The organism is Amycolatopsis sp. TNS106 (genome assembly GCF_019330265.1).
Taxonomy (GTDB): Bacteria; Actinomycetota; Actinomycetes; order Mycobacteriales; family Pseudonocardiaceae; genus Amycolatopsis; species Amycolatopsis lurida.
The window spans coordinates 1-89,490 of record NZ_CP024973.1 but is presented as its reverse complement, the minus strand read 5'-3'; the positions used below and the strand labels follow the sequence as shown (position 1 = coordinate 89,490).

At 68.0% G+C, this 89,490-nt stretch carries 104 protein-coding genes; 68 read left to right on the top strand and 36 right to left on the bottom strand.

All coding sequences use genetic code 11. The annotated features are described in order from the left end of the window. Positions 1 to 515: 515 nt before the first annotated feature. The 27 genes from CVV72_RS41425 (at position 516) to CVV72_RS41295 (ending at position 18,141) form a co-directional block, all read left to right on the top strand. The gene (locus tag CVV72_RS41425; protein WP_219154669.1) at positions 516 to 743 is read left to right on the top strand and encodes a hypothetical protein; all 228 of its coding nucleotides are present in this window, start codon (positions 516 to 518) and stop codon (positions 741 to 743) included. Further along, positions 740 to 979, top strand: a complete 240-nt coding sequence (locus CVV72_RS41420) for a hypothetical protein (protein ID WP_219154666.1) — start codon at positions 740 to 742, stop codon at positions 977 to 979. Before CVV72_RS41425 ends, CVV72_RS41420 begins: the two co-directional genes overlap by 4 nt. Beyond that, entirely contained in the window at positions 976 to 1,203 is a 228-nt protein-coding gene (locus CVV72_RS41415; protein WP_219154664.1) for a hypothetical protein, read from the top strand. Before CVV72_RS41420 ends, CVV72_RS41415 begins: the two co-directional genes overlap by 4 nt. 135 nt (positions 1,204 to 1,338) lie before the next feature. Continuing rightward, complete coding sequence (locus CVV72_RS41410) at positions 1,339 to 2,394, top strand: hypothetical protein (protein WP_219154660.1); 1,056 nt, start codon at positions 1,339 to 1,341, stop codon at positions 2,392 to 2,394. Positions 2,395 to 2,881: 487 nt separating this feature from the next. Beyond that, positions 2,882 to 3,157 carry a hypothetical protein gene (locus CVV72_RS41405; protein ID WP_219154657.1) on the top strand — a complete coding sequence of 92 codons (276 nt, stop codon included), beginning with the start codon at positions 2,882 to 2,884 and terminating at the stop codon, positions 3,155 to 3,157. Between the two features lie 3 nt (positions 3,158 to 3,160). Continuing rightward, positions 3,161 to 3,412, top strand: coding sequence for a hypothetical protein (locus CVV72_RS41400; RefSeq protein ID WP_219154654.1), 252 nt, complete (start codon positions 3,161 to 3,163; stop codon positions 3,410 to 3,412). A gap of 49 nt (positions 3,413 to 3,461) precedes the next feature. Then, on the top strand, positions 3,462 to 4,028 hold the full coding sequence (locus tag CVV72_RS41395; RefSeq protein ID WP_219154652.1) for a hypothetical protein: 567 nt from the start codon (positions 3,462 to 3,464) through the stop codon (positions 4,026 to 4,028). A gap of 24 nt (positions 4,029 to 4,052) precedes the next feature. Continuing rightward, complete coding sequence (locus CVV72_RS41390) at positions 4,053 to 4,484, top strand: hypothetical protein (protein ID WP_219154650.1); 432 nt, start codon at positions 4,053 to 4,055, stop codon at positions 4,482 to 4,484. 185 nt (positions 4,485 to 4,669) lie between these two features. Then, positions 4,670 to 6,079: a hypothetical protein gene (locus CVV72_RS41385; RefSeq protein ID WP_219154648.1), complete on the top strand. Its 1,410-nt coding sequence runs from the start codon at positions 4,670 to 4,672 to the stop codon at positions 6,077 to 6,079. A 141-nt stretch (positions 6,080 to 6,220) separates the two neighbouring features. Next, positions 6,221 to 8,440, top strand: coding sequence for a sigma-70 family RNA polymerase sigma factor (locus tag CVV72_RS41380; RefSeq protein ID WP_219154645.1), 2,220 nt, complete (start codon positions 6,221 to 6,223; stop codon positions 8,438 to 8,440). A 121-nt stretch (positions 8,441 to 8,561) separates the two neighbouring features. Continuing rightward, entirely contained in the window at positions 8,562 to 9,071 is a 510-nt protein-coding gene (locus CVV72_RS41375; RefSeq protein WP_219154642.1) for a hypothetical protein, read from the top strand. A gap of 88 nt (positions 9,072 to 9,159) precedes the next feature. Next, positions 9,160 to 9,366 carry a hypothetical protein gene (locus tag CVV72_RS41370; protein ID WP_219154639.1) on the top strand — a complete coding sequence of 69 codons (207 nt, stop codon included), beginning with the start codon at positions 9,160 to 9,162 and terminating at the stop codon, positions 9,364 to 9,366. A gap of 89 nt (positions 9,367 to 9,455) precedes the next feature. Continuing rightward, entirely contained in the window at positions 9,456 to 9,974 is a 519-nt protein-coding gene (locus CVV72_RS41365) for a hypothetical protein (protein WP_219154636.1), read from the top strand. 48 nt (positions 9,975 to 10,022) lie between these two features. Next, positions 10,023 to 10,838, top strand: a complete 816-nt coding sequence (locus tag CVV72_RS41360) for a hypothetical protein (RefSeq protein WP_219154634.1) — start codon at positions 10,023 to 10,025, stop codon at positions 10,836 to 10,838. Next, positions 10,835 to 11,044, top strand: a complete 210-nt coding sequence (locus CVV72_RS41355; protein WP_219154632.1) for a hypothetical protein — start codon at positions 10,835 to 10,837, stop codon at positions 11,042 to 11,044. The genes CVV72_RS41360 and CVV72_RS41355 overlap by 4 nt, the downstream gene beginning before the upstream one ends. Next, on the top strand, positions 11,037 to 11,702 hold the full coding sequence (locus tag CVV72_RS41350; RefSeq protein ID WP_219154629.1) for a hypothetical protein: 666 nt from the start codon (positions 11,037 to 11,039) through the stop codon (positions 11,700 to 11,702). Before CVV72_RS41355 ends, CVV72_RS41350 begins: the two co-directional genes overlap by 8 nt. Before the next feature lie 102 nt (positions 11,703 to 11,804). Then, a complete protein-coding gene (locus tag CVV72_RS41345; protein ID WP_219154626.1) occupies positions 11,805 to 12,044 on the top strand; it encodes a hypothetical protein in 240 nt (79 codons plus the stop codon). An 86-nt stretch (positions 12,045 to 12,130) separates the two neighbouring features. Beyond that, the gene (locus tag CVV72_RS41340; RefSeq protein WP_219154622.1) at positions 12,131 to 12,418 is read left to right on the top strand and encodes a hypothetical protein; all 288 of its coding nucleotides are present in this window, start codon (positions 12,131 to 12,133) and stop codon (positions 12,416 to 12,418) included. A 73-nt stretch (positions 12,419 to 12,491) separates the two neighbouring features. Next, positions 12,492 to 13,643: a hypothetical protein gene (locus CVV72_RS41335; protein WP_219154619.1), complete on the top strand. Its 1,152-nt coding sequence runs from the start codon at positions 12,492 to 12,494 to the stop codon at positions 13,641 to 13,643. Then, entirely contained in the window at positions 13,640 to 14,452 is an 813-nt protein-coding gene (locus tag CVV72_RS41330) for a metal-dependent hydrolase (protein ID WP_219154616.1), read from the top strand. The genes CVV72_RS41335 and CVV72_RS41330 overlap by 4 nt, the downstream gene beginning before the upstream one ends. 69 nt (positions 14,453 to 14,521) lie before the next feature. After that, positions 14,522 to 14,995 (top strand): NUDIX hydrolase, encoded by a 474-nt coding sequence (locus tag CVV72_RS41325; protein ID WP_219154613.1) that lies wholly within the window; start codon positions 14,522 to 14,524, stop codon positions 14,993 to 14,995. 88 nt (positions 14,996 to 15,083) lie between these two features. Then, positions 15,084 to 15,341, top strand: coding sequence for a hypothetical protein (locus tag CVV72_RS41320; RefSeq protein ID WP_219154611.1), 258 nt, complete (start codon positions 15,084 to 15,086; stop codon positions 15,339 to 15,341). Positions 15,342 to 15,397: 56 nt separating this feature from the next. Continuing rightward, on the top strand, positions 15,398 to 15,985 hold the full coding sequence (locus CVV72_RS41315; RefSeq protein ID WP_255632838.1) for an HNH endonuclease family protein: 588 nt from the start codon (positions 15,398 to 15,400) through the stop codon (positions 15,983 to 15,985). Beyond that, positions 15,982 to 16,206 (top strand): hypothetical protein, encoded by a 225-nt coding sequence (locus CVV72_RS41310; protein WP_219154608.1) that lies wholly within the window; start codon positions 15,982 to 15,984, stop codon positions 16,204 to 16,206. Before CVV72_RS41315 ends, CVV72_RS41310 begins: the two co-directional genes overlap by 4 nt. Continuing rightward, positions 16,203 to 16,583, top strand: coding sequence for a DUF4031 domain-containing protein (locus CVV72_RS41305; protein WP_219154606.1), 381 nt, complete (start codon positions 16,203 to 16,205; stop codon positions 16,581 to 16,583). The genes CVV72_RS41310 and CVV72_RS41305 overlap by 4 nt, the downstream gene beginning before the upstream one ends. Next, positions 16,580 to 16,786, top strand: a complete 207-nt coding sequence (locus tag CVV72_RS41300; RefSeq protein ID WP_219154603.1) for a hypothetical protein — start codon at positions 16,580 to 16,582, stop codon at positions 16,784 to 16,786. The genes CVV72_RS41305 and CVV72_RS41300 overlap by 4 nt, the downstream gene beginning before the upstream one ends. Positions 16,787 to 17,697: 911 nt before the next feature. Then, a complete protein-coding gene (locus CVV72_RS41295; protein WP_219154601.1) occupies positions 17,698 to 18,141 on the top strand; it encodes a hypothetical protein in 444 nt (147 codons plus the stop codon). Positions 18,142 to 18,366: 225 nt separating this feature from the next. On the opposite strand, the gene CVV72_RS41290 is transcribed toward CVV72_RS41295, so the two are convergent. Both CVV72_RS41290 and CVV72_RS41285 read right to left on the bottom strand, forming a co-directional pair. Beyond that, on the bottom strand, positions 18,367 to 18,756 hold the full coding sequence (locus CVV72_RS41290) for a hypothetical protein (protein ID WP_219154598.1): 390 nt from the start codon (positions 18,754 to 18,756) through the stop codon (positions 18,367 to 18,369). A 183-nt stretch (positions 18,757 to 18,939) separates the two neighbouring features. Continuing rightward, entirely contained in the window at positions 18,940 to 20,511 is a 1,572-nt protein-coding gene (locus CVV72_RS41285; protein ID WP_219154596.1) for a hypothetical protein, read from the bottom strand. A 196-nt stretch (positions 20,512 to 20,707) separates the two neighbouring features. On the opposite strand from CVV72_RS41285, the gene CVV72_RS41280 reads away from it, so the two are divergent. Together CVV72_RS41280 and CVV72_RS41275 are read left to right on the top strand one after the other, a co-directional pair. After that, a complete protein-coding gene (locus CVV72_RS41280; protein ID WP_219154593.1) occupies positions 20,708 to 21,733 on the top strand; it encodes a hypothetical protein in 1,026 nt (341 codons plus the stop codon). 143 nt (positions 21,734 to 21,876) lie between these two features. Continuing rightward, positions 21,877 to 22,197: a hypothetical protein gene (locus CVV72_RS41275; RefSeq protein WP_219154591.1), complete on the top strand. Its 321-nt coding sequence runs from the start codon at positions 21,877 to 21,879 to the stop codon at positions 22,195 to 22,197. Here CVV72_RS41275 and CVV72_RS41270 read toward each other — a convergent pair. After that, positions 22,194 to 23,282, bottom strand: a complete 1,089-nt coding sequence (locus CVV72_RS41270) for a site-specific integrase (RefSeq protein ID WP_219154588.1) — start codon at positions 23,280 to 23,282, stop codon at positions 22,194 to 22,196. The genes CVV72_RS41275 and CVV72_RS41270 overlap by 4 nt on opposite strands. A gap of 901 nt (positions 23,283 to 24,183) precedes the next feature. Here CVV72_RS41270 and CVV72_RS41265 point away from each other — a divergent pair. Continuing rightward, positions 24,184 to 25,338 carry an amidase domain-containing protein gene (locus tag CVV72_RS41265; RefSeq protein ID WP_219154586.1) on the top strand — a complete coding sequence of 385 codons (1,155 nt, stop codon included), beginning with the start codon at positions 24,184 to 24,186 and terminating at the stop codon, positions 25,336 to 25,338. A gap of 131 nt (positions 25,339 to 25,469) precedes the next feature. Then, positions 25,470 to 26,003 carry a hypothetical protein gene (locus tag CVV72_RS41260; protein WP_255632832.1) on the top strand — a complete coding sequence of 178 codons (534 nt, stop codon included), beginning with the start codon at positions 25,470 to 25,472 and terminating at the stop codon, positions 26,001 to 26,003. 115 nt (positions 26,004 to 26,118) lie between these two features. Here the strand turns inward: CVV72_RS41260 and CVV72_RS41255 are convergent, their stop codons facing one another. The 3 genes from CVV72_RS41255 to CVV72_RS41245 all read right to left on the bottom strand — a co-directional run bounded on the left by CVV72_RS41255 (position 26,119) and on the right by CVV72_RS41245 (position 29,534). Next, a complete protein-coding gene (locus CVV72_RS41255; protein WP_219154583.1) occupies positions 26,119 to 27,234 on the bottom strand; it encodes a hypothetical protein in 1,116 nt (371 codons plus the stop codon). Beyond that, entirely contained in the window at positions 27,231 to 27,482 is a 252-nt protein-coding gene (locus CVV72_RS41250) for a hypothetical protein (protein ID WP_219154580.1), read from the bottom strand. The genes CVV72_RS41255 and CVV72_RS41250 overlap by 4 nt, the downstream gene beginning before the upstream one ends. 702 nt (positions 27,483 to 28,184) lie before the next feature. Next, positions 28,185 to 29,534: a helix-turn-helix transcriptional regulator gene (locus tag CVV72_RS41245; protein ID WP_219154578.1), complete on the bottom strand. Its 1,350-nt coding sequence runs from the start codon at positions 29,532 to 29,534 to the stop codon at positions 28,185 to 28,187. A gap of 231 nt (positions 29,535 to 29,765) precedes the next feature. On the opposite strand from CVV72_RS41245, the gene CVV72_RS41850 reads away from it, so the two are divergent. Beyond that, positions 29,766 to 29,888: a hypothetical protein gene (locus tag CVV72_RS41850; protein WP_255632831.1), complete on the top strand. Its 123-nt coding sequence runs from the start codon at positions 29,766 to 29,768 to the stop codon at positions 29,886 to 29,888. Between the two features lie 297 nt (positions 29,889 to 30,185). Here CVV72_RS41850 and CVV72_RS41240 read toward each other — a convergent pair whose 3' ends face one another. Then, the gene (locus tag CVV72_RS41240) at positions 30,186 to 30,662 is read right to left on the bottom strand and encodes a hypothetical protein (RefSeq protein ID WP_219154575.1); all 477 of its coding nucleotides are present in this window, start codon (positions 30,660 to 30,662) and stop codon (positions 30,186 to 30,188) included. Beyond that, positions 30,659 to 30,820, bottom strand: a complete 162-nt coding sequence (locus tag CVV72_RS41235; protein WP_219154572.1) for a hypothetical protein — start codon at positions 30,818 to 30,820, stop codon at positions 30,659 to 30,661. The genes CVV72_RS41240 and CVV72_RS41235 overlap by 4 nt, the downstream gene beginning before the upstream one ends. 492 nt (positions 30,821 to 31,312) lie before the next feature. Between CVV72_RS41235 and CVV72_RS41230 the strand changes: the two genes are divergently transcribed. Further along, positions 31,313 to 31,597, top strand: coding sequence for a hypothetical protein (locus CVV72_RS41230; protein ID WP_219154569.1), 285 nt, complete (start codon positions 31,313 to 31,315; stop codon positions 31,595 to 31,597). A gap of 554 nt (positions 31,598 to 32,151) precedes the next feature. Here CVV72_RS41230 and CVV72_RS41225 read toward each other — a convergent pair. From CVV72_RS41225 to CVV72_RS41200, 6 genes are all read right to left on the bottom strand, one after another. Then, positions 32,152 to 33,957, bottom strand: a complete 1,806-nt coding sequence (locus CVV72_RS41225; protein WP_219154567.1) for a site-specific integrase — start codon at positions 33,955 to 33,957, stop codon at positions 32,152 to 32,154. A gap of 43 nt (positions 33,958 to 34,000) precedes the next feature. After that, positions 34,001 to 34,237 carry a hypothetical protein gene (locus tag CVV72_RS41220; protein WP_255632830.1) on the bottom strand — a complete coding sequence of 79 codons (237 nt, stop codon included), beginning with the start codon at positions 34,235 to 34,237 and terminating at the stop codon, positions 34,001 to 34,003. 161 nt (positions 34,238 to 34,398) lie between these two features. Continuing rightward, the gene (locus CVV72_RS41215; RefSeq protein ID WP_219154564.1) at positions 34,399 to 34,986 is read right to left on the bottom strand and encodes a hypothetical protein; all 588 of its coding nucleotides are present in this window, start codon (positions 34,984 to 34,986) and stop codon (positions 34,399 to 34,401) included. Between the two features lie 3 nt (positions 34,987 to 34,989). Then, entirely contained in the window at positions 34,990 to 35,232 is a 243-nt protein-coding gene (locus tag CVV72_RS41210; RefSeq protein WP_219154562.1) for a hypothetical protein, read from the bottom strand. Positions 35,233 to 35,254: 22 nt separating this feature from the next. After that, positions 35,255 to 35,443, bottom strand: a complete 189-nt coding sequence (locus tag CVV72_RS41205; protein WP_219154559.1) for a hypothetical protein — start codon at positions 35,441 to 35,443, stop codon at positions 35,255 to 35,257. After that, positions 35,440 to 35,628: a hypothetical protein gene (locus tag CVV72_RS41200; RefSeq protein WP_219154557.1), complete on the bottom strand. Its 189-nt coding sequence runs from the start codon at positions 35,626 to 35,628 to the stop codon at positions 35,440 to 35,442. The genes CVV72_RS41205 and CVV72_RS41200 overlap by 4 nt, the downstream gene beginning before the upstream one ends. Before the next feature lie 149 nt (positions 35,629 to 35,777). Between CVV72_RS41200 and CVV72_RS41195 the strand changes: the two genes are divergently transcribed. Both CVV72_RS41195 and CVV72_RS41190 read left to right on the top strand, forming a co-directional pair. Then, positions 35,778 to 36,548, top strand: a complete 771-nt coding sequence (locus tag CVV72_RS41195; protein WP_219154553.1) for a YfbU family protein — start codon at positions 35,778 to 35,780, stop codon at positions 36,546 to 36,548. A 3-nt stretch (positions 36,549 to 36,551) separates the two neighbouring features. Beyond that, entirely contained in the window at positions 36,552 to 37,403 is an 852-nt protein-coding gene (locus CVV72_RS41190; RefSeq protein ID WP_219154551.1) for a DUF4062 domain-containing protein, read from the top strand. Positions 37,404 to 37,468: 65 nt separating this feature from the next. Here the strand turns inward: CVV72_RS41190 and CVV72_RS41185 are convergent, their stop codons facing one another. The 5 genes from CVV72_RS41185 to CVV72_RS41165 all read right to left on the bottom strand — a co-directional run bounded on the left by CVV72_RS41185 (position 37,469) and on the right by CVV72_RS41165 (position 42,369). Further along, complete coding sequence (locus CVV72_RS41185) at positions 37,469 to 38,029, bottom strand: hypothetical protein (protein WP_219154548.1); 561 nt, start codon at positions 38,027 to 38,029, stop codon at positions 37,469 to 37,471. Between the two features lie 262 nt (positions 38,030 to 38,291). Beyond that, the gene (locus CVV72_RS41180) at positions 38,292 to 39,395 is read right to left on the bottom strand and encodes a response regulator (protein WP_219154545.1); all 1,104 of its coding nucleotides are present in this window, start codon (positions 39,393 to 39,395) and stop codon (positions 38,292 to 38,294) included. A gap of 769 nt (positions 39,396 to 40,164) precedes the next feature. Continuing rightward, entirely contained in the window at positions 40,165 to 40,800 is a 636-nt protein-coding gene (locus CVV72_RS41175) for a hypothetical protein (RefSeq protein WP_255632829.1), read from the bottom strand. Between the two features lie 14 nt (positions 40,801 to 40,814). Further along, positions 40,815 to 41,582: an RNA polymerase sigma factor ShbA gene (gene shbA, locus CVV72_RS41170; RefSeq protein ID WP_255632828.1), complete on the bottom strand. Its 768-nt coding sequence runs from the start codon at positions 41,580 to 41,582 to the stop codon at positions 40,815 to 40,817. After that, positions 41,575 to 42,369, bottom strand: a complete 795-nt coding sequence (locus CVV72_RS41165) for an RNA polymerase sigma factor (RefSeq protein ID WP_219154543.1) — start codon at positions 42,367 to 42,369, stop codon at positions 41,575 to 41,577. The genes shbA and CVV72_RS41165 overlap by 8 nt, the downstream gene beginning before the upstream one ends. A 573-nt stretch (positions 42,370 to 42,942) precedes the next feature. On the opposite strand from CVV72_RS41165, the gene CVV72_RS41160 reads away from it, so the two are divergent. The 5 genes from CVV72_RS41160 (at position 42,943) to CVV72_RS41140 (ending at position 46,199) form a co-directional block, all read left to right on the top strand. Beyond that, positions 42,943 to 43,158, top strand: coding sequence for a hypothetical protein (locus tag CVV72_RS41160; protein WP_219154541.1), 216 nt, complete (start codon positions 42,943 to 42,945; stop codon positions 43,156 to 43,158). A 328-nt stretch (positions 43,159 to 43,486) separates the two neighbouring features. Beyond that, positions 43,487 to 44,017, top strand: a complete 531-nt coding sequence (locus CVV72_RS41155) for an RNA polymerase sigma factor (RefSeq protein ID WP_219154539.1) — start codon at positions 43,487 to 43,489, stop codon at positions 44,015 to 44,017. Between the two features lie 122 nt (positions 44,018 to 44,139). Beyond that, complete coding sequence (locus tag CVV72_RS41150; protein WP_219154538.1) at positions 44,140 to 44,541, top strand: hypothetical protein; 402 nt, start codon at positions 44,140 to 44,142, stop codon at positions 44,539 to 44,541. Between the two features lie 407 nt (positions 44,542 to 44,948). After that, positions 44,949 to 45,140 carry a hypothetical protein gene (locus CVV72_RS41145; protein WP_219154774.1) on the top strand — a complete coding sequence of 64 codons (192 nt, stop codon included), beginning with the start codon at positions 44,949 to 44,951 and terminating at the stop codon, positions 45,138 to 45,140. 312 nt (positions 45,141 to 45,452) lie between these two features. Continuing rightward, positions 45,453 to 46,199, top strand: a complete 747-nt coding sequence (locus CVV72_RS41140) for a hypothetical protein (RefSeq protein WP_219154771.1) — start codon at positions 45,453 to 45,455, stop codon at positions 46,197 to 46,199. 196 nt (positions 46,200 to 46,395) lie between these two features. Here the strand turns inward: CVV72_RS41140 and CVV72_RS41135 are convergent, their stop codons facing one another. After that, positions 46,396 to 47,922 carry a DUF6292 family protein gene (locus CVV72_RS41135; protein ID WP_219154768.1) on the bottom strand — a complete coding sequence of 509 codons (1,527 nt, stop codon included), beginning with the start codon at positions 47,920 to 47,922 and terminating at the stop codon, positions 46,396 to 46,398. A 282-nt stretch (positions 47,923 to 48,204) separates the two neighbouring features. Here CVV72_RS41135 and CVV72_RS41130 point away from each other — a divergent pair, with 282 nt between their 5' ends. The 4 genes from CVV72_RS41130 (at position 48,205) to CVV72_RS41115 (ending at position 51,515) form a co-directional block, all read left to right on the top strand. Then, entirely contained in the window at positions 48,205 to 49,317 is a 1,113-nt protein-coding gene (locus CVV72_RS41130; protein ID WP_219154765.1) for a hypothetical protein, read from the top strand. Positions 49,318 to 49,376: 59 nt separating this feature from the next. Next, positions 49,377 to 49,823: a hypothetical protein gene (locus CVV72_RS41125; RefSeq protein WP_219154763.1), complete on the top strand. Its 447-nt coding sequence runs from the start codon at positions 49,377 to 49,379 to the stop codon at positions 49,821 to 49,823. Between the two features lie 14 nt (positions 49,824 to 49,837). Next, a complete protein-coding gene (locus CVV72_RS41120) occupies positions 49,838 to 50,098 on the top strand; it encodes a hypothetical protein (protein ID WP_219154761.1) in 261 nt (86 codons plus the stop codon). 151 nt (positions 50,099 to 50,249) lie between these two features. Then, entirely contained in the window at positions 50,250 to 51,515 is a 1,266-nt protein-coding gene (locus CVV72_RS41115; RefSeq protein WP_219154760.1) for a hypothetical protein, read from the top strand. 42 nt (positions 51,516 to 51,557) lie between these two features. On the opposite strand, the gene CVV72_RS41110 is transcribed toward CVV72_RS41115, so the two are convergent. Next, entirely contained in the window at positions 51,558 to 51,758 is a 201-nt protein-coding gene (locus CVV72_RS41110; RefSeq protein WP_219154758.1) for a hypothetical protein, read from the bottom strand. Between the two features lie 953 nt (positions 51,759 to 52,711). Between CVV72_RS41110 and CVV72_RS41105 the strand changes: the two genes are divergently transcribed. Beyond that, positions 52,712 to 53,344 (top strand): hypothetical protein, encoded by a 633-nt coding sequence (locus tag CVV72_RS41105; RefSeq protein ID WP_219154756.1) that lies wholly within the window; start codon positions 52,712 to 52,714, stop codon positions 53,342 to 53,344. Here CVV72_RS41105 and CVV72_RS41100 read toward each other — a convergent pair. After that, complete coding sequence (locus CVV72_RS41100) at positions 53,341 to 53,952, bottom strand: GNAT family N-acetyltransferase (RefSeq protein WP_219154754.1); 612 nt, start codon at positions 53,950 to 53,952, stop codon at positions 53,341 to 53,343. The genes CVV72_RS41105 and CVV72_RS41100 overlap by 4 nt on opposite strands. Before the next feature lie 190 nt (positions 53,953 to 54,142). Between CVV72_RS41100 and CVV72_RS41095 the strand changes: the two genes are divergently transcribed. From CVV72_RS41095 to CVV72_RS41070, 6 genes are all read left to right on the top strand, one after another. Beyond that, entirely contained in the window at positions 54,143 to 54,784 is a 642-nt protein-coding gene (locus tag CVV72_RS41095) for a hypothetical protein (RefSeq protein ID WP_219154753.1), read from the top strand. A 56-nt stretch (positions 54,785 to 54,840) separates the two neighbouring features. After that, positions 54,841 to 55,191 carry a hypothetical protein gene (locus tag CVV72_RS41090; protein WP_219154750.1) on the top strand — a complete coding sequence of 117 codons (351 nt, stop codon included), beginning with the start codon at positions 54,841 to 54,843 and terminating at the stop codon, positions 55,189 to 55,191. 248 nt (positions 55,192 to 55,439) lie between these two features. Then, positions 55,440 to 55,781: a hypothetical protein gene (locus CVV72_RS41085; RefSeq protein WP_219154747.1), complete on the top strand. Its 342-nt coding sequence runs from the start codon at positions 55,440 to 55,442 to the stop codon at positions 55,779 to 55,781. Continuing rightward, positions 55,778 to 57,496 (top strand): alpha/beta hydrolase, encoded by a 1,719-nt coding sequence (locus CVV72_RS41080; protein ID WP_219154745.1) that lies wholly within the window; start codon positions 55,778 to 55,780, stop codon positions 57,494 to 57,496. Before CVV72_RS41085 ends, CVV72_RS41080 begins: the two co-directional genes overlap by 4 nt. A 283-nt stretch (positions 57,497 to 57,779) precedes the next feature. Beyond that, positions 57,780 to 58,808, top strand: a complete 1,029-nt coding sequence (locus CVV72_RS41075) for a nuclease-related domain-containing protein (protein WP_219154744.1) — start codon at positions 57,780 to 57,782, stop codon at positions 58,806 to 58,808. A gap of 59 nt (positions 58,809 to 58,867) precedes the next feature. Then, positions 58,868 to 59,713, top strand: a complete 846-nt coding sequence (locus CVV72_RS41070; protein WP_219154742.1) for a hypothetical protein — start codon at positions 58,868 to 58,870, stop codon at positions 59,711 to 59,713. Between the two features lie 313 nt (positions 59,714 to 60,026). Here CVV72_RS41070 and mobF read toward each other — a convergent pair whose 3' ends face one another. From mobF to CVV72_RS41055, 3 genes are all read right to left on the bottom strand, one after another. Further along, complete coding sequence (gene mobF / locus CVV72_RS41065) at positions 60,027 to 64,874, bottom strand: MobF family relaxase (RefSeq protein ID WP_219154740.1); 4,848 nt, start codon at positions 64,872 to 64,874, stop codon at positions 60,027 to 60,029. Between the two features lie 294 nt (positions 64,875 to 65,168). Then, a complete protein-coding gene (locus tag CVV72_RS41060; RefSeq protein WP_219154738.1) occupies positions 65,169 to 65,741 on the bottom strand; it encodes a hypothetical protein in 573 nt (190 codons plus the stop codon). Between the two features lie 61 nt (positions 65,742 to 65,802). After that, positions 65,803 to 67,422, bottom strand: coding sequence for a helix-turn-helix domain-containing protein (locus tag CVV72_RS41055; RefSeq protein WP_219154736.1), 1,620 nt, complete (start codon positions 67,420 to 67,422; stop codon positions 65,803 to 65,805). 410 nt (positions 67,423 to 67,832) lie between these two features. On the opposite strand from CVV72_RS41055, the gene CVV72_RS41845 reads away from it, so the two are divergent. Together CVV72_RS41845 and CVV72_RS41045 are read left to right on the top strand one after the other, a co-directional pair. Continuing rightward, positions 67,833 to 68,102 carry a peptidase inhibitor family I36 protein gene (locus CVV72_RS41845; protein WP_255632837.1) on the top strand — a complete coding sequence of 90 codons (270 nt, stop codon included), beginning with the start codon at positions 67,833 to 67,835 and terminating at the stop codon, positions 68,100 to 68,102. A gap of 99 nt (positions 68,103 to 68,201) precedes the next feature. Next, complete coding sequence (locus CVV72_RS41045; protein WP_219154732.1) at positions 68,202 to 68,606, top strand: hypothetical protein; 405 nt, start codon at positions 68,202 to 68,204, stop codon at positions 68,604 to 68,606. 198 nt (positions 68,607 to 68,804) lie between these two features. Here the strand turns inward: CVV72_RS41045 and CVV72_RS41040 are convergent, their stop codons facing one another. After that, positions 68,805 to 70,208, bottom strand: coding sequence for a hypothetical protein (locus tag CVV72_RS41040; RefSeq protein ID WP_219154729.1), 1,404 nt, complete (start codon positions 70,206 to 70,208; stop codon positions 68,805 to 68,807). Between the two features lie 795 nt (positions 70,209 to 71,003). Here CVV72_RS41040 and CVV72_RS41035 point away from each other — a divergent pair. Next, positions 71,004 to 71,144, top strand: a complete 141-nt coding sequence (locus CVV72_RS41035; RefSeq protein WP_219154726.1) for a hypothetical protein — start codon at positions 71,004 to 71,006, stop codon at positions 71,142 to 71,144. A gap of 74 nt (positions 71,145 to 71,218) precedes the next feature. On the opposite strand, the gene CVV72_RS41030 is transcribed toward CVV72_RS41035, so the two are convergent. The 6 genes from CVV72_RS41030 to CVV72_RS41005 all read right to left on the bottom strand — a co-directional run bounded on the left by CVV72_RS41030 (position 71,219) and on the right by CVV72_RS41005 (position 73,694). Then, entirely contained in the window at positions 71,219 to 71,698 is a 480-nt protein-coding gene (locus CVV72_RS41030; protein ID WP_219154724.1) for a transcriptional regulator, read from the bottom strand. Between the two features lie 102 nt (positions 71,699 to 71,800). Continuing rightward, positions 71,801 to 72,124: a hypothetical protein gene (locus CVV72_RS41025; protein ID WP_219154719.1), complete on the bottom strand. Its 324-nt coding sequence runs from the start codon at positions 72,122 to 72,124 to the stop codon at positions 71,801 to 71,803. Positions 72,125 to 72,219: 95 nt separating this feature from the next. Beyond that, the gene (locus tag CVV72_RS41020) at positions 72,220 to 72,618 is read right to left on the bottom strand and encodes a hypothetical protein (protein WP_219154716.1); all 399 of its coding nucleotides are present in this window, start codon (positions 72,616 to 72,618) and stop codon (positions 72,220 to 72,222) included. 7 nt (positions 72,619 to 72,625) lie between these two features. Next, positions 72,626 to 72,988: a hypothetical protein gene (locus CVV72_RS41015; RefSeq protein WP_219154714.1), complete on the bottom strand. Its 363-nt coding sequence runs from the start codon at positions 72,986 to 72,988 to the stop codon at positions 72,626 to 72,628. A gap of 106 nt (positions 72,989 to 73,094) precedes the next feature. Continuing rightward, positions 73,095 to 73,418 carry a hypothetical protein gene (locus tag CVV72_RS41010; RefSeq protein WP_219154711.1) on the bottom strand — a complete coding sequence of 108 codons (324 nt, stop codon included), beginning with the start codon at positions 73,416 to 73,418 and terminating at the stop codon, positions 73,095 to 73,097. A gap of 114 nt (positions 73,419 to 73,532) precedes the next feature. After that, positions 73,533 to 73,694 (bottom strand): type II toxin-antitoxin system Phd/YefM family antitoxin, encoded by a 162-nt coding sequence (locus tag CVV72_RS41005; protein ID WP_219154708.1) that lies wholly within the window; start codon positions 73,692 to 73,694, stop codon positions 73,533 to 73,535. A gap of 168 nt (positions 73,695 to 73,862) precedes the next feature. Here CVV72_RS41005 and CVV72_RS41000 point away from each other — a divergent pair, with 168 nt between their 5' ends. The 3 genes from CVV72_RS41000 (at position 73,863) to CVV72_RS40990 (ending at position 75,842) form a co-directional block, all read left to right on the top strand. Next, positions 73,863 to 74,060, top strand: coding sequence for a hypothetical protein (locus CVV72_RS41000; RefSeq protein ID WP_219154706.1), 198 nt, complete (start codon positions 73,863 to 73,865; stop codon positions 74,058 to 74,060). Between the two features lie 223 nt (positions 74,061 to 74,283). Beyond that, the gene (locus CVV72_RS40995; protein ID WP_255632836.1) at positions 74,284 to 74,979 is read left to right on the top strand and encodes a ParA family protein; all 696 of its coding nucleotides are present in this window, start codon (positions 74,284 to 74,286) and stop codon (positions 74,977 to 74,979) included. Beyond that, positions 74,979 to 75,842, top strand: coding sequence for a ParB/RepB/Spo0J family partition protein (locus CVV72_RS40990; protein ID WP_219154703.1), 864 nt, complete (start codon positions 74,979 to 74,981; stop codon positions 75,840 to 75,842). Before CVV72_RS40995 ends, CVV72_RS40990 begins: the two co-directional genes overlap by 1 nt. Before the next feature lie 1,272 nt (positions 75,843 to 77,114). On the opposite strand, the gene CVV72_RS40985 is transcribed toward CVV72_RS40990, so the two are convergent. Further along, the gene (locus CVV72_RS40985; RefSeq protein WP_219154701.1) at positions 77,115 to 79,088 is read right to left on the bottom strand and encodes a hypothetical protein; all 1,974 of its coding nucleotides are present in this window, start codon (positions 79,086 to 79,088) and stop codon (positions 77,115 to 77,117) included. A gap of 215 nt (positions 79,089 to 79,303) precedes the next feature. Further along, a complete protein-coding gene (locus CVV72_RS40980) occupies positions 79,304 to 79,537 on the bottom strand; it encodes a type II toxin-antitoxin system Phd/YefM family antitoxin (protein ID WP_219154698.1) in 234 nt (77 codons plus the stop codon). Between the two features lie 868 nt (positions 79,538 to 80,405). On the opposite strand from CVV72_RS40980, the gene CVV72_RS40975 reads away from it, so the two are divergent. The 11 genes from CVV72_RS40975 (at position 80,406) to CVV72_RS40925 (ending at position 87,713) form a co-directional block, all read left to right on the top strand. Then, a complete protein-coding gene (locus CVV72_RS40975) occupies positions 80,406 to 80,831 on the top strand; it encodes a helix-turn-helix domain-containing protein (protein ID WP_255632835.1) in 426 nt (141 codons plus the stop codon). Positions 80,832 to 80,894: 63 nt separating this feature from the next. After that, complete coding sequence (locus CVV72_RS40970; protein WP_219154694.1) at positions 80,895 to 81,536, top strand: PIN domain-containing protein; 642 nt, start codon at positions 80,895 to 80,897, stop codon at positions 81,534 to 81,536. A gap of 145 nt (positions 81,537 to 81,681) precedes the next feature. Next, on the top strand, positions 81,682 to 81,969 hold the full coding sequence (locus tag CVV72_RS40965) for a hypothetical protein (protein WP_219154691.1): 288 nt from the start codon (positions 81,682 to 81,684) through the stop codon (positions 81,967 to 81,969). Beyond that, a complete protein-coding gene (locus CVV72_RS40960; RefSeq protein ID WP_219154688.1) occupies positions 81,966 to 82,355 on the top strand; it encodes a hypothetical protein in 390 nt (129 codons plus the stop codon). Before CVV72_RS40965 ends, CVV72_RS40960 begins: the two co-directional genes overlap by 4 nt. Before the next feature lie 651 nt (positions 82,356 to 83,006). Continuing rightward, positions 83,007 to 84,044 (top strand): hypothetical protein, encoded by a 1,038-nt coding sequence (locus tag CVV72_RS40955; RefSeq protein WP_219154685.1) that lies wholly within the window; start codon positions 83,007 to 83,009, stop codon positions 84,042 to 84,044. Positions 84,045 to 84,688: 644 nt separating this feature from the next. Continuing rightward, the gene (locus tag CVV72_RS40950) at positions 84,689 to 84,826 is read left to right on the top strand and encodes a hypothetical protein (protein WP_192746951.1); all 138 of its coding nucleotides are present in this window, start codon (positions 84,689 to 84,691) and stop codon (positions 84,824 to 84,826) included. A 171-nt stretch (positions 84,827 to 84,997) separates the two neighbouring features. Then, positions 84,998 to 85,327, top strand: a complete 330-nt coding sequence (locus CVV72_RS40945; RefSeq protein ID WP_219154682.1) for a hypothetical protein — start codon at positions 84,998 to 85,000, stop codon at positions 85,325 to 85,327. Positions 85,328 to 85,536: 209 nt separating this feature from the next. Next, positions 85,537 to 85,812 carry a helix-turn-helix domain-containing protein gene (locus CVV72_RS40940; protein ID WP_219154679.1) on the top strand — a complete coding sequence of 92 codons (276 nt, stop codon included), beginning with the start codon at positions 85,537 to 85,539 and terminating at the stop codon, positions 85,810 to 85,812. A gap of 144 nt (positions 85,813 to 85,956) precedes the next feature. After that, complete coding sequence (locus tag CVV72_RS40935; RefSeq protein WP_219154792.1) at positions 85,957 to 86,316, top strand: hypothetical protein; 360 nt, start codon at positions 85,957 to 85,959, stop codon at positions 86,314 to 86,316. Then, complete coding sequence (locus tag CVV72_RS40930) at positions 86,306 to 86,866, top strand: DUF6879 family protein (RefSeq protein ID WP_219154676.1); 561 nt, start codon at positions 86,306 to 86,308, stop codon at positions 86,864 to 86,866. Before CVV72_RS40935 ends, CVV72_RS40930 begins: the two co-directional genes overlap by 11 nt. A 25-nt stretch (positions 86,867 to 86,891) precedes the next feature. Beyond that, the gene (locus CVV72_RS40925) at positions 86,892 to 87,713 is read left to right on the top strand and encodes a helix-turn-helix transcriptional regulator (protein WP_255632834.1); all 822 of its coding nucleotides are present in this window, start codon (positions 86,892 to 86,894) and stop codon (positions 87,711 to 87,713) included. Between the two features lie 134 nt (positions 87,714 to 87,847). Here the strand turns inward: CVV72_RS40925 and CVV72_RS40920 are convergent, their stop codons facing one another. Together CVV72_RS40920 and CVV72_RS40915 are read right to left on the bottom strand one after the other, a co-directional pair. After that, complete coding sequence (locus CVV72_RS40920; protein WP_219154674.1) at positions 87,848 to 88,777, bottom strand: GNAT family N-acetyltransferase; 930 nt, start codon at positions 88,775 to 88,777, stop codon at positions 87,848 to 87,850. After that, positions 88,774 to 89,490, bottom strand: coding sequence for a GntR family transcriptional regulator (locus tag CVV72_RS40915; RefSeq protein ID WP_255632833.1), 717 nt, complete (start codon positions 89,488 to 89,490; stop codon positions 88,774 to 88,776). Before CVV72_RS40915 ends, CVV72_RS40920 begins: the two co-directional genes overlap by 4 nt.

The window sequence follows — 89,490 nt, the reverse complement described above, 5'->3', positions numbered from 1 at the left end:
GTAGGCGGCTGTCTGACTACTGGATGCCATCGTCTCGGATCAGCCCTCTCAGCCTGCGGTTGACCTTGGTCTCCAAGTTTAGATGCATCAAATATATCCATAGGTCTTGCGTGATCCACAACAAGCGAGCTACCGTCACTTCAACACATTCGACACATCAAAAACGTTGAAAGTGTTGATCAGTTCTCGCGGGTCCAATCCCCAGAGAGCCGAAATCACGCGGGTCTGCGCCCGTGGTGGTTCGCCCCACTCCCCCGGTTTCCGGTGAGGACTCCTCTGTAGACGCGGGGAGATCGCAGAAATCTTCATAGGACCGCGAGACCTAGGTCCCCAGACACGTATTTCCAGCCCGCCAGGACGGTTAGCCCGAGCGATGCGCGTCTAGGTATCCCCGAAGTGGAGGCGGTCCCCTCATCTCATGTTCTTGCAGGTCACCGATCGATGCCTGCCGTTGGTCCGCCCGCCACTTCCCCGGCGGGCGGGCCTCCGGGAGTCACCCACGAACGGAGATCGCTATGAGCGCCACCCTCGCCGAGTACGCCGCCACGTTCACCCAGGTCGAGTTCGACCTGCTGCTCGCCACCGACGACCGGCTGCACGAAGTCTTCGAGCAGCTGGCGCTGCTCACCACCACGAAGGACGAGCGCGTTCACCGACAGCGCCTCGCCGAGCCGCGATTCGCCGCGGCCGCCGTTCCGTTCCCCGCCGGTTCCGACCACGACTATTTGGAGGAGGCAGCATGATCACCGAACACGTCATCCGCGACGTCGGCCTGGCCGACCCACAGCCCGTCCCGCCCACCACGGTCACCGAGCCGGTCGGCTCGCCGCTGCTGGCGATGGCCACGATCCTCACCGCCGGCCTGATCGCACTGTTCGGCTCCCACGAGCCGACCCAGCTCGTGGCCGCGCTCGCCGGTCTGGCCGCGTCGTTCTGGCTGTACCGGGTGTTTCGGGCACGGGGACAGGTGCAGCGATGAGCGCCCCGGCCACGGATTCCGCGAACCTCGGCGCGTTGCAGCACGACGTGCTCGCCGATGCGGAAGGCAAACAGCTGCTGGTGCACTGCGAGACCATCCTCTATCTCAGCGGCAACAGCGTGGATCCTGTTGGCCTCAAAGCCCGGATCGATCAGCTGAAGGTCGAGATCGCCGAGGAGTTCGACGTCCTTGTGCATCTGCAGGACGCCCTGCGAGCCACCTGACCCGGCGCTCCGGCACCGGGGGACCACACGCCCTCCTCCGTGGAGGACCCCGAGCGCGTGTGGTGCCCAGGCCACCGGAACCCCATCCGCCGTTGACGGCGCGATCCCCAACTCCCCGATATAGAGAGGACGACCGTGTCTGCCGACGCGACACACCTTGGCCCCGCTGACGACCCGGACGACGTCTTCAAGCAGCTGGCCACGCAACTCACCGAGATGCCGTCCCAGCTCGAGATCTCCGACCTGCCGTCCCCTTCGAAAACCCCCACACCCTCCCCCGCGCAGGCGACAACGCCGCAGCCTCAGCCGCCCGCTCCTCAGCCGCCCGCACCTCAACCGAAGGCTCCGATGGCGGCCGTCGACGTTCCTGTTCCGCTCCCGCAGCCCGCTCCGCGGATGGAACCTCGCGTGCCGGTCGCCCCGTCGGCGCCGAACCGATGGGGCAAGCACGGCCTGGTCGCCGTGTACTGGATCGCGATCGCCACGGGCGCGATCGGCCAGGTGATCTTCTTCGGAGACCTGTTTCAGCTGGGACTCGCCGGCTATTTCGCGGCGGCGATCATCGCCACTACCTCGGAGACGATCATGGTGTCGGCGTGCGACACCGCGCTCGCCAAACGGGACCAGGGACGGGCCGCGCGGCAATGGGTTCCGTTTCTGCTGATCGCGTTCACCGCGGCGGTCACCGCCTCGGGGATGAACGTGATCCACTGGATGGCGAAGAACCCCTCGATGGCGATCCTCTTCGGCGGGATCGCGTTCCTTGGGTTCCTCCTGCACGTCATCCACGGGTTCGGTGACGGAACGCAGTACCGCGCGGAGAAGGCGGCGTTCGACGCCGCGATCGCCAAGATCGAGGCCGAGCAAGAGGCCGAAGCCGCCGAGCATCGCCGACTGCGCACCGCCGCGGCGCGCCGGCAGATGGACGTCACCGCTCCGGCACAGGCAGAGGACGTCAAACCGGTCGCCCGGTCGGCGAAGGCGAAACCCGCCACGAAGGCCTCGACGAAGCCGAGCGCCAAGTCGTCCGGGAAGCCGAAGATGTCGAAGGACGACGTCCTCACCTGGGCACTGCGGCAGCCGGACCCGGAAAATCTGACCCCGGGACCGGTGCTCAAGCACTTCAAGGAACGCGGCTACGAGCTGGTCACCGAACGCGCGGTCCGGAACTGGCTCGCCGACATCAAGTAGCTCCAGCACATCGACCACCAACAACCGCTGCTCGGGAAAGGAAAGCCCATGCCTGGTGCCACCATCGGGGTCCTGCTGACCCTGTGCGCGATCCTCGCCGCTCTCGCCGCTCTCGACTTGGCGTCTGGGGCGCGTAAGTCCAGGCGAGCCCGCAAGGCCCGCTAGCCAGCAGCACTTTTCTCCGGTCCAGCACCGGGGGAACGCTCGCGGAGGTCAGCTCTCCCGCGGTTCGCGAGCGTTGCCCAGGCACCTGGAACGGCCCGCCCGAGACAGCCGGACGCCACGTGGTGAGCAGCCACACCTGCGCGACGTCCGGCGCCCACCCCGCGCAGCACGCCCCTCCCCCATTTCGTGCTGCGCGGGAAACCCCGGTGGCCGAGCGCCGCATCCCCCCGATGAAACCTGCCTGGTTTCAGCGCGCGCTCGGCCACCGGCCATCACCTCTTCCCCTCGTTTTGTGTTGGCACGTCTAGAAAGGACCATCCGATTGGCTCGTGAACGCTACGAACTGCGCCTGGAACGCCTCGACGGCGGCCGGTTGCCCAACCGGGTCACGGAGCTCACCGAGTTCTTCGACCTCGACGACCCGGTCGACACCGAAACCACTCTGGCCAAACACTTTCTGCCGCTGGCGTGTGTCGCCGAGGGCGAAGACCCCGGCGGCGACCGCGAGGAGATGCCGTGGCTGGCTCGCTACGTGCTGCGGATCTACCGGCCGGGCAGCACCCGGCTGGTGACCTCGTATCGCGGCTGGCGGGTGTAGCCGATGGCCGGTCACCGCAGGACCCGCAAACCCGGGACACCGACCGCGCGCCGGCGTCATCACGAGAACTCGAGGGCACTGCTGGCGGAGAAACTCGCCGCCACCGGTGATCCGGTCCAGCGCCTGGCGCACGCCTTCGACTACGCCCGCGCCGCCGCGGCGCGGGCCAAGCGCCGGGATCCCGGCGCCGACGTCACCGCGCTGGACGCCGCGCTGCACGCGCTCGTCCGCGCGGGCGACCAGCTCATCCGCTGATCCCTTCTCCCTGTTCAGGTCCCCGCCCCACGTAGAGGAAGTGATGCCCATGTCCGCCGTGCACGAGCTGCCTCAGCCGACGCCCGCGTCCACGACGGACCAGGCGCGACGTCCGGTCCCGCCGGAAACCGACGTCGAGAAGACCATCCCGATCCCGGCCATCCGCCCCGAGACGCACCTCAGCGTCGTCCCGCCGCCCGACACCACCGGCGCCACCGGCCCGGCCGAGGACGCCGGCCCGGGCGGGTCGCTGGTCGACCGGGCGAAGTCCTGGTCCGAGGGCGTCGCGAAGCCGTGGGCGAAGGGGATGTTCGGCCCGCCGGACATCGCCACGCAGGACCGGCCGTCGCTGCAGAAACTTCGCCGCTACGGCAAGGACAACACGCAGACCCCGGACGTGCCGGTGCTGCGCGCGGCGAGCGAGGCATGGTCCTGGATCGCGATGTACCACGCCGCCCGCGGCTACACCCGCGCGTGGCTGATGGAACGCCCGGTCCGCGCCGTCGTGTTCCTCGCGCTGCTGATCACCGCGTCGCTGCTGCCCGGTACCCGCGCGGTGCTGACGGTCCTGCTGTGGCCGGCGCACACCGCCATCGAGCTGCTCACCAACTACTGACCCACCCGACCGAAGGAGCCCTTCATGTACATCCTCTCCGCCCTCGCCCTGTTCGTCTTCTGGATGCTGATCCGCAAACGCCGAGCGAAATGGATCCCCGCCTGGATCAACTGGCTGATCTCCCCGCTCGTGCTGTTCCTGGCCACCACCGCCTTCGCGCTCTCCGACATCGGCGGTCTCCTCGGCAGGTTCCTGATCTGGCTCATCGGCTTGCCGGTCACCTTGTTCGGCGGCAACGGCGCGATCCTCGTGACCATCGTGGCCACGCTGCTGTTCTTCGCCACCGTCTTCGACATCGGGATCGACCAGAAGCCTGACGGCGTGGCCAAGACCGGCCTGGTCTTGATCCCGCTGCTGACGGCCGGATGCCTCGGCCTCGTCGGGCAGCTTCTGGGATGGATCGTCACCAAGACCGGCGGTGTCGGCCCGCAAGTCATCGCCGCCATCACCGGCTGAGGCCCGGCCCGCGTGGCCAGGTCCTCAGCCCGCCCGAGCCCCCGGGCGTCACTGACGCGGGGCGGCCCTCACCGGTGTCACCACACAAGCCCCGTCGCCGGGGCTTTGCGGATGGGCGGGTTCGACTCCCGCCAGGGGCGCGCACAGACCATCACCCCACCGAGCCGCAAAGGAGGAAACGTGCCGTGGAGCTGCTGTTCATCCTGATCATCAGTGCCTACCTGACCAAGCAGGCCGCGCAGGCCGTCCCCGACTCCATCGCCCTGGCCCGGGGCAAAACCCCGCCCAGCATCGAGAAATGGAAACTCAAGCACCCGGACAAGCCGATCAAGCCCGGGATGCGCGGCTACTTCGGCCGGATGCTCACCAACAGCGTCGAGGCCTGGGCCGACCGGTCCAACCGCAAACACCGGCGCCGCAAGATGCTGCAGGCCGAACGCCAGCAGCACGACGATTCCGAGTGGCTGCGGAAGAAGATCGCCCGTACCGATAAGCGCGCCGAGCGCGCCGAGCGGTGGGCGGCGAAGTTCGGTGTCGCGTGGGACAAGACCAAGGCCGCCGCGACCGCCCGCCGGGACGAGAACGCCGCCTGGGACGCCAACGCCGCCCGCGACGAGGACGCGGCCTGGAACGCCAACGCGGCGCGCGGCGCGGCCGCCGATACCGGCGCCTCGTCGACGTCGGCGCCGCCCCCGCCGGGACCCGGATCGGGCCCGCCGCCTGGAGCGATGCCGCCGCCCGGTTCTGTGCCGCACGGCGCAGGCCAACCCGGTGGTGGCCGGACGGCATCGGGCGGAACGCCTCCGCCCGGTGACCGCGACTACGAGGAGCCGATCGTCCACGACAGCGACGAATACCGCTTCAGCAACGGGACCTACCCCTTCGGGGACACGCCCCGCGACACCCGGTACGGGTTCGGGTTCGGCGGGCCGATCTTCGATCGCTCGCAGGGGCAGGCCCCGGAGGCGGAGAAGCCCGGCACGATCCGCGCCGAGGGCGAGATCGTCCGCGATACACCGCCGGCGCCGCCCGAGCCGCTGCAGTTGGAAGCCGGGCCCAGCAGTTCCACCGACGTTCTCGACGCCGAGGTCGTCGAGGACTCCTCAGCCCCCGCCGGTTCCCCGGCGGGCGACCCCACCGCATCGACCATGGAGGGCACGAACATGACCGCCAGCGCCGAGATCACCAACCTTCCCGCAGCGAAGGCCTACACCGCGAAGATGACCGAGTACCTGGACCGCATCAACGGTGTCGTCGAGGCCCAGAAGGCCGAGATGGCGACGCTCGCCGCAGACCTCACGGCCGAGCTCGGCGACGCCGAGCTCGCGATGAGTTCCCTGCAGTCGTACGGATTCACCGGCGATCCGATCACCCAGTTCCAGCTGGCGAACGAGCAGCTGACGCAGATGCAGCAGGCCCTGCAGAACGCCGAGCAGGCTCTGAACACGCTGCCGGACAACGCGACCAGCGCGAAGGGCGCCTACGACAAGGCCGCGGAGGCCTTCGACCGTCAGGCCGGGATCGCCGAGCAGGTTCAGACGCAGGCCGCCACCGGCAACGTCGCCAGCGACACCGACTTCTACGCCAACGCCTGATCAGCCGCGAAGTTCTCGCGGTAGCGCCGAAAAAGGGCACCAGATGGGGCACCGGCCACCCGGCCGGTGCCCCTTGGTGGGCGGGTCCGACTCCCGCCCGGCGCACTCACCCCATCCGGCCGCCGACTGAAAGGACCGACCATGGCCAACACCACGACCGCCCCGGCCGCCGCGCCGGTGGCCACCGACCTGCCGCTCCCTCAGCCCGTCCCGGCCGCCGAGACCGGGTCCCGGGGCGTGCTGGGCACGATCACCTCCGCCCGGGACAAGGTCACCACGGCCAAGGACAACGTCACCAAGACCCGGAAGAAGATCCGGTCGCTCGGGTGGCGGACCCGCCGCGCGAGCTACCCCTGGTACGCCGCGGCCGCGACCGCCACCCTCGGCGTCGCCGGGTCGGTCGCCACCGAGTTCGCCGACGGCCCCGCCGATCTCGCGATCGCCGGTGGCACCGGCGCTGTCGCCCTCGCCGGTGGCTGGCAGCTGGCGAAACGGTGCTCCGAGCAGATCGAGAAGGCCGGCATGACCAGCCGTGTGCAGGCCGGGGTCGTCGCGTCGTGCGCCTGGTGCCTGACCACCCCGCTGACCGGGGCGAACGCCCTGGAGATGTGGCTCGCGCTCGGCCTGGGCACCGTGGCGTTGTCCGCGCGCTGGTGGCAGCGGATCCGCCCCGGCTACCCCGCCGGCACCGACCTCGTCCTCGCCAGCCCGACCGACCTCGTCCCGACGACGGAGCCGGACGCCGAGGCCGGCGCGGTCGTCACCGCGGCCGAGTCGATCCTCGAGGCCTGGAACGCCACGGTCACCATCCCGACCGGTCTCCTGCCCGGCGCGCAGCTGACCGACCCGCAGGTCGCCGATCACCGCGTGAGCTTCACCATCGCGCTCGTGCCGGGCAAGCAGACCGTGCAGGACCTGCGCAACCTGGTCGGCAAGATCGGCTCGGCGATCGGGTTCTTCGCCAAGGACATCACCTTCGACGAGGGCGCCACGCCGACCGAGGCGACCATGGCGGTGCGGATCAGCGCCGAGGTAGACACCACCTACACCGGCCCGATCGTCATCGTCGAGGGCCAGGACATCTTCATCGAGATCGGCCCCTACGTCGACGGCGAGGGCGCGCCCCGCTACCACGTCGCCGGACCGAACTCCGTCAACTCCGGTTTCGTGCTCGGGTCGAAGGGCTCCGGCAAGTCGCGGGTCCTAGAGCTCATCGCCGACGGGCTGCGCGCGCTCGGGTTCGAGATCTGGTGGATGGACCCCCAGGGCGGTGCGTCGTCGAAGGCGCTGAAGGACCACGCCGACTGGTCGCTGATGGGCCTGGACTCCGATGAAGGCGAGCTTGAGCTCGCCTATATCGGGAACCTGCTGCACCTGTGGCGGGCGGTGTCGAACGTGGCGAAGATCCGCGAGGCGGAGAACGTCGCGATGGGCCTCGACGGGTTCACCCACACCCGCGAGCGCCCGGCGATCATGGTGATGATCGACGAGTGCCACAAGGCGTTCAACGTGAAGAACCCGATCACCGGCAACACCTTCGGCTACGACTTCGGCGAACTCGACCGGGTCACCCGGAAGCTAGGCATCGGGTTCATCGGCGCCAGCCAGATCTTCACGATGGACACCTTCGGCAACTCCGCGGCCCTGCGGTCGGGCATGATCACCGGGAACCTGCTGATCATGCGGATGATGGAGAAGAGCCACTGCGGGCTGCTGCCCGGCAGCGCGCCGTCCCCGCTGAGCCTGCGCAAGGGCGGCGGCTACGGCTACGCCATCGACACCGACCGCGAACACGTCATGTGGCGGGCCCGCAACATCGGCGACCACGCCGCCGAATTCCTCGCCGCGAAGCCGAAAGCGACCCTGGACGCGCGGGCCACCAAGGCCGCGGGCCTGGTCTACCGCAACCGGCACAAGACCGCCGCCCGCTACACCGAGAAGGCCCTCGCCACCCTGGAGGCCTTCGACGCGGCACCCGAGGCGACCGCGCTGACCATGCTCACCAGCGGCCCCCGCCAGGCGGAGCAGGACACCAGCACCGCCACCAGCGCGGCGCCGGCGTCGAACGCTGGTGGCGGGATGGCGTCGGTGCGGGTGCTGCCGGTCCGGCCCTCGGCCCAGAACACCACCAGTGCCGCCACCGGGGTCGGTGCGGTGGCCGCGCCGGACGGTGTCCCCACGGCCGATCTCAAACCCGGTGCGCAGCGGGTCATGATCCTGCTGCGTGACGGACAGGCCTGGCACACCAAGGACATGGCCGCCGCGCTCAGCATCAGCGAACAAGCCGTGCGTGGGCACATCCGCTCCATCGGCGAGACCCGCCTCGACAACCTCGGCAAGGGCCGCTACCGCATCAAGTAAGCCTCGCCTCGGCGGCCTGAACAGCAACAACACTCCAGGTGTTTGCGAGGCCTGCGAGGACTAAACCCCTCGCAGGCCTCGCAAACACTACGTGCGATAACCACACCGGAAGGAACACAGCATGTTCGGCAGGAAGCGCGCCACCCCCAACCCCCCGACCCCGGTCTCCGTCAGGCCCCGCCCGGACCGGGGCAGGTCCCATCCGGTGCCCGCCTGGGTCCACGACTGGCCCGCCGAACTCGGCGACGACATCGTGACCGACCTGCTCGCCCTGCACGAGCGGCTGCTCACCAGCGCCATCGGTTCCCAGCCGAACACGCTGTTCGTCGACGCCGCCGCCATCATCCGCCAGCTGACCAAGCTCCACACCCACACGAGCCCCTACGACCTCGAGATCGACCTGCGCAGCGAGACCCAAGCCGCGGTGACCGAGATCCTGTTCGTGCTCCGCCACGCCACCGGCGTCGCCGAGCACGCGACGTTCGGAGCGCTCCGTGCCGCCGATGGCTGGGCCGAGCACGCGAACCTGCGCGTCACCGTCGCCGAGACGCAGGCCCGACACCAGAAGGACAGGTCCACAACTCAGTCCGGGCGCACGATCGACCGCCGCGCGGTGTCCCCGGCCCGCTGACCCATGTCCTGACCGCACTCCGCTCGCCCCGACGGCCCCGCCCCGGTTTCCGGGCGGGGCCGTCTCCGTTCCGGGAAGGCCTTCCCCCATGAAGCCGCTGCTGTTTTTCGCCGCGCTGACCCTGCTCTACCTGGGCTACTGCTGGTGCTACCCCTACACCGCCTGCGGCAACTGCGACGGCGGCAAACACCTCACCTCCGACGGCAAGTTCTGGCGCAAGTGCGGCCGCTGCAAGGGATCCGGCACGAAGATCCGCCTCGGCCGCAAGCTCCTCGGCGGCACCCGCGACCTGTAGCGCCACACCGCCGCACACGCTCTGCGAGACCAGATAGCCCTCGTAGACCTCGTACTCCTCGCCATGCCTCCGACCAGGAAGGACGCTGCATGACCGGCACGATCACCCACCTCTCCCCCGAGACCGCCGCCCGGTACCTCGAACTCGCCGACCTCGTCGACGGGTTGGTGACCGCGATGCGCTGCAGCGACACCGACCTCGAGGACGCGCAGCTGCTCGACGAGCTCGCCGAGACCGCCGCGGAACAGGCCTCCCTGACCCGCGCGGCCGACGACGTCGACGACGCCCGCGTGATCGCGCTGCTGGCCGATGTGGCCGACGCCCGCGCCTACGACCGGCCCCGCAAGACCGGGCTGCTGCCCGAGCTGGAACAGCGGCCCTACCTGCAGGCCGTGCTGGACCGCATGGCCTGCGCGGCCGACGACCAGCCCGGCTGGGTCCTGGCCCTGCGGCTCAACGCCGTGGTCGACCACGCGATCGACCTCGGCATCGGCACCCGGCTCGCCGAACGCCTCGCCCTGGCCGTCTCCCACCGTCCGGACGGGGAGAACGCCGCCGAGCACGAGGAAGCCGACGGCATCGGCGTCGACGAGCGCGACGCCGCCTGACCTCCCGCACATCCCGTTCACCACGCACAGAAAGGGGCGCATCCGCCCATGACGACCATGATCACCATCCCCGCCGCCAGCCCGGCCCTGGCCTGGGACCACGCCGGCAACCTCGGCCTCGGCCAGCGTCTCGACGGAGCCGGGCTCGCGTGGTTCGACCTCGCCGACGACGTCAACGTCTCCAGCGGCGTGATCTCCGGCCCGAAGGGATCCGGCAAGAGCACCACGGTGCGGGCGCTGGTCGCTGCGGCCCGCGCCAGCCAGGCCGTGCCGGTCACCACGCTCTACACCGCGCCCTTCGGTGGGCTGGACAATCCGCTGCTCGCCCGGATCGCGAGCGTCCCGGTCCTGGGCGGCGCCCCGGACACGGTGATCGGCCTGCTGCGCGACGCGGCGGAGGTCCGCGCCGAGATCCTGCGTGAGCGCGGCCTGGCCACTCTCGCCGGCACCGAGCTGCCGATCCTGCTCGCGGTCGTGGAAAACGCGGCGCAGGTCGTCGGCGGCCGCCCGCACCGCTGGGCGCGGCTCGCCCGTCACGCCACGAAGCTCGGCATCGCGCTCCTGGCCACCCTGGAGCGGGAGGACGACCCGTCCCTGCCCGCCGGGCAGCGGGCCCTGTGGCGGCAGCTGGCGGAGACGAACCGGATTCGCATGCGCGGCCACGGCACCGAGGCCGGAACCGCGCGGGTCCGGGACGGCGCAGGGCACGAATACGACACCCGGGTCCCCTTCTTCCCCGACGGGGATCCCTGGGTGCACACCGAGATCGCGCCGGACGACCCGCTCGATGCGGCCACCGCCGCGGTGTTCGGCGACTACTACACCGCCCCGGCCGCGCCGCGGATGACCGGGAGCTTCGCGTGATCCCGGCGCTGGTGTTCATCGGCGCGGTCGCGTTCGCCGTCCTCGGCGTTGTCGCGCTGCTGCTGGCCCGGCAGATGTACCGGGCCGCGATCGCCGCCACCCCCGACGAGGACGACCCGCCCGGCACCGCCGAGCCCCCGACCCAGCCGCTCGACCTGCCCCGGCAGTCCATCCCGTCCCTCCTGGAGAGGACCTCCCATGCGTGAACTCATCGACCTTGTCGATCTCGATCCGCGGGCACGGCCACCGGCGTCGCCGCAGTGGCGGCTCAACAGCTACTACCGGGGCTGGCTCGACGGCGCGCAGTCCGCCGCCGAGGTCGTCCTGCTCGCCGCGGCCGCGTACGTCTTCTACCTGCTCGTGCTCGATCGTCCCGGGCAGTGGCTGTGGCCCGCCGCGACCGGCCGCAGCCCCCAGCACCTGCTCACCGGCGGCCTGATTGCCCTGCTGCTGCTGGGCATCTTCATCGCCGGGCGCCGAGCCATCTACGACAACCTCGCCCGGACGCATCATCCCGAGGACCTGGACGTCGTCGAGCGCCACGAGCTGGACCGCGCCGGTCGCGCCTTGGTCCGCAACACCCGGCTGCTCCACTTCGCGCTGGCCACGCTGCTGGCCACCCCGGCTGTCCCGGGCCTGCTCGCGGCCTGGACCGCCAACACCCCGCAGGCCTTCGGCGTGGCCGGACCGCAGCTGCTGCTGCGCCTGACCCCGGTCGCCGCCCTCTACCTGCTGCACGTCTGTGTCGACCGCGGCCTCGACGTCGTCGCCGACCACCTGGAACACCGGCAGGACGTCGCCCAAGACGCGGCGATCGAGGACGCCCAGCAGCGGCCGGGATTCACCGGCGCACCGCTCACCTGACCGACCACCGCGCGGAGGGCCGGGGCCCCACCAGGACCCCGGCCTCCGGGTGGCTGCCCAGCCATCGACCTGACCGTCCAGAACAGGGAAGAACGTACCGAGATGATCATCAGTAGCGACGCCGAAACCATCGCGGGAAAGGCCGGCATTCCCGACAACATCGCCCAGGCGGTGGTCAATGATCTTGGCTACCTGCTCAACGACGGTGCAACCACCGTGGACGAGGCAGAAGCGTTTCTCGAAGGCCACTACAACGGCCAGGTGCCCGCAAGTGTCCGGTGGGATGTCGTAGTCGATTGCTACATCAGAAATCAGCGCAGCACACCCGAAAACCTGCTGTGAGTACAACAGACAGCTGACCGCCATCACCCGCGTCGGGGCCGGAACCACCAGGTTCCGGCCCCGACGCGCTTTCCGGAGGTTCCTTCATGGCCACGATCCACGCCCTCGCTGTCGCCGGTGTCCTGGCCGTCGCGCCGGCCACGTCCTGCGAGCCGCCCGCGGGCGGCACCGGCTCCCGCCCGACCGGCACGTCGGATGTCGAATACACCGCCTCCTGCGACGGCCAGGGCAACGCATTCGACGTCGAGCCGAACACCCCGGCCGCCCGCGCCGAGGCCCAGCGGCGCTGCGCCCGCACCCACACCATGGTCCGCGACGCGCCCTGGCCCAGCGGCTGGAAACCCGTCCCGATCCCGGAAGGGAGCGGCTGGTGACCACCCTCCATCTCATCCTCCAGCGGAACGCGGCGCGTGCCCGGCCCGTCCCGGCCGACGTCGTCGAGCGGATGTGGCACGACACATCCAGCAGCTGACCATCCCGGGCGCTGCGCGCCGAAGGGTTCGCCGAGCTCGACGGCTTCGGCCGCCCGCTGCACTGATCCACCTTTCCTCCACACGCGGGCCGGATCCTCCCGGCCCGCGTTTCCTTCTGCCCGCACTGAGGGGGATTTCCCATGCCCGCCACCACAAGCCCGAAGAATCTCGCCCGTCGTCGAGGAGATCACCGCCCGCCGCGTTCCCGACCCCGGCGCTGGCTCAGCGCACCAACGATCCCGCCGCCCTGGCGACGATCACGCGCTTCGCCGAGCACCAGGCCGCCGTCGCTCAGGATCTGGCCGCCACCGTCGCCCACCGGCTGCACGACGTCCCCGGCGACGCCCAGCGCATGGTCAGCGCGACGCTCGACGCGGCACGCCACTGGCGCTACCAGCTCGCCCGCGACACCAATGAGGTCCGCCGCGGCACCGGGATCCCGCTCGACCACGCCCGGTACCGGACCCTGATCACCGACCACACCACGAACTACGACCGCATCGGTTACGTCGGCCGTGTCCGCCACGGCGCGTACTGGGATCCCGCCTTCCGTCTCAATCGCGGAGGCGCCGCGACCCCGGCCTTCCACACGCTCGTGGAGGCCGGCCGCCGCGCCCTGGCCCGATTCGAGGCGGACGCCCCGTACGGCGCGGTCTTGCAGAACTTCGTCGAACTCGTCGACGGCACGCTCGTGCTGGGCAACCGGCTCCTGCGCGGCCACGCGGCGGACGACGCGGCGACGGAGCTCGCCGCGCGGATCGCCGCCCGCGGCGGGGACGCCACCCGGATCGAGACCGGTGGCGCCCTGCTCTACATCGCGACCGCCTCCGAGGCCGACCGGGCGCGGCTGCACCAGGCCGCCGTCGACGCCTTCGCCGAGGCGATCACCACCACCGACCCCGCGGCCGCGCTCCAGCTCTGGGCCCACGGCGCCTACTGCCTCTACCAAGCCCCGCAGACGAAAAAAGGCTCCGACGCCGTCGCCCGCGTCGCCCTGGTCGCCTTCGGCGCGCTCGCCCTGGGCCACGTTCCCCAGCTGCCGCACGACATCGACCTGCGCGGCTATGTCGACGGCCAGGCCGCGTTCACCCGCGACCTGCAAGACCTGCAGCGGCGGCCGCGATGATGGGCCGCACCCACGCCGCCACCGGTGTCCTGGCCGGACTGCTGCTCGGCCCCGCGATCGGACTTGAGGGCCTGGCCAAGATCGGCCCGTTCGCCGCGACCTGCGCCGGATTCGCGCTGCTGCCCGACCTGGATCACCCCAGCAGCACCATCACCCGCAAGCTCGGCCCGATCACCCGAGTTCTTTCGGCTGGGCTACGGACGATGTCCGGCGCGCTGTACCGGGCCACCAAAGGTCCCCGGGACGAGCGGTGCGACGGCACCCATCGGCACGCGACCCACACCGTGCTGTTCGCCCTGGTGGTCGGCGCGGTGTGCTGGGCGACCACGACGGCGTGGGGCGGCTGGGCGGTGCTGGCCTGGCTGGCGTTCGGGCTGCTGCTGGCCTACGACCGGCTCGGCACGCTCATGCTGGTCCCGTTCGGCATCGCCGCGGCGAGCTGGTGCACCCAGGTTGACGGGCGAGGCGGACTCGGCCCGGCCGCGCTCGCCGCCCTCGAGGAGTCCGCCGGCTGGCTCGGCATCGCCGTCGCCGCCGGCGCGATAACCCACTGCCTCGGCGACGCGCTCACCGAATCCGGCTGCCCGTTCCTGTTCCCGCTCCCGATCGCCGGTGAGACCTGGTACGAGCTCCGGCCGCCGAGCCTGCTGCGCTTCCGCACCGGCAAAAAGGTCGAGAACTGGCTGGTGTTCCCGCTCGTCGTGCTCGGCTGCGTCGCCGCGATCCCCGGCGTCTGGCCCTACCTCGTCGAGGCGTTTCACAGTCCCGGTTCCGTCGCGACGGCGTCCCTGCCGCTCCTGGCCCGCTGATCACGAACCTGGCCGATCCGGCGCGGCTCACCCGTTTTCCCCCGCACACAACAAGAAAAGGAGTTTCACTTGTCCGCATCACCGGAAGCGACCGCGACGCGGTACACGGCCGACATGGTCCTGTTCACCGAACGCGGCGACGTGCTGCTGGTCCTGCTGATCGACCGGCGCTGGGAGCCGTACCAGGGCAAGGCCGCCCTGCCTGGCGGGCACCTCGACCCCGGCGAGAAACCCGAAGCGGCCGCCCGCCGGGAATGCCGCGAAGAGACCGGCATCGACGCGCCACAGGAGCTGATCCAGGTCGGTGTCTACAACGAGCAGGGCCGGGACCCGCGCGGCGACTACTCCACCACCGCCTTCAGCGCAGTCCTGCCCGACGCACCCGATCCCGTCCCCGACAGCGACGCCGAGGCCGCCGCCTGGCGACCAGTCCACAAAGTCCTCGAAGGCGACCAGCTGGCGTTCGACCACCGCCGGATCCTCACCGACGCCGTCGCCGCCCAGCGCCACAACATCGCCGCCCTGCTCAATATCCAGCACTGAACCAGCGACACCCCCGCCGGGGCCGGACCTCACCTCGAGGCCGGTCCCGGCTTTCGTTGTCCGCCAACCACAAGCGAGGACGAAGACCATGCCCATCACCATTCACAGCGGCCCAGGCGACACCATGCCCGGCCGGGACGACGAGCCGGACCTGGTCCAGATGGTGATCGCCCGGCTCGGCAGCCACTTCCGCGGCCGCTGGGACCACGAGGCGCTCGATGCCGCCGCGACCGACGTGCTCGACGAGCTGGCCCACGCCGCCGGCGACTTCCACACGCCCACGCCGAGCCAGATCGACAAACTCGTCGCGGCCGTGCGGGCACGCGGTGAGGCAGGTGCCGCGTGAAGCGCCTCGCCACGATCACCCTGGCCGCCGTCGCGATCCTCGCCACCGCCTGCGGCGTGCCCGCGGCCACCGGCGCCCAACCCGCACCCCTGTCGATGTCCGTGACGGTTCCGGGTGATGCCGGGCAGCAGCTGGCCGCGCTCCAGGTCGCGCCCCGGGGTTCGATGGACGGCTACGACCGGAAGAAGTTCCCGCACTGGGACGACCACGGCAGCAGCTGCAACACCCGCGAGGTCGTGCTCAAACGCGACGGCAAGAACGTGGTGACCGGCCCGGACTGCGCCCCGGTGTCCGGGACCTGGCCCAGCCCCTACGACGGCGAGACCTGGACCAAGGCGACCGATGTGGACGTCGACCACATGGTCCCGCTCGCCGCCGCGTGGGTGTCCGGCGCGAAGTCCTGGACCACCGAGAAACGCCGCCAGTTCGCCAACGACCTCACCCGGCCGCAGCTGCTCGCCGTCACCGACAACGTCAACCAGGAGAAGTCCGACCGGTCGCCGGATCAGTGGAAACCCCCGCTGGTGTCCTACCGGTGCACGTACGCCACAGCGTGGACGGCGGTCAAGCACTTCTACGGTCTCTCGGTCACCGCGGCGGAGAAGACCGCGCTCGGCGACATGCTGAAACGGTGCCGGCGGTGACTCCGTTCGCTGGGCTGTCCCGCCCGCTCACCGCCGGCCTCAGCCCGCACGCCCGGGACCTGATCGCCGACGAGCTGATGACCGTCGTCGTCGAGATCCGCAAGGAAGCCAACGCCTGGCGCTTCGCGAACTCGACCGGCATGGAGGCCACCATCGTCACCTGCACCGGGCTCGCCGACGTCCTCGTCCACCGCGCCGAGGTCTACCGGAGCGGACGATGACGGTCTACGTGGACGACTTTTCCGCTCCTGCAAGGGTCGGCGGCCGGAGCGGGCGCTGGTCGCACATGATCGCCGACACCGAAGACGAACTCCACGACTTCGCCGCGAGGCTCGGTCTGCAGCGTCGCTGGTTCCAGGATCCCCGTGTCCGGTCCCGCAAGCGGCCGTCCGCTGCCCTGCCAGGCAGCTTCCCCGCCGAGACCTGGCACTACGACATCACCCGCTCCAAGCGCGACCTCGCGTTGCAGCTCGGCGCCGTCGACGTCGGCTGGCGTGACCTGCCTGACCTGATCAAGCACCGCATGGCCCACGGGACCTGCCGATCGGAGCAGCCCCGTTTGAGCAGTACCGAAACCCAAGGAGGAAACGAACGATGAACCTCAATGCCGCGATCCAGCTGGTGGCCGCCCACACCCGCGAGAACACCGACCCCACGATGGACGACCGCGCCGCGATCGACTGCGCGCGCGGCGAGGTCACGGTCGAGGACCTGGACGTCGTGGACGACGCCACGCTGCGCAGCGCCTACGAGATCGTGCTGGCCGCCAGCGCGGACGACGTGGCCCGCGCCCTGCGGTAGTCCGACGGCAGCACCAACCCCAACCCCGACTCAACACCGCATCGCAGACGGCACCCGCCGTCCCGCAGAAAGGATGACCAGCATGTCCGCTGACGAACGGTGGGAGAACCTCCTCCGCGAGCAGATCACCAAACTCGCGCGCGGACCCCGGGACTGGGTCGCCCTGGTCGAACTACGCCCCCCTCGACGAGCGAGGCGCGAGCCGCGCTGCCCAGGACGAACACCTCAAACGACTCTCCAAAGCCGGAAAACTGGAGCTCGCGCCCGAAAGCAACCGCAAAGCCCTGCGCGGTCCCGACCACGACGCCGCCATCTACCTCAGCGGCGAAGCCCAACCACTCGTCATGTGGATCGGCGACTGACGAGCAGCGCCACGAACGCCCTCGGCCGATGCCGGCCGGGGGCTTTCGTGCGTTCAGGGCACTTTTCGTGGGCCGCGCCGACAGGGGCGCTGCTCCATTTCAGGGTTTTCCGTGGACACGCCCACCACGGTTCGCTACTGACCGCGCATATCTGCCTACCTTGTGCGCATGACATCGAGGTGGGGACGATCTGTGGCCGCCGCAGCGGCCGGCGCGGCGCTGCTGCTGATCTCGGCGTGCTCGTCGCTGACCTGGGACCAGAAAGTCGAGGAACTGCGCCAAGATCGGCGAGCGTGGCGCCGACGCGCACTACATTCTGCTGACCCAGAACAAGCAGCCCACGAACGACGAATGCACCGCCAACTACCGGCTGCTCGGCGACGGGACACCCGCCGATTCGACGGGGCATGTCACCAACGAATGGCGCGATCTGCACCAGTCGTACTTCGTCGACAGCTGTGTGTCGGGCAAGCCGCGGGTCCCGAACACGCGGCCCTCCGACACACCCACGTCGTCGGCACCGGCCAGCGTGTCTCCGAGCGCCAAGCCGTGACCAGTCAGCCGACGACACGTCAGGCGAACGCCCCTTTACCGCGTCATCTGCTGATCACCGCGATCGTGGCGGTGGCGGTCACGGCCGTCTCCTGCGTCTTCTACGCCGCGCGCGGGTTGATCCTCATGCCGATGTGGCCGCCGATCGCTTACCCCGCCGCGGCGATAGTCCACCTCATGTCGCTCGCGTTCCTGCTCTCCGCGGCCGCCGGTGACAAGGTCAGGATGCGGCATGCCCGCCCGATCCTGCTCTTCTACAGCGCGGTCATGGCCACCGTCGTCGCCAAAGGTTTCACCGATCTGCATCCGGACAGCCCCACGCCCGGCGTGATCCTCATCTGCGTGATCGCCGTCGGAGGGCCGCTGTTCGCCGCGATGGTCATCCCCCGTGTCCCAGCATCCGCGCCGGCGACCGACCGTGTGACAGAGGAGTCTTCATGAAACGCCGACGAACCCGTCCTGGCCACCCCGCAGGTGGAATGAGGAACGCATCGTGTTGACGATGACGACGAGGTCGTCGCTCCAGCGGAAACGGCAGCCGCTTCCGAAGTCCGCCAGCACGTCGGTGGTTTTCCTGCGGGGACAACGAATGCCCCCAGCCGGTGTCCCCGGCCGGGGGCATTCGTGCGTTCAGGGGCGGTTTCTCCTGGGCGGGTCGCGAACCCTTCAGATGTCGCTGGCGGCAGCGAAGGAGCAGACCGCGAAGAGGATCGCCACGATTCCCGCGGCGATCCACCAGGTACCCCAGCCGACGACGATGGCCAGCACACCGATCAGGAGGAGCACCAGGCCGGTGCCGACCGCGGAACTCTGACTGTCACGGCGAGCCTGCTCGGCCGCCACGACGGCGGCCTGCCGCTGGCGTTGCTCCAGAGTGTCCTCGTAGTCGAGCAACCGGGTGGTCCGCTCGGCGATGCGGGCCTGCAACCGCCGGTAGGCGTCGGAATTCTTGTTCAGGGAAGCCAGCAGTCTCGTGTCCTGGTCGATCTTCTCGCGCAGCGTCTTCTCGTGCAGATCCGGAACGTGCGGCTCGGTGTTGATGGCTTTCCTCCACAACTCAGCGGGATCGGACCAACAGCCCAGAGTCAACGGCCGAGCTCACCACGATGTTCCCGGGCTTTATACCTTCGGGTGGGTGGCGTGCCTGAACGCCGCCGCGCGTAAGGGAAGCCACGGTGGACGGCCCCCACCGTTGGATCTTGCTTCGTTGCATCGATCCGTTGGTGCCGACCTCGTTTGTCAGAGCGGTTCGTGCAACTTTTGCCGGGGAGCGGGTTCGGGTGTCATCCAGGTCCTTTCGATGTGGACCATCGCGGGCGGCGGGGTGCGTGAGCTGCTTTTGCGGTCGCCTTCCCGCCAGCCATGTCTACCGCCATCGAGAAGCAGGCTGCACATCATCGCCTGCTTTCGTGATCTCGAATGGCCTGTTCGCAGGGTCAACCATCGGGCAAGCAGGCCACTTGTGAAGATCGCGGAGACGCTGGCGAAAACGTAGCTGGCGCCGATCTCGGCGTAGCGGAGCAGTAGCAGGGGGACGAGCCCGCCGATCACCACAGCCACCATCACGGCGATGGCACGGATGGTCGTTCCCCAGGTGTGAAGGATGCCGTTGAGCAACGTGCGCGCGCCTGCCTTCTTCGGCTCCGGCGATGCCGGAGCCGAAGGTAGACACGTTTCCGCATCGGGCGCGGCGGGATGAATGGAGACCGAGCTCGCCCCGCCGGCCTCGCACAGGGCACGCCAGTAGGCGCCTAGCCGCGGGTTTCCCAGGCCGGTGAACAGGACCTCGCGCCCTCGGAGGTCAGGAACGAGCCCGGCAGCTTGCAGTGCGAGGACGTCTGGTTGTTCAGACGCCAGGACACCTCGCCGGAGGTCGAGAAGGCCTGCACGAGGGAAGCCGGAGAAGTCGACTACCAGGCAGTCTGGTTCGTGATTGGCGATCGCGTCCCGCATGACGCTCAATAGCAGTTCGCTTCTCTTGCGGAGTGCCTCCTCGGCCGGTTTCCGACGGCAGAGCTGGGACGTGGAAACCCAGCCAGCCCAGGGTGTGAGCGGTTCGATCTGGCGGTCGATGAGGGTCAGCGGCCGCTCAGCGAGCTGGGCTTTTCCGGTCACCTGCCGAAGGACTTCCAGCGCAGCAGTGGTTTTCCCGGTCCCGGTGCGGGTCCAGAGCACCACGTACTTTTCCCGCTGCAGTGCCTGCAGTGCCTGCAGGCGGGCTGGCGATACCTCTAAGGCCTCGATCCATTTCCTGAGGTCACTCGCGGTCGGGGACACGTGCTCGGCGGACGGACGCGCGGCTGCGTAGCGTGCCAGGAGGCTGCGCCAGGTACCGGCCTCGGCGTGATCGAGAAGAATGCAGCTGGCCCTGGTTGCCTGGTCGATCAGGTTCTGCAGGTCTTCGGCCTCCTCCTCGGAGGTTTCGGCCACGGTCTCCCAGAAGTACGCCTGCTCCTCGTGCTTGGAGGCTTCAGCCAGCAACCACGACGCCGCTGCGATGAGGAGTTTGCGGATCGTGCGTTCAGTAGCGTCGTCGGATGCCACTGTCAGCAGATCAGCCGACGGTGGATAGGTCACGTCAACCACGAAGGTCGCACTGGGAAAAAGGTCCCGCATCAGCTGATCTCGCCACCGTTGACTCGGCGGATCCGCGGCACCAGCGTCGGTAATTGTGCTCATCAGCCCCAGTCGACGATGAGTCCCGTCTAGGGCGCTCAAACCGTCGCGTGCCGTCAGAGCCATCGTTAGAATCACGGCGTGGGACAATTCCCAGCCGAGCGCACCATAACGTGTTGCGATCTGTTCGGCCACGTGGCTAATCGTAAGTCAGGAACCAATGAATACAAGTGTGCATATGCGAATTGCGTGAATCGGCGCCGCTATATGCGAAGCGTGAACTGGGCGCAACTTGCGTGAATTCCGGCATCTCATGATCAATTCAGGTAAACCACTCTGCAAGTTGCGTTGGGACGTGGAGCTAGCTTGCCAATTGCTCCATACTTCGCCTATGGCCGATGCCCCCGACCCCGCCGGTGCCGGCGCCGATGCAGTTCAGCCCGATGAGTCCGAGCAGGAGGTTACGCGTCGACAATCAGACCCTTGGGTCGCGCCCAACGGTGCTCCGAAGAGTCACTGGGTGCTGTTCTACGACCGCGGCCTGGCCGCGGAGGACACCGCGAAGTCTGTCGTCGCCGCTGCCAGGGCGAAGCAGGTGCACGTCACGGTGCGTAGCATCGACCAGTACCTGGGCTTGGACGGCGAGCAGCCGGTGAAAAGCCTGAAAGGCTTCACCTGCGTGCTGCTGGTTCTGCCCTCGTCCGCTCCGCCTGCCGGGCAGAAGCATCGCTGGAAGGCGTTCGCCGAGATCATCGAGCGCTACCGGGAGATCACCCTACCGGCGGCCGAGGCCTTCCGCGCCGACGCGAACTTGTCCCAAGAGGCAGGCGTAATCGAGGTCTTCCACCTCGAGGAGCATCTCGACGACCCGGAGGTCCGCAGCCTTGTCGGCGCCGCATGCGACAGCCACTGCTACTCCGAGGCGATCCCCTTCGGCGGGAACATCTTCCGGGTCTACCAGAGAGGCGTGGCCCAGGAGAAGCTTCAGGACTCCGTGACCAGCTCCACGTTGATCCACTGGCGGGAGCTGAAGAAGTGGGGCATCGACACACTTGAGCGTGCTCAATGCATCAAGCGTGCCTGCGACGAACGCCGTCAAGCGCTGGAAGACAAGAAGAAGCGCGCGATGTACCGCCCGATCCCCACGATCGCCAAGAACCGCCTCGATCTGCTCCTCACCGAACCCGAGGAGCGCCCGCCCGTCCCCGAAGACGCCACGCCCGAGGAGCGGGAAGCGATCAAGGTCGCCTTCAGGGACAGCGGCGCCCGGGTCGTCCGGGAACTCGTCAAAGACATGAAGGCGCGGTACCCCTGGCTTCATCAGCCGCCGGAAAGAGACGGCAGCAGGGATGCGCAGATAAGATTTCGGACGCTCTACGGCAAACTGCGAATTGTGACGTCGGGAACGATTTCATGATCGTCCGGGCGGATTCACGTATCACATACTTCAAGATCGGTTGATGAATCACGCATCTGTCCACTCGTTAACACTAAAGGCTTTCGCGGGCGTCTTCATCCTTGCGGTTTTGCACGAATCCTTTGTCGGGATATCAATTGCGTATGAGCGGTGGATCTAACGACAAGGTGATCGCAGCGATCGCGGCGCTGCTGTTGGTCTTCATGGTGATGTGCTTCGTTTCCCTGAGCCCCTGGCTGCTTTTCGGCGTCCCTCCGATCCTCTGGGCGGTCAAGGGCATCGTGGCCGCCATCAACGGCGCGCCCGACGACGAGCCGACCACCGAGGAGATCGAGTGCTCGTGCGTCGAGGAACCCAAGCAGATCACCGGTGCGAGTTCCGTCCCGCGCCGACAGCACGGCCGTCTTCGGATGATCGCCGCCCGGCTTCGCCGGAAGAACTGGCGCAACGGACAAGACTCTTAACTCGGGTGGTGATCGACCCCTGTGGCCATTCGGGCCGCAAGTTCATCGGCGCCGACTGTTCGAGCGCCGCGTTGGGCGTCGAGCTCGTCGAGGCGGCGGTGGGTGCCCTCCTTGCTGGGCTTCAGATATCGCTGGAGGGTGCGGCGGTCTTCGTGGCCGGAGAGGTTCATCAGGTCGGCTTCGGTGGCGCCGTCTTCTCCGGCGTGGGTGAGGCGGGAGTGGCGCAGGTCGTGCAGGTCCCAGCCGTCGGTCGCGGCGCCGAGGTGGCGTTCGGCGGTGCGGTAGGTCATGCGCCGACGGCGGCTGACGGGGTCGACGTCGCGGGCGAGGACGGTGCCGTCGTCGGGAGCGACGCGGGTCGACAGGAAGACCGGGCCGGTGGTGCGGCGGCCGATGAGCTGGCCGAGCATGCGGGCGGTGCGGATGTCGTAGAGCAGGTCGTCGGCCTTGCCGCCCTTGCGGATGGTGCGGGCGCGCCGGTTCGCGCGGTCGAGGTCCTCGATGTCGAGACGGAGAACTTCTTCGGCGCGGGCGGCGGTGGCGTAGAGCATCGACCAGAGCGTGCGGTCTTCGAGCGGGCGGCGTTTGTCGGCGATGAGCCGGTCGATCCGCTCGCGGTCGCGGACCCGGGTGTCGTCGGGTTTGGGCTGGGGCTGGCGGGTGAGCCCGGCGAGCACCGCGGTCGGGTCGGTGAGCCATTCCTGGTCGCCGAAGTAGGCCAGGGCGCTGGCGACCGCGGCGCGCTTGGCGTTGAACGTCGCCGGCGCCGCCCTCCCCCAGGCGGTGCGGACGTTGGCGTGCAGCCGCTCGCGGCCGCCGCCGTCGACGGCGAGCTCGCCGAGATGACCGATCCCGGCGAACGCGGTCGGCAACGCGGAGGTGTAAGCGCGGACGGTCTCTGGCGAGGTGATCCGGCCGGACCGGCCGCGCCGCCCGGCGAGGTGCCGCAGGAACGACGCGAGCGCCTCGGCCGTCGGCACGCCGAAGGACGTCTCCTCCGCGCCGGCCGCGCCGAAGGTCTTCGCGACGGCGAGGTGCCGTTCGGTGCCCATCGAGACCTCGATTCCGTACTTGTCAGATAACACGCGCGAAAGGGGCGCAGCCCGCGGAGGCGTTCTCGCAGGAGCCACTCGGTTGTTTGTCAGATAATACGTCATTATCTGACAAGTGCACTTTCGACCCGAGGTCGACCTCGCCCAGAGCAGCGCGAGCGGGCGGGACCGGCACGACAACGAACCCGAAGGGGGCTGGACGTGTTCAACCACGCCCAGCCCCTTCCCCTGCCGTGTCCCAGATTTCAACGAGCCGAGCTTGCGCGGGACAGCCTTTGGTCGCAGGAGTGATGAGCTCGGCCAAGTCGTCTTAAGTGCTTGGTTTCAAGCCATGCCTAAGGCATAAGTCACGACAGCTACGCCAGTTGGAGTGTTCATTCGCTAAGCAACAGAACAGTCTTGACGTTGGTGAATTATCGCCGATAGGGTTGATCCGGGAGAGGGAAGCGAGGGGGCATGTACACCTTTTCACGGATTGACTCTGCTGGGGTTTCTGCTACTTATCGCCGATTTTGCGGTTTTCGTCGCGGAGGCGGTTCGGGGCGGCGAATATCCGCTGATCCGATGGGTCCAGCGTAAATCTCCACGGGTTCGGCAGCGCTTCTCTGCATGAGCCTGCACCCCTGGGGACGGGATCCTGAGCAGGTCAAACGGCTGCCCACGAGACTGCGAACCCTGATGGCGGGGTGTTGCTGCGGCCACGCGCCGCTCCGTCACCCATGCCGACCACGGGCAGTTCGCCGGACTACCTATTTCGACCCCCTTATAGCGAGCAATCCCCAATCGCTGGCGACTCGACGAACTCGCCGGTAGCTCTCAGTTCTGCGTACCGCGTAGAACTGAGTTTGCGGTACCCGAGTATGCGGTATTCGTATTCACACTAGGAGGTATTTTGCGCTTTTTCAGCAGAGAAAGAAACAGAACCAGGGTCGCGGTGCTGACCGCGACGGCGGCGGTGGTCGCGCCGCTCTGCGTGACCGCGGTCGCGCAGGCCGCGCCCGTTAACGAATCCGGGCGCCTGCTGTCGCTGACCCAGCAGTATCTGCAGGACCGGGCCAGTCGTGTCACCGATTCCCGTCCTGCGGCGCTGTCCGCCTCGGCGCTGACATCCGTATCGGCGACCGGCCCGTTCTCCGCCCGCCTGGCCACGGAGATCCCCGGGCTGGACCGCCTCCGGGCCACGACCGTCGGCACCTATGCCCAGTACCGGGACGCCCGGGTGGACCTGGTGTCCCCGGTGGTGACGGTCACGGGCGACACCGCCCGGGTCACGGTCCAGGAGCAGACCCAGCTGGCGTTCACGAGACGTGACTCGCCGGACTCGGCGGCCGCGACCCGTTACCGGGTGCCGCATGTACTCGAGTTTCAGCGCCACGGATCCGGCTGGGTCCTCGCCTCCGACGCCCTGGACATCTCGGCCGACACGCCTGCCCCCATCCCCTACGTGAACCCGGTCAAGCTGAAGCCAGCCACACCCCGTGACCTGGCCAGCGAGCCCCCGCTCCCCAAGGACCTCCAGCCGAACTACCCCGGAGCCAAGCCCTCCAGCAGCGCCCCTGCCGCCGGCATCAACGGGGGTGTGCCGATCGACCGCCAGACCGCGACCCGCTACGCCCTCACGTTCGCCCTCAACTACAACCCGGCGTACGAGCGTTTCGGCAACGACTGCACCAACTTCGCCTCCCAGGTCATGCGCGCCGGTGGCTGGCCGGACGTCGGCAGCCCCGGACCGGACGGCCCGGACAAGTGGTTTCAGTACAACAGGTTTTCGAACAGCAGGACCTGGACCATCGCCCACGAGTTCCTGTACTTCGGTTACTACTACAGCAAGCGTCTCCGCGGCTACGCGGGCGAGACTCCCCTGATCGCCGACCTGGTCTTCGCGGACTGGGCGAACGGGGCCGACGGCCACATCGACCACGTCATGATCGTCACCGAGAACCCCGCCGGCAACACCCACGACTGGTCGAGGATCAAGGTCAGCTACCACACCGCCAACGAGGAAAACATCCCGATGAACATCGTGGCCCAAAGGGCCGGTGCCGGCGCCAAGTACTACTTCCTCGACACCCGGGGCCTTCCGGGATAACGCCGAGCAGCGGTTTAACCGACCAGGAAGAGGTTGGCCCCCTCGCAGCTACGAGGGGGCCAACCTGGCTACTCGCCTTGCCGGAGCGCCGGGAGGGGCGCCGCGGCTACCGTGGTTAGGAGCACTTCATCATGCCGAAAGGGGCCACCATGCCGGGCCGGGAATCTGCGCCCACACCGCGCCACGACGATGAAGACACCGACGACCGGCACACGACCCGCCGCCGCCGGATCCCCCGGCGTGGTGCGATAGTGGCGCTCGCGACGCTGGTCGCTCTCGGCGCATTGTGTGGTGCCGCGTTCATCCCCAAGGTGGCGAACCACTTCGGCTACGCCCTATCGGGAGAGAGAGGTCTTCCGTATCAGGTCGACTACAACGGCAGGGACTACCGCAACAACCTGACCTGCGCCGGCGCGCAATGGTGCGAAGACGAAAAGACCCCTGAACAGCGGTCAAAGCCGTACTGCACGCCTCGTGCAGGACTGGCCCTGGGAGAAGGCGACGGCAGGGAGCTGGTGAAGGTCGATGACATCTTCACCATGCTCGGGTCCTCACACCCCGTTTTCACCGCTGGCGTCCTTCCACAAGGCGAGACAGCGACGAAGGTCATCGTCGAGGCCTCCAATGACTGTTACCTGGCGTACGACCTAGTGGGCGGTCCTTAGTTTCCGCCCGTCGTCGTTCAGCGCCGACGATGCCGGGGTGCGGCGGCGCGTAGAGAGGGCCCGGCGTGTTCGTCACGCCGGGCCTCTCTGCGTTGTCATCTCGGACCAGGGCCGGCTAGCTCGCCAGGCGTGGTCTGTAGACGCCGTCGGTGGAGCGGACGGCCACCTTCTGCTCTTCGGAGTCGGTTCCCAACTCCATCTCGGATAGAGCCGGACGTCGAGATCGTCCAGCTTCGGCCTGGCCACCACGTTCCTGCCGCATGTTGCGGATAACGGTGTAGGTCAAGACCAGGCTTCCGCCGGCGATCGCGGTGGAGAAGACCGGGAGGACCGTCATGGTTTCGCTGGGCAGCAGGTCGTCCGCGGCGAGCAGGAACAACATGAGGATCATGATGACCAGCATGGCGATCATCGCGCCGCGCTTTCGGAGGCCTTCGGCGAGCCGAAGCACCGTTTGCCGCGTCCGGGAAGGTCTCGGCGCGAGGAACGGCACGATGCCCAACGGAATGTTCGAGGCGCTACTCGAGATGTCGCCGGCTTTTGCATCCCGCTCCGCCGGGTGGTCTTCCGGGACGATCTCCCTTTCGGCGGTCGGCACGACCGGCATGGCCGGTTTGTTTCGCTGAACTGGGATCGGGAGGCTCGGCAGCTCAAGCGACAGCCCACGTCGTCGACGTTCCCGCAACAACCGCCATTGCATGACCACCAGGTCGATCTGCACTGTCGGCATCTTGCAGGCGTGCAGGCACTTGAGCAGCTGGTCGGGTTCGCGAGGGAGCGCCCCGTCCTGCTTGCTGAGGTTGTACACCTGGGAGCGGTTGATGCCGGTCTTCGCCGCGACCTGCCCATGGCCGATCTGGGCGCGGTCCATGGCCAGCTGGACGACCTTGGAGACGTCGTCGGGAGTCTCGATCAGCAGTTCCAGCGCGCCTAGGACACCGGCACCCTCGCGCCGGTCGGCGCCCTCGACGCCGACCCGTATCGCCATCTGCACGATCTCCATGACCGCGTCGAAGTCCATCCCGAACCCGGTCCGTTCCGCCAGGAAGAAGATCGCCGCGACATCGAGGGCCTGGTCCGCCGGCCTGCGCTTGAGCCAGGTCAGCCGGACGTCTTTCTCGATCAGCTTTTTCGCCTGCTGGAGCAGGTCCCGCTGGGGGCTGGAGGGGCGCGGCCGCGATACGGGGACCATTTCGAGGGTGGGTTTCGGGTGATCCCGATTCTCCGTCACTGGTCCTCCCTGCCGATCGCGCGGGCGAGACGCACGAGCCCCCGCGGGAGGTAGACCAGGCCGGTGCCGACCACGACGGCGCAACTGGCGATCAGCAGCGCCAGGTACCAGTCGTAGCCGCGGGTGAGCATCCACCCGGTGAAGAAGAGCACGCCGAGGGTCATGGTGACCTGCGGCCACGTGACGCTGTGCGTCGGCGGCCGGGCTGGGACGGTGCCGGGCATGTCCGGCACAGAAGACAACGTCACAGGAACTCCCCTGAACGATTTGAGGGCCGCCCGGCGTGCCATTGGGCGGCTAGGACGAAAGGTGCTGTGGCTCAAGACTTGTGATCTCAGCCTGCTCCGCCCAGGTGTTGGCGCACCAAGAACGGAACAACCCTCACGCTGCCGTGCGGCACGCCTCGTGAGGGCAGGCCCATCGTAAGCCTGGCCAGGAGATCACGGCGAGGAGAAGGAGGGATATCTCCTCGAACTACTGTCCAGAATCGGAGTCTCACCGGCCTTAATCGGCGAGCTTGCAGCGTCCAAGATCATGAGCGCGGAAGAGTGAACCGCTGTCACAACGGCGAGCGAACCCGCTGCTTAGGGCAACCTGATCTGGTATTTACCCAGGTTGAGCGCCGCCACGGTCGATTTTGGACACACCGAACTGCTGTCCAAAACCATCCGGATTCCCCGGATCTCACCCCCTGTTCAGAGGTAAAGTTGCTTGCGCCGGTCCGGAAGGGCCGGTCCCCTGGGCACGAACTAAATGCTGTGGCTCGAGCCAAGGGAAGCGATGGATCACCGTTGGCGCGGTGCCCATCCAACCGGACCCCGGAGGGACTCCCTCCGGGGTTTCGCGTCTTGGTGGATCGACGTCGGACCACCACACGCCGCTCCGACGGAACCGACACGGAAAGATCCTCCTGTTTCGGGGTGCTGAATCTCAGATGCACGAGCAGCCTCTTAAGTGCGACGCGGTGCGCGCATCGCCCGCTCCATCACGGAGAAGTAGAACGCGAGCGCGGGGAATCCGACCTCGCGGCTGATCAGCCCCCAGCCCTCGGTGACGTCCACCGCCCGCGGATGGACGCCGACTCCCGCGCGCACTCGCCACCCTGGCTGCAGTTCGACCCGCAGCGGCGGCATCGCCGGCTCCGAGCGCCGCGTTGTCACCACCACGCCGTCGCGGACGTCGAGGCGCTTGTGCCACGGGCTCCACAGCAGTGTGGCACTGTGGTCGTGAGCATGCCCAGCGCGCAGGAACTGCACCCACACCGGCCCCACCCAGTACACGGGGAAGGTGATCTCGGTGAACCGACCTGCGCCCTGGATCTCGGCGACCTCGGCCGTGCATGTCCGTCCGTCTGCGCCAAGCACCGCGTCGAGCCGCTCAACCAGTTGCGGCACGCGCGGCATAGCGCCGCGTTCGAGCCGGTGAACGTGGTCTTTCGTAACCGGCGGCAGGGACATGTCCGCCTCGGAGGCGAGTTCGGCGGTGTCCAGCAGACTCAGGCCACGCGCCTGTCGTAGCGCCCGGTAGCGTTCGCCACCCCAGTGGCGCGGTACGTCCTCCAGCGACGCGGCCGCGGAACTAACGTCGGATTTCGTGGACACCACCGCCTTCGCGGCGGCCAACAGCGTCTTCTTCGCCACTTCGACCCGCCGACCGAGGTCTGTCCTCATGGTGAAGAACCACTGCGAGTCGCCTTGGTACTTCCAGTGTGGCAGCCACGTCTTCGAGGCCGCCACGAGCGCCTGGTCGAGTTCGCCGCGAGGCCCGACGACCGCGACATCGACCGCGTCCACCACCGGGGCGCCGATAGTGCTCGGCAGGATCCCGTGACCGAAGTCGACCCAGCCGCCGCCGTCGATCCGCGCGTGCACCGCCGGATTGCTGGCGAACGCGTACGCCTGCAGGAAAAGCCCGGATTCGACCGGGATCTCACAGTCCACCCGGAGGGGCCCGGCCTCGACGTGCGCGGTGCTGGGCCGGGCGCCCGAAACCCGCAACCACGCCCAGCATGGTCCGGGTTCACCCTGGAAATTGCACCACCAGTCCTCGGCGGGCAGCAGCGCGTCGGGCGTGCGCAGGGCGAGGTACACGCCACGCAGCGCGCCACCAGCGCCGAACCACTCATCCAAGGCAGCCAGTTGACGCAGGTTGGGACCATCCGTGCGGCCGGTCTCCCAATTGTGGATCGTCGTCGGGCTAACAACTCCGACCGCTTTGGCTACCGCGCCCTGCCTGATCCCGGCGAGTTCGGTCCGCCAGTACCGCAGCAACGCCGCCCTGCTCAGCAACTGGTCAGCCATGCCCCGCCCCGTCCGCGTCACCACCTTGTGGTGATGCCACCTTCCAAGACAGCGGCGCGCTGAACAACGCCGAGCGGCGGGAGTGCGACGAAAACTGAAAACCGTCGTCCGACCCCGAACGTCGAACCCGGAACCTGCATGCCCGGTTGCTCGCCACCGGTACAGGCCACCGCTCTTCGAGCCAGACGATGGCGCGACCGCGACCGCGGGGGCAGGTGGTGGTGGGCGATCGTGGTCATCGTCGTCCCGGTCGCGCTGATCGCGGCTGCGGCCGTGACCGCGCTGCTGATGTTCATCGATCCGGGCAGCGACGCGAAGAACAGGATCGAGCTGATCGAGGTCGGGCTTTCTTGAGCGCTTTGAGGGCAGCATCGTAGCCGTATCGGCCGCGGCCGGTGTCCGGGTCGAGGTCGGCCAGGGCGGACGGTGCCCTTCGACGAGCCTTTCGCCGCGCGGACGGTGAGGAAGAGTGGTCCGCGGGCGCGGGTGCCGAGGTACCGGGCGGCGAGGCCGCCGCGCGGCGTCATTTCCTGGAGCGACAAGCACGAGGTGATGTCGTGCCCGGAGTGGCCGACGGTGCCCACCCGGTGCCCGGTCTCGTGGAGCTGAGCGGCGTCCTTGCGGGAAAGGGCACCACTCAGCTCCACGAGCTCAGGGTTTGTCCTGTCCTTTGGCGATGAAGAGCGCGCCGACGATGGTGGCGGCTGATCCCAGGAGCGTGGGAAGGATCATTCGGCCGAGCTCTAAGGCGAGTTCTGCGTGATTCCAGACGGGAATGAGGACGAGGACGAACACGATTAGCAGGATGCCGCCGACGCCGATCAGGACAAGCAGCTGCATCCACGCCCGGTGCTTACTCTCGCGAGTTTTCTCCTCGTGAGCGAGGACGACGAGCCGGTGGTCTGAGGGTGCTGGACCTCCGACGTCGTTCCACGCTTCCAACGTCACCAGGGGCGAGTCCCCTGGTGACGCCAGCGAGTGATCCGCATAGCCGTCTTCTTGATCCAGGACTTCACGATCGTCCTCTTCCGATGTCCATACGGAGCGGCTGATGCCGGGGCGGTCGCCCTCGGCATCAGCCTCCGGGTGGCGGGGCACGTCGGCTCCGGGTGGTTCGCCGGCGTTCATGCGCCGGGTTCCGGGGTGATCTCGATCAGAGGCGAGGTACGGACCTGAGCAGCGTCTTCTCTACCTCTGGCCGTGAGTTCCTCGTACTCATTCTGGTCGACGTACGCCGCCGCTTCGGTGCCGGTCAGCTGGACCTGCGGAGTGTGTCGCTGGGGCATCGAAGTCCTCCTGGTGTCGAACGGTCGGGGGCTGGGGGTCGGTTCGGTTTCCTCGGGGGCGGCGGAGTAACGATCAGCTTGTGAACTCCACCACACAGTGACTGTACCTGAAGCGTGGCTTCCAAGTGTGTCGTACGTGGCTTCGATGTGCCTGAGATAAACCTGTGAAGTGTCTCCTGGATGGGACTCGTCTAACAAAGCAGTGGCCCTTTCGAGTGAAAAGTGGTTGAGTGGATGTACGTACAGCCCACATAGATGGACCTGGTAGCGGCGAGGATTTAGGCTGTGACGTGCTGTTATCGCTCGGGAGGAGCTGGCCTGAAAGGTTTGAACCTGTGCGGCCAGGGCACGTAACAAGTAGAGTCCACGCGCCGACTACCCACACACTGGCCACGTAAGCGACACGCCCTCGCTGTTGGAGACGTCAGAGCCGACACCAGTCGGCCGCTCCTCAGCGGCAGCGAGGATGACGACTCGCCAGAAGGAGAGATCATGCCCACGACCGCGACGCCCGCCACCACGGAAGCGACCACCACCCTGCCGACCAACAACACGGCCGATCCCAAGCCCAAGGCGCCGAAGAGGATCAACGTCGCGGTGAACCCCGAAACCGTCCAGGCGCTCCAGCACGTGATCGACAAGGAAGGCGTCACGCTGACCGAGGCGGTCCGCCGACTCATCGGCTACGGCGAGGTGCTGTACAGAGCGGTCAAGGACGACGGAGCCGAAGTCTCGCTCAAAACCGAGAACGAGACCAAGAAAGTGATCATCCTCTAGAGGAAGAGGATCACTGGTTCCGGCGGCGGTGCGCCCGGCACGCCGTGCAGAAAGACGAAAGACGTCCCGGGCACGCGATAAATTGCTCTTCTTCGAGGGGTCCGGTGAAAATTGCCGGGCTCCTCGAATTATAAGTTTTCAATTTTCAAGGAGCTTTTTACATACCTTGCCCGTGCCCCGAACTCGGCGGGCCCGAAGCCCTCTACCAGGGCATGATGAGCTGGCAATGGCGACCTTCTCCCACAGGGGAACTTTCTTCAAAGTCGGGCTTGCCTCGCCAAAGCCGCCTTTCAAACTCGTCGTGTCACGGCGCAAACAGACAACCAGCGTCTGCCACCCTGGAGTCGTCAAACACGGCCTGAAGCGCTACGCGTTCAGGCCTCGAAATTGTCACGATCGATCAACGGGATCATTTCCCGTGAGATCGCTATGCCGCTGGCGCGGCCACCGAACGGATTCCGCAGCTGCATGCCGCCGCAGCGGCGGTATTCGCCGCATTACGACGTCGGCGGGGCCTGCAGAACCCCTGTATGACGCTGCAACTGCTCCGGAATCTATTTCAGGGTAGGGATGAGCGTGAGGTCTTCACCGGCGGTGATGAGGTCCGCGACGATGGCGGCTGCGGAGCCGAGCAGGGCGCGGGCGTGTTCGAGGTAGGCCTCGGTGACGGCGACGGAGGAGTGGCCTAGGTCGAGGCTGATCTGGCGGATGGGGACGCCGTTGTTCTCGGCGGTGACGGCGTAGAAGTGCCGGGTGCTGTGCGGGTGAACGGTGTCTTTGATCGGGCGCAGCTGCGCGGCGTGCCCGCGCAGGGTGCTGGACGTCGCGGCGGCCGCGGCCCGGACGAGGTGCCGGCACAGGTAGCGGAGCATGTCGGTGACTTGCTGGGCGCCGAGGCGGGATCCGGTGGCGGTGGTGAACAGCGGCTGCTCGGCAGGTTTCGCCGAGACCTGACCGGGCAGCGCCGGCACCTGGGCGATGGCGGCGTCGCGCTCGGCGAGATAGTCCTCGAGGAGCTCGACGGCCATGCCGGGCAGTTTCACCCACCGCCGTTTGCGGCCCTTGCCGTCGATCCACAGTGCGGGGGCGCCGTCCGGCCCGGCGCGAAGCAGGTCGCGGCGGTTGAGGGCGCAGAGTTCCTCGGCGCGGATCCCGGTGGCGGTGAGCACCGCGACCGCGGCGCGGTAGCGGCGGCGCGCGGGACCGGGATAGCGCTCGGCAGAGATCCGCAGGGCCCGGACCTGTCCCATCGTCACCGGCACGGTCGGCGTCGCCGGGGCGGGTTTGAGCACGCCGAGGGTGCGGCGTTCCTCCTGCGGCAGCGCGGCGGGCACCTCGAAGCCGGTCTTGCCCTGGTAGCGCATTTCCCGGTACCAGGCCGACACCGCGCCCAGGCGGGCCTTCTGCGTGGTCTTCGCGACCTTCGCCTCGTCCTGGAGCGTGAGCCAGGCCCGCAGCCGCTCGCGGGTCATGTCGGTGTGCGGGTCCAGGCCCATCGCCACGCACCACGGGAAGAACGCCGTCGCGGCCGGGACCTCGACCACGTTGCGGTGGGTCGGCTCCCCGCGCCACAGCCGCTGATCAGCGCGCGGGATCCCGAGCGCGTTGGCGTGCGCCTTCTTCGTGTTCGCCGATTCGTAGGCGGTGTGCAACCACAGCGCGGCCGCGTCGATCGTGGGCCGTGCCCAGGCCGGGGCCGCGTCCTCGGCGATCAGCAACTCCCCCGCGGCCGCGAGCTCCGCCCGCCGATCCGGATCCAGCAACCCGTCATCCTCCGGCCCGACGTCGACCGAGACCGCGGCCAGGTCGGCGTGATGCCGTTCGAGCTGGGAGGCGATCGCGTCCAGCGACAGCGCCAGCGGATCTGGGTATGGCACCTGCAGCGCGGCGTCGACGGCCGCACGCAACGCGGCCGCGGCGTCCCGGACCAGGCCGTCCTGTGCGGCGAGCCGGGCCCGGGAGATCTGCCGGGACCCGGCCTCGGTGGCGTGATCGGCGCGCGGCACGGTCGCGATCGCCTCGTCGACGAGCTCGTGCAGCCGTGCGGCGAGCGCCTCGGCCTCGTCCCAGCGATCCAAGGCGTTGTCGTCCAGCTCGGCCTGGACCAGCAGCGGCCGCAGCTGCCGGGTGAGCTCGACGACCAGATCCACCAGGCGCAGCCGACTGGTCGACGACGGCTCGGTGGCCAAGGTCGGGTCGGTGTCGAGCGCGGCCGCGAGAACCCGGCAGGCCTTCGCCGCGCCGGCGAGCAACTCCCCCGCCCGCACCCGGCCGGGCTCGTCGCCGGCGAACCGGCCGAGCGCGTCGTCGCAGGCGCGGGCGGCCCACAGCAGGTCCTCGCGGGCGGGGATGGTCGTCATGCTCCAGCTTTCGTCGTGGTGTTCGCGGCCAAGGTCGGGTCGATCACTGCCAGCCGTCACGCAGGCCCTGGAACTTGCGGCGGGCGCCGATCGCCTGCCTGAGCACCCGATTCCGAAGTTCGGTGTTGCTCAGCCGATCCACGCGCGTGAGCTGCAGCTCGGCCGCGACGGCGAGCAGGCCGTCGTGGTCCAGGCCCAGCGTGTCGAGGTAGGTAGCGCCGTCGCTTTCGGTGTCGAGCGTGCGCAGGTGCGCGGCGATGTCCTTCGGTGTGTCGGCCATGGCTGATCTCCTTACTGGACAAGAGGTTTCGGTCAGGGAACAAGCTCGGCTCCACATGGGCACCACATCGGGCTGAGCAGGCCGGGCCGCCGTTGCAGTCCGCCCAGGCATGGCTCTCCGTTTCGCGAAGTGGAGCTGAGTGCATCGTTTTCGTTGCAGTGTCAGGAAAAGTGGGCTTCAGCGTGGACGGCCGGGTCGAGGAAGTCCCCGAGTGCCAGTCGTGGCTGCCGCCCGGCATCGTTCGGGATGGGCAGTCCTGCGAGGGCGAACGCGTCCCGGACCGGACCACACGGCCAGGCCACGACGTTGTCGCGGTGGCAGCGGATCTGGCCGTCGTCGCCAAGGGTGGTGTCGCTGCAGTCGACGCAGACCCCGCCGAAACCCGCAGACCACTCGTGGTCGCGGAAGGCCTGCTGCAGCGCGGCCATCGCCTCCGGCGAGCATGCGGGCCGGGTGACCACCGGCGGCGCGGACCTCAGCGGCACGGTCGTGGTCACGATCTCCCGTTGCGGTGCCCGGACGATGGCGTCGGAAAGGTCCTTGCCGTAGGTGATCCAGCCCGCCACGACGACGACCGGGTGCTGCGCGGTCGCCCGCACCAGGCGGTTGTCCTCCATCCAGCTGGTGACCGCGGACAGCTCGTCGAGGGGAAGCCAGTGCCCGGCATATGCCTCCAGCTGCCAGATGATCGCCGCGAGTTCGCCGGTGGCGTCCTGCGATCGCGGATGCTCGAGCAACGGCGCGGCCATGAGTCAGTCCTCCAAGGTGATGCTGAACGCGGCCGCCAGGTCGTCGGCGAGCAGCTTCGGGCGCGGTTCGTCGTCGGTGAGGTGATCGCCGAGAATGTCAGCCCCCGTCTGGTACGCGAGGTCGCCTTCGCCCCACGAGGCGGCCAGCTCCCGGCCGGCGGCCTCGGCCCGGTCGGGAGCGACGCCGGCGTCGGTCTGCAGCCAGCCGCTGATCGCGGCGGCATCGCTCTTGGCGAGACCGGGCATCAGGTCTTCCTCTTTCTCTCGCTCAGACGATCGTGACGAGGGTTCCGACCGCGTAGCGGACGTCGCGGGCGAGATCGGCGGTGACGAACACCGCGTCCTTCTCTCGCTCGTGGTCGACGCCGTGGACGCGGTCCCACCGGCCGTCGGCCTGCACGATCTGCTCGCCGGACAAGACGGTCTCGACGGTCTCGATCCTGCGCTGGGCGGTCATGGCCGTCCCTCCCGGGCGTCGAGCTGGATGGCCCGCCAGGCGTCGACGACGTTCTCCGACGGCGGCATCGTCTGCAAGACGGTCCAGGCCTCGTCCTCGAAGACCGGGATGCGACCGGCGGGCTCGTTCAGGCTGCGCACGCGTTCACCTTCCAGTGCGCTCTCGTGCGATTCAGGCTCGTTCACTGCTGGTCTCCTCTGCCCCGACACTACTACCGATAACCCAAGATATCGGTAGTACTCAGACAAGTACGCCGCCGGTCGAGTGAAGTACGCAGGACGTAGTTCACAACGCAGTATTGACTACATGTCGTATTACGTAATACGCTGAGAGGATGGCAACGCTGACACTGCGGATTGACGAAGAGGCGCGCTCCGGACTTGATCGCCTCGCCCAGGTGCGCGACACGACCATCAGCACCTTGCTGCGTGAAGCGATCGATGGACTACTCGGACGCGACGTCGATCTTCGAGCGCCCGAGACGGAGTCGGTAGCGCCTCAGAACCTAACCGTGGTGGAACGGCGCATCCTGGAACTGCAGCACGAGATCTTGAAACGGCTCACCTCTAATAAAGAGGACACCCGGCACCACGAACGTAGGATGCAGGTGCTCCGGCAGGGTTTCACCTCGGAGTACCACCAGGAGTTCATCGGAGTCGAGCCCGAGATGCCGCCGGCTGACTGCGCCTTGGTGATGGACATCCTGGACATGTTCGTTGTGCTGGAGGCTGCGGTCGATCGGCTTGGCGAGGACGCAGAAGCCGAACTGGGGGCTGGGTTCTCGCGCTCGTTGTTGTTCCGCGGGTTCGATCACAACAACCCGCAGGAACGGCGTCTCGCCAGCTTCGCCAAATACCTCATCGACGACGGCCGCTGGGAGCCTCTGGCATACCACTTCGACGCCGATCACGACCACGGCAACTCACATATGCGGATGCTGAAGTCCTACCAGCGAATGCTGGAGACCTACAAGACGATCGTTAGCGTCCGCGAGGCCGACCGCGGCGGCGGCTTCGACGCCTACCTCTTCGACGCAGACAACCTGCGAACGATGCTCAATCCACCTCAAACGAACGTTGGCCTCAATACTTCGCGGGATTGGTGACACATGGGTTACACGGCACACGTCTTGCGCGTGATGATCGCCTCCCCGGGTGACGTCACGGAAGCCCGCGACGCGATCGAGAAGGCGATCTACAGCTGGAACACCGCCAACGCCCACCACAAGCGCATCATCCTGCAGCCATGGCGCTGGGAATCCGCGGCAGTTCCAGTCCTCGGTGGGCACCCCCAGGAGCTGATCAACACCCAGGGGGTCGACGAGTCCGACATCGTGTTCGCTGTGTTCGGCAGCAGGCTCGGGTCCCCCACCCCGGCCGCTGTCTCGGGAACCGCTGAGGAGATCCAGCGCGCCAACGACCAGGGAAAGCCGGTCCACCTCTACTTCTCAAAGGCGCCCTTGCCCAGCGACGTCGACACGACGCAACTCGATGCGCTCCGCAACTTCAAACGAGACCTTCAGGACCGAGGGCTGCTGGGACAGTTCAACGACCTCAGCGATCTGGCTCACCAGGTACGTCAGGCGATCGACCACGACATTGCGAAGGTCGCCGTGGACGTGCCCGCGAACGCGCCGAAGACAGGCGTGGATTTCGACGTGCAGCCTCAGCACGAGCGCGAGTTCTCGGGGACGGACAAGCGCGGAAAGGCGAAATACAGCACCCGCCGCTGGTTCGACATCACCAACACCAGCTCCGTGGACGCCGAGGCGGTTCAGTACGAAGTGGTGGGTGAGAGCTCCAGTCTGCATCTCGCCGTCGGCGACTCGGCCACGGTCATCCACAAGGGACAAACACGCAGGTTGCCCTACATGCTCACCATGGGCGGCGAAGAGCCTGTTCTGCGGATCAAATGGACCGAGGACGGCGAGCAGCAGCACAAGGACTTCCACGTCGGCTGACGACGTCCGAATCCGGAACTGCCTTCGGCCTGCCGACGGTGGCCGTCGGCAGGCCGAAGGGCGGGTTAAGCGGACTGCTCGTCGTCAGCTTCCTCGAACTGATCGTCCTCGTCGGGGTGACGCCACATCGCGATCCGACCGGGCGTGAGCCCGACCGGCCGGAACGGCCGGAACCGGACTCGGACACCGTCGAGCCACACGGCATTGAGCTCGCCGAGCGCGTTGATCCCGGGCAGGAGCTCGCCCGGCTCGATGGTGCCGGTGTCCGGGTTCTCCGCGAAGTACAGCAGCTCGCGGACGACTTCCCACGCGTATGGGCCGCCGACCCAGTCGAGGTCGATGTGGCCGTCGATCGTGCGCCACCGGTCACGCTGCTTCACGCCGTCGAGGATGTAGCTGTCGCGCAGCGCCAGCTCGATCGCGCCGAGGGCCGCGCGGTGCTGACTGACGGTCGGGATCGGCCAATGTGTGTCGGCCAGGCCCTTGTCCCAGATCGGGGTGAGTTGGGGGAATTTGGTGGTGATCGCCAGTTCCTTTTCGACGTCGCGGCGGGCTTGCCGGTAGGTCACGTCGAACGCGTGCTGACGGGCGTGAATGATCTCTTTGCGCTTGCGGGCTGGGGTCATGTCCAATGTCCTCACCGCGAGGTTCCCACGCAGCCTCGCCGGGGTACATGGATCGAACCGACGAGCAGTTGTACGCGATTCTGTGAACCTTGTCCTCGACGCGCCGCCGGCGTGGGCGGGATCGGCGCTCGGAGATAGGCCTGCGTACCGGCCACTGTCAGCATAGCCGATTCATCACAAGTTTCTTGCAGCGTCGGACCAGCCAGCGCGGCTATGGAACGACCTGCAGGGCTTCATTCCTTGGTGTGAAGGCCTCCTGGTCTCAGTCGGCATAGAAGGTGTTGAGCCGCTCAGCGAGCGCTCGGGCACCGGCGTTGTTCTGCCGACGCTCCAGGAAACGGGCGGCGAGCGCCACCAACTCGTTGCGCTTCGGGACCCTCAGTTTTCTCATGGTCTGGGTAATGAGACGATCGACGGTTCTCTCTGCGAGGTGTAGTCGTTCTGCGATTTGACTGCGGTTCAGTCCCTCGCCGAGCAGCTCGAAGATGACGCGCTCCCGGGTTGTCAGGGCGGCGAGATCCTGATCTCGCCTTCGCAGCCTCTCCAGCGCCGAGCTTCGCAGCGCGGGGTGCAGAAGTGATCCCCCTCGAGCCAGAACCCGGATCGCCTTGAGAATGTCTTCGCCTCGTGTGTCCTTGGTCAGAAACCCGGCAGCGCCCGCCGAAAGTGCGGCGATCATGGCTTCGTCGTCGGCGTACGACGTCAGCATCATGCACGCCGGTGGTGACTTCACGTTCGTCTGGACGAACCTGCAGACGCTGATCCCGTCTTCGTCGGGGAGTCGGATGTCGAGGATCGCCACGTCCGGCTTCGACACAGGGATCCGTGCTTTCGCCTCGGCTGCAGTGGAGGCCTCTCCGGTTACGAGCATGTCCGGCTGGCTTTCCACCAGGGTGCGCAGCCCGGTCCTGACGAGTTCGTGGTCATCCAGCAGGAAGACCTTCAAGACGCCGAGCTGAAGCTTCGCCCATGTGGGGATGGTCGGCCCGAAGGAGCCAACAATCGGCTGGACGTCGGACGGATCTACGTTGACGATCTGGCGATCTTGTGCCCTGCGTACCGCCTGGAAGGTGTCGGAGGCTGGTGGTTCGCTCGGTGGCGCCTGGGCCGCGGCGGTGTCGTAGATGGCCTGGTCGCGACGCATGGCCTGCCAGCGATGTTCCCACTCCGACGGCTCGCCGCCGCAGGCGGCGACGAAGGCCTTCACAACTGGCCAGGCCGGCACCGCGATACCAGCGGCGGCCTGGGAGAGGACCGTGATCGAGTAATTGGCTCGCCGTGCCAGAGTCCGGTAGGTGGGCGTGCCGGCGGAGCGGCGCAGCGCGCGGAGTTCTGCAGCGAACTCCGCGACCGGGCCGCGGGTCATGTCGAGAGGTTTCTCGGCACGAGGCATAAGGAGTCGTACCTGCGGTTCGGTGTGCTCGCGAAGGAGTTCGCGAGCACACCGAACTTTGCTCTAGGAGGGTATGAGGCCGCGTTGGCGCTGGGCCAGTCCGCGGCCGAGCCCTGCGGTCGTCGCAATCGCCACGGCTGCAGACACGGCGACGACGACGGGATGTCCTTGCAGGATGAGCATCTCCACGAAACATGCGATCAGGCCGAAGCTGACCAGCTTGAACGCATGGGCTGAACGAGGCCTCCAGACCGAACGGACAATCAACGAGGCGGATGCGGGCGCTCTCGGGCGCCCGCGGGAAGGCGGGACCATCGCATGCCTTTCTCAGTACCGGAATGGGCTGCGCGCAGGCAGACAAGACAGCGCCAGTAGGGAGTGAGCGCTCCCGACAGGCCTCGTCCACATCGCGTCACCCGTCATCGTCCTGCAGAACACCTGGCTGCACCAGAGAGCGATGTTTTGACTTCACTTCGACGTTGTTTGGTCAACTTCCACCGCGTTGTTTGCCCAAGAGCAGGACTTGCTACCTCTGTGCTGGCGAAGATCGTCGGGCGACATTGGTATACGGGCTGGGCCACTCTTACCGGAATGGGCACAGACCTCGGCGGGCTTGCTGTGAGCGCAGGAAGCCCGCCAATTTTGTTACGCCCCGTCGCCACCGAAGCTGCTTGTCGGATCCGGAGCAACGCTCGCGGAAGCGGCGGGTGCCCGGCGGCCGGCGAACCGCCAGCCAGGCCTCTTAGCCGTTCCCGGGGACCTGGACGTCTGCCAGGTTCTTGTCTGGGCGCCATCCCCGCCATGCGGTGTGGCGGAGGCGGTGTTCGCGGGGGGTGAACTGGCGGTAGACGACCTCGCCTACAAGTTTCGGCGTCACCCATTTCGCGTTCTTGGCGCGGTCCCGGGGCACCTCGTCGGCGAACGGGCTCGTCTTCCGGGTCAGCGGGGCGAGTTTCTCCTGGGCGTCGACGAGGGCTTGGTGGGTGAAGCCGGTGCCGACGTCGCCGATGTAGACGAGGTCGCCGGAGTCGGGGTCGTGGGCGCCGAGCAGCAGCGCGCCGATCATCCCGTCGCGGCGGCCCTGCCCGGCACGCCACCCGCACACCACGACCTCGAGGGTCTGGATCAACGGGTGCTTGATCCACTCCGGCGACCGGCGTCCCGGGACGTACTTCGACCGGATCGCCTTCACCAGCAGACCTTCGAGGCCACGCTGGCGCGCGACGTCGAGCAGGTCGTGCGGGGACATGCCGGTCGCCGAGAGATCGGCGTGGCTGTAGGACGGGGTGATCGCGATGAGGTTCTTGTCCGGCGGCTCGATCCCCTCCAGCACCTTCCGCCGCCAGCCGGTTTCCCCAGGTGAGCCGCGTTCCACCACGGGAACGGCGTAGGTCAGTTCCAGAAGTCGGGGTCCTTCCCCAGTACGCGTCGGAGCTGGTTGAGTGCGCGATGCTGTGCGACACGGATCTGGCCCGGTGACATGCCGAGGGCTTCTCCTGCCTCGTTCGCTGAGAAGCCGTGGATGACGCGGAGCACAAGGACATCGCGCTGTCTTGCCGAGAGGACGCTGAAGAGGCGGCCGAGCCTGCGGGAACGCTCGTCCGCGAGGGCGTTTCGCTCCGGCGCGTTGTCCTCGTCGCCGACGTCGGGCAGTTCGTCGACGGCTTCGGCCTGGTCACGGGCGTCCGCGCGACGGACGTCGGCGGCCTTGTGCGCTGCGATCCCGAAGACGTACGACATGAAGGTTCTGCCATCGCGGTACTGGCAGCGCGGCAGAGCGACCAGTACCGACATGAGGATTTCCTGGGCGAGGTCCTCCGCCGTGGCGATGGACGACGAGTCCACGCCGATCCGCGTGACGCAGTATTTGACGACCATCGGCCGGAGTATGACCAGCACCATGCCGATGGCGCCGCGGTCGCCGGAGATCGCGGCCGGCAGCAAGCCCTCCAGCGCGTCCGCGGTGAGTGTCGGTCCAGGGCGAGCGGGCATGTCCGTGGAGTCCGGTGCCGCCTCGGCGTCCGCGACGACCTTGTTCGCCGTCTCGTCGGAGACACGCCGTCGCAGCTGACGCGCGCCGGCGGTACCGAGCGAAGACTCCTCGATGAGGATGTCCACCTTGTGGTCGGTGGCCAGCACGACGTGGGCGAGTTCAGACATCGTCGGCTCCTCCTTCCTGGTGCATCCGTTGCTTGTGGCGCTGCCAGATCCCGCGCACGCTGTTGTCGCTCTCGCCGGGAAAGCCGTTCTCGCCGAGGACTTCGGCGATCTCGGCGTGGCTGTAGCCCTCGGCCTTGAGCTGGACGACGATGCGGGTCCGGTCGTCACGGATCCGCGCCAGCGCGCGGCGAACCTGATCGGCGCGCGCCGTCGCCGTGGCGGGATCCGCCGGCCGCGCGACAGTGTCGGCGACGACCTGCTCGCAGCGTCTTCGCTCGGCGGCGGCCGCGTACTGACCGATCCACTGGGTGTAGGCGTTGGGGAACTCGTAGGTGCAGGTCCCAATGAAGTAGGTGCTCAAGCTCGCGCCCCCCGCGTAGGTCCAGCCGCCGGCGCGCAGTGCCTTCTGCTTGAACGTCGTGAGCGCCTTGGTGACCAGGACGGCCGCGATGTCGGCGCGGTCTTCGTCCGTCCAGTTCTCCGGTGAGGGTGGCAACGCGAACTTCTTGCGGCCCTGGGCGCGGAAGAGACGGGCGCACTCCACGAAAATCTTGCCTGTGCGCATCCACACCACCATGACCGCGATTCCGTAGCGGGCGAGCTCGTTGGCGTAGCGGTCCCAGCCGATCCCGGAGAAGTCCTCGAGGGCGAGTTCGTCACGCAGGTCCAGGTCCCGTTTGCGGCGGGTCTCCGATTCCGCGGCCCGGCGCTCGGCCTCGTCCCGCGCGGCGGCCAGCAGGCCGGGATCGTCCTCCTCCGGCGGCGTCGGCGGTGGCGGGGCGGGCATACTCGTTCTAGTCGCTATTCCCGCGATTGCGTTGCACCTGAGTTTCGCTCGCTGGTCGTGACCAGCTGCGCCCTCGCGGTGCACGAACATGGGCCGCACCCTTCCCGGACTGGGGAGTGAACAACGACCCTCGCTTCTATATGGGCCTCTCCCGCCGAGCGCACGCCTCGGCGGGAACTTTTTCAGTGGCTTTTTCCGCAGCTCACGACGTGCGCAGGCCAGCCCGCCGCCATATAGAAGTCCTCGACGATATCCCGCGCCAGGCCCTCGCCGCCCCGGTCGCGGTGGTGAGGAAAGGACTCGAGGAGATGAGCGAGGTGACGACGGCCGCGATCGTGGTCGTGACGACGAGCGGGTGCGGCCTTCTCAGCCTGCTGGCCACCCTGGTGTTCCTCTGGAAGGTCTACAAGCGCGGCGGCCGCCAGGACCTCACCGCCGCGGCCAGCGCACTACGCCGTGCGCGTCCTCGACGAGTGTCCATGCCCGCAAACGGCCCATCCTCGTTGGTCGCTGGCTCCAGCCGGCGTCGGCGGAACGCCGGTGCTTCTCGCCGACCGGCTCGTACCAACTAATTTGGCTACGGCGGACCGCACGCGCCGCGCGGTCCGGCTGCTCATCCCCGTCACGGTGCTCCTGCTCGGCCTCCTGACCGCGCTGGTGTTTCTGGCCGTCCGGACACCGACGGTCGCACCGGTCGTGGTCATCGTCATCGTGCTGCCGTACCTGCTCGTGGTCAGCCGGGCCGTCCGGAACCGGAGACCGGAGAAGAAGGTCGACGACCAGACCTGACGGCCAGAGAGGCCCGGCAGCCGGTGCGCTGCCGGGCCTCTCTGGCCACCCTTTACGCAGCGACATGATCGTTTTCCGAACACCTCGTCGACCCGAATCACCGTGGTCACCGGAGCCCGGGAAAGATCTTGCGATCGGCGTGTGAGGTTTCCGGTCGTGCCCGCGTTATGGGTTATGCGGGTTGGCAGGTCCTTCCCGTGCTTGTGCCCCTGTGAGGGGAGCAAGGCAGTTCCGGAGAGATGGGAGCCGGTACATGGACCGGGCCCCAGCACGCCGAGGCGCATCCATTGGGTCGCGACGGCGGGTCGGCAGGGCAGCCCCGCATGGGGTGCGCCCAGAGCGGGCGGACGGTTCCTTCGACCGTGACGCCGAGGAGAAGCTTTTCGAGAAGTTCGTCCGGGGAACCAGGGGTCCGCTTCGCCGCTACGCGGTCCGGCTGACCGATGGGGACCAGAACCTCGCCGACGATCTGGTGCAGGAGACGTACCTGCGCTTATGGCGGGCCTGGCCGGACAAGAGCGAGGTCATCGTCTCGGTGCACGCTTACGCGTTCAGGACGCTGGACAACTGTGCGAAGAACTACTGGCGGACCAAGGGGAACTGGCCGGTGGCCAGGGAATCCGACATCCGCGCCGAGACGGAGTTCATCGCCGAGGAACACGCCATCGTCAACCGGATGGCCCTGCGGGAGGCGGTCGCGGCGTTGCCGGACCCCATCCAGTCGGTCATCCGGCTCAACGTGATCGAGGCCAGGCCAATGGCCGAGGTCGCCGAGATGCTCGACCTGGCGGAAGGCACCTGCCGCAACTACAAGACAGCGGGCATGCGGCTGCTGCGTCCTCTCATGACTCCCGACTAAATGAGCACATCGAAAACCTAAATAGCACACCCTGAAATTCGTACCTGAATAATTCCGAAATTAATATCCAAATAATAGAGAAAACCCATCCGCGAAAAGGTACACAACACTAAGGAGTGGCAATGGGCGTTGATCAGCGCGGACGCGCCGACGACCTTGCCCGTCACACCGAGGTGGCCCCGGAGGAATCGGTCGCGCGCATCATGAACGCGGTGCGTGCGACCGATCCCCTCGGTCCACACCACTCGGACGCCTTGGGCTTCCCCGCTGAGAACGGAGAGGCCCGGCCAATCGATGACGGCAGCACCACCATCGCCGTCGGGGACAACAACACCCTGCTGTTGCTCGATCAACTGGAGTTCCACACCCATCGCGCCGAGCTGGGCGAGGCGGCTTCGGCCCGGCGTGTGGCGGAGCTTCTCGAACTGATGAACCGGAAGGAAGACGCGATCGACTGGTGGCACCGGGCGGCGAGGCTCGGTGACTCCGCGGCGGCCGCGTACGTGAAGTACATCCTCGCCTGAAGCATCGAACCGGAGTTGTAAGTGGAGGGAGCTGCGACGGGGAGTAGCAGCGCAGCGCCGGTTCACACCCCTCACAGACAGCACAAAGACAACCAACCACAGCCCAGATGAAGAGTGCCCGATGGAGAAATCAATGAGCCTTGTACACGCATTTCGCGCCTGTCGAAAAGCCCTTTACACACCTCAACGCTGCTGACCTGAGGAAAGCGCCCACGCGGCGCCCGGCCGCCGCCCTAGCTATTGACCGCTGGGGACAGCGACCGAAACCCACATGATCAGGAAACAGCCCCGAACCTGGGAAGCGGTTCGGGGCTGTTCCCGTTTCCAGGGCACATGACGTTCCCGCGGCTGCCGGTGTTCCTTCAAGCGAAGAACCCAAACCGAGCGCCGCCAGGAGGAACAACCTCATGCCCAAGCAAACGACACCGCCGCCTCTGTTCGACCTGCGTGGCGCGGTACTTCTGCTGCTGGCCTTCGTTATCGGCGTCGTCGTCGGCACGCTCACCTTCTTCGCGGGCCACAACGTCCCCGCCGCCATCCTGGCCGGGCTCACCGCGGCCAGCTGCGCGCTCGTCCTACTCAACCGCGAACTGCCTTGACCACGTCCTCGCGGGGCGAGTTCGTCACGCAGGCACGCCGGGCCGCACGCCTGCTCGACCTTGTCGGCGCGGACACATGCTCCGCCGCTACGACCAGGGCTACCGCGCGAGCCTGAGTCGACATTCGCCGCGGTGCACGAAGAGCTGCCCACCGACATCGACGAGACGGTGCGGGTCTGCTCGACGAGCGCCTGGCCTGCTTGACGTTACGGCGTTCGGGTGGCGTGGTGAAGGCACGCGTTGGTGCTCCCCGCAGGGGATTCAGCCGGGCGGGATCATTCGATCTCGACTTGATGATCTGAAGGGGGAGCGATGCCGAAGCCGACGCTAACGGTGCAGAACGCCGCGATCGCCACGGCGAGTGTGGAGATCAAGACTCTGACGGTCTCCGGAAAGCAGGTCACGCTCGCGGTGTTCCGGCAGCTGCTCGAGCAGCCTCTCGTTCTGGACGACGGCACGCTGGCTGGCCAGCCCTGGGGCGTCGTCAACTACCACCCCGACAAGTGCGGGAATGCCGCTGAACACTGGCACATCGTCTGGCAGGACGGCAGCGACTTGCGCCGCAGCCTGGTGCAGATCAAGCCTTCCTTCGATCGCTTCCGACCCGACGAGGCGGACGACTTCACCGCGTCCTGTATCTACGACTTCTTGTCCACCGGTAACACGCCGTATTTCGAGGGCAAGCCGCCCGTGCAGAAGTTGATGGTGGCCGGTTGGGAGGGGATCCCGGTAACGACAGGTCATGACTTCTCTGCCTACATAGCCTTGCCGGACCAGGGCCGTGCTGTCGTTCGCGCCGGCGAGAAGCTCGCGCAGGCCGAGAGCCTGTACGGCGGCTCAACCTCGGAGTTTGGTGCCAACCAGGTGAGCGAGGCGAAAGCGAGGCACGAAGCGGCCATGTCCGTCTTCGCCGAAGAGATCGCGAAACTGGGCGCGACCACCGACGAGCTGTACACGCGCTACCGCGCCGCGGTTGAGCACGAGCATCAACGTCGGCTTCAGCACATTGCTGTTCGGGACGAACTGGCTCAACTGCCGCAGTTGTTCATTGCTGTCTGATTCGGCGCTGCGGCAGATCTTCCCTCGTTCGGGGCCTGTGCCGACATCGACGTCGTGACCAACACTGGAGGTCCAGCAGCGTTCGAGGGAGGTTGATCCGGATGGCGAACCGCGAGGGCTGACAGGCCACGACACGAAAAGGGGGCTGCGCGGCGGATGTTCGCCGCGCAGCCCCCTTTCTCGTCGTGCAGGCGGTTCAGCGGTGGTAGCCGGCGTACCGCTCCATCGTCACGGCGACCTTGTACGGCTGCCAGTCCGCCCGGTCGAGCAGGGTCCCGACCTGGTGCTCCTCGCCGGGGGCGCCGTCGGTTTGCACGATGGCTTTCCAGTCGTGGCTGTCGGATCGCCAGTGCAGGCCGAGCATGCGGGTGGCCGGGTCGATCAGCCGCAGGGTGAGGACCAGGACGTCACCGTCGCGCTCGGCCAGAACCCGGGCTCCGGCACCTGGGGCGAGGACGCGCAGCCGCTCGTAGGCGGCGCGGATCTGGTGTCCCCGGTGCTCCAGCGTCTGCAGCGTGGTCGGGATCTCGTAGTTGTGGAAGTCGTTGCAGACCCGGCAGTCGTCGCTGTTGTCGTGTTGCGACCCGGTCGGCGCGGGCCGGTTCGCCAGCCACGGTGTGACGTCCGCGCGCCCGGTCCCGATCGCCAGTTCGCCGTCGTAGTTGGGGAAGAGTTCGTCGGCAATGCGGACGTCGTCGTAGATCCATTCGCCGTCGTCGGCTAGCTCGGGTTCCGGCCGGACGACGGTGTCCTCGGCGTGGGACCAGGCCCGCCAGCAGCCGGTGACGGGGTCCACGATGATCACGTCGTACGCGGTCGGGTCGAAGGAATCGCGCGGGGTGTGGACCGGCTCCGGAGTTGGCGTGGGCGCCGGGGCGGCGGGTGTCCAGCCGGGGTAGGTGGTGTAGCAGGTTAGGGCCCGCTCCAGCGCGGGCGAGACGTCCCACGACTCGTCCGGCGCGACGGCGTCGAGGTCGTAGTCGGCCGGCGGCCGCCAGTCCGGCCGCTCGGACCGGACAGGATGGTCGATGGCCTTGCAGAACGCGGTGGCGACGTCGTAGGGCTCGGCCAGGTGCCCGACCGGCAGGTCGATGACGCCGTCGGCGGTCTCGCCGCGTGGGAACGACAGGTAGTACCAGCCCTGGTCCTCGCGCCAGGCCAGCTGCACGTTGTGGTCGGACAGCGGTGTGGACAGGTCGACCGCGCCGTCGCGGGGTTCGTTCCCGGCGGCGAAGGCCTCCTTCACGCCGATCCCGGCCCGCTCCAGCTCGTGGGCGACCGCGGCCATGTATGGCTCGCAGGCCTCGTGCCAGGTCACCCCGGCCGCGGCGAGGATCGTCTCGACCTCGTCGTTGCGCTGCCCGACCTCGCTGCGTTCCAGCTCGACGACGACCGGATCGGAGGTCGGCTCGACCGGCCACTCGGCGCCCGGGGCGCGGCGCCAGCCGTGGACGTCGGCGAGCTCGTCGACCCGCGTCCCGAACCGTTCGGCACCGTAGACCCACTCGGCGAAGGGCTTTTCGGTGCGCGGGTCGTCGACGACGATCTCCCACCGGCGCGGCGAGACCGTCCCGTCGGAGTTCGCGGTCACGGTGACCAGAGCGCGCACGCGGTCGGCGGGACGCTCGGGGCCAGCGCTGACCGCGCGCAGCGCTTCGGTGTATTTGACGCCGTGCTTGGCGGCGTAGGCGCGGGCGGCGCGCTTGAGTTCGTTGCTGGGCATGGTGATCGCTCGTTTCCTGCGGCGGTGATCCCACGCATCTCGCCGCGGACGTCGATCGGCCACGAAAACCACGAGGTGCGGCACGGTAGCTCTGCTACTTGTCCTCGGTCACCGGGTCCCGGCGTGGGCGGGGATTCGGCTCGGAGAGAGGCCAGCGTGCGGCGGCCCCTGAAGCACTGGGTCACTGTAGCGCCACGCACCGACAGTTCCGCGAGACTCCATACGGGTGGATTCTCAACGTATCAGTTGGGAAACCATGAACCCAATGGATACGTTGAGAACATGAGTGAGCCGAAACCCATCACGACGTCATGGCGCGACACACTGGCGCGCTACGACTCCGGCAACGCCTTGCGCGGGAGGGATCCCGAGGACGTCTCGGCGTTCGACGCGCTGTCCGGGCTGCTGTTCGCCGCACACGGCGACTGGGACGAGATGCAGCGCGAGCGGGGCATGCCGACCTCGGATCAGGTGCCGGTCGAGGACGTGCTGGCCGGGCTGCTGCTGACCCCGAAACTGCGCGAGCGGATCGACGACATCGAGCGCGGGCTGCTGGAAGCCGCCCGGGACCGAGGCATGTCGTGGCCGATGCTGGCCGAGCAGCTGCTGGGCGGGGGCAGCGAGCAGGCGATGCAGCAGCGGTACCGGCGCCTGGGCGGCAAGCGCAGCTGGCGTGGGACCGCACGGACCAGCCGGGCTGCCGAGCTGAAACGGCTCCGCGAGGCCTTGACCGCCGCCAACGCCGCGCATGCCAGCACCGCGGACTGGATCCGCGCGAAGGTTGCCTTCCGCGAGGTCCTGAGCGACGTGCTGGCTGGGGACGCGCTCTCCGTCGACGAGGCCCGTGCCGCCACCGGCGCTTTCGACTACACGATCTTTCTGGCCCGCGACACCGACCGCTCAGCCCTGAAGCTGGAAAGCAGCACCGACGACGGTGTGACGACGCTGCTCGCGATGGAGAACTGGCTCACCGAGATCTGGGTGAACCCACCCCAGCCTCATACTCTTCGCGAACAGGATCGCCACCTGGCCACCCCTCATCCGCTGCGCACCTGGCACGAACTCGACGCCGCGCAGCGCGATCAGTACCGCGCCCTCGCCGAGCAGCAACTGCGCCTTCCTCCCCCGCCAGCTCGGCCGCGCTGGTATGAGACTGACTGGCCAACGTGGTTTCGGCTGCTGGCCGAGGGCACCATCACCGCCGTCCCGGAGCAGGACTCGCCCGGCTACTGGGCCCTGCACACCTCCGATGCCGACGTCCCCGGGATCTACCTCGGCTCCGAGATGGACGAGTCCCTCGCCGAGCTCGCCGCGGCCGGCCTGACCATCCTCGACCACGCCGGTGCGCCGCTCACCGTCTTCGACTGGACGACCGCGCGCCGCAACATGTCCTGACCCGGTCCCGACTTCGATCGCGTCCCCGAAAACAGATTCTTGATCAGCTGGAGGAACCCGTGACTGACCACATGGAACTCGACGTCGACGGCTGGGTGGAGAAGACCTTCCCCTTCGACGGCCCGCACTCCCCGGAGTCGGTGATCAACGCCGCGGCCGCGAGCCGGGAACTGACCCGCTACCTGGCCAACGCCACCCGATACGACCACACCGTGGCGTGGGCGGCGATCGCCCGCCGGATCCTCAACCACACCTCGTCCACCGCGGCGATGCAGACCGAGGTCCTCGACCACCTCGCCGAGGCGATGGACCGCCAGGCGGGCGACGCCACGCTGTATCACGAGGCCACCCCGTATGCGGAGCGCGCGGGCAAGCTCGACCAGCGCGCCGTGACCACCGTCCGGGACGCCGCCGTCCGAATCCGCGAGGCCAGGCACGCCGTCGCGCAGGCCCAGATCGCGCTCGACCGCGCAGTGCAGATCATCTACCCGCTCGGCAACGACTGATCCGGAGACCCGCGATGTCCGACGACGAAGCCGGGCCGACGGTGATGACCGCCGGGCAGCTCCGTGAACTGCTGGCCGACATCCCGCCGGACCTGCCGATCGGTGTGCTCACCCCGAACGGCGACACGTGCGTGGTCACCAGCGCCGCGTTCGGCACGGTGGACTGGGGCCGCGGCGCCGGTCCGCAGACCGAGAACCGCTACCTGCTGCTGGACACCGCGACAGCGGCCCGGATCGACCCCATCGACGTCATCGACGCCTCCGAAATCATCTGATCGCGAAGGACGAGCACATGTGGGACGCCCGATACGGCGATGCCGTCCTGGCCGAGGGCCTGGACGCCCTCCCCATCGACGCGAAGACCGCGGCTATCGACCTGTCCGCCACTAGCGTGGGTCCCGTGACGGATGGATCCGAGGACCGGCGATGAGCGACGACGTGCTTGCAGTGGTGGGGTGGCTGACGTTGACCCTGCAGGCCGGGTCGGGGGATCGAGCTCCGCTGGGGGCCGCCGATCAGGTCGCGGTAACCATGCTCGCCCCGGAACTGCACGATCAGTTCCGGAAGCACCGCACGAAGGGCTGGGACGGGCCGCTGGTGCAAGTGTTGTGGCGGGGCGGGCCGCTGGCCGGCACGGTCGCCGACAAGCTCGCCGCGGCCGCCGATCCGCCGTGGCCGGTGACGATCCAGCCACGCCCGGACACCGACACTCATTCCGACGTCGTGGTCGGCCCGGTCTTGGTGATGCTGTACGCCGTGGACGCCGACCCGGATGACACGGCGGTGACCGTGTCGGCGCGGCGGCCGCTGCGGTGGGAGGACCCGCTGATGCGCGACGGCGCCACCCGCGCGGTCACGGTGCGTCAACCGGATCCCGCCCCGGGCACCATCGCCGCGGCGGTCCTGCACCATCCGATCGCGCAGTGGCCACCGCGGGGACGGCTGGTGGCCGAGCCCCAGCACGAGATGCCCAGCTGGGTCGGGGCGGAACGCGACATCGCGTTCACCAACGCCCTGCTGGACGCGCAGATCCGGCTGAACACCGCCGAGCCGGGCACCACCGTCGACGACGCCCGGCGGATCGCCGACAGCGACGTCGCCCGGGCGGGCAAGAACGGCGGCGCGTCCGCGGTCCTGCTGCCCGACCAGCGCGTGTACGTGCAGATCATCACCTCGCCGCTCGCGGCCGGTGTCGAAGTCATCGCCGAACTCGAGGACTCCGCTCCCCCGCCGTCGACGGGCAAGACCCCGGACGAGTTCCTCAACGCCTCCATCGTCCAGCTCCAGCTCAAGACCTGGCCGGGCCGTGCCTGGACCTACCTGCCCACCGCCCTGATGGACGTCCTGACCACCTTCGACGGCCCGCCCCCGGACCGGATCGTCCTCCGGCCGTTGACCCCGCTGTTCGACGGCGCCGACGCCGTCTACCGGCTCGCGATCACTGAAACCCCGCCCAAGATCCCGCTGGACATGCAGCGCCACTTCCGCCCCGGGCCAGGCTCCTTCGGCGATGTCCCCTTGAACCCCCCGACGTGGCCAACGCGCGCTGTATGGCCCGTGCCGCCACCGCGACCCGGTCGTCGACCACCGCGATCACCGACAACCTCGCGACCGGCCGATCCCACCGATGAACCCGGAAATGCGCCTCCACACCGTCCATTGTGGTCACCTCGAAGGCCGGTTCCTCTATAGAAGGCCTAACAGGTGTCAGGTGCTCGCGCCTGAACGTGGAGATCACAGGAGTCCGAGGTCGTGGAGACGGATCGTGATCGCGGCGAGGCCGCCAGCGCCGGTTGCGGTGCCCCAGATCAGTTTGAGGACACGGAAGGCGTCGGCGCGGTGCTGTTTGTCCGGCCGGGACAGCGCGACGTGGGCGGCGTAACCGACCAGCACAGCGATGAAAACGGCGTAGCCGCCGAGAAACCAGGGCCACATGGCGTCAGGAATCCCTTCAGCCTGCCGCGCGGGTATCCGCGGGCCTCGCCGCCCCCGAACGGGCAGAAGACGAGGCCAGCGTCCTGGTCCAGGTCAGACCGTGTCGATGCCGCTCGTCGTCCGCTCGTCGGCACGTCCACGGGCCTCTTTTGCTGCTGTATCGCGGGTGTATTGGCCCGGCTGACGCTTTTTCCGTGGCGTGTTGCCGCCTGGCGTCCCGACAGGTTCGGTCGTCGTCCGAACCTGGAACGACGCCACGATCAGGCCTTATCGTCATGTGCAGTCCTTCCCCTACAGGGAGTTTTGTAGACCGCAGCCGGACAAGCTGCCAGGCCGAATTCGGCTGCGGTGACGGAGCGGCTCCACGGTGAAGGGCGACGCCGCCGATCGACTGCGTACGCGTCGATCGACAGCACCCGGACGGTGACGTTCGAGCGTCCCGAACCGGACGGGCGGCCTCCCCGCGCATGGGGAGGCCGCCCGATCTTCGTTCTTCACACCAGGGTGGCCTTGGCTCACTTTATGGCCCTGAGCTGCTGCGGGAGCACCCCTCACGGCCGTCATAGCGGCAAACAGCGCTAGTTTCACGTTATGCGGTCCGGCGACTTATGCCCGACCGATCAGAGCGGGGCAATCCTGCTTCGAAGGGTTGCTATTTCCGTGGTACGACAGCTCCGACGTACTCCATCTGAACTGCGAGAACACCGACGTACCTGCTCGGCGGTCCGCCGCCGTGCTGACCACTCGTCGCGCAGAAAATATCTACCGGTCAGGCGTGGACACGACCGGACGAGCGGCGACGTACCTTCGCCGTGGCAGTGGTCTCGATGCAGGTGGGACACCAGCGGCAACCAGTACCGGGGTCCCACGCCTCGGCGGCGTCCCGTCTGCGTCCTGGTATTGGCCTGTTTTTGTCCTGGAATCACGGGCCGGGCGCGCCGATCATGGAAAGCATGACCACGATCTCGACGACGGAGCCCTACACGGTGTCGGCGTCCGCGCCGGGCGCCTGGTCCTGCCGCCTGCAGGTGCCCTTGGACAGCTTCGACGCGGTGTGCGGCGCACTGGAAACCGCCGCGCGGCTGCGATCCCTGCCGATCACGGCCGCCGTCCGGGGCGGCGACGGCGACGTCGCCGAACTCACGCTCGTGCGGGATCCGAGCGTGCTGTTCGGGACGCCCGAGATCCACCTCTACGAGGAGCTGGTGGACCTGTTCACCACAGGGATCGGCTGGCGCCGCTACCCGCCGGCACCGGCACCGGCGATCACGATCCCGCTCGGCCTGCGCCGCGGCTACGACAAGAACGCGCTGGTGTACCCGGCCGATGAGACCCGCCGTCGGCTCGTCGACGACGTCCCCGGCGTCCGGGCCTGGCCTGTTCGGTTGTGCTCGGTGCGGATCCTGCACGACGGCGAACCGCAGTGGCACCGCGAGTCCGGCCTGCTCGTCCACTCCGACGACGCCACCCTGCTCCCCCGCCTCGCCCAGTTCGCCGCCGCGCTCGGCCAGGACCGCTTCGTCGTCACCAGCGCGGGCGCGGGCGCGACCACCGCCTACCGACGCCGGGCCCCCGCCGACGGCTAGACCGTGTGCCCGTCGACGGCCAGCATGTCCGAGCACCGTCTCGGCTCCCCGAGGGTCATGTCGGGAAGCTGCTGGGCGGCCCAGAACGCTCGCGCCGTCACGGTGTCGTCGATCGTGGTCGTCGACCACCGGTAGCCGCGGCCCCGGACCAGCGCCGCGGCCAGAAGAACGGTGCCGATCCCCCGCCGTAGATATTCAGTGTCGACCCGGATTTGCTCGACCACCCCCACGCGGCAGGGACCACACATCTGCACGTCGAGGTCCGCGATGGTGGTGCCCCACAGCTGCAGCATGATCTGGCCGACGCCGCCGCGCACGAGCGGCGGCCGCGCGGCCAACCACAGCGCGGCCGACGTCGTCGGCGCCTCGTCCCGGAACCGAAGGTCGACTTCCAGCCAGCTCCACCGCGGCAACCGCAAGGTGAAGCACAGTTCGCAGGCCCCGGTCGGCAGGTACAGCTCATGGTCGTAGCTGCTGCTCCGTCCGGCGATCTCGAGGTCGTGCCCGTTGAGACACCGCCTATGCCGCACCGCGGGCCGCACGACGTTGTCGCTGTTCGCGAAGGGGTTGTGCGGCGACAGAGCGGATATGACCGCAGTATGCGCCACGTCGAACACAGGTTCGACCCGTGGGTTGTCCGGTGCCGAACAGCTTCTGGCCGGACGGCTGCTCGCCGCTGCCGGGTCTCCTGAGGTTTCCTGCCGCTATTGGAAACAGGAAACCCCTGATCAGGACGAGTTTTTTCAGCGAACGTAGATCGCGGAAGACCTGCTCACCCTCACGTTCAAGGAGCACTCCATGACGATCACCGTGATTCCCGGCATCACCCTCGACGAAGAGCTCTTCGGCGCGGCCACCGAAGGCCTTGCCCGCCACGCGCCGCACCTGCCAGCGCTCACCCGGGAGGAGTTCATCGATCCGACCCGGTGGTGGCTGGTGCCGGGCCCCGACGATGACGACACCGGCGTTCCGCTCGGCTACAAGGCCGAGTTCGTCGTGACCCAGACGCTGGATCTCACGGTGAAAATCAACATCTGGTTCCGGCCGGACCTGCGCCGCGGGGAGACCTCGCGGCCGCACACACACCCGTGGGAGGTCATGGAGGCCTATCCCGTGCTCGGCGAGTACGAGGACGAACACTGGCACCGGACCGTGTCCGGCCTGCTGATGCAGAAAGGCAGCGTGGTCAACGGCATCGGCTCGGTGAACAGGATCTTCGCCCGCGACTACCACGAGGTCACCGCCATCGCCGATCCCGGCCGGACGGTGTCGGTGATGGTCTGCGGCCGCTGGCTTCACGACGAGGAGAACAAGGGGATCTGGGGTCACCTGGACCTGGCGACCGGCTGCCACGTCGCGGTGCAACGCGACCCCGTCGAGCAGGAACGGTTCCGGGCCCGGATGTACCGGATCAACCCGCAGCACACCGCCGCAGCCTGAGGATTCGCCCGCACGGCCGCTGGTTCCCGCCGGCGGGGCCTGCGACCGTGGAGATCATGGCCGTGTCCGAGTCCGAGGAACCGCCGACGCTGTTCGCGCTCCCGTTCACGCGCGACACGCGGGAGCCGCTGGGGCCGTTCCGTCGTCGGCTGACTCACCACCGGCCCGCCGAAATCGCCGATCCGGAGACACCCGAGGCGTGGGCGGCCGCGCACGCCGGTGCCCGCGGCCGCGCCCCATCCGGCACGATCCACCTGGTCACCGGCGACTGGCTCCCCGTCTGCGGAGCCGGACTGAACGGCTGGGACCCACAGAGCCTTCAGCCCACCGACGACGAGGTCACCTGCGCCCGATGCGGCGGCATCGAGCAACGCCGCCGTCCCGATGCCCAGCTCGCCCTCTTCTGACTTTGTCCGAGATGATCTGTCAACACGGTCATGATCCAATGCGCGTTCCGTATGTCACCGGCCGCTGAGCGGCACGTTCACAGAGTTTGAGGACCGCTACCGAACAGTTTCTAACCCCAGCGCTGCCTTCTCGTGTGTAGCCGGGCGATCGCTCCCTCCGGGGTGAGTAGAACTACTCGTTGTTACGTGAATCACCTCTCCGTAGTGTCGCCGAGTGAACATGTTCGATCACTCAGTGGAGGTGTTCGGTGACAGGTTTTGCGGTGGAGATCGCGACGCTCAGGAAGACCGGGAAGGCAGCGTCCCACGCCGCTGGTGAGGTCCGCGCCGTGCACACCGTGAATCAGCTACCTACGGGGGACGCCGGGATCCCTGGCGCGGCGGCGGTGGCGAAACTGGCGGCCGTACGGGAGGCGTGGGAAGGGCGGGAAGCTGAGTTCGCCCGGACGCTGAACTCGCACGCCGACAACATTGCCCGCGCCGCGGTGAAGTACACCCAGAACGAGCAGAAGGCCGAAGCAGATCTGCACGGCATCGGAATGGCCCCGCCCGTCGAGAAGATCCCGACCCCGAAAGGGCTGATCCCGTGACGCTGACCTGGGGCAACCTCGAAGCGTGGATGTCGGGGCCACTGACGAACGCGGTCGGGGGCATGAACATCGCTTACAACAAGCTGATTGCGGTCGGCGACGACCTTCGTGACATGAACGCCCCCCGGGGATGGACCGGCGAGGCTGCCGACGCGGCAAACGCGCGAGTGAACACGATCATCGATCAGATGCAGGAACACGCCGCTGAGGTCGCCGCGGTGAACCGGATCCTCGGTGATACCGGGAACGCGATCATCGGCATCCAGCACGCCATCGCCGAAGCCCAGCACCTGGCGGCCAAGCACTTCTTCACCATCACCCCCGCCGGCGAGATCATCGACGCCGGGCTTCCCGTGAACCATGTGCGCGACGCCGCTGACATGACGGCCGTGATGCATGAACGCCGAGTGGCGCAGACCGAGCTGCGCTGCCGTGTCGACGAAACGGTGCGGGTGGCCACGGCGATCGATGACGGCCTGTGCTCGGTACTGGACCGGGTCCTCTCCGGCAAGGTCGTCGACCCCGGCACGTACGCCAACGACGACAACATCGTGCTCGCCTCCGCCGCGACCGCCAGCAGTACCAGCTCCGGCCTGCCGCTGCTGCCGCCGCCGCACATCGCCAGCAACAACCCGAACTGGGCCACGATCAATGCCGCCTACTGGGACACCCTCACCTACAGCGAACGCCTCAACCTCATCTCCCAGCGGCCCGACCTCGTCGGCCGCCGCGACGGATTCCCTGCCTGGGCCCGCGATGACGCCAACCGCCTCAACCTCACCCGTCACCGCCACGACCTGCTGCTCGAGCAGGCCACACTCACCCAGGCACTGCAGAACAACCCGCTCTACGGTCCTGACGGGCAGCTGCGCCCGGACGTAGCCAGGTCACACGAGGGCAAAGTGCTCATCAACCAGCAAGGTCGGCTCGCCGAGGTGGGCAGGGAACTCGCGACCGTGGACGACATCCAGCGGCGGCTGGACCGCAATCCCGCCACTCCCGGCGAGTACTACCTGCTGGAGTTCGACCTGGACAACAAGCAAGGGCACGTCGTGCTCGCTCGCGGTAACCCCGACACCGCCGCCAACGTCGCCACGTACGTCCCGGGCACCACCACCAACATCGAAACCGTCGGGGCGGATTTCGGCCGCTCGGACGAGATGTTCGACGCGGCCAATCGGGCTGGCTCCCCCTCGACGTCGGTGATCACCTGGCTCGGCTACGACGCACCGCAGAGCCTTGTCCACGACGCACCGTCCATGAAGTTCGCTGTCGACGCCAGCGGGACGCTGCAGCAATTCCAGCATGGTCTGGAACTCAGCCACAACCCGAACACCAACCTGCACACCACTGTCCTCGGGCACAGCTACGGCAGCACCGTCGTCGGCCACACCGCCGCCCTCACGCCCGAGGCACCACTGGCCGATGAGGTGGTGTTCGTGGCCAGCCCTGGAGCGGGAGCCGAGCACGCCAGCGCCTTCGGCATCCCCGTCACCGACGTCCACGCCACCGTCAGTGACGGCGATCCCATCACCGTCCTCGGCCCTCTGAATGACTTCGCACTCAGCGGCCTGGGCGAGGTACCCACCGAATCCCACTTCGGCGCACAAACCTTCGAAGCAGGGTGGTACAACCCCATCAGCGCCCACGGCAGCTACTGGGATCCGGGCAACCCCGCACTCGACCACATGGGAAGGATCATCAGCGGACGCTGAGCACGACGCACCTTTTCCAGCTCCACGAGGAAACAGTCCGAAAGAACAGGTGTCGGCCCGGTTCCCCGGGCCGACACCTGACACACCCACCCGCCCGGCGGGCTGCCGGGCGAACGGATCATGCCCGGCTACCCGCTGGACAGTTCGCACCGGACGGGATGAACGGTCGTCGTCTGGCGGGCCCACCCGTTCGGACGCAGATACCGCCCTGGCCTGCCTCGTACCGTCGATCACACGAGGGATCGGGACTGTGTCACACGGTGACCGCGAGGAGGGATCGACGGTGCTGGTGCAGGTTCAGCGCGGCACCGGCGCCACGGCGCACGGCTTGTCCGGCGCGGAGGAGCGGGTCGTGACCCTGCTGTCGTCCTGGACGGGCGAGTACCACCTGCCCGGTCTGGCGCTGGTGAACGTGAACGTGCCGGAGAAGACGGCGGTCCGGCAGGTCGACGGGCTGATCTTCACCCCGGCCGGGCTGATCGTCCTCGAGGTGAAGGGCTTCGTCCGCTCACAGCCGGGCGTCCTGACCGTTCCGCCGAACGGGGCGTGGACCGTCGACGGCGAACCGGCCGCCGTGCACACCCTCACCGGGCTCACCCCGGGCGATCAGGTCAAGGCCGGCGTGTATGCGGCGAAGGCGGCGCTGGCCGGGATCGACGGCGCGAAGGACTCCTTCGTCACCGGCCTGGTCGTGCTCGTCCCCCAGGGACGCGGTCTCCAGCTCGGGGACACCGGCCGGGCCGGGCTCGGCATCCACGTCACCCTGGCCACCCAGAAAGACCTGCGGCGCGTGATCCGCAGGGTCACCAACCGGGGCGGTACCTGGACCGCCGACACGGTGTTGGCCGCCTGCCGCGTCCTGGCGCTGGGCCACCTCGCTCCGGAGCGCGCCGAGCTGCTCGCCGAAGGCTTCCTCGATCAGCCACCCGCGCCGATACCGCCGACGGTGCCACCGCCGCGCACCAGCAGCCCGCCACCGGCCCCGAGCCGCTCCCGGGCCAGCACTCCGGCCAGGACCGCCTCGACCTCGACGAACACGTGGTCGCGCTCCCCTGGCCTGCCGGCGAAGCCGCCGCCGGACTTCGTCTTCGACCCGATCACCCCGCCGACGCCAGCGGCTCCGCAGCCGCGGCCCGCCGTGCCACCTCGGCCGCCCGCACGCCCGGCGGCGAGGCCTGCGCCCTTCCCATCCGAACGCCCGGAGAGAAGACGTCGACGGATCCCCTGGGGACTGATGATCGCGCTCACCCTGATCTGCACAATCGGGATCACCGCCGCGATCCTCGTCAACCAGATGTTCGCCGGACGCTGAGCTTCCACTCGCTTGTTCAGCGTGCCGATCTTGTCGGTGGTAACGGGTACCGTGCGCCGATGAACGCTCCACGCCCCTTCCAGCGGCTCGATGACCGACTCGCCGGGAAACCACTCGACGATGTGCTGCTGGCCGGTGTTCCCGACCATCTGGTAACTCCGTTGCGGGACTGGATCAGCGAAGCACTACAGGGCAACCCTGACGTCAGCAGAAGACTTTCCAAAGCGGTGGTGATCTCGCTGGGATGGCCCCGCCACGCGAATACGACCTACAACGGCTTGCTTTACAACGCGCCGCGCGAAGAACTGTTGGTCGTGATCGATGCGATCTTGCAACTGACGGCCGAGCACCCCGGCGTGGTCGAGTGGGACGACGTCACCGACCTGGATCAGTACCTGCGCTATGGACGGTCTGCATACAAGGTCGCCGACAACATGCTCGGGTTGACCTCCAGGGTCGATCCTACGATGGAAGGCAGCTTCAAGGAGGCCGTGCAGGCGGCAGAGCCAACGGCGTCGAAGCTGCTGCAGCAGGCCTGGTATCACACGTACCGGCCAGATCCTGATCCCACGACGGCGTACCGGGAAGCGATCCGCGCGGTCGAACAGGTCGCGTGCCCGCTCGTGCTTCCCAGCACCGACAAGGCGACCCTGGGAACCGTCATCGCGCATCTTCGCCAAGCCACCACGAAGTGGGAGACGGTGCTGATCGGCGCGAACGCGACACCGGGCGGCCCGGAGCCGGTCATGGAACTGATGGCGCGGCTGTGGACCGGGCAGGTGTCCCGTCACGGCGGGAGCAAGAACTCCCGCGATCAGGACCAGGCCGAAGCCGAGGCCGCGGTGCACGCGGCTGTTCTTCTGGTCCAGTGGCTGAGTACAGGAACGCTGCGTAGGAAGTCCTAAGTCCGCCGCATCGCCGCAGCCGATCTCACTTTCCTTTTCTGGCAAGGGAGTCTGGGTAACCGCCGGAGTCCCCACAGCGGTGTGAGCTGCGGAAAGCCTGGTCACAGGGGGATCCAGCTAAGTGGATCCCGGAGAACGAGGCTGATCGGCAGGGTCAGCGGTACCCGGAGCGGAAGCGGTCCTCGACGTCGCCTGGCCCCATGGACCTGCGGCTGAGCCGGTACTGGCATACCGCCGGACGAATCGTGATACCTGAGGTCGACGAAGTATCACCGCCGATCCGATGTGCTACTTACCTTCGACAGCGCTGGGGCTACCGGCCCATGCCCATGCCGTGGCCGCGGTCTTGGCCGTAGCGGTGCGGGTCGTAGCGCTCGTCCTGGCGTGCGGCGCGTCGTTGCGCGGCCGCAAGCGCGCGTTCGGCCTGCAGGCCGCGTTCGGTGCTGCGGTAGTTGTCTTCGGCGGCGTGCTGGTTCTCGGGCATGCGGGTGCGGAGGTCGGCTTCGTCGCGGAGTTCGCCGAGGGTGGTGCCGGCGTTGTCGACGATGTGGCTGGCCCGGTCGGTTTGGCGGTGGAGGTCGTCGACGTCGCGCTGGTCGGCGGCCTGGGCGGTCTGACGGTCCCGGTCGTGGTTGTCGACGGCGAGACGGGCTTCGGCGCGGGCGCGGTGAAGGCTGCCGGGGTCGTCGTCGCGCTGGCTGAGGGCGTTCATGCGGGCGCGGAGATCAGAGGCGACGGCGTCGGCCTGGGTGGCGGCTTCGCGCAGGTCTGCGGCTTCCTCGGTCAGCCGGCCGCGCAGGCCGGGGTGACGGAGCGCGTCCCAGCGGGTGAGCTGGTCGGCTTTCCGCGCGCGGTCGTCGGCGTTCGCGGTCGCGACGCGGGCTTCGGTCGCGGCTTTCTGGTGTTCGCGGGCGAGGCCGTCGTACTGGGTGGCCAGGTCGGCGCGGGCGGTCAGGGCGGTGACGCGGGCGTCGAGGTCCCGCACCCGCGGCCCGGCGCCGGCGGCGACCTGGGGTTCGAGGTCGGCGAGACGGCGGGTGAGGATCTGGCGGGCCTGGGTGGCCTTCTCGATGCGGCGTTGTTCGCGGGCGATCGCCGCGGCGATCTCGTCACCGGAGAGGACGCTGTGCGGTCGCTCGCTCCAGGCGGCTTCCCACTCCCGCTCTTGCTGCTGCCGCTGCTCGTGCTCGGCGCGGATCCGTGCGACGAGCTCGGGATGGGCGGCGTCGAACTCTTCCCGCTGCGCCAGCAATTCCTGCACCCGCTCGGTGTCTCCGGCGATGCGGGCGCCGGTCAGTTCGATCTGCAGGTGGGTGTGGCGGAGCCGCAGGGCCAGCTCGGCTCCGCGGGTCATGGCGGGTTCGGCGACGTCGGTGTGCTCGGTGGGGTAGCTGGTCTCGTGTTCGGCGCGCCAGCTGTCCATCCGCTCCCACATGGCCTCGACCGGTTCCTCGTTCTGGCCGGGATCGGTCTGTTCGGTGGCGGCCAGGAGGTGACCGTCGACGTCGACGGGGTCGTCGACGAGCGGGGTGTGCTCGGTGGCGGCGAGGTGGCGGGCGACCCAGGCGCGTGCGGTGTCGGCGGTGGTGTGCGGGAGCAGTTCGGGGTCGTCGTCGGGGACGCCGAAGCGTTCGCGGTAGGCGGCGACCTGCCCAGCGCGGTGGATCCAGGTGTCGCGGTCGAGGGCGTCGAGCGGGACGGGTCCGAGGTGCGCGGCCCAGGCCGGGCCCGCCTCGGCGGCCTGTTCGCCGAGGCGGCGAACACGGTCGGCGAGCTCGCGGGCCTTCTCGGCCAGCCACTCCTGCAGGTCGGCGAGCTCGCGGGGCGCGGCCGGGTCGACCGGTGGGGGCTCGGGGATCCAGCCGGGCAGCAGCACCGGTCGCTCCCCCGCCGCATCGGCGCCGTCCGCCGGGGCGGGGAGGTCGGGTTCGAGGCGGTGGTGCAGGACCTGCGCGATCGAGTGGGCCGGGTCGGCCGGGTCGTCGAACGGACGCTGGGCGGCGCGGCGGGCGAGGACGTCGACGGGGTCGGCGCCGGTGTCACGCACCTGGTGCAGGACGTCGGCGAGCGCGGGCCAGGCCGGGTCGAGCAGGATCTCGTCGGCGTACGCCGGCAGCGCCTGGTGCACCCAGGTTTCGGCGTCGACGAACGCGTCGGGTCCGCGGTGGACGTCGAGAGCGTGCAGGTAGATGGGGACGGCGACGTCGAGCCGGAACGGTTCCTCCAGCGCGTTCCGCAGGTGTTCGGTGGCCGAGAGTTCGGCGCCTTCGCGGCGCAGGATGGCAGTCATCGCCGCGGCGGCCGGGTCGGTGTTGCGGTGCCGGTAGAACAGTTCGCCTGGCAGGGTTCCGGGTTCGCCGTGGTCGAGGATGGTGTCGGTGTCGAGGTAGGCGTGGTTCTCCTCGGTGCCGCGGGAGAGGGCGACGAGCGCGGCTTCGCGGACGGCGATCGGGGTCAGGTAGCCGCGGGAGACGTCGACGGTGAGGCCTTGGGAGCGGTGCACCGTGGCGGCGTAGCCGAGCTCCACCTGGGTGGCGACATACGGGGCGGGGAGGGTGATCTCGCCGCGGTGGCGGAGGTGCCGGACGGTGAGGGAGCCGTCGTCGTGGCGGGCGGTGACGTCCCACAGGTCGCCGTTCTTCACGTAGTCGGTGGGCCCGAGGGCAAGGCGGCGCTGGTTGTCACGGGTGACGATCCGGTCCCCGACCCCGGCGGTCATCCCGTCGCGCAGCCGCACCCCGCCGGGTTCGACCTCGCCTGTGCCGCGGCGATCGGTCTGCGCCCGCCCGGACAGTTCGCGGACGACGTCGGTCGAGTCCGACATCATGATCGACGCCCGCCCGAGGGTGGTGTCGGTGTTCCAGTCGGCGTAGAGCTGGTCCAGCACGGCGGTCCGGGTGCCGCCGTGCAGGCGGCCGCGGCCGCTGTAGAAGCCGACCGCCGCCTTGTCGCCGACGCGCAGTTGCAGCACCGCGGTGGCTTCGGCCGGGTCGCGGAAGCGGTGCAGGCGGGTCAGTTCGGTGCCGCCGTGGTCGTGGTGGATCAGCCGCAGGGCGCCGCCGGCCTCGACGGCGGCGAGCTGGCGGTAGTCGCCGACCAGGCGGACGACGGCTCCGCGTTCGGCGGCGATCGCGCGCACGGCGTCGAGGGTGCGGGTGCCGCCCATCCCGGCCTCGTCGACCAGCACCATGTCCCCGGCGCGCAGGTCGATCTCGCGGCCGTGAGCGTGCAGGGTGACCAGCCGGTGCATGGTGTCGGCCTGGACGCCGAGCTCGGCGCCGAGGACCTGGGCCGCGGCGGCCGAGGGAGCGAGGCCGATGATCCGGCCGCCGGTGGTCTGCCAGGCCGTGCGGACCGCGCGCATCGCCGTCGACTTCCCCGCCCCCGGCGGGCCGATCCCGACCGCCAGCGCTTTTCCGCAGGTGACGAACTGTTCCACCAGCTGCCGCTGCCCGGGATCCAGCGCCCGCCCGGTCCTGGCCTCGTGCGCCGCGATCGCCGCGTGCACGTCCCGGGCCGCGACGACCGGGCCGGCCGTGGTGCGGGCCGCGTCGAGGAGGCGCTGTTCGGCGTCGAGGATCTCGGTGCTGGTGTAGCGGGTCGCGCCGTGCCGCTGGTAGATCGACTCGCCGTCGGCGCGCTGCAGCAGCGTCGGCGGCGGCGGGGTGAGGGCGACCGACAGCTCGATGGATTCGGTGCCCAGCGCCGTGGCGACGACCTCTTCGGTGACCCGCTCGCGGTCGGCGGCCGAGGCGAAACGATGGGGTTTGAGCTGGCGGATCGCCTCGGACCGCACGTGATACACCGACCAGGTCGACCGGTGCCGCGAGACGACGTCGACCACCGTCGCCGCCACCTGCCCGACCTCGACCGGCTCGGCGGCCGCGGCCGCGCGGCCCATCGTCGCGGCGAGCACCAGGTCGAGGTTCCGGCCGGGCAGCATGCCTTCGGCCGCCGCCCGCCAGGCATCGCGCTGCTCGCCCAGGGTCGTTCCGGCGGTGGCCTTCTCCGGCCGGTCCTCCAGCGTGGCCTGCTGCGCGAGGCGCATCTGCACGCTGCGCGACGGCGTGTGCCCGTAGGCCCGCACGTACTCGCCGATGAGGCGCTCGTAGTTGGTCTCGACCTGGTTGCGACGGCTGGAGAACCCGGTGATCAGCTCGTCCGGGACACCGGCGATCTCCCGCACCGGCCGCTTCCCGTCGGGCTTCGGCACGTTATGCCAGGCGACGCCCAGCCGCTCGGTCAGGCCGTGCTCCACAGCGGCGTTGTAGGTCTCCGACATCGACACCGCGACCCGGAACAGCTGCCGCGAATCGATCGTCCGCCATTTCCCGTCGGCGCCGAGCACGCGGTTCGAGACCACAACGTGGGTGTGGAGGTTCGGGTCGCCGCAGCGGGAATCGCGGTGCTGGAACGCGACCGCGACGAAGCCGTTCGTGTCGATCTGCCCGACCCCGCCAGCGCCGATGCGGGTGAACGCGGCCTCGCGTTCGCCGTAGGCGAGCGCCGTCCTCCACGCCTGCTCGTGAACTTCCTCGATGGCCTGCGCGACGTCCGGTTTCCCCAGGCCCCATAACACCGACGCGGATTTCGGCGGGGTGAAGACGAGATCGAAACCGGTGACGGGCTGATCGGCCTTGCCGAGCTCGTCGACGAGGAAGCGCCGCACCACCGCCGGTTCCGGCGGCGTACCGCCCGGCCCGGCCAGCATCTCCGCGGCGATCTTCTCCTTGATCTCCCGGCGCTCGACCACGCTCGGACGGCGGTCATGGAGGACCGCGAACCGGTCGTAGCCTTCCTGCACGGCGACCCCGAGCGGGCTCTTGTCGCCTTTCGGCGGCGCGAACCGCCGGCCCAGCCGGGCCCGGTCGATCGCCTTCGCGTACGGCATCCCGGCGTCGATCCAGCGGGCGACCATCGCGTCCGCGTCCGGGTGAAGGCCCTCGCCGAACAGGGCACGCATGTGCTCCTCGGTGACCTGGCCGGACATGCCCAGGTCCGCGATCCCCGACCCGGCCCACAGGCCCGGCGGGGTGCCCGAGGCCAGGTAGTAGTCCGCCAGCGACTGCCCAGGCTCGCGCTCCATGTCGAACGAAGCGACCTGGTCGGTCAGGTACGTGTAGCCGTCCCCCGCGTGCAGGACGTGACACGTCATCGTCATCCGGGTCCCCCAACCCTCGCGGGGCCTCCCTACCCCTCAAGATCCACCGTACGCCCCGTCCCTGACCAGCGTATTTGCATCCGCACACTTTAGTGCCAGAGGTGTGGTGTGTCGCAAAGGGGCGCCGTACGGGCAAGTTGATCACCGGCTAGCTGTCCTGTCCGCGTGAACCTTGCGGGTTCCGGCCTTAGTTTGCGGGTCGACTGCCGGGTTCGGGTCTAGTTTGCGGGTCGGTGGCGGTCGCGGCGCGCGAGCTGGGCGAGTGTCGATGGCGGCGACGGGCACGCTGGTCGGTCAATCATCAACCGCAGGACTGTCCACGCCGAGTTCCGCGCGGACGTTACTAAGGAATGCTTCCTTGGCGCGATGGGCCTCGGTCAGTGCGATCGACCGGGATTGACCGTCCACACCGTGGGATGCCACGGTGATATGTGCGCCCACCGTCGCACGCATCAAGTCGTCAGTGGCCGCTCGTAGCCGGGGTGACGCCAGAATGTCGACGGCCGCTTGGAAAGACGCGGCGGCGTGGCGTCGCTGGCTCATGTTGGCCTGAAACTCGTCGGCGGGGTCTTTGCGCTCCAACGCCTCCACGTACTTCAAGAGGGCGCCCAAGTACTCTTCGGTCTCTTTGAGCAGTCCAGCGTAGGTGTCCTTGCGCTCCTGCAACCAGTGCATCGCGATCGCGTCGGCACGCTCGGCGGCCAAACGTTCACTTTCCCGCCGATGCCGCAACTCCTCCCTCGCCGCCTCCCTCTCCCACCGCCGGTCTTCCCGACGACTGTTGATCAATTGGCCGGTGACGACCCCGACCAAGCCGATAATCCCGACGACGATCGGCACCCAGACCGAGACCTGACCAGAAGGCATAGCCAGCAATGTAGGGCCCGCTCGCACCACCCCATCCCAGATCCGCAAAGCCGCGTTCGAACTAGCCCCTTCGCTGCTGCACGATGAGAATCGGAGTTCCGGAGACCGCGACGGTGTCGCCTGCGCGCACCGGATGGCTGGTGCCGTCGAGGTTGCGTACTTCCTCGGCGTGCGACGGGACCGACGTCCTCGCGGTGCCCTCGTGCGTCCAGCGGATCGTGAGCAGCCGTCCGTCGTCCGCGGCGAACTCGCACTCCCACACGTTGGCCGGCTGGTTGATGGCGAGCCCTTGACCGCATGACCGAGCGCTGGTGCGGGTCAGCCACCGTTGCAGTTCCTCCACCGCGAGCGCGGCCCGGGTGGGAGGGCGGCCGACGGCTTGCAGCGCGATGGGCAGGTTGTCACTGCCCCAGTTGTAGAAGTAGGTGCGTTCGAGGCTGAAGTGGGAGCCGTAGATCGCCACCAGGTAGAAGCGCGTGGCGTAGTCGACTGCGCGTTGCTCGTCGAGCCGTTCGTTGCGCACGTACTCGTAGGTGACGCCGGTGTTCCACAGGCGTGGGTGGACGCCCGCGTCATGCAGGGCCCCGTCGATCTGCTGCAGGCGCCCGACTATGGTCTCCGGCGGGTCGGCCGCCGCCTGCTGGTGCAGGTTGATGCCCGCGACGTCGCAGTAGTCGTAGCCGCGCAGCTCGGCGAACCGGCGCAGCACGGCGCGACCGTCGTCGGTCCATAGCCGGGCGATCGACGGGCACACCACGACCGCTTCCGGGTCGACGGCCTTGATGGCGCGCCCGGCCAGCCTGGTCATCTCGACCAGGGTGTCCGTCGAACCGGAGAAGTAGCGCTGGTCGTTGGCGTGGACCCACACCTCGTAGGCGGCGATGCGGCCGCGATAACGGGTCACCAGAGTGCTGACGAACCGCTCCCACACGGCCAGGTCGTCGGGTGGCGCGCTACGCGAACCATCGCCATATGGTGCTTTGGGCCCGTTAGGCGCGGCCCATGCCGGTGTGCCGCCGAACACCAGCGTCGCGGGCAGGTCCGCCTTCCGCGCGCCGGCGACGAGCCGGTCGAGGACGGTCCAGTCGTAGGTGTCGCGCCGCGGCTGCAGGCTCGCCCACCGCGTGCGGCTGTCCCAGAACCGCAGACTGCCGACCTGGAAAGACGGCATCGCCCCGCTTGAGGAGGACACCGTCACGCCGAACAGCGACGGCGCCAGAGGTTGTTCGCGCTGCCACGACGGGCCGGCAATCTGCTGCCGAGCGGGGGCGGTCCCGAGACCCGGCATGCTGGCGGCCAGCGACACGAGGACGAGCACCAGGACGAGCCCGGCCGAAACCGCCGACAGGGTGCGCGGACGTGGCAGCCGCCGGTATTCCGGCACCGGGTGCCCGATCTCCGAAACAACCGGGCCCACGGTTTCCGAAGCAATAGCCTGTCCGGTCGCCGAATTCCATTGCACCAGTAGTTCGATCAATTCCGCGTCGCCCGCCGAACACGCCGCGGCGATTCCGACCACGGTCTGATAGTCCGGTGGGACAGTCGTTCCCGAGCAGTACCTGTGCAGTGTCGAACTGCTGATGTGCGACTTTCTTCCCAGCTCCGAGTAGCTCAGCCCACTGCGCTGTTTGAGCGCCGTGAGGTGGCACGCGAGTTCTTCCCTGCCTCCCGGCACGCCCATCGCCCTCCCCCGAGTTTCCGGCGTCGCGGGCCAGTATGCAGCCATCCCACACCCATGGGATATCCCCTGGTCAGGGCATGCTTGGCCATGCCGGGACAGCGACGTGTTGTCCGGATGCGGACTCATCGGGCAGCGTTGTCCTGACCGCACTCGCGGACATCGCACAGAACGAGATTCGCCGGCCACGCCTCCACGAGATCGCGTGGCTTGCTGGACAAAATTCGAATTATGCAAATAAGGACTATGTGACGGAGAAGCTAATGGGAAGAAAATTGGTAGTCACAGTCAGTGGCGTGATGCTTGCGTCGTCCTTGCTTTCGTTTGCGGGGGTCGCGAACGCCACCGCAAGCGGCGGGGAATCGGCAGCGCCACCCCCCTATGAGTGCGCCGCGAACCGACTCTGCATCTACATGGACAACGACGGCAAGGGCAAAGCGTTCAACATGCAGCTCGGCGCCCGCAACCTGGCCGATGTCGGCCTCAACGACCAGACGAGCTCCGTATACAACCTGTCCAGCAAGATCTTCTGCCTCTACGAGCACGCCGGCGGCGGGGGGCGCATTCTCGGCATCTCCCCGAACTTCAAGGGGAATATCGGCCCGCGGTACAACTTCAACGACATCACCAGCTCCGTTGGAACCGCCAACGCCGAGAAGAAGTGTGACAGAGCCGTTCCCTGATCGGCTCCGAGATTCCGAGACACGGAGCGGAGCCCGGCTGCCCCCCGTTAACGCGCCAGTTCGGGTGATCTTGCCGAAGATCGTGCCTAACCTGGGGTGATGGCAAAAACATCATCGACAGTGCAGGCCCGGCAGGTCGTCCGGGAAAGGATCGCGGCGCGGCGGGAAGCCGCCCGGAAACGGGAACAGGCCGAACTCGAGTGGGTCACCGCTTTCGAGGTCGCACGAACACGACGCCGGGAGGCCGAGGTACATATGGCGGCCGCGGTCGTCGGCCTGGCCGGTTTGGGTGCCAGCGTCGCCGACATCGCCGAGATAACCGAGGAGTCCCAGGCCGAGGTCCGGCGCCTGCGCAAACTCGCCGACGATTCACCACCGACGGCCGCGGACGACGCGACGAAGACGTCGTTGCCGGACTCGGCGATTCCACGGCAGCCGGCAGGCGACAAAGGCGCGAGAGCAGCCGGGGACGGGCAGAGCGAGCTCACGTTCCCCACCGCCTGATCGGCAAGACCCACGCCGAGATCGCTGCGTTGTGGAACGTGAAGCGGCAGGCGGTCGGCAACGCCCTCACCCGGGGCCGCTGACTGCGCGGCTGCGCGGCAACTGCGATCCTGCCGACAGGTTGCAAAGGGTCCGAGCAGGCTTGATAGGTCTATGGCTTCGATATTCCTATCAAGCCTGCTCTGTGACTCAGCTTCGCTATTTGTGGGGCGGGAACGCCACGGCGAAGAACTCGTCCACCCGTTGCTTCGACATGCCGCCGTCGAGCATGAGGGACTTTCGCAGTGACTTCTCGACCACTTCGGCCGGGATCTTCAGGGTGTTCCCGGCGTCGCGGACGATGGCACCGAACAGGGCTGATGCCCGTTTGGGTGCCTGCTCGAGGAACCAGCCCAGCGAGTGCCCGGTCTGGCGGGTGAGGCTGATGACGCCCATCGCGGTCGCGAGGTGGCTGTTGCGCTGCAGCTCCCACAGCACGCTCTGCTGGATCATCCAGGCCAGGTCGGTGGTCGGGATCGCGGCGTCGGCGTTGACCGCCGCGACCCAGCCGAGTTGCTCGGCCAGGTCTTTGGCCGCGGTTTCGTTGCGGAAAGGCCGGGCCCAGCGTCGGCGGACGGCGGGCTTTTCCCACAGCTCACGCAGCAGCATGTCGGTGAGCCGGGTCCGCAGCCGCCGCAGCGCCGGGGACATCAAGCCCGCCGCGTCCTCGGTGGCGACGTCGTCGCCGGCGAGGACGGCAGCGGCGTTTTGTGGATCGCGGCGGCGTTGCTCGAGCCAGTCGGTCACGACCGGTCGGGACCAGCGTTTGCGGCCGCCGTCGCTGACCTGGGGCGCGGGAAGGTCGGCTTCGTCGCGGGCGATGTAGGCGCGCAGGGTCGAGGCCGCGATGCCGGCCTCGACCGCGAACTCTTCCACCCCGAGCAGTCCTGCTTCGGCCAGCTCGGGCGCGTTCAGCGTCACGACGCACTGCTCCAGGGCCAGGACGTCACGGTCGGCGCGGTGCTGGGCCCAGCGGGCCAGGTCGTGGCGCCACTGTTGCGGCGGCACCGGCGGGCCGGGCGTGAACTGAACGACCTTGGAGACGGTGCCCCGCTCGGGACGGCAGCTGTCGTCGAGCAGGTCGGCCGCGGTGATCACGGTCGGCCGCTGCACCGGGCGGCGCATGTAGGTCTCGGTGGCCCAGTTCAGCACCTGCCGGGGCCGGTACCAGGTGGTGCCGTCCCACCAGTAGCCACCGAGGCGGGTCATCAGCGCCCGATCGCCGAACCATTCGTCGTGGGCACCCGAGCCGGCGTCGTCGCGGTAGAGCAGCACCGACAGGCCGTGATCGGGGTGGAACCGCAGGACCCAGGCGAAGTCGTGGTTCTTCGGGTCGGTGGTGTAAGCCGCCCACTCCCCCGTGGTCTCGTCGTCGTCGCAGCGGCCCCACATGTCACCGCCCGCGCGGCGGCCGAGGCCTTCGACCGCCTCGGGATCCTCGATCGGGATGTGCCCGTCGTCGACGAAGGGCAGGTTCGGCCATGGGTGATCGGTGCGCAGGCCGTTGGCCACTGGTTCGCCGTTCCACGTCATCCCGTCCACTCCCCTGTCCCAGTGCTGCACGATCAGGCAACTTGAATGCTGTACTGAAAGTACAGCACTAGTGCGGCAGCTCCGACAGACCGGCTTATGCATCGGCGCGCTCGCGCGACGGTCTGCCGGGTCACGCATGTCAGCAGGTCATCCGGAATCCCGGAGCGCTGGGTTGTTAGGGGAGGTAGATCTGCTAGGCCTATCAAGCCTGCTCGATGAAGCAGGCATGCCCTGTCGCCCGATGGTCGGCGTCGGCGCGGGATCCCCACCGGGTCCGGTCGCGCTCCGATCGAAGGAGGTGGCTCAGCGCGCGGGCGGCTCGGGCGCTGGTCCGAACACGAGGTTGTCGTGCCTGCGGCACAGGAGACGGACTTTGCGGCCTCGGCCGGGCAGCCGTTCACCGGCGACCGCGGTCAGCCCGCATATCCAGCACCGTCCTCCTGCTGGCGCCGCTACCCGCTCCACACCTGGCATCGCCGCAGCCTTTCCGTCTTCGGCCCGCAGTCGAGGTGATCATCGCGGCATGGGCCGGGTCCTCGTAAGGGCAGCCACTCGTTGGCCTGGCCGATCGACCCCTTCCGGAGGACATATGTAGGCGATCCCTACATCCGATGCGCCGTTCTCCGGACGGCCTGCTGAGCTCGCCTGAGCCCGCTGGTCACCGCGCTGGTCCGCTACGAGCGATCTCGATGCCGGCCGCGGCAGGAGAACAGAGACCTCCCTGGCGAGCAGATGCAGTCAATGTCGCGATCATGCGGCCGCGTCGCCGCAGGCAGATCTGCCTGGCCGGGCGATGTGCCGACACCGTCAGCTGGGAGAACACCAATGCACGACTTCGTGGAGGCACTGCCCGAGATCATCACCGCGCTGGGCGCCGCCATCACGACGATCATCGCCGCCGGACGCGGAAGGTCACTACGGGAAGACGCTGACGACAACCGGTCGGAACGCGAGGAACAGGCTTGATAGGCCCGTAGTCTTGCTTGGCCTATCAAGCCTGCTCGATGAAGCAGACATGTTGCCGCCGGTGACGTCGATGGTCAGAGAACGGCGAGCAGCACGGCGGACACGGCGAGCGCGAGGCCGTGGAGGGCTTGGTCCGCCAGGTACATGCCGTTGAGGCCTCCGGTATTGAGAGCGGCGAAGGCCGGGGAGCCGGTGTGTTCGAGGAGCCACCGCACCGGCCACTTCCGGTCCAGGAGCGCGTGGGTCAACGCCGAGACCGCGAGGGCCGCGGCCACTCCGGCCGGCGACCAGTGCAGGGGCAGCACGAGCCAGGCCAACAGACCCAGGACGCCCAGGGTCAGGTGGTACTGGGCGATGTGGGCGAGATTCGCCGCCCATCCGCCGTGCCTGGTCGTGTCGCCATTCGCGACCTGCTCGGGTGTCGGCGCGCCTTTGCGTTCGGCCTGCCGGTCGGTCTGGCCGGTGACGTGGTCGCCGAGGTTGTGCGCGACGTGGAGCACCGCCCAGCTGGCGGCGAAGGTGGTCAGAGTCGTCAGGTCGTCGATGGACGCCATCGTGGTCGCCTCCAGGCGAGTGAGCTGGTCGGATAGGAGTCGTAGACATGCGAGGTGTGCGAGTCCTGCGAGACATGCGAGGCACAGCACGTCTCGCGTGGGTCAGAGCATCGCGGCGGCGATGTCGGGATCGAGCTCGCGGACGGTGGTGAAGCTGACGCCCCCGGCGTGGTGGACGTCGGCGATCGCGTCGGCGTAGGGACTGGTGGCCGCGGCACCGAGGACGTCGCCGAGGCGGGCGAGGGCGCCGTCGGCGAGGTCGACCAGCTGCTCGCGGATCCGGTCGAGCTGGGCCAGGTGCTCGGCGAGCTGCCGGCGGTCGAGCTGGCCGAGGACGGTCAGGTAGCGGGCGGTGGGCACCGAGTCGACGGTGTGGCAGAAGCGGTCGATGGCGGCGGTGACGGTGGTGATCACGGGGTCGGTCATGAGGTCCTCCCTACTGGGCCTGCGGCGTCTGCGAGACCTATCAACCCGCTCGAATTCTGGTCTTTCTGGCTGGGTGGATAGGTCTGCGAGACGCGCTAGGCCTGCTGGTGTTGCGTGGCGTGTGGTGCGAGGTCGAACAGCGGGACCATCTCGGCCTCGGCGGCTTCACGTAGCCGCCGGGCCCGGCTCTGGCGATGGTGGTCGCGATCGTGGTGGAGGTGGCAGCCCTGGCAGAAGGCGACGAGGTTGTCCTCGGCGCAGTGCTCCGGGATGTGGTCGCGGTGCGCGGTGGTCAGCACGACCTCGGACCCGGTTCCGGCCGCGGGCGTGCCGTGCCGGTTGCGGCAGCGCCCGTCGACGGCCAGGTGCTTGGCGGGGCGGCCGCAGTCACCGCGGCATTCGCAGCGGCCGCCGGCGCGTTCGAACCGGATGCGGTAGCTGATCATCGGCCAGTCGGCGGGGTAGCGGTGCCGGTTCTCCGGATGGATCGGCATGGCCACCTCACCCGGCCCGGCGTCGCCTATGAGCCCCACGGCACCGCGTCTGCCCAGGTGGAACGGCACTCGCGGACTTGCTAGACCTCGCAGGGTCGCAGCAGATATCGAGGATCGCAAGGTCACGAGGTATGTCGGACGTGCTCGGGGCGTGCAGCCGCTTGAGGACGGCGTCGACGAAGTTCGGCCGCGCGGCCGGGTGGCCGGCCATGAGGTTGCTGGCCATCCAGGCCCGGATGGCGAACGGCGGCATGCCAGTCTCGTCGCGGGTGGCGATCTCGGTGACGAACGGGGCGGCGGCGTCCGGTGAGCAGCGCAGGAGCCCGGCCGCGTCACGGATGACGAGCGCGCGGGCCTCGTCGGGGGTCACCGGACGCCTCCGACCTGGTCGGCCACGTCGGTGAGGTGGTCGGCCAGCCACTGCAGGGCCTCGGCGGTGACGTCGAGGACCACGGCGACGCCGTAGAAGAGCGTGCTCATCGGGCCGTCACCCCGTCCAGCAGCGCACCGAGTGCGTGCACGACGTCCTGGTCAGTCCACGCGGCCTCGTCGTGGCCGCGGGCTTCGGTCCGGGCGCGATCGGCGGCGTGCCGGATGGCGGCCGCGGTGCAGGCGTCGACGGTGCCGGCGTGGAGCTCGAGGTTATCGGCGACCGCGGTGGCCAGGGCGGCGGCCGCGATGTGGTCGGATCCGGCCAGCGGCTCGGGCCGCAGCACGAGTTCGTGGTAGCGCAGGGCCAGGGCGTTGGCCAGGGCGAGATGGTCCGCGCGCTCGCGCGCAGGGTCGATCGAGTGAGACACTGGAATCTCCCTTTCGAGGGTGTCGGCCGATCCCTGGAGCCACGAGCTGGAATTCTGAAGCTCCCGGGGTCGGCTTTTCTGTTGTCCGCTCGGCGATGGCCGCCGGCGGCAAGGTCAGCCGTCGACGTCCTCCTCACTCGCGGGCGGCTGGTAGGGCACCAGCCGCGCGACCGGCTTGGTGCCCCGGATGATCACGTACTCCTCGCCACGCCACTGGACGTCGTCGAGCACGGCGGCCCACTGGTCACGAGCGGCGCGGGACAAGATCTCCTTCATAGCTCCGATGGTCCCAGTGGTACCACTGAAGTGCTAGCCGCCCAACGAGTGGAAATTGCTCCTACCTGGTCTGATAGATCTGCTACCTTAGGCAGAGAAGGCAGGTTAAGGTCCCCGCGATGCCTGGAGGTCTTCGCAGGCCTCGCAGGGCCGTTTACGCTGCGGCTCATGGCTGCCAACGAACTCACCACCCGCTCCTGGTATCTCCCGAAGGACGTCGCCGACGACCTGTCCGCAGCGTGTGACGAGCTGTTCTACGACCTTCGGGGCGCGGTGCCGAAGTACCGCATCCTCTCCGAGCTGATCCGCGAAGGCCTCAAGCACAAGAGCAAGGTCCGGCAGCGGCTCACCCCGCGCGTCTCGTAGCGGCTTGCGGGACGCAGAAGCAGGCCCAGGGATTTACGGCCGTATACAACCTGCGGCGGCGCGTTCAGTTCCACCTTCAAGTCGAGGCCGCCGATTTACGGCCGTATACAGGTCCACACGGAACGGTTCGAGCACGGACACGCCTTTTCCTTCGCGGGCTCCCCGCTTTATGGGCGTCGAACTGGCATGCTGTGCCCCGTCCGAAGTAGCCGCGTATCACGCGGTGAAGCGCACGGAAGGAAATTGGCTTATGCCAAGGGTTCATCTCGTCCTGTCGCAAAAAGGCGGCGTTGGCAAAACCACGATCGCGGTCAATCTCGCAGCGGTGGTGGCCCAGACCCTGGGTTCGGATCCCGCAGCGCCGACCGTCATGGTCGCCAGCATCGACCCGCAGGCATCAGCGGTGTGGTGGGCGAACCGCACCGATCTGGACACGCTGCCGTTCGATTTCGAGCAGGTCGACGACCGGCCTGACGACGTCGCCGCGCTGAAGAAGCGGGAAGAGTACGAGCACATCTTCATCGACGCCCCTGGCTCCCTGGCCCGGCCGGCGGTCCTGGCCCGCGCGATGGACTCCAGCGACGACGTGGTCGTCCCGTTGATCCTCGAGCCGCTCGCCTACGGACCGACCGAGCGCACCGTGCTGGACATGATCCAGCCGAGGGGACTGCCCTACCGGATCGTGCGGAACCTCTGGGATCGCCGCGACGGCCGGACGGATCTGGAACTGACCACGAAGTGGCTCGACACCCAGGGATTCCGCTACACGAACACCGTGATCCGCAAGTACAAGATGCATTCCACGGCCTCCGCTGAGGGGCGTGTCTGCACCCAGTACCCGTCGGGTCGTACCGCGTCCGAGGCGCAGAACGACTTCCTCCAGCTGGCGCTGGAGCTTGGATACGGGGGGACTGTCTGATGGCGCGCCGGCGCACGGTCGAGGGCTCCGCACTCGGCGATGTCGGCGACGGACCGAAGACGGTCCCCGTCGGCTCCATCGCACACAACCCGCGGAACCCGCGCGACCACTACAACGATGTCGCCGAGCTCGCCCTGGGGATCAAGAGCGTCGGGATCATGACCCCGCTCGCGGTCACGCGGTACGAGATGTACCTGACGCACTATCCCGAGCACGAGCACGAGATCGCCGGGTACGACTGGGTCGTACTCAACGGGAACCGCCGTCTCGCCGCGGCGAAGCTGCTCGACCTCGCCGAAGTGCCGGTCACCATCGCCGACCACCTTGGCCGTGACCGCATGTTCGACGAGGGCGTGCTGATCGACAACATTCACCGCGAAAAGCTCCCGCTGCTGCGGGAGGCTCTCGCGTTGCAGGAGCTTGTCGACCGCCATGGAAGCCAGAGCGTCGTCGCTGACCGCATCGGCAAGACCCGCGCCTACGTCAACCAGCGGGTTGGCCTCCTCCGGCTCGTCAGCGAACTCCAGGACGCGGTCAAGGAGAACAAGCTGGCCTTCGAGGACGCGCGCATGCTCAGCGCACTTCCTGCCGAAGAGCAGCTCCCGCGCTGGCAACGACTGCTGGAGCTGCGCGACGTCACCGGCGACGTCGACCTCGCTCGCCAGCAACTCGCCGACGAGAAACGAACCGGTAGCGAGGAGAACACCGCGGGGGACGCCCCGACACCGACACCTCGCGGCCGCCCCCGGGCGCGGACGGTGAAGATCGGCGCGCCGGACGAAATGGCCACCAAGCTGCGGGAATTCCTCAGCGAGGAGGACCTGACGGTCCTGGTGAAGCTGCTCCAGCAGCCCGCCCCGTAGCGCGGCGGCGATTTACGGCCGTATACAACCCGGCTGCAACTTCGCTTCGGACAGAAGGCCCTCGGCGTGTGGCACAGGCCACCCGTCCGGGGGCCTTCTGCATGTCCAGACGCCTGGTGCGGGTGGGTGTCGCCCCTGGCTAACAGCGCGGCGGCGATTTACGGCCGTATACAACCCGGCGCCCGCCGGGCCCTGCCTGAAGCAGAGCTCGGACACGGAGATCGCCGCCGGAGAACCCCTCTGTCCGCTCTGGAACCTTCGGCGCGACGTGGACAGTTCGGAACAACGAAGCCGTGGCGATTTACGGCCGTATACATCTCGCCCGGCTTGGTCACCCTCGGTGGAACGTTTCGAGAGGGCGCCGCCGCCGGCCGGACGACGCTCGGATCCGGCACGTACTGCCAGGCGTGCACGGCGGAACTGGGTCTCGATTTACGGCCGTATACATCCGGGACTGATCGACGGGTTGTCGCGGCGACCGCACCCGGAACCGGCGGCTAGCCCGGCGGGGCGGATTCCGGGGCGGAACATCGCCGCTCGTTCCGGAACCGGCTACCCGGAACGAGCCTCACATCGGGCCCGGAACGACACCCGGAACGCCGCAGGTCAGACGGTACGTTTCGGGTAGCCGGTTCCGGAACGGTTCCGGGTAGACGTTCCGGGTTCCGAGCCCGTCGTTCCGCCCGGAACCAAGGCCTCGTTCTGGGCGGAAGTTCCGGGGGTTCGGGCGTCGCCGATTCCGCCCGGACGCGGGCATCGGGTTCCGGAACCGCCGGCACCGTCCGGCGTCCTCGGTTCCGCCGTTTCGTTCCGGATGCCCGCCGCGCGACATCTCGCGTGCGGCGGCGGCGTGGAGGACGTATCCCGCCGAGCTTCCGAATCGACGTGGAGGCGATCGCTGATCCATCCCGGGGGCTGGTGGGCGCCGCGGAGAAGCGAGCCTTCACCTAGGGCTCGCGTTGCTGTCCGCCGACGCGGCCGCCGGAGATCGCTGAGCACGGCTGTGGGTCACGCTCTGTACGCCGAGGATACGCCGACACCGGGGGTTTCGCGCCCTTTCGCCGCAGGTTTCGCTATCGTTGGCCTCGCGCGCGCACGCGTCGCGCGTTGCGCTTAGGCCTGTCCCGGACACGGAACGCTCGGCCGCGAAACCCCTTGAGACCACCTCGGTCACACGCTGCAACCTGTCCCTGCGGTATCTCAGCTCGATCCCTCACGCCCGCGTGAGCGCCTCACCCCGGCTGTATAAAGCGTTATACAGCCCGGGAAGGGTCACCACCCTCCGGTGACCGAGTCGTGGTTGCATCGGGCGACGACGTCCTGATCCTCGTCGAGGACGACCCAGCCGTACTCGTCGCACAGGTCGCAGTCGGCGATGCGTTGGCGTTTCATGCGCGCCTCGACGTCGACCCGATGCTGGGCGGCTCGGCGGTTCTCGGTGTCGAGCTCGTCGATCTTGCGCTGCAGGGCATCCCGCTGATCGGGAGAGAGTCCCTGCGGGACGTCCTTCAAGCGGTGCCGAACGTAGCGCGTGGGCGAGTGCACGAAGGTCGGCACGCCTTGACCGTGGATCCGTCGAAGGATCGACGAGACGGACCAGGTCGCGGCGAGCCAGGGGCGGATCAGCGCTTCGAGACTGCGTACGGGGATCTCAGCCAGTGCGGGATCGAGCTGTCGACGAAGCTCCTCAGCTTGCCGCTGCGTGCCCGAGTGCCCCTTTGGCGTGTCTGGACGCCTGCGGGGACGCTTTCGGGCCGGAGAGGCGATCTGAGGGCCGGATCGGAACAGGCTTGTCCAAGAGCCCGGCGAAGCCGGTCGTTTATCCACATCCAGCACCGTAAGGAACTGATCATGGTTAAAGAGCCCTAGAGGTGGGTGGACATTTTCGGTTCCCCGGAGGAAGCCGACCACGTTTGCGCAGGTCAGCGATCCCTCGACAGCGTCGCGCCCGGAGGCTACGAGGAGCTCGTCGGCGGTGACCCAGGCCAGGGTGCCGTCCGAGCCGACCGCGATGACGTGCCTGCCGAGCGCCAGCGCGTTCCGGACATCGATGTACTGATCCCGGTTCGCGTCCAGGATCCGCAGTCCCAGGCACCGCTGCTCACGCTGGGCGCGTTCGATCGCGGCTCGCTCGGCCAGGACCTCGGCCGGGATCGGCACGCGCAACTCGTAGACGGGCGCGACGAACACGAAGCCGGCCTTCTCGTCCTGCTGCGGCACCGCAGGGGCCGGATGCCGCAGCGCCGCGATCAGGACGGCCTCGCGGCGAGGCAGCCCGGTCGCCACCAGCTCGAGCTCGGCGCGGGCGCGTGCCATGGCCGCCGCTTCCGCCTGCTCCGCGGCCGCCATCCGCTCCTCGTCCGCCGTCCGCGCGGCCGCACGCTCGTCGGCGGTCGGGTTCTCCGGCAGGCTCATCCGGGGCAGCTTCAGCCCCGGCACGACTTCGTGCATCAGCTCCTGCTGCAGGAACCAGTGCACCGACCGCTGGACCGTCTTCGAGGACTTCCCGATCGCCTCCCCGACCGTTTCGTGGGTCATCCAGGCCAGCGGGCGCCCCGTCCTGTTCCGGTCCCACGCGTACACCTCGGCGACCGAGTAGCACGTCCGGCGCGACCGGTCCTGGTGGAAGTCGATCGAGCACGCGATCCGGGTCAGGACCTCGTCCAGCCACAGCTGCCGCGACTCGGCCGCCTGCGTGCCCTCCGGCGGCCGTCGGGTCTTCAGGTTCAGCGCGAGCGCCACCCGCGCCGGCCGTGGCACCCACCGCAGCTGACCCCAGCCGATCCCCGACTCGATCAGGAACTGGTCGACCGGGTGGAGGTCGTCCCACCGCAGGCCGTCGTCGACCTGCCGCAACTCCTCCACCGGCGACCGCGCGGGGAACGGATCCGGCACTTCGCCGGCCACCACCGCGGCCAGGCCCTCCGCGCCGCCGCAGCTGTGCCAGCACAGGTCGCACGCCACCGGACGCGGGAACGACTCCACCAGCGTCGGCCGCTGACGGCCAGGACGACCGCATTTAAGGCACTGACCAGCGGAAACAGCCAGCTGAAACAACTGCTGGACACTGTCCGCGGGGAACAGTTCCTCTTGTGTGGCCGGTACGACACGCACATTTACCTGCGAAATTGCAGGCATAGGGGTACCGGCCGGGCTGCCATTTGGTATGGTCACTCCCGAACAAGTGCTGCACTCCCAGAGCGCAGCAAAACGGCCAACAAGACGGATGTCCTGTTGGTGGTTCACCGGACGCCAATCCGGTGAGGGTCGAGACAGCGGCCGCCAAACCGCTTCTCGGTATGAAGTTGTGGGTTGTTTGTTGTTGTGTTGCTGCTGTTCTGTGCAGTGCGGGGTAGAAAACTTAAAACTGAGCGGATTGCCGATTCCGCTCCCCTCGGGCGCCAACCCGAGGGTTCAAGGCCTTAACGCCCAGGGAGCGCCAACTCCCTAGGGCGTTTGTTCTATGCGGCGGGCACCTCCCGCTGCTGTTCGAGCTGACGGACCTGACGCCGCAACCGCGCGACCTCGGCCCGCAGGCGAGCCAGCTCCGCACGCTCCTGCTCGACCCGAGCCGGAGGGATCACGCGCGCGAGCGGCTTCGCGTGGAAGGTGACTTCCAGTTCCTCGCCCTTGAGCATCGACTCACGGAGAACGGCAACCTTCGCCCTGAGCTGGTGCGCAGTCACGGTGGTCATCTGGGGCTCCTGAGACGTCTGAGGCAAGTTGCGGGGGTAACCCTAGCGTCACAATGTGCGCATTCCCACGCCCCCGGTCCCTACGGCGTGTCGCCAGACTGACAAAGTTTCCGCAGGTAGACCCCCAAAACACTCTTGACACCCTGCCAACTGCGCCTGACATGTCCGACTGCCCGGGTCTCCGTCGGACCGCGGCCGCGCGGCAGACGGTGCACGTTCGTCCGACGACAGCGGAGAAGCTCAAACTGTCGTCGACCCGATCCGCGTCCGTATCCGGCAGCGCGACAAGAGCCAACAGGATTTGATCCTGCTCAGCGCCGAGCGAGCCGATAGGCACCGCCGGAGCCTCGACCGCCACCGCCTTTCCCTGGCCGCGGTATCTGCGAGAGGCCGACGTCGCGATCGTCGCCAGCGAATGGTCGACACCCATGGAGCGGGCCGATTCCCTGGGTCGCCCCGCACTGGTGGCGGACCTGGGGTCGGCGTGGAAGAACACCGCCGAGGTTCACGCCCGTCCCGAACTCGCCACGATCCTGCGCCGAGACGCGGAAGGCCTAGGACCCCGGTGTCGACGTCCAGCTGAGCTCTTCGAGGTGATGCACGCTGGATCACGCCTGATTCAGCGTGCATCAAGCGTGATCCTCCAGCTCGAGCCTGATCCAGGCTGCATCAGGGCCAGGCCGTCGGGAGATCCGGCGTGCCGCAGCTCACGGGCTGAGGTGCCTGCTTTGAGGTTGCGTGTAAACGGGCGACATGGTGAACTGGTCTCACTTGCACTTATAAGTGCACGATGGTTCGGTTGCAACTGTAGCCAGCTACGGCTGTAACTAGAAGCATCCTGATGGGAGTGATTACAGTGCCAGCACTGGTGGCTACGACCGACCGTGAGCTTCTACTGGCGAACGAGCGGGATCAGCAGCAGGCGAAGACGCTGGCGAGCCAGCTACCTGATCGCGGTGCCCGCTTCACCGCCGCGTCGGACAAGACCGGCGACGCCGTGCCTGTGCCGAACGAGCTATCCCAGCTCATCGCCCAGGTGATCCAGGCTGTCGCACGAGGACACGCGGTCACGGTCAGTTCCATGCCAGAGGAACTAACCACTACCGCGGCGGCGCAATTACTTGGCGTGTCGCGCCCAACCCTGATGCGCAAGGTCAACGCCGGCGAGATCCCGTCACACAAGGTCGGTTCACACACCCGGCTTTGGACGACTGACGTACTGCGTGAACAGCAGGCACGCCGGCAACGGCAGCTCGCTGCGTTCAATGAGCTGCGGGCCCTCGAAGACGACTGATTTGTCACTGTCTACCGGCCGTGTCTGCCTGAGTGCAGATCGGCCGGTAGATAGCCTCTTGCAGTGGTCCCCTCGAGAGTGTTCGTCGACGCGAACGTGTTGTACTCCCGCACCCTGCGAGACTGGCTGGCGTTGTTGCAGCTCAGCGCGCCCGGCGAGATCTACATGGTCTATTGGACCGAGGACGTGCTCGCGGAAGCGATCTACCATCTCCGGAAGAAGCACCCCACCTGGGACGGCGTGAAGATCACGCAGATCCGAGATCGGATCGCCAGTGTCTTCGAGGACGGCCGGGTCGACGACTTCACGATCGACGGCACGTTTCCCGGGGACGACCACGACGACCAGCATGTGCACGCTGCCGCGGTGGCCTGCCAGGCTGATTACATCCTCAGCTGCGACAACGGTTTCTTCCTCGCAGAGGAGCACGCCGACTCGATGCCCTACGAGGTCTACCGGCCTGACGAATTCTTCATGCTGGTGGCCAACAGCGCGCCCGACCTCGTCCGAGACGTGACCCGCACGCAGACCGAGTACTGGGCGAAAAGGAACGCGGGCCGCGCCGACCTGGCCGGCCCGCTGATCAAAGCCGGCTGCCCGGAGTTCGCGGAACGCGTGCGGAACTTTCAGGGCGAGCTCTCGCTGCCCGCGGACAACATGCAGGCGCCAGTGGCTGGCGACAAGCAGCAACTCCCGAGGTTCTAACAGCACCACGGGATCACCACAGCGCTGCTTGCAGAGACGACCTGCGTCGCCCGGTGATCGTGCGCTGGAACTGACGTGGCAATGGTCCTCACCAGCGGATTCGTCAATGCCCCTCAACCGGAACTCCGGGGTATACGATAAGTAGATGACTTCGGATACCGCGATGACGACGGTGAAGGTGACGATGGAAGCTCGTGACCGGCTGGCCGTGCTCGCGGCCGAGAAGGGCCAGTCCATCGGCGCCTTCATCTCCAGCGTCGCGGACCGTCTCCCGACCGCCGCCGAGCTCGACGCCCGGGACGAACGCACCCGCGAGACCCTTCGCCAGCTCGGGATCGAACTCGCTCCCAGCGACCGCGCCGAGGGCGAGGCGCTCTGGGCGGCACTGGACGCCGGCGATGACGAAGCCCTCGTCCGGGCCGCCGGCGCGTGAGGTCCTTCGTCCTGGACACTGCGGCGCTGGACGCGCTCGGTTCCGGCAACACGGTGCTGTCGAAGCTGCTGTACGGCACCCCGCGCGACGTCGACGACGTCGTCCTGGCCCTCTATCGCGGTCCACGGCTTCTGGTCCCGGCGATGGCCCTGCTGCACGCGGGTCGCCAGCGAACAGGCCTGACCCGGCACGTGTCGGTGCTGGAACCGCTGCACGTCGTCCTGCTGGACGCCCCGGCCGTCACGGCGTTGTGCGAATCGCTGGCCGACCTGGCGCCGGACATCGGCCACGTCGTGCATACCGCGGCAACGTATGACGCCTCGGTGATCACGCCGAGCCCAGAGTCGTACCCGGAATCGGTCCGCGTCGTGCGGCTGCCGATCTAGGCGGCCTCCGTTCTGGCGAAGAAGGTCAGTGCCATGCCGACTCGGTTGCCTGGCAACTGATCGTGGCACTGGTCTTGGCCAGCGAGTTTTCAGCGGGCTCCCGCGAAGCGGCCCGCGGCGAGGCCTGGCCGGCAGTGGCCCGGCCGATTTCCGCGCGGTGGTTGTGGACCGGTTTGCTGACAGTGGGTCCGGCGCGCGCTCGGATTCCGCGACTGGGGATTCGGGCGCCGTGGCCGAGGGGCGCGTTATCGACATTCAGAGAGCGCTTGCGGCCTTTGTTAGGCCGAACGGGTTGCGTTTCGTTTGGTACTGACTACCTATTCGGAGTGATTCTGTGGCGTGGCGCTTGGTCACCGGCCGGTAACGGATAGGTTGGCCCGACGGCCGGGGAGCGGCAGGAGTCAGTAGGGGGTTCTGCCGCTTGCGCCAAGCCCAGGGAGTGGGCTCCGGCTTTCATGCCCGAGTGCGCGGACGGGCTCATTCCACAGAAAGGCAGAGGTACATCACAGCAATAGGGAACATCATCCGCGGCACGGGGAAGCCCGCCCGCGGCACAGCGACGAACTGCTTTCGTTTTCCCTAGATGCTCGGTCGGGCGAGCAGGCGGCGATCGGGGAGCCGCCGGAGATCACCGGCAAGAACGGAACGACATTGCGCAATCCTGTGCAGCACACCATCACCCCCGGACCGGACGCCAGCGTGCTGGCTCCGGTCTCACCGACGACCACCTTCCATGCCCGGCGCCGCGGCAGGCCCGCGCTCGCCGGCATCGCCTCCACCGCAGCGTTCACCAACGTCCGGCTGACCGAGCCTGCCCGCCAGCTGGTGCTGCTCATGCTCTGCAGCCTCGAACGCGATGAAACCCTGACCGATGCCTACGAAGCCGTGCTCGCCAAGTACGGCGACCGCCCCGGGCACTGGTGCCACGGCAAAGACCTGCACGGCTTGCGGCACTTCTGCAGCAAGTTCCTCGGCCGGGCCGCGCGCAACGCGCCGACCTGGGAGGTACTGACCGATCTGTTCAGTGCCACGTTGCCGGCGCCGGACTGCGAACGGCTGCTGCCCTGGGCGGCGTGGCTGTGGTGCCGGGCTCACGACGTCGCGGCGCCTCCGGGCTACACCGGGCCGATCACCTGCCCGCCCTGGGGCGAGCGGGACGTCGTGGCCAAGGCCGCCATCGTCGCCGCCCTCCGCGCAGACCAGCCGCCGCACCCGGCGGATCCTGCGCCCGCGTCCTGCGAGCCTCCTCACCATGAGCCGCGCGAGGACCACGAGACCCTGCCGATGGCGGACACCCCGTCCCCGGCGTGGGAAGACACGATCCCGTCGGAGAACCCGCGGGATCTCCGGGTGCTGCTGGATTACATGACTCGGGTCTATCGCTCCCAGCAGGAGCAGAACCGGCGGCTCCATGAGCAGATCCAGCAGCTCCTCGATGACAATCTCGAACTCGACCACATGACCTGGGATCTGCGGACCCAGGTCGCGAAACTGACCCAGGCCGCCGAAAAGTCGATCGTCGAGCAGGACCCGTCCCTGACCAGGCATCAGGTCCGGCAGCGGCTGGAGATGATGATCGGGCGTACCCGGTCGCCGTTGCCGCCGTTGCCTCGGTCGCGGCTGCGTCCGATGCCCGTCTTCGTCGATCATCACGACCGGCGTCTGGCTCCGGTGCCTCCTTCGGCCTGACCCCTTCGGGCACTCCACCTGCGCCCGGGCAGCGACTCCGTCGCCGCCCGGGCGCTGTGCTGTCCGCGCCAGCTCGCTCACCCCTCGGCGGTGACGGCCGCGAGGGGCGGTTCGACGATGACCACGGTCGGGACGGCGATCGGCTTGTCGGCTTCGCTCCTCCACACGTGAGTACGGCACTGAACGAGAAAGTGAATTGTTCAGTCCCCGTTCAGTGCCTCTCATTACTGCCGGGTTCAGTAATTATTAGTGCCATTAGTTCCATCGCGATTCCGGTGGGATCGTTTTATTGCCCTGACCAGTCGGAACGTTGCCGTGTGATATGTCGGGCAGAAATACTCAAAACCGTTTACCGACAGGGACTGACTGCCTGTCGTCCGAGCTCAGTTCCCGTTTCCGTCCGGCATGTCCGGATGGATACATTCGTTCTCGTTGGGCCGAGATCGACGGCAAGACATCGGCAGATATCGATTTCCAAGGAGTTTTTCGTGATGAACACGGACAAGCCACGTGTCTCCACCCCGCGCCGACGGACGCCCCGCGCGGCGGCAGCGTCAGCGGCCCTCCACGTGGCCGGCGTGGACCGACTCGCGCCCGACACGCGGGCCCACGGGCCCAGCCCGTGAACAGAAAGGAGCGCCCAGATGGGCGGAAAACACCGCAAAGACAAGGACGGCGGGCTGGCCAGCAGGGGCGGATGCGCGGTGATCATGATGATCGCCGTACCTCTGCTCGTCCTGCTGACCACCGCCGCTGATCAGGCCATCATCCTGATCAGCTGACTACCGGCTCCCGTCAGAGAACCGACCGCGCGGGGCCGGCCCGTATTCGGGTCGGTCCCGCATCCTGTGCACCACTAAATCTCCAGTGCGCACGAATTATTACACCCGAAACCTGAATATTCCTCTACCGCAAACACCAATGCCCCAGTCGAGTGAGGACCCTTTACTCCCATGAACCCCCGTTGCACCGGCCGTCCCAATCTTCACGCCCGCCAGTCCCGGATCCGCCCCCGCGTGGTCCCGCTGCGCCTGCGCCGCGGTGCGACCACCCCCAACGGACGTATCTGCGGAGAAACCGACCGTGAAACGCACTTCGTGCCCAGCGCGGCCGTCGACGGCGACAACACAGCCGTCACCACCCTCTGCGGCACTCAACTTGACCTCAGCCAAGCCGAACCCGCCGAGCACGCCCGCGGCGTGCCCTGCACCACCTGCTACCTCCAGTTCCTCCATGTCACCGACCTCCACGTGCCCCACCAGCGCGACAGGCGAGAATGGTGAGCGCCCGCGACGAACACCAGGCAGCCGAGCGGCCCGGAGACCCGCGCCCGGTGCCACACCCCGATCCGACGAAAAACCCCGTGTCAGCCGGGCCGCGGCTGACACAGGCAGAGCAGAAGCGCGATCTACGAGAACTTGTCGAGAAGATCGTCAGGCTCTGGGGCCAGCCGGAGCGGAATTGTCGGTAGCCGGCTGTAGCTTCCCCCGTCATGAGCAGCGAACCCGGAAACGCGACGGAACCGCCCCGGCGGCTCCGCGCGTACCGGTTCGCGCTCGACCCCACCACCACCCAGCTCGACACCCTCGCCCAGCACGCCGGCGCAGCCCGCTGGGCCTTCAACCACGCCCTCGCCCAGAAACTCGACGCCCTCCACCGCCGCCAGCTCCAGATCGACGAACTCGTCACCCTCGGCTACCCCGAACAGCTTGACTTCTGGATCTTCGACCACGAGATCGTCGGCGGTGCGTGCGCCAGTCTCTGCTAGGGCTCGCAAAAGGCGAGATCTAGCAGGAACGCAATGGGTCGCTGGCAAGAACGGTGCGAAATCACCCTTTAGTCAATCGCGTATTGACTAAACGTGCGTCCCGGTCACACACTCAGTCGTGTTCGTCCGTTCGACGAGAGGGTCATGGGCACGATGAAGATCACTTTGGTGGCGGCGGCCTGCAACAACGGTCGGACCTGCCCGAACATCAACACAAGCGACCGGGGCACCGTGGTGGTCCAGGGCTACATCGCGGCGCGCGACAGCGTGCCCGGTCCCGCCCTGTCCGCCTCCGACGCCGTGGTGGAGATCCCCGTCGGGCTCCTGCCGGACGGCCTGGTCGCCGCCGGCACCCGGATGTACCCGACCGGCCGCGGCACCCTGTTAGTCGTCGGCCCTCGGGTGGTCGACGCGGAAGCGCTCGCCGAGCTGCAACTGCCCGAGGGCGAGGACGCCGTCGAGGTTGCGGCCGCGCCTGGAAGGATCCCTGTTCATGCTGGATGAGGAGCAGCTCGGCGACTACATCGACGCCCGGTTCACCCGGCGGCTGTTCCGCCTGGAAACCCACGACTTCCTCGACGTGGGCAGCGACGGTGACGACTTCCAGCGCTACCTCGCCGGTCAGCCAGGCCCGGACATGGCCCGCAAGAACGCCTGGCTGGATGTGCTCCGGAGCGAGGTCGCCCAGGGCAAATACACCTACCGCGTCCACGTCGTGCGCTCCCCGCTCACCGACTACCTCCGGTTCGACTTCGAGTGGGGCTACGTCCACAACGAAGAGGCCGGCGAGCGGATCGGGATCCTCGACCTCGCCGAGCGCGACGCCCCGAGCGAGCTGATCAACCACGACTTCTGGCTGATCGACGACGAGCACCTGGTCCTCATGCACTACGACGACCGCGGCCGTTTCACTGGCGCTGAGCCCGTCGACGACGTCAACGAGCTCGCCCGCTACCAGGCCTGCGCTCAGGCCGCGTGGTCTGCCGCGCAGCCATTCGGCGACTACTGGCGCGGCCACCCTGACGCCTGGCGCGACAGCCACCACGCCGCCTGACCTCGCTTGATCCAGGAGATACACCGTGACCACGCCGACCCCGCCGCTGTCGACCGCGCTGCGCACCCTGCGCGAGGACTTCGGCATCAGCGGGAACGAAGCCGCCAAGAGGGCCGGGCTGTCCCAGAGCAAGGTCTCCCGAGCGGAACGCGGCGCCTTCGCGCCGAGCCCCGAGGACGTCGCCGCCCTGTGCCGCGTCTACAAGGCGCCGGCCACAGTCCGCAAGGAGCTCATGCAGATGGCCCAAGACCTCAAAGAAGCCAGCCACAGCGCGCGGATGACCCTGCAGCGCGGCGGCTGGTGGATGCAGGAACGCATCGGCAAGATCGAGCGAACCGCCGAACGGATCCGCGAATTCTCCCCGTCGATCGTCGTCGGCCTCGTCCAGACACCCGACTACATCCGCGCGCTCTTCGGCGACTCCCTCCCGGAGGAAGACCTCGAGCGGACCGTCCAGGCCCGCTTGCTCCGCCAGGACATCCTCACCAGCGGCCGGACCATCGACATCGTCATGGCCGAAGGCGCTCTCCGCTGGTGCATGGGCAGCCCCGCCGTCATGGCCGGACAGCTCGCCCACCTCATCGACATCAGCCAGGCCGGGCACGTCAGGCTCGGGATCATCCCCTCCACGACCCCGGCGACCGTGCCCGCCCTCCATCCCTTCGCCATCTACGACTCCCGCGCCGTCCTCGTCGGCACCATCAACGCCACCGCCCTCATCACCGACGCCCAAAATCTGCGCGACTACGAGGACTACTGGACCGAGATCCAAGACCTGATCACCTGGGGCGACGACGCCCGCGCCCAGCTCGAACGCATCAGAAGCGACTTTCTGCAGGGCGCCTAACCAGGCGTTTTTCACGCACAGACTTAGTCAATCTCACATTGACTAGATGTTGATTGAGAACTCCAGAGTGAGCATGAAAATGGGGTGGGACCAGATGTCTCCTAGTCCCACCCCATGCAATGAAGACGCGCTATCTACCTGTCGATGTCGCCGAAGAGCTGAACGGCGGTCTGATCGGTTGATAGCTGGAGTCGGTAGACCTGGCCTCGTCGCAGCGTGGCTGGGTCGAGCTGGGCTGGCCAGTCGCCGACTGGTTTGCTGAAGGCCCCTTGGAGATGCCATCCGTCGCCGGCGTCATGCAGTAGCGGCCTGTGGCGCTGGCTGACGCTTACCGGCGCGACGGTCGGGTCGTGGAGGTCGGCGGTGTGGAGCGGGTTGGTCTTCCAGCCGTCGACGATCCGGCAGTACTCGTGGCCGAGCTGGTTCCCTGCTGAGTCGACTCCCGCGTACCCATACAGGTCGACGGGCAGTATCTCGGCCGCAGACCTCCTCTCCGTGCTGGGCAGCGTGAGCACCGGCGCGAAATCGGTCGCCGTGGAGATATCGAGGCCGGGACGAGCCGCCTTGGACAGTTCGAACAGGGCACCAGAGTGTCGCCCAGGTACGTCCACGGTGCGGGTGAGCGTCGCGCCAAGGTTGAGGTAGTAGTTCTGCAGCTCCACGTTGGTGCGCCAGACGTCCCACCTCAACCACAGCACACCTCGGTTGCCCGCGTAGTCGGCAGCCCAGTCGATCAAGAGGGCGCCTAGCCCTTCGCCTTTGCGATCAAGGCGCGTGGCGAGCTTGGACAGGTAGAACGCGGGGGCACGTCGCTCTTCGATTGTCCAGAAGTCGCTATCCGCGACAGTGGTCAGCGTCAGGGTCGCAACTGGGTGCCCCGCCTCCGTCAGCAGCCAGGTCTCGCCGCGGTCGATGGCGTCGCGCATGACGGGCTCGAAGTCCCGGGTGGTCCACTGGTTCGTTTCCCGGGTACGCAGCCAGGCCGTTCGTGCGTCGAGCAGAGACATGACGGCCGACAGATCCGAGATCGTCGCGCGGTGCATGAGGTAGCGAGCTGAGATCATTTCTCCACCTCGTAGGTCAGCTCCCAGCGGTCGGAGGGGAAGGCGCTCGCCATCAGGCGAACTGGCTGGCCGGATGCGGTGTAGCTAGTGCGGTCGTGCCGGATCACGGGAAGTCCGCTGGAGATCTCAAGCTCGGAAATCTCTCGTGCGTGCGGCCGGCGTGATCGGATGCTGTCGCGGTGGCGGACCATCTCGTGACCATGCTCGCGAAGGACATGGCGGCCACCGCGTTGGATGTCTGTGGGATCGGCGATCTCGGTGCCCTTGACCAAATCAAAGGGGAAGTACGAGTCCGTGATGCAGTAGGGGACGCCGTCGATAGTGCGCATCCGGCGTCGCGCGAGCACCAGGTCGTTGTCAGCCAACTCGAGCGCGGACTTGATCGAGCCTGACGGGACGATGGTTTCCACTCGGATGTGCTGGTAGGGCCGTCCGCCCTGAGCTTCGACGGCGTCGGTGAAGGCGTCGCGCCCGCGATCATCCGCCTCGAGGACGTACATGGGGAGCTCGTAGCGGGCGAGCCGGAACACGGATGTCCCGCGCCGGGTGTTCGACTGCAGGTACCCATCCTGATGCAGGAGTCCCAGTGCGTCCCTGATGACGGTTTTGGAGACGCCGTACGTCTCGGCGAGCTCCTCCCGTGTCGGCAGTGGGTCGCCGTGACGGAGTTCGCCGCTGTCGATCTTCTCGGCCCACTCGGCTGCAATCCGCAC

Coding starts and splice junctions, on each gene's coding strand:
- CVV72_RS41425 (WP_219154669.1), top strand. CDS start 516: ATGAGCGCCACCCTCGCCGAGTACGCCGCCACGTTCACCCAGGTCGAG.
- CVV72_RS41420 (WP_219154666.1), top strand. CDS start 740: ATGATCACCGAACACGTCATCCGCGACGTCGGCCTGGCCGACCCACAG.
- CVV72_RS41415 (WP_219154664.1), top strand. CDS start 976: ATGAGCGCCCCGGCCACGGATTCCGCGAACCTCGGCGCGTTGCAGCAC.
- CVV72_RS41400 (WP_219154654.1), top strand. CDS start 3,161: ATGGCCGGTCACCGCAGGACCCGCAAACCCGGGACACCGACCGCGCGC.
- CVV72_RS41395 (WP_219154652.1), top strand. CDS start 3,462: ATGTCCGCCGTGCACGAGCTGCCTCAGCCGACGCCCGCGTCCACGACG.
- CVV72_RS41390 (WP_219154650.1), top strand. CDS start 4,053: ATGTACATCCTCTCCGCCCTCGCCCTGTTCGTCTTCTGGATGCTGATC.
- CVV72_RS41380 (WP_219154645.1), top strand. CDS start 6,221: ATGGCCAACACCACGACCGCCCCGGCCGCCGCGCCGGTGGCCACCGAC.
- CVV72_RS41375 (WP_219154642.1), top strand. CDS start 8,562: ATGTTCGGCAGGAAGCGCGCCACCCCCAACCCCCCGACCCCGGTCTCC.
- CVV72_RS41370 (WP_219154639.1), top strand. CDS start 9,160: ATGAAGCCGCTGCTGTTTTTCGCCGCGCTGACCCTGCTCTACCTGGGC.
- CVV72_RS41365 (WP_219154636.1), top strand. CDS start 9,456: ATGACCGGCACGATCACCCACCTCTCCCCCGAGACCGCCGCCCGGTAC.
- CVV72_RS41360 (WP_219154634.1), top strand. CDS start 10,023: ATGACGACCATGATCACCATCCCCGCCGCCAGCCCGGCCCTGGCCTGG.
- CVV72_RS41350 (WP_219154629.1), top strand. CDS start 11,037: ATGCGTGAACTCATCGACCTTGTCGATCTCGATCCGCGGGCACGGCCA.
- CVV72_RS41345 (WP_219154626.1), top strand. CDS start 11,805: ATGATCATCAGTAGCGACGCCGAAACCATCGCGGGAAAGGCCGGCATT.
- CVV72_RS41340 (WP_219154622.1), top strand. CDS start 12,131: ATGGCCACGATCCACGCCCTCGCTGTCGCCGGTGTCCTGGCCGTCGCG.
- CVV72_RS41330 (WP_219154616.1), top strand. CDS start 13,640: ATGATGGGCCGCACCCACGCCGCCACCGGTGTCCTGGCCGGACTGCTG.
- CVV72_RS41320 (WP_219154611.1), top strand. CDS start 15,084: ATGCCCATCACCATTCACAGCGGCCCAGGCGACACCATGCCCGGCCGG.
- CVV72_RS41305 (WP_219154606.1), top strand. CDS start 16,203: ATGACGGTCTACGTGGACGACTTTTCCGCTCCTGCAAGGGTCGGCGGC.
- CVV72_RS41300 (WP_219154603.1), top strand. CDS start 16,580: ATGAACCTCAATGCCGCGATCCAGCTGGTGGCCGCCCACACCCGCGAG.
- CVV72_RS41280 (WP_219154593.1), top strand. CDS start 20,708: ATGGCCGATGCCCCCGACCCCGCCGGTGCCGGCGCCGATGCAGTTCAG.
- CVV72_RS41275 (WP_219154591.1), top strand. CDS start 21,877: ATGAGCGGTGGATCTAACGACAAGGTGATCGCAGCGATCGCGGCGCTG.
- CVV72_RS41260 (WP_255632832.1), top strand. CDS start 25,470: ATGCCGAAAGGGGCCACCATGCCGGGCCGGGAATCTGCGCCCACACCG.
- CVV72_RS41245 (WP_219154578.1), bottom strand. CDS start 29,534: ATGGCTGACCAGTTGCTGAGCAGGGCGGCGTTGCTGCGGTACTGGCGG.
- CVV72_RS41240 (WP_219154575.1), bottom strand. CDS start 30,662: ATGAACGCCGGCGAACCACCCGGAGCCGACGTGCCCCGCCACCCGGAG.
- CVV72_RS41235 (WP_219154572.1), bottom strand. CDS start 30,820: ATGCCCCAGCGACACACTCCGCAGGTCCAGCTGACCGGCACCGAAGCG.
- CVV72_RS41230 (WP_219154569.1), top strand. CDS start 31,313: ATGCCCACGACCGCGACGCCCGCCACCACGGAAGCGACCACCACCCTG.
- CVV72_RS41225 (WP_219154567.1), bottom strand. CDS start 33,957: ATGACGACCATCCCCGCCCGCGAGGACCTGCTGTGGGCCGCCCGCGCC.
- CVV72_RS41220 (WP_255632830.1), bottom strand. CDS start 34,237: ATGGCCGACACACCGAAGGACATCGCCGCGCACCTGCGCACGCTCGAC.
- CVV72_RS41215 (WP_219154564.1), bottom strand. CDS start 34,986: ATGGCCGCGCCGTTGCTCGAGCATCCGCGATCGCAGGACGCCACCGGC.
- CVV72_RS41210 (WP_219154562.1), bottom strand. CDS start 35,232: ATGCCCGGTCTCGCCAAGAGCGATGCCGCCGCGATCAGCGGCTGGCTG.
- CVV72_RS41205 (WP_219154559.1), bottom strand. CDS start 35,443: ATGACCGCCCAGCGCAGGATCGAGACCGTCGAGACCGTCTTGTCCGGC.
- CVV72_RS41195 (WP_219154553.1), top strand. CDS start 35,778: ATGGCAACGCTGACACTGCGGATTGACGAAGAGGCGCGCTCCGGACTT.
- CVV72_RS41190 (WP_219154551.1), top strand. CDS start 36,552: ATGGGTTACACGGCACACGTCTTGCGCGTGATGATCGCCTCCCCGGGT.
- CVV72_RS41185 (WP_219154548.1), bottom strand. CDS start 38,029: ATGACCCCAGCCCGCAAGCGCAAAGAGATCATTCACGCCCGTCAGCAC.
- CVV72_RS41180 (WP_219154545.1), bottom strand. CDS start 39,395: ATGACCCGCGGCCCGGTCGCGGAGTTCGCTGCAGAACTCCGCGCGCTG.
- shbA (WP_255632828.1), bottom strand. CDS start 41,582: ATGTCTGAACTCGCCCACGTCGTGCTGGCCACCGACCACAAGGTGGAC.
- CVV72_RS41165 (WP_219154543.1), bottom strand. CDS start 42,369: ATGCCCGCCCCGCCACCGCCGACGCCGCCGGAGGAGGACGATCCCGGC.
- CVV72_RS41150 (WP_219154538.1), top strand. CDS start 44,140: ATGGGCGTTGATCAGCGCGGACGCGCCGACGACCTTGCCCGTCACACC.
- CVV72_RS41145 (WP_219154774.1), top strand. CDS start 44,949: ATGCCCAAGCAAACGACACCGCCGCCTCTGTTCGACCTGCGTGGCGCG.
- CVV72_RS41140 (WP_219154771.1), top strand. CDS start 45,453: ATGCCGAAGCCGACGCTAACGGTGCAGAACGCCGCGATCGCCACGGCG.
- CVV72_RS41135 (WP_219154768.1), bottom strand. CDS start 47,922: ATGCCCAGCAACGAACTCAAGCGCGCCGCCCGCGCCTACGCCGCCAAG.
- CVV72_RS41130 (WP_219154765.1), top strand. CDS start 48,205: ATGAGTGAGCCGAAACCCATCACGACGTCATGGCGCGACACACTGGCG.
- CVV72_RS41120 (WP_219154761.1), top strand. CDS start 49,838: ATGTCCGACGACGAAGCCGGGCCGACGGTGATGACCGCCGGGCAGCTC.
- CVV72_RS41115 (WP_219154760.1), top strand. CDS start 50,250: ATGAGCGACGACGTGCTTGCAGTGGTGGGGTGGCTGACGTTGACCCTG.
- CVV72_RS41110 (WP_219154758.1), bottom strand. CDS start 51,758: ATGTGGCCCTGGTTTCTCGGCGGCTACGCCGTTTTCATCGCTGTGCTG.
- CVV72_RS41105 (WP_219154756.1), top strand. CDS start 52,712: ATGACCACGATCTCGACGACGGAGCCCTACACGGTGTCGGCGTCCGCG.
- CVV72_RS41095 (WP_219154753.1), top strand. CDS start 54,143: ATGACGATCACCGTGATTCCCGGCATCACCCTCGACGAAGAGCTCTTC.
- CVV72_RS41090 (WP_219154750.1), top strand. CDS start 54,841: ATGGCCGTGTCCGAGTCCGAGGAACCGCCGACGCTGTTCGCGCTCCCG.
- CVV72_RS41070 (WP_219154742.1), top strand. CDS start 58,868: ATGAACGCTCCACGCCCCTTCCAGCGGCTCGATGACCGACTCGCCGGG.
- mobF (WP_219154740.1), bottom strand. CDS start 64,874: ATGACGATGACGTGTCACGTCCTGCACGCGGGGGACGGCTACACGTAC.
- CVV72_RS41060 (WP_219154738.1), bottom strand. CDS start 65,741: ATGCCTTCTGGTCAGGTCTCGGTCTGGGTGCCGATCGTCGTCGGGATT.
- CVV72_RS41055 (WP_219154736.1), bottom strand. CDS start 67,422: ATGGGCGTGCCGGGAGGCAGGGAAGAACTCGCGTGCCACCTCACGGCG.
- CVV72_RS41845 (WP_255632837.1), top strand. CDS start 67,833: ATGGACAACGACGGCAAGGGCAAAGCGTTCAACATGCAGCTCGGCGCC.
- CVV72_RS41045 (WP_219154732.1), top strand. CDS start 68,202: ATGGCAAAAACATCATCGACAGTGCAGGCCCGGCAGGTCGTCCGGGAA.
- CVV72_RS41035 (WP_219154726.1), top strand. CDS start 71,004: ATGCACGACTTCGTGGAGGCACTGCCCGAGATCATCACCGCGCTGGGC.
- CVV72_RS41030 (WP_219154724.1), bottom strand. CDS start 71,698: ATGGCGTCCATCGACGACCTGACGACTCTGACCACCTTCGCCGCCAGC.
- CVV72_RS41025 (WP_219154719.1), bottom strand. CDS start 72,124: ATGACCGACCCCGTGATCACCACCGTCACCGCCGCCATCGACCGCTTC.
- CVV72_RS41020 (WP_219154716.1), bottom strand. CDS start 72,618: ATGCCGATCCATCCGGAGAACCGGCACCGCTACCCCGCCGACTGGCCG.
- CVV72_RS41005 (WP_219154708.1), bottom strand. CDS start 73,694: ATGAAGGAGATCTTGTCCCGCGCCGCTCGTGACCAGTGGGCCGCCGTG.
- CVV72_RS41000 (WP_219154706.1), top strand. CDS start 73,863: ATGGCTGCCAACGAACTCACCACCCGCTCCTGGTATCTCCCGAAGGAC.
- CVV72_RS40990 (WP_219154703.1), top strand. CDS start 74,979: ATGGCGCGCCGGCGCACGGTCGAGGGCTCCGCACTCGGCGATGTCGGC.
- CVV72_RS40980 (WP_219154698.1), bottom strand. CDS start 79,537: ATGACCACCGTGACTGCGCACCAGCTCAGGGCGAAGGTTGCCGTTCTC.
- CVV72_RS40965 (WP_219154691.1), top strand. CDS start 81,682: ATGACTTCGGATACCGCGATGACGACGGTGAAGGTGACGATGGAAGCT.
- CVV72_RS40950 (WP_192746951.1), top strand. CDS start 84,689: ATGGGCGGAAAACACCGCAAAGACAAGGACGGCGGGCTGGCCAGCAGG.
- CVV72_RS40945 (WP_219154682.1), top strand. CDS start 84,998: ATGAACCCCCGTTGCACCGGCCGTCCCAATCTTCACGCCCGCCAGTCC.
- CVV72_RS40940 (WP_219154679.1), top strand. CDS start 85,537: ATGAGCAGCGAACCCGGAAACGCGACGGAACCGCCCCGGCGGCTCCGC.
- CVV72_RS40935 (WP_219154792.1), top strand. CDS start 85,957: ATGGGCACGATGAAGATCACTTTGGTGGCGGCGGCCTGCAACAACGGT.
- CVV72_RS40930 (WP_219154676.1), top strand. CDS start 86,306: ATGCTGGATGAGGAGCAGCTCGGCGACTACATCGACGCCCGGTTCACC.
- CVV72_RS40920 (WP_219154674.1), bottom strand. CDS start 88,777: ATGATCTCAGCTCGCTACCTCATGCACCGCGCGACGATCTCGGATCTG.